The sequence below is a fragment of the Nocardia neocaledoniensis genome, assembly GCF_003182135.1.
In the GTDB taxonomy this organism is placed as follows: domain Bacteria; phylum Actinomycetota; class Actinomycetes; order Mycobacteriales; family Mycobacteriaceae; genus Nocardia; species Nocardia neocaledoniensis.
Genome location: NZ_QGTL01000002.1, coordinates 568,739 through 681,347, shown reverse-complemented (window position 1 = coordinate 681,347; position 112,609 = coordinate 568,739). Strand labels below are relative to the sequence as shown.

Genomic DNA, 112,609 nt, shown 5'->3' with positions numbered 1-112,609 from the left:
CACCATTTCCGCCGGCGTCGGTGGTGGCGCGGGCTTCGGGCCCGCTGTTGTCGGGTCGATCGGGTGTCGCCCCAGTTTCTGGTGTGTGGGCGCCAGGCTGGGTGCCGTCGTTATCGCCGCCAGGGTTGCCGTCTTCGTCGGGACGGGCGGCAGGGTTGCCGGTGTCGTCGGAATGTGAAGCCGGCGGGGCGGCGTCGTCTGAGTTTGCAGGAGTGTCGCCGTCGGAGTGTGGTGCCAGAGGCCCGGAGTCGTTCTCGGGAGAGCGGCCATCGGGTGCGGTCGCCGCTGGATTGGGATTGGTCCCATCGGTTTCGGCGGGGCGATCTGCCGGGTTGTTCGGCGTATCGGGACTTGCGACGGGGTTGTCGGGTGTGTTGGGCGCCTGCGTATCCGGATCAGGGGTAGTAGCGTGCGGCGTTGATGGGTCGCCGCCAGGTGGTGCGGCGTCGTCCGTCGCGCCGGTGAGGGGCGAAGCAGGTGAGTCCGGGGTGGCCGCAGGTGCGGTGTCGCCCGTCTGGGTGGCGGGGCTCGGGCTTTCCGGGGCTGCCGCTGCGGGGTTCTCGGGAGTCGCGGCGGCGGGATTGGTGGCGTCCGGCGTGGCGGCGGGCGAGTCGCCGTTGTGGCCAGCGGGGTTCGTCGGCGCCGACGGGCCGTCCGGTGTAGTGGCGGGATTCGTGGGCGGGGCGGATGGGTTGTCTGCTTTGGTGACCGCGGGTGGTGTTGTCGGCGCTGCCGGAGCGTCGTCGAGTGCTCTGCCCAGGCGGCTGGCGTCGGCTGCCTTGTCGACGACGGTGGCACTGGCCTTGGCCGCACCGCCAGCACCGCCGGTCGCCGCGGTCAGCAACGCGTCGCCGGCGAAGGCGCCCAACGCTTCGGACGGGTTGGTCTTGAATCCCGCCAGCATCGCCGCGCCGGTCGCTTTCGGGTCGGCGGCGGCCAGGACCATGCCGGTGCCGAGGTCCGACATCTTCGACAGGTATTCGGCGGGGTGGGTCATGTTGTAGGCGTCGATCGGGTAGATCGAACGCACGAACTGGACCATGCCGGTCAGTGAGGTCAGCAGGCCGGTACTGAAGTTCAGGCGGGCCTGTTCCATGGCCGCGCCGAGGTCTTCGAAATTGCTGCCCCAGCGGGAGAGGAACGGAGGCTCCGTGGGGGCGGTGGCGGTGGCGGCGCTGATCGCGGCCACGGCGGCGTCGGCGGCGTTGTCTCGCTGGGTGCGGGCGCCGGACAGGATCGCGCGGGCGGCGTCGCGGATGCTGGTCCAGGTGTCGGTGAGGTTCTTGCCCTTGCGGTCGTCGTCGGACAGGGCGTTCCACGCGTTCTTGCGGTCGCGTTCCTCGCGGTCGGCTTCCTCCCACTTCGCGATGGCGTCGGCCGCCTTGGCTTGGGCGGCGGTGACCTCGTGGGCCCAGGCGTCCAGGGCGGTCTTGGCCTTGCTCATCGCGTCGGCGCCGTCCCACCAGAGCTTGGGCTGCTTGGCGAATTCCTCGTCGAACGCGGCGGCGGCATCGCCGGTCCAGTCGGCGGTGTCGATCTTGCGCAGCGCGTCACCGGTTTGTTCGATCGAGGTGCCGATCTTGCCGAGATGCCCGGTGACCTCGTTGATCTTGGCGACATCGCCGCGGATCAGTTCTTTGGGATCGGTGGTTTCGCCGAGTTCTTTCTCCGGGACGGCGCCGCCGGTGGCATCGACGACCTTGTCGCCGAGATCGTCCAGCCATTCCGACAAACCGTCGGCGCCAACGGCTTTGGCGACCTTCGACTCGGCGTCCAGGACGGTGTTGTAGGCCTGACCCACCTTCTCGGTCGCCGATTCGACCCCGTCCTCGATCGCGTCACCGACGCTGTTGAGGAAATCCCCGATGCCCATCTATTACGTTCCCCCGCCAGGCTGTTGCGTTTGTTTGAATTCGGCGACATGGGCGGCGACGCCGGTGTCGAGGCTGTAGGCCTTGTCCGGATTCTCGAGCAGATATTGGCCGGCCGAGCCCAGCGTCGACAGGTTGTCACCCATGTGCGAGAACGCCTCACCGAATGAGGAAGCGCTGTATTCGTGTTGGGCGGCGAGGTTCCAGGTGTTGTTGGACAGCACCTGCCCCCAGTCCATCTTCTCGATGTCTTCCCTGGTGGCGTGTGGGTTCCCGGCCAGGTGGGTGAAGGCCTGCTTGAGGGCGCTGGAGGCCTGTTGATCGATCAGGTAGTACCGGCCCGCCGAGAGGTCGAGGATCTTCGCGATCTCGTTGCCGGACTGCACCAGGGCCCGGATCCCCCAGGACCAGCGTTCGGTGAAGGTCTCGAAGGTGTTCTGCACGTTGGCTTTTCCGGCTTCCATCGCCGACATGGCGAGCTGGGAGAAGCCGCGGCCGACGGCGCCGGTTTCGCCGACGCCGAGGTCGGAGAGCTCGCTGATGATGCCGGTGATCCCGTTCGCGGCCTGGGTCAGCAGGGCGGGATCGACGTTCAGGTCAGACATCGGTCTGGTCTTCGGGCACGTCGGGCGGGAAGGTCATCGGGTGGCTGCCGAGCATGTCGACGGCGATCCCCGTGGGCTCGGGTTGGGCGGCGGCGAACTCCGACAGGCGGCGACCGAGGAAGGTGTGGAAGCGGTATTCCTGCTCGGCGACCACGCCGCGAGCGGTCATGAACTGGGCGTACTCGGTGACACCGGTGAACGCGCACAGCCAGGCGATGCCGCCGGATTCGAGGGTGAAGACGCGGTCGTCGGGGCCGATCAGCGGGACCAGCAGCGCTGCGGATTCGAAAGCGGACAGCAGCTCCGTGGGAGCGCCGAAACCGGCGTAGAACGCGGCGATCTCCGAACGTAGGCGTTCGGAATCGACTTCCACCATGTCCGTGACCCCTCCCGTTCCGGACGCTGTGCGAGTCACGGTAGCGAAAGGCTATGTGGTCGGCAACGCGGAAGGCCGCGCACCGAAGGGGTGCGCGGCCCGGGGCGTCAGGGGAGGGGCGGGTTGGCGGAATCGTCGCCGTCGAAGTCGACGGAGGAGTATTCGCGGAGCTTGGTGAGGCGGTGGTAGGCGTCGATCATGCGGACGGTGCCGGACTTGGAGCGCATCACGATGGACTGGGTGGAGGCGCCGCCGCCGAAGTAGCGGACGCCGCGCAGCAGGTCGCCGTCGGTGACGCCGGTGGCGCAGAAGAAGACGTTCTCGCCGGCGACCAGGTCGGTGGTGGACAGGACGCGGTCCAGGTCGTGGCCTGCGTCGATGGCCTTCTGGCGCTCCTCGTCGTCCTTGGGGGCGAGCATGCCCTGCAGCTCGCCGCCGAGGCAGCGCAGCGCGGCGGCGGCGATGATGCCCTCGGGGGTGCCGCCGATGCCGACCAGGATGTCCACGCCGGACTCGGGGCGGGCGGCGGCGATGGCGCCTGCCACGTCGCCGTCGGAGATGAGGCGGATGCGGGCGCCCGCGTCGCGGGTCTGCTGGATGATGTCGGCGTGGCGGGGGCGGTCGAGGATGCAGACCGTGAGGTCGGAGACCGAGGACTGCTTGGCCTTGGCGACGCGGCGGATGTTCTCGCCGATCGGGGCGGTGATGTCGATCGAACCGGCGGCGTCGGGGCCGACGGCGATCTTGTGCATGTAGAACACGGCCGAGGGGTCGAACATCGCGCCGCGCTCGGCGACCGCGAGCACCGAGATGGCGCCGGGGGAGCCCTTCGACATCAGCGTGGTGCCGTCGATCGGGTCGACCGCGAAGTCGACCTCGGGTCCGGTGCCGTCACCGACCGCCTCGCCGTTGTAGAGCATCGGCGCTTCGTCCTTCTCGCCCTCGCCGATGACGACGACGCCGCGCATGGACACCGAGCTGACGAGCTGACGCATGGCGTCGACGGCCGCGCCGTCCCCGCCTTCCTTGTCGCCACGGCCGACCCAACGGCCCGCTGCCATCGCTCCTGCCTCGGTGACACGCACCAGTTCCAGCGCGAGGTTACGGTCGGGTGCCTCGCGGCGGCTGGGGGCGGGCGATGATGCCGTCATTGCGGAGTGCCTCCTTGGCGTTGGTGTACGGGGGCAATTGTCGCATTACGAATCGGCACGGTCGTGCACGACTCCTGCGATGCCCCGTGGACGGCCCGGTCCGGCCCGAGTGGATACTGGTAGCCGTGGCCCAGCAGAAACACCGGATCTTCAACGACTACCGCGACCTGTTCTGGTCGCTGATCCCGTTGGTCCTGATCGCGGTGGTGCTGGCGGGCGCGGCGAGCCAGTGCACGGTGGCGACCAACGGTCCGACCCAGGGACAGATCCCGCATTTCGACGCCGACGCCGCCCTGAAGTCCGACGCGAAGTCGCTGCCGTTCCCGATCCGCAAGCCGGAACTGCCCCAGGGTTGGGTCTCGAACTCGGGCAGCCGCGACACGGTCGTCGCCGCGGGCGGCGGGCCGGTGAGCACGGTCGGCTACATCACCCCGCAGGGCACCTACATGCGGTACTCGCAGTCCTCGGCCACCGAGGAATCGCTGGCCAGGCACGTGCTCGGCTCACGCTACGCGACCGGGACCCAGGATGTCGCCGGGCAGAAATGGGTGCTCTACACCGACCCCACCGAGGAAGCGGCCTGGATCGCCGACCTGGGCGGGGTGCGCGTCCTGATCACCGGCGCGGGCAACGAGGCGGCGTTCACCACGCTGGCCGAGGCCGTCACCACCGCCACCCCGCTGGCGAAATAGTCCAGCCCGCAGAACTGGCGGGTTCCTTCGGCCCGCGACGACGCCTAGCGTCGCGGCATGAAGAAGACCATCACCGTCCTGGCCGTGACGGCCGCCGCCCTGCTCGCGCCGACCGGTGTAGCAACCGCCGCGGCACCGGAGGCCGCGCCCGTGGCGAGCGTCGACGAGGCGCTGTGCCGGTTGATCCAGATGTTGAAGGCCGGATATGTGGACAGTTCCGGCGGCGGGCCGTGCGGCCTCGCCTCCGGATCGGCCTAGGCGACGTTCAGCTGGTCAACCGGTAGGACCAGCCCTTGTTGGGCAGTGCCGTCGAGGTGAGGAGGTCGCTGGCCACGGCGTCGTCGAGCTTGCCCTGGCCGAGCAGGCCGTAAGGGTCGAATTCCTGCTTGAAACTCGCCTCCTTCGGTCCCCACGGTTTCATGCCGCCCGCGCCTAGCACCGGTGTGTGCGGACTGGCCACCGACAATCCCGCGCCTTGCAGCCGCTCGGTGACCTCCGCCAGATGCGCACGGCTCTGGAACGCGAACACGGGCGAACCCTGACACGTCAGGCCGCCGTCGATCCGCTTCATCTCCACATGCAGCGGGCCCAGATCGGCGAACTCGCGGTGCACCCGCACGATCGACTCGTACAGGTTCTCGCTCGGGTACAGCGCCATCAACCCGACGAGGTTCTCGTCGTGGCGCTGATAGTGCAACAGCGAATGGCCCCAGGTGAATTCGTACAGCGGAACGCCGTAGGCGCCCTTGCCCTCCAGACAGCGATAGCGGATCCGTCCGCCGTTCGCGCGCACCAGATCCTCCACATCGGTGACCGACTGCACGGCCACCATCACCAGCACCATCGCCTCGCCGTCGGGAACCAGGCCGGACAGGCCGGGGAAGTAGCGCGGCAGCGGATGCGCATGCGGCGAGACGACCTTCTTGAGCACGCCGTCGCTGTGACACACATCGACGGAGAAGCGCGCTGCCTGCTCGAATTCCGGGAACGAGATCACCAGCTCGTGCCACTCCCAGGCCGGGGCGACCGGCAGCTCCACCTCGGTGATGATGCCGTTGGCGCCGTAGGCGTGGTGCACGCTGTTGACATCGCGCCCGCGCACCTCGATCAAGCGCGGATGCTCCTCCACCGTCATCACTTCCAGCGCGGTGATGTTGCCGGTGTCGCGCAGGATGCCCCACTGGCAGCTGCCGACGCCGGCGTGTCCGCCCGCGATGTAGCCGCCGACGGTGGCCTTCTGCGCGGTCGAGGGATGCATGCGCAGTTCCCAGCCGGACGGGCGGATCGCCGCGTCGATGTCGGCGACGACCGTGCCGGTGAGCGCGCGGACGGTGGTCGGCACCCGGCGGCCACGGTCGCCGTGCCAGCCGATCACCCCGGCCAGCGCGGTGACATCGATCACCGCGCCCCCGTTCAGCGGCACACCCTGACCGAACTGCCCGGAGCCCGCGCCGCGCACGGTGATCGGGACGCGGTGCCGGGCGCAGGCGGCGACCGCGGCGCCCAGCTCGGCCTTGTCGCGCGGGGCGATGAAGATCTCGGCGTTGCGGCCGCGCAGCAGGTCGCGCAGCATCGGGTTCTGGAGGAAACGGTCCCGGCTCTTGGTGCGCAGCCTGCGGGTCTCGGTGGAATGGGCGATGGCGCCCAGCTCCGCGCACAGTCGCGCGATCACCCCGGCTCGGGGCTCCCCGTCGACGAGAACTGGCACGGCGCCTCCACGACTGCTCGGTATCCGACGGCACCAGCGTGCCCGGCCCGTGTTTCGGCGTCGTAAAGGTGGGATTCGCCCCGGGTAACCGGGCCGATCAGTCCTCGGTGGGTTCGGCGTGCGACAGGGCCGCCTCGACCCGTTGCCGCGCGCCGGCCAGGTGCTGCTCGCAGCGGGTGGCCAGCGCCTCGCCGCGCTCCCACAGGGCCAGCGAGTCGTCGAGGTCGAGGCCGCCCTGCTCGAGCATCTTGACCACGTTCACGAGTTCGTCGCGCGCGCGTTCGTAGCCGAAACCGGCGATCTCGGCGAGGGTGTCGGGCTCGGTTCCGGCGTCGGGCACGGTCAATTCCCCTTGTCGTCGGTGGCGGGTGTCAGGCGCTGGGTGCCGAGCGCGGCGGCGCTGACCGCGCCGTCGGCCACCCGGATGCGGAGCTGGCTGCCCGCGGGCGCGTCCTCGATGGTGCGGACGACGTGCCGTTCGGGACCGGCGACGCGTTGCACGACAGCGTAACCACGCGCCAGCGTCGCGGCGGGACCCACGGCGGTGAGCTTCTCCCGCAGGTGCGCGGCGGCGGTCGACTCGGTGCGCAGCGTCTGCTCGACGGTGCGCCGGGCCGCCAGCCGCAGCCGCTCCACCTCCTCGTGGCGGTGTCGCAGCTCGCGCAGCGGGTCGGCCAGGACCGGTCGCGAACGCAACTGGGCGATGATGTGGGTCTCGCGCTGCACCCAGCCGCGCAGCGCGGCGGCCGAGCGGGCACGCATCTCCCGCACCCCCGCGAGTTCGGCGGCGGCGTCGGGGACGATCCGTTTGGCCGCGTCGGTCGGGGTCGCGGCGCGCACGTCGGCGACGAGATCGCTCAGCGGCGAATCGGGTTCGTGGCCGATCGCGCTGACGATCGGCGTGGTCGCGGCCGCGATGGCGCGGCACAGCGCCTCGTCGGAGAACGCGAGCAGGTCCTCGGTGCTGCCGCCGCCGCGGGCGAGCACGATCACGTCGACGGCCGGATCGCGGTCGAGCGCGGCCAGGGCCTCCAGCATCTGCGGCACCGCGGTCGGCCCCTGGGTCGCGGTGTTCTTGACGACGAAACGTACTGCGGGCCAACGGGACTGGGCGACCGTGAGCACATCGCGCTCGGCGGCGCTGGCCCGTCCGGTGATCAGCCCGACGGTACCGGGCAGGAACGGCAGCGGCCGCTTGCGCCGCGCGTCGAACAGGCCCTCCGCCGCCAGCAGGGCCTTGAGCCGTTCGATCCGCGCGAGCAACTCGCCGATGCCGACGGGCCGGATCTCGGTGACCCGCAGCGACAGCGTGCCGCGCCCGGTGAAGAACTGCAGCTTGCCGTAGACGACCACCCGGCTGCCCTCGGTGAGCGGAACGGGGCTGCGCCGCAACAACTCCGGATCGCACGTCACCGACAGCGACATGTCCGCCGAGGTGTCGCGCAGCACCAGGAACGCCGTGCGGGTGCCGGGACGCAGATTGATCTGGGTGACCTGCCCCTCCACCCACACGCTGCCGAGCCGGTCGATCCACTGCGCCACCTTCACCGCGACCGAACGCACCGGCCACGGCTGGTCCGCCGAACTGCCCGGTGCGCCGGCCTGCGCGGCAGCGGCGGAGCCGTCCTCAGTCATGCCTGTAGGTATACGCGGCGGTACCGACACACACAAAAGTGACCGCAACCGGCGGCGATTGCGGTCACTTCGTGACGGGGGAGGCTACTGGGCCTGAACGGTGGCGATCCGGTTGGTCAGCATGGTGACGAACGGCGCGCGGGCGCGGGTCTGCTGCTCGAAAGCCAGCAGCTGGGCCAGCTCCTCGACGGTCAGCATCCGCAGCCGGGCACGCAGCTGGGCCAGCGTCATCGACGGGTAGTCGTAGCGGATGGCGACCTCGGGGGCCTGCACCTCCGCCGGCTCGTCGGCGGGTTCCTCGTCCTCGAGCACCAGCAGGGACGCGGGCGCCGCCTTGCCGTTGTGCTGCTCGGCCGGGGCGTCCTCGGTGTAGAGGTCGAAGCGGCTGGCGTGGCCGTTGGTGGCCGCGGCGGGCTCGGGCGCGAGATCCTCGTCGAAGGTGACCCACTCCGGCTGCTCCTGCGGAGCGGAACCGAGACGTTCGAAGACGAGATCGCCCTTGAGCGCGAGACTGGTCACGAACTGCTGCACGTGCATGGTGGTCTGCAGCACGCGGCTGATCGCGGTGATCGGGAAATTGACCGCGGCGACGGGTAACCGCCTGGTCTCTTCTAAGGCATAGACCGCGGCGCCTGCGGCGACCCTGGCCAGGAACGGAGGACGGAACATGGTCCCAGCCTGCCGCAAACCGCGTGTGATGCAAAGGTCCACACCGCCGTGATGTGACCTATGCCCCTTGATCCGCCCTGATCGCGTCCATCCGGCGCACGTAAGCTGTGGGGCATGACCTCGGCAATCCCCTTGAACGTCGGTATCGCGCGCTCGGCCGGCGCGTCCGCTGCCGGTGGCAAGCGCGTGCTGCTGGCCGAGCCGCGCGGCTACTGCGCAGGCGTCGACCGTGCGGTCGAGACGGTGGAGAAGGCGCTGGAGAAGCACGGCGCCCCCATCTACGTCCGCAAGGAGATCGTGCACAACCGGCACGTGGTGGAGACGCTACGGGAGCGCGGCGTGATCTTCGTCGACGAGACCGACGAGGTGCCCGAGGGCGCGCTCGTCGTGTTCTCCGCGCACGGCGTCGCGCCGATCGTGCACGAGACCGCCGCCGAACGGAACCTGCGCACCATCGACGCGACCTGCCCGCTGGTCACCAAGGTGCACCAGGAAGCCAAGCGCTTCGCCCGCGACGACTACGACATCCTGCTCATCGGCCACGAGGGCCACGAGGAAGTCGAGGGCACGGCGGGCGAGGCGCCCGAACACGTGCAGCTGGTCGACGGGCCCGACTCGGTGGACAAGGTGACCGTCCGCGACCCGTCGAAGGTGATCTGGCTGTCGCAGACCACGCTCTCGGTCGACGAGACCATGGAGACGGTGAACCGGCTGCGCGAACGCTTCCCGACGCTGCAGGATCCGCCCAGCGACGACATCTGCTACGCCACCTCCAACCGCCAGACCGCGGTGAAGGCGATGGCGCCCGAATGCGATCTGGTCATCGTGGTCGGCTCGCGCAACTCGTCGAACTCGGTGCGGCTGGTCGAGGTGGCCCTCGGCGCCGGCGCCCGCGCCGCCTACCTGGTCGACTACGCCCGCGAGGTCGACCTGGCCTGGCTCGACGGGGTCGAGACCATCGGCATCACCTCCGGCGCTTCGGTGCCGGAGATCCTGGTGACCGGTGTGCTCGACCTGCTCGCCGAGCACGGCTTCGGCGAGGTGCAGCCGGTGACCACGGCCAACGAGACCCTGGTGTTCGCGCTGCCGCGCGAGCTGCGCGCCTCGCGTCGCAACGCCTGACTTACCTCAACGAAGAATCCCCCGTCGCATCTGCGGCGGGGGATTCTCTCGTCTTCACACGGTGTCGGGCCTGCGGCGCTCGGTGCGGCCGGTGTCGGCGCGGTCGCGGTAGCGCACGGTGGGCTGCGGGTGCGGCGGCGCGTCCGGACGACGGCGTGGCGTGCGCACCGGCTCCGGCTCGCGCGGGGCTGCCGCCCTGCCGCCCCGTGGGGCGCGGGCGGCGGCTGGTGCCCGCCGCGGCTCGGCGGCGGCGGCGCGCTTGGAATCGGCGGCCGGGGCGCGCTTGGGATCGGCCGCGGGCGCGCGCTTGGCCTGGCGCTGCGGGCGGCGGGCCGGGCTGGCCATGTCCACGGCGGTGTCCAGGTCGTCCAGGACGGCGGCGCCGCGGCGACCACGCCCGCGACCGGTGTCGGCGAGATCGGCGGCGGTGCGGCGCCGACGGGTCGGCTTGCGTTCGGTCCTGCGCTCACCGCGGCGCTCGGCCGTGGCGGTGGCGGGGGCCCGCTTGGCGATCGCGATCCTGGCGCCGCCGATCGCGAGCACGAGCACGGTGGCCAGCATCATCGTGGGGAAGCGCTCCACCAGCGGGATGACCAGGTTCATCAGCACGTCTTTGATGGAGGTGGTCGCGCGGCCACCCAGCATCTGGCAGGCCACCGGCACCGCGACGAACAGCAGCAGCGGCGGCAGCACCATGGCCGAGAACAGGCCGCGGAAGCGCACCGCGCAGACGGCGAGCACACAGCCCAGCACGTACAGCGCCGAGAAGGTGCCGGTCGGGTAGGTCTCACCACCGAGCGCGTCGATCAGGAACCCCAGCAGCGTCATGCCGGCGGCGAGCGCAATCGCGGCCCAGGCGGGGATGCCGGGCACCGAGGGCACGATCGAACGTTGCGGCGCGGGCACCCGGGGTCGCGCACGTTGGGAAGCAGCCACCCTATGACACTAACCGCACATCGCTCCCGCAGGTGTTACGGCACGGGATCTCAAAGTCGATCCTCGGCGTCGGCGAACGCGACGACGCGCGGTCTGGTCTCGGTCAGCCGGATTGCCGGAAGCTCCTGATCGGCGATCCCGAGATCGTGCATCCGGCGTGCCGTGACCAGCACCCGCGACTCCACCGAACCGACCGTCGCGTTGAAAGCGGCAACGGCCTTACCGAGATTCACGCCGAGATTGTCCAGATGCTCGGCCACCGTGCCGACCCGGGTGTAGAGCTCCTTGCCCAATTGCTGCACCGTTGCCATGTCGCGGGACAGCGCTTCCTGGCGCCAGCTGAACGCGACAGTGCGTAACAGGGCGATCAGGGTGGTGGGAGTCGCGAGGATCACGTTCCGGCCGAACGCGTACTCGAGCAGACCCGCGTCGGTGGTGAGAGCGGCGTCGAGGAACGGGTCGCCGGGCACGAACAGGACGACGAATTCCGGCGCCGGGTCGAAGGCCGTCCAATAGGCCTTGTCGGCCAGCTGGTCGACGTGGGCGCGCAGGTGCTTGGCGTGCCGGGCCAGCAGCCGGTCGCGCGCGGTGGGATCGTCGGTGGTCGCGGCGTCGAGATAGGCGGTGAACGGGACCTTCGCGTCGACCACGATGTGCCGTCCGCCGGCCAGCCGGACCACGAGGTCGGGCCGCACGCCGCGCTCGTCGCCGCCGGAGCGGTGCACCTGGGTGTCGAAATCGCAGTGCCTCGTCATGCCGGCCAGTTCGACGACCCGCTCCAGCTGGATCTCGCCCCAGCGCCCGCGGACCTGCGGCGCGCGCAGTGCCGCGACCAGCTGCCCGGTCTGGTCGGAGAGCTGATGGGAGGTGCGCTGCATGCCCGCGACCTGCTCGCGCAGACTGGAGTAGGCGTCGATCCGGTGGTGCTCGACCTGGCGGATGTGCTGTTCCAGCGCGCCGACCGCGTCGCGCAACGGATCGACCAGCGCGCCGACCGCGGCCGAATGCCTGCGCGCCGCGTCCTCGTTCGCGGCCTGCAGCGAGCGCTGCAGCAACCGCTGATTGTCACTCGCCGCGGCGAGCCGGGCCTCCGCCACGGCGGCGCGTTGCCCGCCGCGGGCGGAATGCCCCAACCAGCCGAGACCGAATCCGGCGGCGAATACCAGGACGAGCGCGACGAGCATCGAGGCGGTCATAGCGGCGATAGTGCCCCAGGGCACCGACAAACTCGCAATCGCCGGGCAACCTGGGCGTGGTGAACGACACCCGCGTAGTGCGTCGATTGAATTCTGTCGGTGGTGTGGCCTAAGTTTCGCGGCATGCGGATCCTGCACACCTCCGACTGGCACATCGGGCGCACCTTCCACGGTGTCGACCTCCTTGCCGATCAGGCACGGGTGCTGGCCGCGATCGCGGAACTGGTCGCGGCCGAATCCGTCGATGTGGTGGTCGTTCCCGGCGATGTCTACGACCGGTCCATCCCGAACGCCGACGCCATCGCCGTCTGCAACAGCGGTTTCGAGGCGATCAGGGCCGCGGGTGCGCGGATCGTCGCCACCTCCGGCAATCACGATTCCCCCGCCCGGCTCGGCGCCGGCGCCAGCTTCGCCGCGGCGGGCGGGCTGCATCTGTGCACCAGGGTGGCCGACGCCGACCGGCCGGTCCTGCTGCCCGACGCCCACGGCGCCGTGGCCTTCTACGGCATCCCGTACCTGGAGCCGGAGATCACCCGTGTGGAACTCGGGGTGCCGCAGGCCCGTTCACACGCGGAGATCCTCGACGCCGCGATGAGCCGTATCCGCGCCGATCTCGCGGGCAGGCCGGGCACGCGCTCGGTGGTGCTGGCGCACGCGTTCGTCGTCGGCGGGGAGGCGACCGGCTCGGAGCGGTCGATCTCGGTGGGCGGGGTGGAGACGGTGCCGATGTCGTCGTTCGACGGCATCGACTACGTGGCCCTAGGCCACCTGCACTCACCGCAGACGCTGTCGGAGTCGGTGCGCTACAGCGGTTCTCCGCTGCCGTACTCGTTCGCCGAGAACTCCCACCGCAAGGCGGTCTGGATCCTCGACCTCGACGCCGACGGGCTCGGCGAGGTACGCAGACACGAGCTGCCGCTGGTGCGCGGGCTGAGCAGGCTCACCGGCACCCTCGACGAGCTGCTCACCGACGCCGGATTCGCCGAGGCCGAACAGCATTACGTCTCTGCCACCCTCACCGACAGCGCGCGCCCGGTGGACCCGATGCGTAAGCTGCGCGAGCGGTTCCCGCACGCGGTCCACGTGGAATGGGCGCGCCCGGAAGGCAATCCGGAGCTGCGCTATCGCGAGCGGGTGCACGGCCGCCGCGATGTGGAGGTGGCGGCGAGCTTCCTGACCGACGTGCGTGGCACACCGACCGAGGGGGAGATGGCATGGGTGGAGCGGGCGCTCGCCGCCGCGGTCCGCGAATCCGACGCGGCCCGTGTGTCCCCGGCGTCCGACACCGACCTGACAGAAGCGATCGCGTGAGCGCCCCGCGCGGTGCGACCGGGCGGGAACAGATCGACGGCGGTGCGGCATGAGGCTGCACCGACTGGAGATGGTCGCGTTCGGCCCGTTCGCCGAGGCTACCGTCGTCGATTTCGACGCGCTCGGCACCGACGGGCTGTTCCTGCTGCACGGGCACACCGGCGCGGGCAAGACCACCGTGCTCGACGCGATCGCGTTCGCGCTCTACGGCCGCGTTCCCGGAGCGCGGGGTGAGACGAAGCGGCTGCATTCCGACCACGCCGACCCGCAGACCCCGCCACTGGTCACCCTGGAGGCGACGCTGGGTGGTCGGCACCTGCGGCTCACCCGCAGCCCGGCCTTCGAACGGCCCAGCTTGCGCGACAGCGGCAAGACCCGCGAGGTCCAGGCCAAGGCCACGCTCGAATGGCTCGACGGGTCCGGGGAGAGCCTGTCCCGGATCACCGACGTGGGGGACGAGGTGTTGCGGCTGCTCGGGATGAGCGCCGAGCAGTTCTTCCAGGTGGTGCTGCTGCCGCAGGGCGATTTCGCCAGGTTCCTCTGCGCGGAGAACGAAGAGCGCGAGAAGCTGCTCGAAAAGCTCTTCGACACCCAGCGTTTCGGCACCGCCGAGCAGTGGCTCGCCGATCGCCGCCGCGCCGCGGCCGCCGATCTGGACACCCGCAAACAGGGCATCGATCGGTTGATCACCAAGGTCGGCATGGCCGCGGGGTACGGCGGCGCCGAGTCGATCGGCGTGGCCGACGCGGTGACCTGGTCGCAGGAGTTGCTGGCGAAGGCGCGCACCGAACTGGCTGAGGCGAACACGAACGTCGAACTGCGCCACAAGGAATCGGCCGAGGCGCGCACCGAGGCGGAGGAGCAGCGGCGCGTCACCGAACTGCACGCCAGGATGACAGCCGCCCGCGCGGAACTCGCCGCCCACACCGCAGGCGCGGCCCGGCGCGCCGAACTGGCGAACGAGCTCGAGCAGGCGCGCCGCGCGGAGCCGGTTGCCCAGGCGATCGACGAGGCGCGGTCGGCCGTGCGCCATTTGCGCCGCGCCGAGACCGCCACCCGCGCCGTCGCCGGTGACCTGGCGGTACGGCTCAGCGCCGACGAGGCGGCGGACATCGCGGGCGTCGGCCTGCTGCGCATCGTCTACGAGGACGAGCTGTTCGAGCTCGATGCGGCCGAGGCCGGGCGATCGCCGAGCCCTGAGCGCACGGCAGGTGTGGGCGGCACCGAGCTCGCGGGCGGCTCGCCGTCGCTGAGTGACCCGCGGTCAGTGGACGGCTCGCGGCTTGCGGACGGCCCGCTTGTGGCCAGGCCACGGTCTGTGGGTGAGACGACGCCGTCGAAGGACATCCGCAGTCCGGGGGCTTCGGCCGCGAGCGCGGTTCGATCGCAGGGCGTGGTTGCCGCTTCCGCGGGTGGATCCCTTGTGGCACAGGGAACGCCCGTGGCAAATCGCGCGGTCCGCGATGTCGAGGGTGACCTCGATGCGGCGATGAGCCAGTGGAATGCGCAGCTCGGTGTGCTCGGTGACGTGCAAGCCGAGGTCGATCTCGTCGTGCAGCTCGGCGCCGACCTCGCGGCGCACGAATCGGAGGCGACCCGGCTCGGCGAGCAAGCGAGCACGCTGGCGCGACGGCGGGCCGAGCTGCCCGCGGCGATCGCCGCGGCGGAGGAGCAGCTGCGGGAGGCCACGGATGCCGCCGCCGCCCTGCCAGGGCTGCGGACCGAGTTGGGCAAGTGGCAGGAGTCGGCGGCGGCCGCGGTCGAATTGGCCAGACAGCGACCGGCTCTGGATCGCGCGCGGGCCGAGTTCGATGCCGCGCGCGCGACCCATCTCGACGCGCGCGAACGAGTCCTCGACCTGCGGAAGCGGCGCCTGGCCGGGATGGCCGCCGAACTCGCGGGCGCGCTCGCCGAGGGCGCGCCGTGCGCGGTGTGCGGGTCCGCCGACCATCCCGAGCCTGCGCGGCCGACCGACGACGCCGTGTCGAAGGACGCCGAAGACGCGGCCACCGCCGACGAACGGGCCGCCGAGGCCGCGCGCGACCGGATCGCCGAGCGGATCGGCACACTCGAACGCGAGATCGAGGCGCTCACCGCACGGGGTGGCGACGCCGACCCGGTGGTCTTGGCCGAGGCCGTCCGCACCGCCACCCACCGCTTCGACGACGCCGCCGACACCGCCGACCGCGTCCCGGCGCTGACGACCGGCCTCGACACCCTGCGCGCCGAGGAAACCGCGCTGCACGAGCGGTCCCGCGACCTCGACGCCCGCCTGGGCACCGTCACCGCGAACATCGCCACGACCCGCGCCCGCCTCGACGAACTCACCCTCCGTCTACGCACCGCCGCGGGCGCCGACCACACCGTCGAAGCCCGGACCGCCCGCCTCGAATCCCTCATCGCCGCCGCCACCGCCCTGCGCACCGCCCGCACCGACGAATCCGCCGCCCGCGAGTCCGTCCGCCAGATCGCCACCCGCGTGGAAAACCTGGCCCGCGCAGCAGGTTTCGTGCCGGAAGGCTACGAACCAGCGGGAAGCCCAGCCGCCACCTCCCCCGCGAACGGCGCACATGACCCCGCTGTGACTACCGCACCCACTGTCGACGCGGCCGCTGTGGACGCACGTGCAGGTGAGGCTGCCCCCGCGAGCGGCGCGCATGACCCCGTTGCGGCTGCCGCGCCCACGGTCGACGCTACCGCTGCGGAGGTAGGTGCTGGCGAGGCAGCCCGCGCGAACGGTGCGCAGGACCCTGCCGCCACGCCCGGACCCGCGGCCGACAAGGCGCCCCGCGCGAGCGGCGCGCAGGACCCCGCCGCGACTGCCGCACCCACGGCCCACGCCGGTGCGGAGGCAGGTGCCGGCGAGGCTGCCCCCGCGGACGATGAAGCGACCGCCGCGTCCACAGCCGACGCCGCTCCGGCGGGCAGGCGTTCCGGTGACGTGGCTGCCGGGCAAGGAGGCACGGCCGGTGGGTCCGCGGCGATCACTTCCACAGGAGCGCCGACCGGGGAGAACAGCGGCGCGCCAAGGGCGTCCGCTGCTGACACCGAGTCCGGCACACGAACCGACCAGGGTTCGGCTGCCGCGGAGGACGGTGCCGCTGGAGACGGCGACACGCCGAAGGCTCGGTCCGGGCGAGGTGGGCGCGCTGTTCGCGTTGAGCCCGAGATGCCTACTCTCTTCGATCTTTTCGACGAGGAATCGTTCGACGACGAACCGGAACCCGAGGTCGAACCCGCCACGCCGCGCGACGACATCGCGTTGCTCACCGCGTACGCGAAGGTGGTCACCGCGCTGGCCCGCACCGCGCAACAGCAGGCGGCGCTCGAGGCCGAGCTCACCGCCGCGGATCGGGCGCGTGCTCATGCCGAGGCGGTGCTGGCGGAACCGGGTATCCGCGCGGTCGCCGAGCAGACGCCCGGCGATCTCGACGCGATGGAGCAGCGGTTCGCGCAGGCCCAGCGGGCCCTCACCGAGGCGGTGTCCGCGCAGTCGGCGGCGACGGAGCGGGTGGCCCAGCTCGAACAGCTCGGCACCCAGTTGTGGGCGGAGGTCGAGCGGATCGCGCCCAAGCAGCGCGACTTCGACGAGCTGGCCACGCTGGCCGAGGTGGTCGCCGGGCGCGGCGAGAACAATCGCCGGATGTCGTTGCGGTCCTACGTACTCGCGGCCCGGCTCGAGGAGGTAGCGGTCGCGGGTTCCCTGCGGTTGCGCCGGATGTCCGGTGGCCGTTACGAATTCGTCCATTCCGACAAGGCGGGTCCGCGCGGCCGGCGCGGCGGCCTCGGCCTCGACGTCCGCGACGACTACACCGGCGCGGTCCGTTCGGCCAAGACCCTCTCCGGCGGCGAGACCTTCATGGCCTCGCTGGCGCTGGCGCTCGGCCTGGCCGATGTCGTGGCGGCCGAGAGCGGCGGCCTGGTCCTGGACACGCTGTTCATCGACGAGGGCTTCGGCAGTCTCGACGCCGACACGCTCGACGCGGTGATGGGAGTCCTCGACGAGCTCCGCGCGGGCGGTCGTGTGGTCGGGGTAGTCAGTCACGTGGACGAGATGCGCCAGCGGATTCCGAGCCGCCTGCACGTCGTCCGCGGCCGCTCGGGTTCTCACCTGAAAGCCACCGTCGCATGACAGGCCCCGGCTACTCAGGCGCCTGAAAGGCGTTCAGGGCGGGCGCGACCCAGGTGGTGAGGTACGCGCGAAGTTCCGCGCCGCGCCGAGGTGGCCGCCCCGGATCGAGAACGAACGACTGGACGACGCGCAGCATGTGCTCGACCAGCTCGTCGAGGCGAGCGCTGTCGATACCGGCGCCGTCCCAGTCGACGGCGAAACGCTCGAGGAAGGACCGGCCGAAGGCACGCGCGGTGTCGGAGGTGACTCCCGCGGAGAGCGCGCCCACACGGCCAGGCGTCAGCAGCAAGCCGAGATAGCGATCCTCGGGCAGACATTCGAGGGTGTAGGCGATGCCTTCGACGACCGCGTCGGCCGGATCACGGATCTGATCGAGATGCGCGGCGAGCACATCGAGAAATCGCTCGGCTTCGGCCAGCGCGGTGGCGGCCAGCAGCGCATCGGCATTGGCGAAGTAGCGGTAGACCGTCTGCCGGGTGACGCCGAGCTCCCGCGCGATCTCGGCCATGGTGAACTCCCCACCGGAACGCTGGACGGCCGCACGGGCGGCAGCCAGAATCCGCTCACGCGCTTCGTCATCATTGCCCGGCGTGGTGCCCGCCCATCCGTGCGTCCGCATCGGCCCCTCCTCTGAACGGTGGTGCCAGCCGACCCTAGCTGGCCCCGGCCCTGGCAGGGCTGGCAGTGCGACCCTGAATCGGGCGAGGCGTACGACGCTGCGCCTGTCGAGCCTGGGTAGGCGTATGGCCGGACTGGCCCATTGAATCCGGCGGGGCGTGCGGTAGGGCGACCGCGATCCGCGCTGGGCGGGCGCGGCTCAGGTCGTCGGCTCCGGCACCTGGTCGGTGCTGGTCGTGCGGTCGGCGGGCTGTTCGAACCCGGGCAACCACCCGTCGAGGTACGGGATCATCAGCTGGATCAGCGGTCCGATGCCGAAGGCGTAGACCAGGGTGCCGATGCCCACGCTGCCGCCGAGCAGCCAACCGGTGATGAGCACGGTGGCCTCGATGCCGGTGCGTACGGACCAGACCGGCCAACCGGTGCGGGCGACCAGTCCAGTCATCAGGCCATCGCGGGGGCCTGGACCCATGCCTGCGCCGATGTACAGCACGGTGGCCGCGGCGTTGACGACCACCGCCACGATCATCGCCAGCACCCGCACCCACAGCGCCTCCGCGGTCGGGATCAGCCACAATCCCACGTCCACCGCGATGGCGATCACGACGACGTTGCTGATCGTGCCGAGCCCGGGCCGCTGGCGCAGCGGGATCCACGCGAGCAGGACCGCGACGCCGGTCAGCGCCGTCACCGCGCCGAAACTCAACGGCACGTGCGCGGCGACGCCCTGATGGAAGACGTCCCACGGATCGAGCCCGAGCCCGGCCCGGATCATCACCGCCATCGACGTCCCGTACAACCAGAGACCGACGTAGAGCGCGACCAGGCGACGAGTGAGCATGCGTCTCAGCATCCGCACAACTGGACCCGAGCGAAAGAGCCAGCTGTCGATTACTGGTCTGCTACGACCGCGCTCGGCTATCGCGGGCTCGCCGTTCACCTTCGTCCCGGCGATGTCGGAGAGAGCACGGCACCTGTCGAGAATCCCGCCGCCGGCGGGATGCCTACCCCTCGTGGTCGAGCAACCACCGCTTCACCGGCAGACCCCAGCGGAATCCGCCGAGCGCGCCGCCGATACGAAACACTCGGTGGCACGGCACGAACAACGCCGCCGCATTGCGCGCACAGGCATTGGCGGCCGCCCTGGTCGCCGCGGGCCGGCCGGACAGGCCGGCGAACTCGGTGTAGGTCACCGGTTCGCCCGCGGGCACCTTGCGCAGCACGTCCCATGCGTGGAGCAGGAACTCGCCCGAGTGCTGACGGACCGGAATCGTATCGATGGCGGTCAGGTCGCCGGCGTGATAGTCGAGGATCGCGCGCGTGACGGCGCCGAGCGAGGCACGCTCACGCAGCTCGCCCGGCCGCAGCGAGGGGTGGACGACGCTGGTCAATTCGCCGGGCTCGGCGGTCCAGCCCGAGGCCAGGACCGCGCCGTCGCCGTCGACGATCGCCGTGAACGGGCCGATCGGCGTATCGACGGTCGCCACGTCGGCGAGTCGAGTCGTAGTGGAGGTCATGATGATTCGCTTCCGAGGAGAGGGTCAGGCGGGGAGGACGCCGCGCTGGACGAGCGCGATCTTCCACAGGTGCATCGAGAGATAAGAACGCCACGGCGCCCAGCGCGCGGAATCCGCGAGATCGAGGCCGGCGTGCGCCGCGCCCTGACGCACCACCAGGTCCGTGTCGAGCAGGATGTCGGGATCGGCGAGCGAGCGCATGGTGACGTAGTCCGCCGTCCACGGGCCGACGCCGTCGAGCGCGAGCAGGTCACGGCGCAGGTCGGCGGAAGTGCGCCCGGCGTGCATCACCACCTCGCCGTCGGCGACCGCCCTGGCCGCGGACACGATGGCCGCCACGCGGCGGGCTGGCCCGGTCAGCACCTCGGCACCGTGCTCGGCCACCGCCTCGGGCGTCGGAAACAGCACCGCTCCGTCGACCCGCTCGCCGAGCGCCTCGACCAGCCGCGCGGTATGCGTCGCCGCCGCGCGCACCGAGATCTGCTGCCCGATCATGGTGCGCAACAACAATTCCGGTCCATCGAGGCAACCGGGAACCCTGATTCCCGGTGTCCATCCCGGGACGGGATCAATCCCCAGCCCCTCATCGATCCCCACCGGATCGGCGTCCAGATCCAGCAGATGACGCACCCTCGCCACCGTCGGCGCCAGGTCACGCATGTCCCGCAGCGCGAGTTCGGCCCGCACGTGACCCGGCTGGAACGACAGCCGAACAGTCGCGTGCCCGTGCGGAGTTCGCAGACCGCGCGTGTACACGCCGTCCTCCCACAGCTCCAGCCCGGGCACCGTATGCGACGACAGGAACCAGGCCAGCCACCCGGTGTCGATCGGTTCGCGGTAGGGCAGGCGCAGGGTCAGCACGCCGGGTGTCGCGGGCGCGACGACATCGGCGCGCGCGGACCGCCGCGTCTCGGTGCGCATGGCGGTCGGGCTCACCGCGAACACCTCGCGCACGGTGTCGTTGAACTGGCGAATGCTGGTGAATCCGGCCGCGAACGCGATATCCGACATCGACATCTCGGTGGTCTGGATGAGCAGCCGCGCGGTGTGCGCGCGATGGGCCCTGGCCAGCGCGAGCGGACCGGCGCCGAGTTCGGTGGTGAGCACCCGCGTGAGCTGCCGCGGCGAATAGCCGAGCGTCGCGGCCAGCGCGGGCACCCCACCGCGCTCGATCACCCCGTCACCGATCAACCGCATGGCCCGTGCGGCCAGGTCGGCGCGGACGTTCCACAGCGGCGAGCCGGGCGCGGCGTCGGGCAGACACCGGCGGCAGGCCCGGTACCCGGCCTGCTGTGCCGCCGCCGCGGTCGGCAGGAACGACACATTGACCCGCTTGGGCGTGATCGCCGGGCAGGAGGGACGGCAGTAGATGCCGGTGGTGCGCACCGCCGTGAAGAACTGCCCGTCGAACCGGGCGTCGCGGGTCGAGACCGCCCGGTAGCAGCGCTCGAAGTCCATCGCCGTGATCGTCACGCGTTCCACGATGCCCGTCTCCGGAACGCGCCGCTAGCGGAAATCGGCCATGACCACCTGGGCGTCGAACACCGTCAGCAGCAGCGGGTGGTCGGGTTGCGTTCGGCTTCGTCGTAGCGGTCGCGCCAGTACTGCTTCTCGCTCGGGACCGGGCAGCCGGGATGGTTGCGGCGCAGATGATCGACGTAGCGCTGATAGTCCTGGCCGCCGTTGATCGCGCTGTACCACCGGGCGACGCCGCGCACACCGCCCCACACCCGGGTCAGCAGTGCGCGGGGCGGCGAATCGGGACGGGAGCGGACGGCCGGTCCGACGAACCGGCCGTCCGCATCCCGCGTCACACTCACGACACGTGCGCCGATCCGGGCGCGCTCACCTTGCCCTCGGCGATGAGCACGTCCCACTCCTTCTGCACGTCCTTCTCCGCCGAGGTCGCGAGGAAACCGCTGGGCGAGAAGATCTTCGACGGCTGCTCCTCGGTCTCGGTGCTCGTCACCGTGCCCGAGCGGATGGCCTTCGCGCACACGATCGCGCCGACCACGGCCACGATCAGCACCAGTACCGCGAACACGATCGAGAGCGTGCCCTGGATGAAGGTGTTGCGGATCGCGATGTCGACCTGTTCCGGTGTCTTGGCCGTCAGACAGCCCTTCCCGGCGTCCTTGGCCGCCTGGCACAGGCTGTGCTGCTTCCAGTAGCCGAGCTTGGGATCGTCGGAGAAGATCTTCTGCCACGACGCGGTCATGGTGACCAGCAGGTCCCAGGCCAGCGGGATGCCCGGAATCCAGGCCCACTTCCACTGGCCGCGCTTGACGATGATCGTCAGCACGATGGTCAGCGCGATCGCGGCCAGCAGCTGGTTGGCGATACCGAACAGCGGGTAGAGCGCGTTGATGCCGCCGAACGGATCGTTGACGCCCATCAGCAGCACGCTGCCCCAGCCCGCGACGACCAGCACCGAGCACAGCCACGCGCCCACCCGCCAGGACGGATCACGGAACTTCTTGAAGCCGCCGCCGAAGTTGCCCAGCGCGTCCGAGACCAGGAACCGCGCGACACGGGTGCCCGCGTCGATGGTGGTGAGGATGAACAGCGCCTCGAACATGATCGCGAAGTGGTACCAGAACGCCTTCATCGACTCGCCGCCGAGGAACTGGTGGAACACCTCGGAGATGCCGACCGCCAGCGTCGGCGCGCCACCGGTGCGCGAGACGATCGAGTTCTCGCCCACGTCGGAGGCCGCGTCGGCGAACAGCTCCGGCGTCGCGGGCGGGCCGGACAGGCCGAGCGAGTTGGTGAACTTGGCCGCGCCCTCGGCGGTGCCGCCGGTGAGGCCGGCCGAAGCGTTCATGCCGAAGTACAGGTGCTGATCGATGATCGAGGCTGTGATGATCGCCATCACCGCGACGAACGACTCCATCAGCATGCCGCCGTAGCCGATCATCTTGGCGTTGGATTCCTTGGCCAGCAGCTTCGGCGTGGTCCCCGACGACACCAGCGCGTGGAAACCGGACAGCGCGCCGCAGGCGATGGTGATGAACAGGAACGGGAACAGGCTGCCCGCGAAGGCCGGACCCGTACCGCTGGAGGCGAATTCGGAGATCGCGGGCGCCTTCAGCACCGGCATGGTGATCAGGATGCCCGCGGCCAGCAGCACGATGGTGCCGACCTTCATGAACGTGGACAGGTAGTCGCGCGGGGCGAGCAGCAGCCACACCGGCAGCACCGAGGCGAAGAAGCCGTAGGCGATCAGGCACCAGGCGATGGTGGTGCGCGAGAGGGTGAACCAGTCGGCGCCCCACTCGGTCTCCGAGACCCAGCCGCCGCCGATGATCGCGGCCAGCAGCAGCACGATGCCGATCGCGGAGACCTCGCCGACCTTGCCGGGCCGCAGGAACCGCAGGTAGACACCCATGAACAGGGCGATCGGAATGGTCATCGCGATGGAGAACACGCCCCACGGGCTCTCGCCGAGCGCGTTGACCACGACCAGCGCGAGCACCGCGAGCAAGATGGTCATGATGGCCAGGATCGCGACGATCGCGGCCACACCGCCGACGGCGCCGAGCTCGTCGCGCGCCATCTGCCCGAGGCTGCGGCCGCGACGGCGGGTCGAGGCCCACAGCACCAGGTAGTCCTGCACCGCGCCGGCGAGCACCACGCCGACCACGATCCAGATGGTGCCCGGCAGATAACCCATCTGCGCGGCCAGCACCGGGCCGACCAGCGGCCCGGCGCCGGCGATCGCGGCGAAGTGGTGGCCGTAGAGCACCCGGCGATCCATCGGCATGAAGTCTTTGCCGTTGTCGTAGATCTCAGCCGGGGTGGCGACGTCGTCGCGCGGCTTGGTGATCTTCCATTCGATGAACCGCGCGTAGAAGCGGTACGCGATGATGTAGGTACAGACCGCCGCGATGACGATCCACACCGCGTTGACCGACTCGCCGCGGACGAACGCGAGGATCGCCCAGGCGATGGCGCCGAGCACGGCGATCCCCGCGAACACGGCCTTCTTCGCGGGCGTGATCGGGGTGCGATCGACGACACCGACCGGAGGCAAATCCGGATCGGTCCGCAGATATTCGATGGTCGCCATGACTCAACTCTCCTGGTATAAGGCGCAGAGCCTCGGGTGAAACATCGAACAACGTAGCCGATGCCCGATCAGCGCCGGAGAGATTCAGGCCCCATCGTGCGCAAGATGAAATTTTGTTCAGGAACTCACTCGCCGCGGTACGTGCCGAAGCTCCACAGGTTGCCCTCGGGGTCGGCGACGCTGAACCCGCGCGAGCCGTAGTCCTCGTCGCGCAGCCCGCGGATCACGGTCGCGCCCGCGGCCTTGGCGCGGTCGTGCAGGGCGTCGGGTTCGTCGGTGACCAGGTACAGCGAGGCGGCCCCGGCCGGGCGGGTGCCGAAGGGGCTGTCGTCGCGGCCGGTGGAGCCGAACATGATGCCGCCGCCCCCGGGCCAGCGCAGTTCGCCGTGCTCGACGACCGACGCGTCGTCCTCGCGGGCGTACAGCGCGACCTGTTCGAAACCGAAAGCGTTGGTGAGGAATTCGATCATGGCGCGCGCGTCGTCGAAGGCGAGGCACGGCCAGATCGCGGTCTGGGTGTTCGTTGAAGTAGCCATGTCCTCAGCCTCGCGCTTCCTCGGCGTCCGGGTCTTGGACGGATGGAATCTCCTCCGCGAGCCAGGTGGTGGGGGCACAACCGGCCAGCTCGGCGAAGTCGCGATTGAGGTGAGCCTGGTCGTAGTAGCCGCAGGTGGCGGCGACCTGCGCGATGGAGATATAGGAGGGAGTGCTCGCCAGCATGCGCCGCGCCCGTTCGAAGCGGATGATCCTGGCCGCCAGTTTCGGGCTCGCGCCGAACTCGGCGGTGAACTTGCGGGTCAGGTGCTGACGGCTCCAGCCGATCCGGTCGGCCAGCGGGGTGATCTCGCAGGTGCCGCCGCTGCCGACGAGAGCGCGCCAGGCCCAGGTGATCTCGGGTCCGGCGAGGGTGTCCGTCCGCGCGGCCGCGGTGAGCGCCCGGTCGCAGGCGGCGAAGCGGCCCGGCCAATCCTGGTGTGACTGCACGGCATCGGCGAGTTGGTCGCCGAGATGCCGGTGGGCGTCGGTGCATTCGATCGAAACGTCCCACAGCTCGCTGGCGGGCATCCCGAACAGCACCCGGCTGCCCAGCGGGGTCAACTCGATCGCGACCCCCTCCTGGAAGCCGGTGTGCGCGATCATCGCCGGACTCGCCTGCAGACCGCTCAGCACGCACCGGTAGTTGCCGGGGGCCTGGCGCGGGTCGGTCTGCTCGATGACGTCGATGGTGGGGCCGACGGCCACGATGAAGGTCATGTGGCGTGAGGGCAGGCCCCGGTGCAGGCCGGGCTCGAAGCCGGTCAGCCGGTAGCCGATGTAGCGGTCGATGAACGCGCGCAGCAGCGGCGCCGGAGCCGCGGTCACCACCTCCGTGGACGCCTCCATAGCCGTAACGCTACGCCGGGAAGGGTGCCGGCGACCAGCGTGAAAGTGCTCTCCGCGTTCGAAACGTCGCGGTGAGATGTAGCACTCACCGGGCCCGAGAGCTGTGGGAACGCGCACTTCGCCGGTTACCGTTTGCCCTTCGTCCCATTCTCAGGAGGTGTCATGCGGCGAGTTCGGTACGAGCGCAGCGGTGGTCCGGAGGTGCTCGAGGTCGTCGCGGCCGAGATGCCTGTCGCCGGGCCGGGTGAGCTGTTGGTGAAGGTCGAGGCGATCGGCGTCACCCTGTCGGCGATCCGGCGGATCAGCGCCGAGGTGCCCCAGCAGCTGCGCGCCGAGGTGGCCGGTGAGGTCGTCGCGGTCGGTGACGGCGTCGACGGGTACGCCCCCGGCTACCGCGTCGTCGGCCTGTGCGCCGACGCGTACGCCGAGTACGTCGTGCTGCCCGCCGATCAGGCCTCGGCCATCCCCGACGGCGCGTCCGCCGTCGACGCCGTCGCGTTGATGCGCAGCGGTCTGGTCGCGCTCGGCGCGCTCGACACCGCCGCGCCCCGCGAGGGTGAGACCGCCCTGGTCACCGCCGCCGCCGGTGGTGTCGGCCACCTCGCCGTGCAGCTGGCGCGCGTGCGCGGCGCCGGGTGGGTCGTCGCCGCCGTGTCCGACGAGGCCAAGGCCGATTTCGTGCGCGGCCTCGGCGCCGACGAGGTCGTCACCTACGACCAGCTGCTCACCGCCAAGCAGGCCGACTTCGCCCTCGACGGCGTCGGCGGCACCGGCCTCGGCGCCACCTTCGGCGCGCTCGCCGAGGGTGGTCGTGTGGTCACCTACGGCACCGGCGGCGGGCCCATCGACACCGAGGACCTGCTCGCGGGCGGCAAGACCCTGTCCGGTTTCCGCATCGGCCGCCTCGCCCAGCGCGACCCCGCCCGCTACGAGGACCTGCGCCAGGAGGTGTGGCAGTACTACGCCTCCGGCCTGCTGCACCCCGTCGTGCACGCCGAGTTCGCCCTCGACGACGCGGCCGCCGCGCACGCCGTCATCGAGCAGCGCGCCAACCTGGGCAAGGTCGTCCTGGTCCCGTGATCGCCGTCGACCCGCTCCGCGCGTGCGGGGCGGGTTCCGGTGGTCTCGTGACCGTGCGCACCGCGTAGACTCTGATCCTCGTGAGCCTCACCCTCGGAATCGTCGGCCTGCCCAACGTCGGAAAGTCGACGCTGTTCAACGCGCTGACCAAGAACGACGTGCTGGCCGCGAACTACCCGTTCGCGACCATCGAGCCCAACGTCGGCGTGGTCCCGCTGCCGGACCCGCGTCTGGACAAGCTGGCCGAGATCTTCGGTTCCGAGAAGATCGTCCCCGCCGTCGTGTCGTTCGTCGACATCGCGGGCATCGTGAAGGGCGCCTCCGAGGGCGCGGGCCTGGGCAACAAGTTCCTGGCCAACATCCGTGAGGCCGACGCCATCTGCCAGGTGGTGCGCGTGTTCGCCGACGACGACGTGGTGCACGTCGACGGTCGCGTCGATCCCACCGCCGACATCGAGGTCATCGAAACCGAGCTCATCCTCGCCGACCTGCAGACCCTCGAGAAGGCCATTCCGCGCCTCGAGAAGGAAGCCAAGGTCAAGAAGGACCGCAAGCCCCTGCTCGACGCCGCCAAGACGGCCCAGGAGTTCCTGAACGAGGGCACCACCCTGTTCGCGGCGGGCAAGAAGGTCGACGGCGAGCTGCTGCGCGAACTGTCGCTGCTCACCATCAAGCCGTTCCTCTACGTCTTCAACGCCGACGAGTCGGTGCTCACCGACGAGGCCAAGGTCGCCGAGCTGAAGGCCGCCGTCGCCCCCGCCGACGCCGTCTTCCTCGACGCCAAGGTCGAAGCCGAACTCCTCGAACTCGACGACGAGTCCGCCCTCGAACTCCTCGAGTCCATCGGCCAGACCGAGCCCGGCCTGCACGCCCTGGCCCGCGCCGGCTTCCACACCCTCGGCCTGCAGACCTACCTCACCGCAGGCCCCAAGGAAGCCCGAGCCTGGACCATCCACCAGGGCGACACGGCCCCCAAGGCCGCCGGCGTCATCCACACCGACTTCGAACGCGGCTTCATCAAGGCCGAACTCGTCGCCTTCGACGACCTGGTCGAGGCGGGTTCCATGGCCGCTGCCAAGGCGGCGGGCAAGGTTCGTATGGAAGGTAAGGATTACGTCATGGCGGACGGCGACGTCGTGGAGTTCCGCTTCAACGTGTAATCCGTTGCGCCTGGGGTGAATTGAAGGAGCCCCAGGCGCATGAATTGCTTCAGAGGCGACACTGGGGCGTTCCTCAACAGGATAGCATCCACGGGTGCCAGAGGACTATGTCGCGACCGATGTGTGGGGCCTGCTGTCCGAGCACAGGCTCGACCCGTTTCTCAGGGTTGCTGATGGTGACCGGGTAGCCGCTCTAGAGCTCTACGCATGGTCGAGCCGAACCGCGGCCGTGTCGTTCGAGGTGGTCGGGCATCTCGAGGTGCTGCTTCGCAATGCTCTCGATCGAGAGCTTCGAGCCCATTTCGATGAGGCTACGACAGGCATCCCGTGGTTCCTGATGCCGGTCCCGGACGGTGCTGACCTGTCCGTCGCCGTCGACACGGTGCGAATGCGCCTACGTCCGATGAATCGCGAGTCGCGTCACCAGATCGTGGCGGGTCTCAGCTTCGGATTCTGGTCCGGCCTGCTCGGTCGGAAGTACGAACAACTCTGGCGCGACTGCCTTCATCGTGCGTTCCCCTACTCGACTGGCCAGCGCAAGCAACTCGCAGCCGCCGTCGAGGGTGTCCGCAAGTTCCGGAACCGGCTGGCGCATCACGACAGCTTGTTGAATGTCGACGTTCCTTTTGAGATCCGCCGAGTTCTAGAGGTCGCAGGGTTCATCGATGTGTCGGCGGCCAAGTGGCTGCGGGAGGTGAGCACCGCGATGGATCAGTACGCGAAGCGTCCAATCGCAGTTGCTGACACGGCTGTTGTGGCCGCGAAAGATGCCTGGCCGCTGTATCAGCGAAGCTTCGCGTATGTATGTCAGCCAGGTCGATTCTTTCGGCCCGTCGACCGTCTCGCCTTCTACGTCGACTCCTGTGTCCAGGTTGATATCCCGCGTATTCAACATCGGCGTGACAACGTCGATTGGTCGGAGGCCTCTGCGGATCGACTTCGTGCCTCCTCTGATCTGATGGACCGGAAGATCGCCCGTGTGATCGACGAGTCACGGTCTGCCGGTTGGACCGGCGGGACGTATCAGGTCCTCCTGCTGACACGACCCGGCGATCCAACGCATCGACAACTCGTCGATCCATTGCCGCACAATGGTGTTGGTCGTGGTTCGGCTTTTACGCAGCGGCAGCGCTACGTAGCGCTGCACGCACTCGAGACCGCGACCACAACAAGTGAGCTGTAAGCCGCCCGCCGGCTTGAGCGGCTGGCTGAACTGCTCGAGTCCATCGGCCAGACCGAGCCCGGCCTGCACGCTCTGGCCCGCGCGGGCTTCCACACCCTCGGCCTGCAGACCTACCTCACCGCGGGCCCCAAGGAAGCCCGGGCCTGGACCATCCACCAGGGCGACACGGCGCCCAAGGCCGCCGGCGTCATCCACACCGACTTCGAGCGCGGCTTCATCAAGGCCGAGCTCGTCGCCTTCGACGACCTGGTGGAAGCGGGCTCCAAGGCGGCGGGCAAGGTCCGCATGGAGGGCAAGGATTACGGCATGGCCGACGGCGACGTCGTGGAGTTCCGTTTTCAAATAACGTCAGGTGGCAAGGCCGCTGCCAACAAATAGCGGGTGGAGGGTCTCAGCGTTGAGTGACGACGGCAGTGTCCAGGAGCATCAGCCTCGTGGATTCTTCGAGATAACCCCGGATCTTGAGGGAACCCGCTTCGGAGCGAACGACCTCGAAGGTGCCCGGGGTCTGTATCGAGACCTCTTCCGGAGACTCGAAATTGAAGGCTGGCCAGCCAATCCGGTTGGACCACTCCGAGTCTGGTGGACCCAGCAAGGCACACAGACAGCTTGCTACCTCATCTACATCGCAAGGATCATTTACCACCTTGCCCGCAACGTAACTAGTCGGTCCGAGCCGATCTTCTACGAAAAGGTGAGGAGGCTGTTCACGGAGATGACTGCCAGCGTCTACATGGAGAACTTGGCCGAACTGGAAGTAGCCTTCATTCTTTCGCATGCCATGAGCCCCTTGTCTTACGAGCCTATGGTCCCCGCCGAGCAGATCGGCTCCCCCAGTCAGCCGAAGTCGCCGGATTTTGGAATCCGACTGCCAAGCGGTGATATCGCGATCGAGGTCACCGTATGGCACTGGCAATCACTGAGGGATTGGGATGCGGCCCAAGAGCAAATCTCGGTCAGGCTGGGGGCTCGCCTTCGGCGTGCAGGGCTCGGACGTCAGGTCAGACTTGGCTTACCGCTTCATGTGCAAGGTGCGGACATCGAGGCGATTGCAAGCTCCGGTGTAGTCGAGACGATGAGGCATTCCGCCGGGGAGGCAACGGTCAAACTGTCTGGCGGCGATGCAACTCTGGAGTGGGCCGAGTTCCCTGTCTTCGCGTCTTTTGCGGAGCTGGCGGGAAGTTCACAAATGGCTGAGGGTTTGGGCATGGGTGCGATTGGGGGCGTCGAGAAGCCCTTCGGGTTCTCGGTTCATCCGTTGTTCGATGAGCGCGCGATCGATGAAGTCGCGACTTCCATGAGGAAGGCGCTGGACCGGAAGCGTCGCCAAACCGTTGACGGTCTGCCGAATATCATCGCTCTAGGGTTGGGGCACCACAGACTCCGCTGGGACTGGGTATTGCCAATGTTCGCGGAAAGGATCTGGCCGAATCCCAAATACAGATGGATTACGGCGCTCGCCGCTTTCATGCCGGAGCGAGCATGGGATCAGGCAATTGGCACAGCCTCGATCAAATTCGATTGGAACCCGAACGCGGCAATTCCGGCACCCCAGCCGCTGCGCGACGTAGCGGAAAAGGGAGCCACGTTCCACCTTCCGTAAGAGGCTGATCAGACCGAATTTCGGTTTCAAACAACAGGCGGCAAGGCGGTTGCCAAGTAGTGGAGGTGTAATGGCCATGAGTGACGAGCTGGAACCAACCGACGAAACCTCCGAAGCGACCTCAGTCAACAGCGAAGACGGTTCGGCTACCGTGGTCGTTCAGGCTGCTGCGGAGGCGGCCGCCTTCGCATTCACGGCGACGGTCACCGTCGGAATTACCTGGCGGTACAACACCTTTGGTCGGCACTGCGGTCTGCCCGGATGTGCGACGAACGCGAAACGGAGCTGGTCGCGGCCGGCGAGATCAATGTGGACCTTGGGCATCGTGCCGATGCGATCAACGCGGTTCTGTCGGCCGTGGCGTTCCTGGAAGCGTTTGTAAACGAGACCTTCTCTGACGCCGCCGAGCCTGGTGACAGCAAGTACCGTACTGACGGAGTCATCGCCGCCGCTGTCGATCAGATGGCTCAGTTCTGGACGGGTGGAGCTGTTCCCGTCGAGCGCGGTATGCCCGTGCTACGCAAGTACCAACTCGCGCTGCTGTGCGCTGGTGAGACGCCTCTCGATACCGGTAGCGGTCCGGCGCAAGCTGTTGGCGTGCTCATCGAATTACGTAACGCCCTGGTGCACTTCATGCCCAAAACTCAGGACGTTGCGTCCGCGCACAAGTTGGAGAAGGACCTGAAACCTCGCGTCACGGCGAACCGACAGTCCATCGGTGCGCCCTGGTATCCGAACAGTGCGCTCGCGGCCGGGTGCGCTCGATGGGCATGTGAGACTGCCATGGGGCTGGTTGATGAGTGGCAGAGTCGGATGGGTTTGGTGTACGACTACCGGACGACTCTCCATGGAATGCCGACTCCGTAGCGGTTCGGGTTTCCGTATGCCGCCCCCGCAGGTCGCTCCAGCGCTTCCCGGATGAGCGCTCGGGCGGAGGAGGGCTGGCGATGGATTGCCGGTGGCGAGGAGTTCGCCGAAGGCGCTGCCTGTGCGCTGTGAAGACAGCTTCCGCTCGGCGACATCCAGTTCCGCCCGAACGCGATAAAGTTCCGCTTCAACGGGTAGTCGCGTTCCCGTTCAACCTCGTGCGGTCGGCGGTCATCGGCTGGACAATTGTTCGGTGATGCTGCGCGGTGGTCGGCCGAGGAGTCGGGAGAGCGTGGGGTCGGGCTTGGCGAAATGGCCGGTTCGTGTCGCCTGGAACATCGAGAGAGTGAAGCGGGCGACCGGCTCGGGGGTGCCCTTCGCCATCTCGTCGGCGACCCATTTCTCGTCGTCGACGATGACGCGGTCGATGGTGCGGCCGCTGAGTTCGGATGCCGCCGAGGCGAAGTCGGTGAGGGTGACCGGCGTGGGCAAGGTCAGATCGATGGGGCCGTCGAAGCAGTGATCGCTGGTGAGGATCACCGCGGCCGCCTCCGCGGCATCGCGTCGATCCACCCAGGAGAACGGTCCATCGGCTGGTTTGGCGATCACCCCCGTCTGCTGCCACGGACCGAGGAGTTGGTCGAGGTCGCCGTAGAAGCCGTTGCGCAACGCGGTCCATGCGACACCTGACGCTGCGAGGTGCTGCTCGGTGGCGGCGTGAATCCCGAGCGGAGGGTAGGGGGAGTCGAAGCCGGTCCCGTGGGCGCTGGTGTACAGGATCCGCTGGGCTCCGGCGGCGACCGCGGCATCGATCGCTCTCCGGTGCTGGGCGACGACGTCGGCGGTGATGTCGTTCGAGGAGACCAGGAGCACCTGTTCGGCGCCCGCGAACGAGTGACGCAGCGCCGCGGGATCGTCATAGCTTCCGCGCCGCACGCGGATCCCTGTGTCGGCGAGATGTTTCGCGCGTTCGGGGTCGCGGACGCTGACGCCGATGTCGGCGGCGGGAATCCGCGCGAGGAGATGGTCGACCGTTGCCCCGTTGAGGGCGCCCGTCGCTCCGGTCACGATGATCATGGAGATGCCCTTTCATAGAGGTCAGTAGTTCGTGGCGAGCTCACGCAATAAGTTGACCTCCCGAGTCAACTTCCGGTCCGGCGCCATCTTGCAGTAAATTGACCAGGTAGGTCAAGTTTGAGTCGAGCAGGGAGGTGGGCGATGGTTGCCGACGCCGGGTCTTCGTCGACGCTTCGCACGGATGCCCGCCGCAATGTCGACCGGATCCGGGGCGCCGCGGTGCGGGTCTTTCGCGAGGAGGGGCTCGCCGCCCCGCTCGAGACGGTCGCCGCGGCTGCCGAGGTGAGCAAGGCGACGATCTTCAACAGGTTCGGTGGGAGGGTCGGGCTGATCGACGCCGTGATCGACGAGGTCGTCGCCGCGGAATTGCTCGGCATCATCGAGGCCGCGCGAGCCGTCACCGGCGTGCGCGAGCGGATCTGTCGCTATGTCGGCGCCATCCGGGATCTCCAGTTCCGGGTACCTGCCGTCAACGACGTCCTGTTGCAGGAATTCCCCGGCGCGGAGCAGCTCATGGCGCTGTGTCATGTCGCGGGAGCCTTCCACGAGGAGCTGGTCGAGGAAGGGCGCGCCGCGGGCGTCCTGGTCGAAGGATTCACGCCGGCTGACTTCCATGCGCTGACTCTCGACAATGCCCTCGTTCTCAAGCATGGCGGGCGACCGGTGCGGGAGGACTACGACCGCCGTACCGCGTTCGTTCTCGGCGGGATCTGTCGGTCGGCGCCGCGTACGGATTCGAGTTCGGGATCGTGATCCGTGTAAGCGTGTAACCCGTTGCATCTGAGGTTAATTGGCGCGGGTTCGTTGCGTATCGGTGTGATACGGTCGTAGCGATGTAAAGAGGCGGACCGGTTTGGGTGAGCCCCGGTCACCATCGCGATGCGGTGGAACCCATCGCCGAATCTCGGCGTGTTCCTTCATCAGACAGTGTATTTGTGCTGCCTGAAAGGGAATTGACATGCGGCTCAATCATCTCGACCTGCAAGTGTCCGACATGTACGCCTCGGTGCGAATCTTCGTCGAAGTGTTCGGGCTCGATCTGCTCTCGAATCCGCGTTCGTCGTCGATGGCGATTCTGTCGGATGGAGCGGACTTCGTCCTCGTCTTGCAACGCATGAAGAACGAGGGTGATCGATATCCGCGTGGGTTCCATCTCGGGTTCTACGTGGACACCGTCGCAGAGGTCAACGATGCAAAGGCTCGGGCCGAAGCGCACGGACTCGACGTCAGTGATGTGATCACCGGCAACCGGGGAACGCTGATCTACTGTGAACTCCCGGACAGAATTCTTGTCGAAGTGAATGCCCGCTCCGTGAATTAGCGGCACAGTCGGGAGAACGTCGCGGACGGTGTGTCATCCGTCCGCGACATTCCAACCTCGAGACCGTTCCTGCTGGCGATTCGGCGACGTACAGTTGCCACGGATCAACGGGTGTTCGAACTTCCGGTACTACGACAGCGAGGTTGTCATGACCGAGAAATCGAGTGTGTTGCCAGCAGCGGCTCTGGCGACCGCCTGTGTCCTCACCGGTGGGACGGGTGTGGCCGCGGCCGAACCGGCGTCTGTCCCCGCCGCGGAACAACGGCACGAAGCCATGGCGGGCTTCTCCGCGATACCCTGCCTGCCCTGGATTCTTCCTCCCAGCGTCAACGTCAGAGATTTCCTGATCTGCCTCGCCTGACCGGGCCCGGTTCATAACCGGACCATCGCGCAGCCCACCAGCGGTCGCCTCGGTCCAACGCGGAGGCGACGCGATCGGCCTCGCGCCAGACCGCTTCGGCTTCTGACGGGGTGAGGCGGCCTTCGGCGACTTGTTTCGCTACGTCGCCGCGGTCCTTCCAGCGCCAGGTTCCGTCCCGGATGACGATGTCCAGGCCGTGATCGCAGGTGTCGAAGTGGTTTCGGCCGCGAGTGTGCGGCCTTTCGAAGTTGATGTACCAGTGGTCGATTCGCTTCTGGCGGAAGAAGGCCCACACCGAATAGGCGTCGGTCGGGCGGTAGAGCTGGAGCACGCTGCAGCCGGTCCACCGGTCTCGGGCCGACCATGGGTGTGGGCCGATCGGGTGCGGCTGGGAGACGAGGGGAGTGCCGTCCTCGATCCAGACGGCGAGGACATCGTCGTCGGCGATCACGCGAACCGGCATCGTCATCCACACGCGGTCGTGCAGTACTTCGCGTCGTTGCACCGTGGATCCGACCGCGAACTTGTGCATGCCTCGGGACGGTAGTCGTTGCGAACGCGGTCGTCAGTTGGGGCGGTCGTGGGGTAGATCTGTGTGGTGGGTGCGACGTGGTATGGATTCAATGACTTGTTGGGGCGGCTTGTCGGGTGTCGGCTGTATTCGGTGCAGTTCGTGATGGACTATGTTCAGCTTCACTTCGATTCGGACAGTTCGGATGATCAGCCCCGGCTCAACTGCGATGTCTGGCCGGTCGTGGTCGGTGCGGGGGAGTCGTTGCGAGAGGGGATGGCGGGGTACTCGGATGCGCTGCGGCAGCTGATCTCTCAGAAGGTCATCGGTACCACCGAAGGGGAGGGGATCGGGTTCTCGATCGAGTTCGAGTCGATGGCGTTGGTCTTCCGGCCCGGTGCCGACGAGATTCAGACGCCGGAGATCGCGTATCTCTCGGGGTTTTCAGACCATCAGTGGATGGTGTGGCGGCCGGGAGAAGAAGTCTTCGAGTATTTGGATTGATCCTCCTGTTCGGTCTCCACGAATTTTCACTCTTGTTGAACGCCGCTAAATATTGAACATGCCGGGGACCGTGGCCGCGGGGCGTGTGGGCGGTACACCAGGGTGGGGTTTTGCGCACCCTGAGGGGGTGGGGACGAGCACTCGGGGGCCTGATAAGGGGTGGCGATTCGGTGGAGAGTTGATCCTGTTACCGCACGTGGACAGGAGGCACCGATGTCGATCAGCACAATCGCCCGCTCGGGGGAGCGGCGGGTCACGGTGTCGACCGAGGACGGGGTGGAGCTGGCGGTGCGGGAGTACGGTGCGCGGCGGGCTGAGCTCACGGTGGTGCTGATTCATGGGCACTGCCTGCGGACCGAGTCGTGGACCGATGTGCGGGACGCGCTGCTGCGCGAGCACGCGGGCGCCAAGGTGGTCTGCTACGACCATCGTGGGCACGGGGAGTCGGCGGTGGCGCCGCGGGAGACCTACAACCTCGAGCAGCTCGGGCGGGACCTGCACGCGGTACTCGACGTTGTCGCGCCGACGGGGCCGGTGGTGCTGGTCGGGCATTCGATGGGTGGCATGACGGTGCTGACCTATGTCAACCGGTATCGGCACGAGGTGGGCAACCGGATCGTCGGTGTCGGGCTGGTCGCGACGGCGGCGAACGGGCTGGCCGACGCGGGCTTCGGACGGCTGCTGCGCAACCCGATCATCTCCGTGTTCCAGGCGGCCGTGCGCACCGCGCCGCGGCTGATGCAGCGCGCGAAGATGCTGGCCTGCAAGGTGTTCGCGCCGGTCGTGCGCGCGGCTGAGTTCGGCGATCGCAAGGTCAGCCCGCGGGTGCTCGCACTGTCGGAGGCGATGCACAACGCGACCTCGATCGTCACCATGGCCACCTTCCTGAGCGCCTTCAAGACCTTCGACCGCACCGACGCGCTGTCCGCGCTCTCCCGCATCCCCACCCTGATCCTGTGCGGTTCGGCCGACCTGATGACGCCCCCGTCACACTCGATCGCCATGGCCGCCGCGGTCGACTACGCGGACTTCGTGCTGATCGAGGGTGCCGGCCACTCGGTGATCCTCGAACAGCCGGCCCAGGTCGCCGATGCCATCGCCCGCCTGGTCAACCGAGCTGACGCCACCGACCGGGTCGAGAGCTCCGGACTCGCCCTCGCCGCCTGAGCCGACTCCGAGTGCGTCCTGCGCGGCGCTGGCGTCTTCGCCGAAACAGGGCAGGAGGCACGGGAGGTAGGGCAACCGAGCGTGGGCGGTAGGGCAACGAGCACGGGGCCATGCATCGTTCGCGTCGACAGCGCACCGGGCTCGCTGCCACTCGAGTCGAGTGTGAAAGCTCACCGTCACCCTGCTGCGCAGAGGCGATGATCCGGAGAACTCGCCGCGCGCGCCCCGCGAGAGCGACGCCCCGCGAGAGCCGCGCCCGCGAGAGCGACGCCCCGCGAGAGCTGCGACCCAGGAGAACTGCGGCGCGCCGAGCGCTGAGTACCCAAGGGGCCGCACCGGCGACGCCCCTGCCACGACCGAGAGGCCCGCTTCCGCGGCACTCGACGGCGGCCTACCTACTCACGACCCCGCTCGACAGCGAGCACAGCGTACGTTCGCGCATCGCCGACCCTCGGACGTCGGCTCCGCTCGAGCTCGGTGAATCCGGCGGCGCCGAGCAGTTCGGACAGGGCCTCGACCGGCCAGCGGTAGGCGTCGGTCACCTTGTGGGGGAACACCTCGACCTGCTCGTCGGAATCGAAGAAGCCGAGGACGAGGCGGCCGCCCGGGGCCAGGACCCGGTGGAATTCCGACAGGATCTCGGGGAGCTCCGCCGGGGTGAAATGGATGAGGGAGAACCAGGCGAGCAGGCCGCCGATGGTCTCGGACGGTGCGTCGAGGGTGCGCAGCGAGTCGACGCGGAACGGGATGTCGGGGTATCGGGAGCGGGCGTGGGCGACGAATTCGGGGACGAGGTCGATGCCGGTGGCCGCGAGGCCGGCCGCGTGCAGGACCTGGGTGAAATGGCCGGGGCCGCAGCCGAGATCGAGGACGGGGCCCTCGGTGAGGTGGCGTAGGACGAAGGCTGTGTCTTCGGGGTCGATGTCGGTCGGCGAACCGAACAGGTCGATGTAGAGCTCGTGGATCGCGCTGTAGGCGGAGCGGACGGTGGTGTCGGACACCGGATCGACGGTAGCGGCTGTTTGTGCACCCCGGGACCGGGTAGGCGAGAGGGGGAGCCGTTTTCCCAGGTCGTGGACGAAAGGGAGCTGACGATGCCGATCAAACCTCTCCGGCGGGTCGCCCGCACACTGCTGGCCACCACGTTCGTGGCGGGCGGGGTGAACGGGTTGATGAATCCGAAACCGCGGTTCGCGGCGGCGAGCGCGCTGGCCGATCAGGGGCGCGAGCATCTGCCGGACGCGCTGGCCGCGAAAGTGCCCGAGGATCCGAGCCGGGTTGTGCAGATCAATTCCGTCGCGCAGATCGCCGGCGGATTGTTGCTGCTCAGCGGGCGGGCGCCGCGACCGGCCGCGTTCGTGCTGGCTGCGACCGTGGTACCGGGCACCGTGACCGAACAGGATTTCTGGGCCGAGACGGATCCGGACCGGAAGGCGGCCAAGCGGGTCGGCTTCCTCAAGGACCTCGGCCTGCTGGGCGGGCTGCTGATCGCGGCCGCCGACACCGAGGGCAAGCCGTCGCTGGGCTGGCGGGGCAGGCGCGCGGTGCATTCGCTGGTCGACCGCAGCCCGAGCCTGGCCGAACAGGCCCGCGACGAGGGCACAGTGTTGCTCGAGGCCGCCAAGTCGCGTGGGGCGCAGCTGGCCGAGGTCGTCAAGGAACGTGGCCCGCAGCTGGGCGAGGCGGTGCGGGAGCGCGGCGCGCAGGTGGCGGAGGTCGCCAAAGAGCGCGGCCCGCAGTTGAGCGAGGCCGTGCGGGAACGCGGCGCGCACCTGGCGGACATCGCGCGTGACCGTGGGCCGGAGCTCGGCGAAGCGGTGCGCGAGCGCGGCTCCCACCTGGCCGAGGTCGCGAAGGAGCGCGGTCCGGAGCTGGGTGAGGCGGTGCGCGAACGGGGTTCGCGCTTGGCCGAGGTCGCCAAGGAGCGCGGCCCGGAGCTCGGTGAAGCGGTGCGGGAGCGCGGTTCGCGACTGGCTGACATCGCGCGCGATCGTGGGCCCGAGCTGGGCGAGGCTGTGCGGGACCGTAGTTCGCATCTGGCCGCGGTCGCCAAGGACCGTGGCCCGCGAGTTGGCGACGCCACACGCGAGACCAGCGCCCGGCTGGCCGAACTCGCGCGCGAGAACGGACTCGCCCGCGACCGTGGCCACACCGTCCGCGACCGTGGCGCCCACCTCGTGGAGACGGCCCTGGACCGTGGCGCCCACCTCGCCGAATCGGCGCGCGACCACCTGGCGGACGCCGCGCGCGAGACCCGCCGCGACGCCCGTCGCCGCCGCTGACGCGCCGCGACGCGACACGCGCCCGACTCCGGGCACTGTGAGGGTGGCGCACCCCGGTGCCACCGTCGCACCTGACGCCGGGCCGAGACGAACACGTCACGGCCCGGCGTTCGGTATGTCAGCGACACCACCGATGCCCCGAGATCCGCGGTCTGTCGAACCGTTCCCGCACGGCGGAGAATGAACACGGGTCGGGATGGTTCGCCGAACAATTCACCACGAGAAGCCCGCGCGACGGTCAATCCGTGCGAATCGGGCGCATTGGGTGCTGTCGGCGTGAATACTGCGTATTCGCAGTGCTTTTCGGAGAGTGGGTCGTAACTGATGTTGTCGGGTCGTGAGACGTCCAAGCCTTTTGCCGTGCGGGTGGCCTTGATCGGGGTCGCGGTGACCATCGGCCTGCTGGGTGCGGCCGCGCCGGCCGCCGCGCTTCCCGGTGTGCCGGGTTCGGGTTCGGCCTCCGGATCGGCCGATCTGGCGACGGGATCCGCGTCCGGTTCCGCCTCCGGTTCGTCGGCCGCCGGTGCCGCGGGCGCGGCCGGTGCCTACCTGACCTGGCAGTCGGCGCAGTTCCTCCAGAAGACGATCCAGCTGCTGCTCGCGGTGCCGCGCATCTAGCCCTTCTTCCAGGCCTTTTCCCAGCGTTCGGCCGCCCAGTCGCGCACATCCGCGCTCACCAGGATCGCGGGCAGCAGCAGCGTGAAGCCGAGCGCGAGCAGCACCAGCCGCAGCAGGACCTCCAGCTCGGCCAGGGCGCGCAGCAGCGCGGGCAGGACGCAGAGCGCGGCAAGCACGACGAGGACAATTGCCGCGAGGTTGCGGCCTGGCCCCGCGATCAGCGCGGCGCAGACGCCGAAACACAGGCCGAGGACCAGTCCGCCGACGCCGACGAAGTAGTTGTCCCAGGCCAGCCAGCTCGGGCGGGAAGACCGTTGAGTGACCACGCGGCGCAGCTTAGCGCGCCTCGTGGTCCTTTCGGGGCGGTCTCGGCCACGGATTGCGCTCGATGCGCTCGACCGAGCGATTGAATTTGCCCATCAGTCTGCTGAATTCGGCGACGTCGTCGGCGTCCCAGTCGGCCACGACCGCGCCGATCCCGGCGGCGCGGTGCCGCTGATCGGCGGCGAGCGCGGCCCTGCCCTGGGCGGTCGCCTGGACTTTGCGGGCGACCCCGCCGTCGGGATCCGGCACCCGTTCCACCAGATCCTGTTTGAGCATCGCGCCCACCTGGCGGTTGATCGTGGAGATGTCGAGCTGGAACGCCTCGGACAGTTCACGCAGGCTCAGCGGCTCGTCGAGTTCCAGGCGCGTGAGGATGAGAAACGCCGAGCGGTCGAGCTGGAAACCGGGTCGGCGCGGGGCGGTCGGGAGGTGGCGCGCGATCAGGTTCAGCTCGAACACCAGGCGGGTGAACGGGGTGTCGTCGTCGAGGCCGGAATCGGACATGCGCCAACTATGTCGGGTGCGTTACCCCGACGCCAAATTGTGCACCATACACATGGTATGTACTGTACATATTCGTGTCTGTATCCACTGCCGACGTCACGCCGGCCACCCCTGAAACACGCGGCGTCACGCCTGCCGTGCTCATCGCGGTGCTCAGCACCGTCGGTGTCGTCGTCTCGCTCATGCAGACGCTCGTCATCCCGATCATCCCGTCGCTGCCGACGCTGCTGAACACCTCGGCGTCCAACGCCTCCTGGGTGGTCACCGCGACGCTGCTGGCAGGCGCGGTCTCCACCCCGATCGCGGGCAAGCTCGGCGACATGTTCGGCAAGCGGCTGGTGCTCGTCGCCAATCTCGGCTTCATGATCGTCGGCTCGGTGATCTGCGCGAGCTTCTCCTCGCTGCTGCCCGAGATCGTCGGCCGTTCGCTACAGGGCGCCGCGGTGGGCGCGATTCCGCTGGGCATCAGCATCATGCGCGATGAGCTGCCCGCCGGGAAGGTCGGCGGCGCGATGGCCGTGATGAGCGCGACGCTCGGTGTCGGCGGCGCGGTCGGCATGCCGTTCGCCGCGGTGATCGCGCAGAACGCGGACTGGCACATGCTGTTCTGGACCGCGGCCGGGCTCGGTGTGGTCTGCGCGGTGCTGGTGTTCGTCTTCGTCCCCGAGTCGCCGGTGCGCACGCCGTCGCGCTTCGATTTCGGTGGCGCGATCGGACTCTCGATCGCGTTGCTCACGCTGCTGATCGGCATCACCAAGGGCGCGGACTGGGGCTGGGGCAGCCCGTCGATCCTCGGATTGTTCGCCGCCTCGCTGGTCAGCTTCCTGCTCTGGGGCTTCTATGAACTGCGGCAATCCGCGCCGCTGGTGGACCTGCGGGTCTCGGCGCGACCGCGCGTGCTGTTCACCAACATGGCCTCCATCGCCGTGGGTTTCGCGCTCTACGGCATGTCGCTGACCTTCCCACAGCTGCTGATGGCGCCGAAGGAGACCGGCTACGGCTTCGGCCTGACGATGGTCGTCGCCGGCCTGGCGATGGCACCGGGCGGTCTGGTGATGATGTTGCTCTCGCCCGTCTCGGCGCGGCTGTCGGCGGCGAAGGGGCCCAAGCTCACCCTGGCGGTCGGCTCGGCGGTGATCGGCCTCGGCTACCTCTTCGCGGTGGTGTTCATGGACAGCGTCTGGCAGATCGTGGTGGCCGGGATCATCGTGGCGGGCGGTGTGGGCCTCGCCTACGCGGCCATGCCCGCGCTGATCATGGGTGCGGTGCCGATCACCGAGACCGCCGCGGCGAACGGCCTGAACTCGCTGATGCGCTCGGTGGGCACCTCCACCTCGGCCGCCGTGATGGGCGTGGTCCTCGCGCACATGACGATGCGGCTCGGCCCGCACACCCTGCCCTCGCTCGAGGGCTTCCGCACCGCCTTCTACATCGCGATCGCGGGCGCGGTCGTCGCCATCGCGCTCACCCTCTGCATCCCGGCCCGCAAGGCCGAGTAGCCCGTCAACCCCGCTCGCGATGGCCGACGTGTCCGGGGCGGGAATCGGCGCCGAGAGCTGTCGAGAGATGCCGCAGGAGCAGCCGTAGCGTGTCTTCGAGGTGGGCCTGCTCGTCGGGGGAGATCCCGTCGAGCAGCTCGCACTCCCGCGTCAGCACGGCGGTGACGAGATCGTCGACGGCGGCGTGCCCGAGTGGCGTGAGCTCGACGTCGACGGTCCGTGAGTCCGGACGGCCGGTGCGGACGACGAGTCCCTGCGCCTCGGCGCGGTCCACGCGCTGGGTGATCGCGCCCGCGGTGATGAGGGAGGCCGCCGCCAACTCGCGGGTCGTCATCCGATACGGCTCGCCGTGGCGGCGCAGCGTCGACAGCAGATCGAGCGTGGCCGTGTCGGCCTGACGGGCCCGCAGGAGCCGGGCGCGGTCGTCGCCGAGTAGTTTCGCGATCTGCCACACCCGGGTGACGATGCCGATGGAGCGCACCGGTACGCCCGGGAGTTCCCGCTCCCAGGCCGCGGCGATCGCGTCGACGGGGTCGTTGGGTATTGCGTCGGCCACGGGTCCTCCTGCTACGCTCGTTTAGGTCTAAACGTAACAGGAGGTAGCAGTATGCGCACTGTTGTCGTGACAGGTGGGGGCACAGGGATCGGCCGCGAGATCGCCGCCGGATTCGCTTCCGACGGTTGTGATGTCGTCATCACGGGCCGACGCGGGGACGTCCTCGAACGGGCGGCGAAGGAGATCGAGGGCGCTGTCCGGGCGATCACGCTCGACGGGACCGACCCCGAACAGACCGCCGCCGTGGCGCGGGCGGTAGGCGCCGTCGACGTGCTGGTCAACAACGCGGGCGGGAACACCGATTTCGATCACCCTGCCCCCGGAAACCTGGGTGAGGTCGCCGAGGCGTGGCGGCGGAACCTGGACAGCAATCTGCTGACCGCGGTGCTGATGACGACGGCGCTGCTCCCCGCCATGCCGAGCGGGTCGAGCGTCATCACCATCGGCTCGATCGCCGCGGACAAAGGCGCGGGGTCGTACGGCGCGGCGAAGGCGGCCGTCGCGTCATGGAATGTCGACCTGGCTCGCCGGGTCGGCGCCGAGGGCATCACCGCGAACATCGTCTCGCCGGGCTATGTCGCCGACACGGAGTTCTTCCGGGACAACCTCACCGACGAGCGCAGAGCGGCCCTGCTCGACGCGGCGATGACCAAACGCGCCGGGGCGCCCGCCGACATCGCCGCCACCGTGCGCTTCCTGGCCTCGCCCGGCGCCCGCCAGATCACCGGACAGACCGTCGCCGTCAACGGCGGCGAATGGACGACCCGCTGAAGCGGGGGGATCAGTCCTCGACCCGCTTCGGCGCGTAGACGACCAGGGACCACTCGCGGCGGGGGATCAGGGACGCGCCGAGGGAGTGCACCGTCATCGCGGTGGTCGCGCCGGTGAGCGGGTCGCGGAAGTACATCAGGGGGTCGTCGGTGTTGCTGGGAAAGGCCGGTTCGCTCGTCCAGAACTTCGTCCACTCCGGCGCGCGTTCGCAGGACTCGATGATTTCGCCGAGCCGCTGTTGCGTGGCCAGGCCGGGGCCCATCAGCCGGAAGGCGTACACGCACATGTGCACCTGCTGCTCCCAGTCGATCAGCGCGACCTTGGCGCGCGGGTCCAGCAGCATCCACTCGAGCATCGACATCCCGGTGTCGAGCCCGGGGAACAGCAGCCGCCAGGCGGCGTTGGTGGCCACCACGTCGAAGGTGGGGTGCATCTGCAGGCTGGCCGGATGGGTGATCCCGTCGAGCAGCACCTGATCGGCGGGACGGACCAGCGGGGTCGCCGCGGGGTCGTAGCGGCTGCTGATCGAGAGGGAGACGAGATGATCGCGCATCGCCTCGGGCACGCTCAGCGCGTCGAACAACGCGCCGAGCGCCTCCAAGGTTGGGGTGCGGGTGCCCTGCTCGATCTTCTGGATGAGCCCGGGCGAGATCCCGGCCACGGCACTGAGCGCGGCGCGGGTCAGCCCCGCGGACTCACGGCGTTCGCGCAGGTAGCGTGCGATGGGCGGGTGTGGATTCTCCACGTCGCGATGATCCTCTTTCTCGGTCTGTGGGGGAAGGGGCCGGGGTCAGCCGTCGGGTCGCGGCACCATGAGGACCAGAGCCCACGGGCGTCGCGGCAGTCCGAAGTCCAGATTGTGCAGGGCGAGCGCGGTCGGCTCGCCGGTGTCGACGTGGCGGACGAGCAGTTCGGGATTGTCGATGCCGTGCGGCGGGTGCGGCCCACCGGATCCAGGAGCATCCATTCGAGCAGGGTCGTGCCGGGGACCAAACCGGGGAACTGCCGGGTCCACGCGTGGTTGACCGCGTGGACGTCGAAGGTGGGGAAGGACTGCAGCGACAGCGACACCAGGTGGTCCCGGAAGGGCTCGGGTATCTGCAGGGCGGCGCACAGCGCGAGCAGCGCCCCCAGGGTCGGCGGACGGGTGCCCTGCTCGATCTTCTGGATCAGACCCGGCGAGACCCCGGCGACCGTGCTCAGCGCCGCCCTGGTCAGACCCAGCGATTCGCGGCGTTCGCGCAGGTAGCGCGCGATCGGCGGATGCGGGTCCTCCATGGCACCTTCCTCGTGGCGTCGCTGGGACAAATTGGGACAGTCGTCTAGCTTGACCGACAGTAAAGCGTTAGCAAAAATTCTCACAGCCGGGCGGATGATCGCACGGCAGCCGGTTCGGCGCAGGGTGACCGTGCGCTGGTCGGGTCAGTGTGTTCCGGAGCGGTACGTGTTCGAGACCACGTCCGCGCCCCGTGCGTGGACGTCGCCGGAGGGGACGGCACGCACGCAGTGCGCGCCGAGAGCGCGGTAGCGAGCCGATGCCCGGGTGGCGCAGGGGTCCACCCGGTACTCGATAGCCCACCCGGCCCGCTCCGGAGCACACTTCCGGGAACCGCCAACGCTTCCGGTTCGTCTTAGAGTGCAGAAGACAGATCGAAAGTGGGGGGCGATGACGCAACTTCAGGAACCGACGGGCCGGCTCGGCCGGTGGGTGCTCGGCATCTCCGGATTCCTCGCGGCGACCGCGGTGGTCGTCGTCGGACTGGTCTGGTGGCAGCACGACTGGGGCGAGCCGTTCCCCGCGCTGGACTCCGAACACCTCGACGAACAGCAGCTCTCCCTGGTCGAGGTGCTGCGCAGGGAGTACGAGAACCCCGGCGCCGGGACGAAGTACGCCGAGGGCGTCGAAGAGGCCTGGTGCGCCGATTTCGTCAGCTGGACCATGCGCGAGGCGGGGCGCCCGCTGGCCAATCCGAACTCCGGCTCCTGGCGGATTCCGGGCGTCTACACGCTGACCGAGTACTACCAGAAGGTCGGCCGATTCACACCCGGCGACGTCGGCTACCGGCCCCGCCTCGGTGATGTCGTGCTGTACGGGCCGTCGAGTCCGCTGGGGCAGCACACCAACATCGTGCTGAAGGCCGACGGCGACGAGATCACCACGATCGGCGGCAACGAGATGGGCGCCGTGCGGGTCCGCACCATCGACGTGTCGGAGACCGCTGATCTCGTCGGCTACGGGCGTTTCTGAAATCGATTGTCGCTCAAGACAACTGCTCAGCTCCTGGACGGCGGTACCAGGCGGGTGCCCGTACCATGGAGTTGGTGGCGCCCGGCAGCGCCACTGGCGCGCCTCCGTCCTGCTTCCCCCTCATCGGCAGGACGGAGGCGTTGTGCCACGATGGCTGGGTGCGCGCGAAGGTGACCGAGGAGGCACGGCGAGACCCGATGTGGATCGAGTATGCCGATTTCGGCGAACGTTTCGTCACCTACGCCGTCACCGAGGAGCGGATCGCGGCGGCCGTGTCGGGGATGACCGGGCGCGGCGTCCAGATCGGGCCGTTCTCGCTGGGCCCGGCCGGGCTGGCCGGTTTCGCGGCCGAGGGCGCCCTCGGCACCCCGGTGGTGACGCGCAACCCCGGTGACGCGCTGGCCTTCGGCGTCCGGATCCCGCTCACCCTGGCCGTGAAACTCGTGCTCGGCGGGCGCAAGCTGAAGCTGGCCGCGGTGGTGGAGATCGGGCTCACGCTGCACGCGCGCACCGCCGAACCCCTGCTCGTGGTGATCGACGTGGCCCCGGTGACCGCCAAGGACGTCAGCTTCACGCTGCGTGCCGAGGCCATCGACACCGCGTGGGAGATGCTGCTCGACCCGATCGCCGGACTGGTGCAGCGCGAGGTCGCCAACCGCGTCAACGCCATCGTCGGCGATCCCAAGGTCCGTTCCGAGCGGGTCTTCGACATCGAGGCGATCCTGGACGGATACCGCTCGCCACACCGCAACGACACCGTCTTCGAGTGGATCGACTTCCGCGAATTCGGCCTCCGGTTCTTCACCAGGATCGTCACCAGGGACCGGGTACACGACGTGGTCGCGCAGATGGCGGGCAGTCAGATCGCCGTGGGACCGCTGTCCGAGGGCCCGCGCGGCGCGGCGACGGTCACCGTGCGCGGCGCCATCGAGCAGCCGCGGGTCACCGACCGCGGCCTGGGCGAGCCGGGTGCGCCACGCGTCTTCGACATGACCCTGCCCGTCGGTCTCGACATCACCGTCGACGTGCTCAAGGCGAATCACTACCGCGCCGACCTGCGGATTCCGCTGGTCCTCACGGCCAGGGCGGCCGAGCCGCTGCAGATCGTGATCGACGTGCCGCCGCCCGCGCTCGAGGACATCTCCCTGGAGTTCACCGCGAAGGGGCTGCGCGCGGCGACCCTGGCCCGGCTGGCCGGGATCAAGAAGCAGGTGGTGGCGCAGGTCGTCGCCGTGGTCAGCACCGAGCTGGCCGATCCGACGGGCCGCACCATCGACGTGGGCGCCGCGATCGACGGGGCCACCTGACTCTCGTGTGACCACTGGGACGAATGTGACCTTTGGTTCTAGCGGTTCCTGTGTGGTTGTGGTGCAATGAGTGAACGTTCGAGGCTCCCGGCGCGCGGGATCGGGGAAGGCGCGCCGGGCACGCTGCCGGTTGCGGGTCGGGTTGCGCGAAGGAGTCCTGAGATGCGTTCTGTTCCGGTGACCCGGCGTGGGTTCTTCGGCTTCGCGGCCGCCGCGGCCACGGTCGGCCTCGGGCTGTCCAGCGCGCCCGCCCGCGCGCAAACCCTCGGCACCCTCATCGATTACGCCGCCGGCGTGCCGTCGGCCGCGGCCATCAAGGCCGCCGGGCACATCGGGGTGATCCGCTACGTCTCCGATCGCCGTCCCGGCGCGGAGTGGATGGCGGGCAAGCCGCTGCTGGCCGCCGAGGTCGAGGATCTGTGGCGGCACGGCTTGTCGATCGTGTCGAACTACCAGTTCGGGAAGGGCCCGACGGCGGACTGGCGCGGCGGCCTGGAAGCGGGCAAGCAGCACGCCGAACGCGGCTGGGCCCTGCACTCCGCGGCGGGCGGCCCCGACACCGCGCCGATCTACGCCTCCATCGACGACAACCCGAGCGAGCAGGAGTTCGAGGAGATGATCGCGCCCTACATCGAGGGCTGGCAGGCGGTCCTCGGCCCCGATCTCGTCGGCATCTACGCCAACACCCCGACCATCGACCGCGCCATCGACGCGGGCCTGGGTTCCTGGTTCTGGCAACACGATTGGGGCACCCCCGACGGCTATGTGCACCCGAGTGCGCACCTGCACCAGTTCGAGATCGATGAGCGCGCGATCGACGGTGTCGGCATCGATCTGAACAACGCGTTGGCCGAGGACTACGGCCAGTGGTGACCCGCTAGGTCTGGCAGTGACAGGTCGCCCCGGCGACCCGCATATCCGGCTCGTCGTCGGGCACGACCCGCAGCGTCGGCCGCCCCTCGGGCTCGGCGAGCACGCCGCGCCAGGACAGCAGCGACCACCGGGACAGGCCCGACAGCGCCGAGCCGATGCTCGCGAACGAGCCGGAGGAGATCAGCGACCCGAACGAGCCGACCGAGCCGACGGACAGCACCGAGCCGACGCTGCCGATCGAGAGGATCGAATAGGCCGAGCCGATCGACAGAATCGAGCCCTCGGACCGATACGAAAGAATGGACCGGCTCGACTTCCGGCTCCGAATCGAACTCCCCCGCCTCCCCGCGACTTTTGCCGGTCGCGGGAAGGCATCCCGTTCGCGACCGGGCCGCCGGTCGATCGAGCTGCCGCAGCTGGAGTTCCCCGGGGAGTTACCCATGTCCTCGCGAAATCGGATGGCTCGGATCACGAGATACCTCATTCCTGACGAAGGTTGGTACCTCTCGGTTTACACCTAGACGGTGAAGAAGCCCAGGGTCGGCAGGAAGTTGCAGGTGCGCGGGGCGGCGCCCTCGGCCTGCGTGGTCAGCGAACCGGAGACGACGGCGACTACGCGGCCGTGGCCGGTGTTCGCGATGGCCGACAGGGTGGCCGGGCCGCCGGGGTTGATCTTGGCCTCGTCGGTGAGCGTCTGCACGGCCGACTGGCGGGTGTCGATGTTGAGCCACTGCACCGTCATCGGCGGGTTCTGGTTCGGGGTCGGCGCCTTGGTGCCGAGCGCGGTGAACACGAAACCGGCCTGTCCGGCGGCGGGGCCGGGCGGGGGCAGCTGCGCGGGACCGGCGACGGCCAGCGCGGTGCCGACCGAGTCGGCGCCGTCACCGATGCAGCCCTTGCCGATGGTGGGGTAGAGGAACTGCGCGATGGCCGGGCCGTCCTCCGGAATCTCCGGGCCACCGCCGCCGCTGCCGTCGAGGAAGGTGATGATCCGCTCCAGCGTCGCCTTGATGGCGGGCGGCAGGTTCAGGGTGGCGAGCAGTGCGCGCGCCTGATCGAGCAGCGCGGTCTGCGGGCTGGCGACGTCGGCGGGGCCGGCGATCAGGCCCGCGACGGCGGGCGCGAACGCAGCGAGCGCGTCGACGGGGACGCCCTCTGGCACCATCGGAACGCTGATCGGGGCTGCCTGCGGCGCGGGCGCCGGAGCGGCGATGGTCGACGCCGGCGCGACGAGCATGACGCCGGCCGCCATGGCGAATGCGGTCGTTGCGATCCGCGATCCTCGGCTACGAAGCACTTGTCCAGCCGTCCTTACCTCGGTGTTGCCAATGGGGCGAGGGTGTCGAGCCCTTCGATGTCGGGGTCACTCTAAGGACATCGCCGCCGTGTTGTACAGCCGCCCGGCCCGTGGCGGCGAACAACAGGCGAACCGTGTTCATCGACGCTAGCCCCGACCGGTGTTACAGCTGGGGATGTTGATGCAAATGTTACCGATGGTGTCGCGCGCCACCCCGTCAACCCGTGCGCGCGGGCGTACGCGCCCGCCCGGTTAAGGTGATCGAAGCAACGCGACGCGGCGCTGACGGCCACCCACACGACCGAAAGTCTGGCATTGAACCGACACCTCCGATGGGCTCTCGCGCTGCTCGGATTGTCCGTGCTGGCCCGGTTGGCCTGGATGCTGTTCGCCGAGAACGGGCTCAATGTCGTCGATCTGCACGTCTATGTGGACGGGTCGGCGTCGCTGCTCACCGATCGCCTCTACGACTTCACCTACGCGGAGGAGACCCCGGACTTCCCGCTGCCGTTCACGTATCCGCCGTTCGCGGCGCTGGTGTTCTTCCCGCTGCACTATCTGCCGTTCACCGCGGTCGCGGTGGGCTGGATGCTGGCGACCGTGGCCGCGCTCTACGGCGTCATCCGGATCAGCTTCGAACTGCTGCTCGGCGCCGAGCGGGCCAGGCGCACGCGCTGGATCACCGCGGCGGTCGCCTGGACCGCGCTCGGCGTCTGGCTGGAGCCGGTCCGCACGACGATCGACTACGGCCAGGTCAATGTGTTCCTGGTGTTCGGGGCGATGCTGGCGGTGCGCAGCGCCCGGTGGTGGATCTCGGGCACGCTCGTCGGCGTGATCGCGGGCATCAAGCTGACGCCGGCGATCACCGGCCTGTACTTCGTGGCCCGCCGTCGCTGGGCGACGGTGGTGTGGTCGGCGGCGGCGTTCGGGCTGACCGTGGCTGTGAGCTTCCTCATCAACGCGCGCGAGGCGAAGCGCTACTTCGGCACGCTGCTCGGTGACGCCGACCGGATCGGCCCGGTGGGCTCGGTGTGGAACCAGTCGCTGCGCGGCGCGCTGAGCCGGATCCTCGGCCACGACGTGCAATCCGGGCCGTGGTGGATCGCCGCGGTGCTGGTCACCGCGGTGCTGGCGTTCCTGGCCTGGCGCACGCTCGACGCCGACGACCGGCTCGGCACCCTGGTGCTGGTGCAGCTGTTCGGGCTGATGATCTCGCCGATCTCCTGGTCGCACCACTGGGTGTGGCTGATCCCGACCGTGCTGTGGCTGTTCTACGGGCCCCTGCGTGGTGAGCGCGTCGCCCGGCTGATCGCCGGATTCTGGGTGCTCACGATGGTGATCGGCGTGCCGTGGGTGCTGTCGTTCGCGCAGCCGACGATCTGGACGATCCCGCGCCCGTGGCCGCTGGCCTGGCTCGGCGCGGTCGACGTGCTCACCGTGTTCGCGTTGCTCGGCTGGTTGGTCTGGCGCGGCCGCGACACCCTGCGGGCGCAGGCGCGCGGCCTGACCCGCGGGCGCGAGGTGGAAGTTCCGGCCTGACGCTCAGCCGATGATCTCGTCGATGGTGTGCGCGAGTGTGGTGTCGTTCGCGGTGAGTCCGCCGGCCGAGTGCGTGCTGAGGGTGAAACGTACTGTGCGCCATCGGATGTCGATGTCGGGATGATGGTCGGCGGCCTCCGCGGCGGTGGCGACCTTGCGGACGATCTCGATGCCGTCCAGGAAGGTCGGGGCCTTCACCGTTCGGGTGATCGCGTCGCCCTCGCGGGACCATTCCGGCAGCGTGGCCAGGGCGATGGTGATCTCGGGGTCGGAGAGCAGTGCCGGTTTCGGAGTACCCATACCCGCAGTTCTACGCCTGCCGCGGGCAGCGCGCATCGCCCGTCGTCGGCGCGCCTAGGCGGCGCGTGCGTGCTTGAGGGCCTTTTTGAGATCTTTACCGCACACTCCGGCGGCCTCGGCCTTCTTCATCCGCATGATGACGACGGGGCATTTGAAGCAGCGCGTCTTCTTCCTGCAGCACTTTTTCTTCGGCTTCAGGCTGGACACCTTCTTCGCCTTCACCTTGCCCATGGGAGTTAGCGTAGCCTAAGTACTGCGAATGTCCACGGCGGCCCGGAGGCGGTAGCGCAAGTGTAACCACGCAGGGCCTCGAGGGCATTCGCCATGTAATCGGCCTGACACGTGCGTGCCACTCCGGTACCGGTAGGGTGTAACAGGCCGCGATGCCAGTTGAATGCGCGCCAATACACCAACAGCAGGAGGATTGAGGCGTGTCGTCTACACGCGATTTTCGCAACGTCGCCATCGTGGCCCACGTCGACCACGGCAAGACGACGCTGGTCGACGCCATGCTTCGTCAGTCGGGCGCGTTCGCCGAGCGAGCCGAGCTGGTCGACCGAGTCATGGACTCCGGTGACCTGGAGCGCGAGAAGGGCATCACCATTCTCGCCAAGAACACCGCCGTGCACCGGCACCATCCCGACGGTTCCGTCACCGTCATCAACGTGATCGACACCCCCGGCCACGCCGACTTCGGTGGCGAGGTCGAGCGCGGCCTGTCCATGGTCGACGGTGTCGTGCTGCTCGTCGACGCCTCCGAGGGCCCGCTGCCGCAGACCCGGTTCGTGCTGCGCAAGGCGCTCGCGGCCAAGCTGCCGGTGATCCTGGTCGTGAACAAGACCGACCGCCCGGACGCCCGGATCGAAGAGGTCGTCGAGGAGTCGCACGACCTGCTGCTCGACCTGGCCTCCGACCTCGACGACGAGGCCGCCGAAGCCGCCGAGCTGGCGCTGGACCTGCCGGTCCTCTACGCCTCCGGCCGCGAGGGCAAGGCCTCCAAGGAGCGCCCCGAGAACGGTCAGGCGCCCGCCGCCGAGAACCTCGACGCGCTGTTCGAGGTCCTCATGAACAACATCCCGGCGCCCAAGGGCAACCCGGAGGCCCCGCTGCAGGCCCACGTCACCAACCTCGACGCCTCGGCCTTCCTCGGCCGTCTCGCCCTGGTCCGCGTGCACAACGGTGAGCTGCGCAAGGGCCAGAACGTCACCTGGATCAACGCCGACGGCGCCAAGCAGGTCAAGATCACCGAGCTGCTGCAGACCATCGGTGTCGAGCGTCAGCCCGGTGAGGTCGCCGTCGCCGGTGACATCGTCGCCATCGCGGGCATCCCGGACATCATGATCGGCGACACCCTCGCCGACATCGACAATCCGGTCGCGCTGCCGCGCATCTCCGTCGACGAGCCCGCCATCTCGGTGGTCATCGGCACCAACACCTCGCCGCTGGTCGGCCGGGTGCAGGGGCACAAGCTCACCGCCCGCATGGTGAAGTCGCGCCTGGACCAGGAACTGATCGGCAACGTGTCGCTGCGCGTGCTCGACATCGGCCGCCCCGACGCCTGGGAGGTGCAGGGCCGCGGTGAGCTGGCGCTGGCCATCCTGGTCGAGCAGATGCGCCGTGAGGGCTTCGAGCTCACCGTCGGCAAGCCGCAGGTGGTCACCAAGACCGTCGACGGCAAGGTGCACGAGCCCTTCGAAGAGCTCACCATCGACTGCCCCGACGAGTACCTGGGCGCCATCACCCAGCTGCTGGCCGCCCGTAAGGGCAAGATGGTGCAGATGAGCAACCACGCCGCAGGCTGGGTGCGCATGGAGTTCATCGTCCCCTCGCGTGGCCTGATCGGCTTCCGCACCGTGTTCCTCACCGAGACCCGCGGCACCGGCATCGCCAACGCCGTCTCCCACGGCTACGCGCCGTGGGCCGGTGAGATCCGCGCCCGCCACACCGGTTCGCTGGTGTCGGACCGCGCGGGCACGGTCACCCCGTTCGCGATGATCCAGCTGGCCGACCGCGGTCAGTTCTTCGTCGAGCCGGGCGCCGACACCTACGAGGGCATGGTCGTGGGCATCAACCCGCGCGCCGAGGATCTCGACATCAACGTCACCCGCGAGAAGAAGCTGACGAACATGCGCAGCGCGACCGCCGACGTGATGGAGACCCTGGCCAAGCCGCTGGCGCTGGACCTGGAGCTGGCGATGGAGTTCTGTGCCGCCGACGAGTGCGTCGAGGTCACCCCCGAGGTGGTCCGCGTGCGCAAGGTGGTGCTCGGCGCCAACGAGCGCGCCCGCGAGCTGTCGCGCCGCAAGGCCCGCGACCGCGCGGTGAGCAACTCCTGATCGAGTTCTGACAGTGGGACGGTACTTCGGTACCGTCCCACTGTCGTTTTCCACGGAGTCCGGTGCCGGGCTCCGCACAGATGGGCGAGGTAGGGTGCCAGAGTGAGCTCGGGGGTCAGACGCGCGAGGTGGCGCGTGGCGGTGATGGCGATGACGGCCTCGACGGCGGTCCTCGCCGGTTGCACCGCGAATCCACCACCGCCGATCGAGAGCACCGATTCGCCCAAGACCACCCAGGCCAAGCCGGGCAAGAACACCGTCGTGGTGGCGATCGACGACATCGGCATCGGCTTCAACCCGCATCTGCGCTCGGATCAGTCGCCCGCGACCAACGCGGTGAGTTCGATGGTGCTGCCGAGTCCCTTCCGCCCGGTGCCGAATCCGGCGCAGCCCGGCGTGGTCGACCGGGTGCCCGACACCTCGCTCATCGAGTCGGCGGACCTGACGGCGCAGGAGCCGTTCACGATCACCTACACGCTGCGCAACCAGGCCAACTGGTCCGACGGCGCCCCGATCGCGGCCGAGGACTTCCGGTTCCTGTGGCAGCAGATGACCACCCAGCCCGGCGTGGTGGATCCGGCAGGTTATCGGCTGATCTCGGACGTGGCGTCCTCCGGCGGCGGCAAGACGGTCACCGTCACACTGACCCAGCCGTATCCCGCGTGGCGCGAACTGTTCTCGAATCTGTTGCCCTCGCACCTGGTGAAGGATTCGCCGGGCGGGTTCACCAGCGGGCTCGTCGACCGGATTCCGGTCTCGGGCGGCAACTTCACGATCAAGTCGGTCGACCGCGGCCGCGACGAGATCCTGCTCGAACGCAACGACCGCTTCTGGGGCACGCCGGCCGCGCCCGACCAGATCCTGTTCCGCCGCGGTGGAACCCCTTCCCAGCTGGCCGAATCGCTGCGCACCGGCGACGCGCAGATGGCGCTGGTGCACGGCGGCGTGGCGACGCAGGCGCAGCTGGCCGCGATCCCGTCGGTGCGCACCACGATCATGCCGCAGGCGCGCGAGCTGCAACTGGCGCTCAACGGCCGCTCCGGCGACCTCGCCGACGCGCGGGTGCGCAAGGCGGTGCTCGCCCTGCTCGATCCCGCGCTGCTGGCCACCGTCGGCGCGCAGACCGGTGGCTGGGTGGAACCCGCACGCGCGCAAGTACTTCCGCCGTCGAGCCTGGGCTATGTGCCGACCGCCCCGCCGCGGCCGAGCACCGACGAGGCCTTCGCCCTGCTGGCCGAGGCCGGATTCGGCCGCGCGCCGGAGGCTCCCAAGACCGGCTCGCCCACGTCGCCCGCGCCGCAACCGCGTTCGGTCGCCCGCAACGGCAAGGGTCTGTCGGTGCGGATCGGCGCCGTCGCCGAGGACACCACCGCCCTGGCCGTGGCCAACACCGCCGCCGACCAATTGCGCAGTGCCGGTATCGATGCCAGCGTGCGCGGCCTGGCAGCCGACGAGCTCTACGGCAAGGACCTCACCGAATCGAGCGTCGACGCGATCGTCGGCTGGGAACTGGCCGGTGACGATCCGGCCACCGTTCTGGCCTCCCGCTACGGCTGCCCGCCGCCGGAGGTCCCCGGCGCCGACGGCAAGGTGCTCGCCGCCGCCGAGGCCTACCGCCAGGCGCCGAGCAATCTCGGCGGCGTCTGCGATCCCGGTCTGCAACCCTCGATCGACGAGGCGCTGCGCGGCGTCGACGTGCCGCGGGTGCTGGCCGAGGCCGAACCCCGGCTGTGGGAGCTGTCGACGGTGCTGCCGATCGTGCAGGACAACGTCGTCGCCGCGGCGGGCCCCCGGGTCGACGGCGTCTCGCTCTCGGGCGCGATCCAGGTGGGCATCTTCGGTGACACGGCGCAATGGCGGAGGCTCCCATGACCGATCGCGAGACCGGCGGACTGCTGCTGGTGCACGCGCACCCCGACGACGAGACCCTCACCACCGGCGGCACCATCGCGCACTACCGCCGCCGTGGCGTGCCGGTCACCGTGGTGACCTGCACGCTCGGCGAGGAGGGCGAGGTCATCGGCGAGCGCTGGGCGGGGCTGATCGCCGGCGAGGCCGATCAGCTCGGTGGCTATCGCATCGCCGAACTCACCGCGGCGCTGGCGGCGTTGGACGCGGGCGAGCCGTACTTCCTCGGCGGGGCGGGCCGCTGGCGCGATTCCGGCATGGCGGGCACGCCGTCGGCGCGCAACCCCAGGGCTTTCGTGAATTCCGGTGCGGCCGCGGTCGAGGAGCTCGTCGCGGTGCTGCTGGAGCTGCGCCCTCGCGTCGTGGTGACCTACGACCCGCGCGGTGGATACGGCCACCCCGATCACATCCGCGCGCACGAGATCACCACCGCGGCCGTGGCGGCGGCCGCCGAGCGGGGCTGGGACGTCCCGAAGTTCTACTGGACCGTCGCCGACGGCGACCTGCTGCGCCAGCACACCGCCGCCCTGGCCCGCCGCACCGTCGACGAGCTGCCGGGCGCGCTGCCCGCGGGCTGGCGGCTGCCGGTGGAGGCGGAGCTGGCGGCGATGTCGACGACGGGGGTGACCACCGTGGTCGACGTCTCCGACGCGCTCGCCGCCAAACGCGCCGCCATGCGCGCGCACGCCACCCAGGTGACCGTCGCGCCGAGCGGCCGGGAGTTCGCGCTGTCCAACAACATCGCGCTGCCGGTGCTGCCCGAGGAGCACTTCACCCTGGTGCGTGGCACGCGCGGTGCGGTCGGTGCGGACGGCTTCGAACACGACCTGTTCGCCGGTCTCGACTGACCCGCCCGGCGACACGGCCACCCGGAGCGTCGCGCGCCGCCGAATACACTCGCCCCATGGTGACCGACTCCGATCAGCCCGCGCCGACCGCCGTCCTGCGGATGCGGGTGCCGTCTCGCCTGGAACCGGTGATCACGGCGCTGATCGTCACGCTGCTGTTCGTCGACGCGTTGATCACCCTGGCGGTGGAGGTGCTGTTCCTGCCGCTCTACGTCGGCGCGGTGGCGCTGCCGGTCGCGGCGCTGCTGGCGGCGCCGATCAATGTGGCGCTGGTGTACGGCATGGAGTCGGTGACCGATCGAGTCGGCTTCACCTTCGCCCCGATCGTGGTGTGGGTCTTCGGTTTTCTCGTCTGCTCCTCGCGTGGGCCCGGCGGTGACGTGATGCTCGCCAGCGACGGGCGCACCCTGCTGCTGCTCGCCTGCGGTGTGCTGGCGCCCATGGCGTATCTGTATTACCGCGCCAATTCCGGTGCGGCGCGGTCGAGCTGAGGCAACTCAGGCGCTGCGGGTCTCCGCGCCGTCCAGGATCAGATCGACGGCCTGGGTGAACAGGCTCAGCTGTCCGGCCTTCGCCTCCGCCATCACTTGCGGACGCTGCTCGACATAGCGGCGGTGCAGTCGCGGGTACGCGGTCGAGGCCGCGATGCTCGCGGTCATCACCTTGTCGACCCACTGCTCGGCCGGTAGGCCGCTGCGGGTGACCGTCATCAGCATGGCGGCATCGTTGCTCGTGGAGCCCATGATGAACCGGAACAGCGTGTTCGTCGTGACGTCGACGGTCTCGTCGTCGAAGCCGCCCGCCTCCACGACGGCCAGCATGGAATCGGTGAGCCGCATCATGTTCGGGCCGAGGTAGGTCAGCGCCGTGTTGCTGAAGACGATGCTGATCCACGGATGCGCCAGCAGCGTCGCGCGCAGGCCGTCGGCCTGCGCGTGCACCCGCTCACGCCACCGCGCCGGGTCGGGCTCCGGGCACGGCACCTCGCGGATGACCTGGTCGACGACCAGTTCGAGGAGTTCGTCCTTGTTGGCGACGTGGGTGTAGAGCGAGGTCGCCCCGGCGCCGAGCCGGGCGCCGAGCTTGCGCATGCTCAGCGCGTCGAAGCCTTCGGCGTCGAGCAGGGCGATCGCCTCGGCCACGATCTGGTCCCGGCTCAGCGCGGGCTGATCGCGCCGTTCCCGCGCAGGCCTGGTCCATACCGATGCGATCTCCATCCGCTGCCTCCTGTGCTTGGTCCTTTCCGCACAGCATAGCCCCTGTAGGAACACTGTACGGTGCCCGAACACTGTTCCTATTGCGCACATTGTGCGGCAGCCGTACAGTGTTCGACAACGCCGCACGGTGTGCGGAGAACTTCGAGAGGAGACCGAGATGGACCCGACGTCCGCGGGCGGAGCGCCCCGCGATCCCCGCCGCTGGCTGATCTTGATCGTGCTGTGCCTGAGCTCGCTCGTGCTGGTCGTGGACAACATGGTCCTCACCGTCGCGATCCCGCAGATCGCCACCGATCTCGGCGCGAGCTCGCAGCAGATCCAGTGGATCATCGACGCCTACCTGCTGGTCTTCGCCGGCTTGCTGCTCACCTCGGGCAGCCTGTCCGACCGCTTCGGCCGCAGGATGGTGATGGTGATCGGCCTGGTGCTCTTCGGCGCCGCGTCGCTGCTGGCCGCCTACGCGAGCAGCCCGGAGCTGCTGATCGCGGGCCGGGCGCTGATGGGCATCGGTGGAGTGCTGATCATGCCGAGCACGCTCTCGATCCTGATCACCGTCTTCGACGACGAGGAGCGCCCCAAGGCGATCGGCGCGTGGAGTGCCGTGGCGACGGTGGGCATGGTCGGCGGGCCGGTCATCGGTGGTGTGCTGCTCGACCACTTCTGGTGGGGCTCGGTGTTCGTGCTGAACGTGCCGATCGTGGTCGTCGCGATCGTCGCGGCACTGGTGCTGATGCCCGAGTCCAAGGGCCCGTGGCGCAAGCCCGACTTCCCCGGCATGCTGACCTCGATCCTCGGCATGACCGCGCTGGTGTGGACGATCATCTCGGTGCCGCACTCGGGCTGGACCGATCGCGGGGTGCTGGCCGGATTCGCCGTCACCCTGATCGCGCTGGGCGCCTTCGTGTTCCGGGAGACGCGCACCGCCGAGCCGATGGTGCCGCTGCAGCTGTTCGGCAACCGCACCTTCACCGGTTCGAGCTTCTCGCTGGTCCTGGTGACCTTCGCCAACGGCGGTCTGGTGCTCGTGCTAACCCAGTACCTGCAGTTCGTGCTCGACTACTCGCCGATGCGGACCGCGCTCGCCTTCACGCCGATGGCGATCACCCTGCTCATCGCCAACGCCTGCGGCGCGCTGCTGGTCGGCAAGGTCGGGCCGCGGCTGGTCACCATCGCCGGGCTGATCGTCATCGCGGGCGGGTTCGCGGTCCTGGCCACCCTCGACGCGGGGGCGAGCTTCACCCTGCCCGCCGTCGCGATGGCGCTGCTCGGCGCCGGTGGCGGTCTGGCCATGCCCGTCGCGATCGGCGCGCTGATGAGCGCGGTGCCGGAGGATCACGCCGGCGTCGGCTCGGCACTCAACGACACCATCCAGCAGGCGGGTGCCGCGCTGGGTGTCGCGGTGCTCGGCGCGATCCTGGCGGGCACCTTCGCCGGTGCGATGCCGGACTCGGCGCCGAGCGCGGCCAGGGAGTCGATCGCGGGCGCCATCGGCACCGGCGACGATACCGTCATCGGCCTGGCTCGCGACGCCTTCTGCACCGCGATGCAGGTGACCTTCGGCGTCGGCGCCCTGGCTTCGGTGGCCGCCGCCGTGCTCGCGGTGATCCTCATGCGCGACGCGAAAGTCGTTGCGGGCGAGCCGGAGACGGAGCCGGCGAAGGCGACTGTCTGACGGCTGATCGCACACCGGCATCGGGCCGGGCCGGGCAGGCGGAACACGCCGCTCGACCTGGCCCGATGCTTCGTCGGCGCTGGATCGGGTTCGGCGGGTCGGGCATGATGGCGGCATGAAGTACGTGTTGTTGATCTGCGACGACGAGACGGCTTCGCCCGCCATGGAGGAGATCGCCGCCGATCCGGCGTATCAGGAATTCGCGGACGAGGTGGCGCGGCGCGGGGCCAGCCTCGGCGGTGCGCGCCTGCGCCCGGTGGCGACCGCGACGACCGTGCGCGTGCGCGACGACGAGACGCTCGTGTCCGACGGGCCGTTCGCGGAGACGAAGGACTTCGTCGGCGGGATCGACATCATCGACTGCGCGAATCTGGACGACGCGATCGCCATCGCGGCGCGTCATCCGTACGCGCGCCGGGGTTGCGTCGAGATCCGCCCCGTCTGGGAATGACCGCGCCACAAGCGGTTCGCGCGGCGGTGGCCGCGGCGTATCGCGACGAGTGGGGTCAGGTGGTCGCGACCCTGATCGGGTACACCGGGGATTGGGATCTCGCGGAGGACTGCGCGCAGGAGGCGTTCGCCGCCGCCTTGACGACCTGGCCGCGGGACGGGGTGCCGAGCCGTCCCGGCGCCTGGCTCACGACGACGGCGCGCAACCGCGCGACCGACCGGCTCCGCCGGGACACGGCCGCGGCCGCGAAGCTGCGCCAGCTCGCCGTGCTGGCCCGTGACCCGCTCGAGCCCCCGTCCGACGCCATTCCCGACGAGCGGTTGCGGCTGATCTTCACCTGCTGTCATCCGGCGCTGCCGTTCCCGGCCAGGGTCGCCCTCACCTTGCGCACGCTGGCCGGCCTCAGCACCGCCGAGATCGCCAAGGCGTTCCTGACCGCCGAGGCCACGATGGCGCAGCGGCTGGTGCGCGCCAAACGCAAGATCGCCGAGGCGGGCATTCCCTACCGCGTGCCGCCGGCGGAACTGCTGCCGGAGCGGCTGCATTCCGTCCTGGCCGTGCTCTATCTGATCTTCAACCAGGGCTACGACGACGAGGACGGAACCCGCGGACTGACGGCAGAGGGCATCCATCTCGCGCGCGTGCTGGTTCGGCTGCTGCCCACCGAACCCGAGGCGCGGGGCGTGCTGGCCCTCATGCTGCTGCTCGAGGCCCGCCGCGACAGCCGCACCGACGACGGTGTGCTGGTCACGCTGGAGGACCAGGACCGATCCCGCTGGGATCGCGCGCTGATCGCCGAGGGAGTGCGGACGCTCGACGAGGCGCTGGCCATGGGTCGCCCCGGCCCGTATCAGGTGCAGGCCGCGATCGCCGCCTGCCACGCCACCGCCCCCGACGCGGCCGCCACGGACTGGCCGCAGATCGCGGTCCTCTACGGCGAACTCGCGCGCAGGGCTCCCTCGCCCGTGGTCGATCTCAATCGCGCCGTGGCGGTGGCGATGGCCGACGGAATCGCCGCGGGCCTCGCCCTCGTCGACGCGCTCGCCGAGTCCGGCCGTCTCGACGGCTACTACCTGCTGCCCGCGACCCGTGGCGATCTCCTGCGGCGCGCCGGTCGGTTCACCGAAGCCGCGGCGGCCTACGTGGCGGCGCTGGAACTCGCTCCCACCGATGCCGAGCGTCGCTACCTGCGAGAACGCCTCCGCGGCTGCTGACGCGTCCGCTGCCCGAAATGTCGCGGAAGTTTTTTCGCGCCGATGTCCATCCCGCGGGTTCTCCTTCGTCGGTGGGGCAAAACCACCCGAGAGGAAGGCGAGAACAATGTCGAACACCGAGTACCTGAGCGCCACGATGTCGGTGAGCAAGTCGCCGGAAGAGGTCTTCGCCGCCGTCACCGATGTGCGCGGCTGGTGGAACCGGAACGTCATCGGTGACACCGCCGCCGTCGGCGACGAGTTCGTCTTCACCGACGACATCCACTACGCGGGCGAGACCGCGCGGACGAACAAGGAAGGCATCCGGTTCAGCCGGTTCCGGATCACCGAGGTGGTGCCGGGCGAGCGCGTGGTCTGGCACGTCGTCGACTCCGACCTCAGCTTCGTCGACGACCGCGACGAGTGGACCGGCACCGATGTCGTCTTCGAGATCACCGCGGACCGGACGGGCACGACCCTGCACTTCACGCACAAGGGCCTGACCGCCGCGGAATCCGAGTGCTTCGACGCGTGCTCGCGCGGCTGGACCCACTACATCACCGAAAGCCTGCCGCGGTTGATCACCACCGGCACCGGCCTGCCGTTCGCCAAGTACGACGCCTGATCAGCGGCTGCCCTGCAGGCCGGGGGAAACGGCCTCGATGAGGGCGACGGCCTGGTCGAACGGGATGTCGTCGACCAGGTACGCCTTCTTGCCCGCCGCGGTGGCGGCGACCACGGTGGCCAGGCCCGCCCGCCGCTGCCAGAACGTGCGGCGGATGGTCCAGCCGATGATGCCGGGGGACTCGAGGCAGTCGCGGTTGCGGTCGAGGCTGCCACGGCGGGTGATCAGCCAGGTCGGCCCGGCGCTGCCGGGCAGGACTCGATGGCCGAGACTGCGATACCGGTCCTCGGCCAGCGCCGCCATGGCGACGGCGAACACCACCGGAATCGCCCACACCCCGATCGGCAACGGCCCGGTCACCACGGCGAGCACCACCAGCGCCACGACCACCCCGCCCACCGGCCACGCGGCCTTGGTGAACCGCCTGCGATGCGCGGCCGGACCGTGTCGCACGAGCTCGATCGTCCCCAGCGTGGCCCCGGTGATCGGCTGCGGCGCATCATGTTTCGCCGGGGCGTCCGGGCGGCGGCGGGTGCGCAGCAATTCGTCGAGAGTGCGTTCGACGGCGGCGCGCGGGGCCTGGGGGAGGATCTTCTGGCGCGGGTTCTCGCCGGTCATGATCATCTCCAGCTGGGCGGCCTTGGCTGCCCGCAGCAGGAGGGGATCGTTGAGGGTGGCGCCGCGGAAGCGGGCCAGGTCGAGGGTGATCTGACGGGTGGTGAACAGGCCGTGGCGCAGATGCAGGGTGGCGCCGTTGTCGATGACGCGCAGGCCGAACCAGGTGGCGAGGTATTGCGCGCACGCGGCCGCGCTCACCAGGGTCAGCGAGAACAGCAGCAGTCCGGCGATCACGATCACTACGATCGACACGCTGTCATCGCCGAGATGGCGCACCGGCGCCGAATTCGACACCACGTCGATGAGCCCGTACTGGGCGCCGAGGCCCGCGATCGGTGCGACGACGGCGAGGCCGGTCAGCGACAGTGGTGCGTACCGGACCCAGGCGGCGCGCCAGTGCCCGATCTCGCGTCCCGATTCCGTCGCGGCGTCGGGACGCGTCACGTGCGGCGCCGCGTCCTCGGCGGACGTGCCCGGCGTGAATTGGCCGGTGTGGGAAAGCAATTCGGCGCGCAGGGCGGGAATCCGGCTGGTGTCGAGCGCGTCGAGTTTGAAGCCCTCGCCCTTGTCGGCCTGGGCGCCGGTGCCGATCTCGAGCACCGCGAGGCCGAGCACCCGGTGCAGCAGGTCGGCCTCGACGTCCACCGACCGGATCCGCGGCCGCGGCACCGACAGGGTCTTGCGCTGGATGATGCCGGTGCGCAGGCGCACGTGATCGGCGTCGACGCGATAGGAGGTGGTGAAGTACCTGGCCACACCGGCCGCGGCGACGAACAGGACCGGGATCAGACCCCACAGCGGATTGCCGCTGGTGGTGCCGACGATGATCGAACCGAGCAGCACCGGAATGTATTTCACGACCTCGGTCACCGGATACACCAGCAGCATGCGCGGATCCAGCCGCTGCCATTCGAGCTGCTCGGCGCCCGGTGCGCTCACGTGGCGTCTCCGCGGTGCTGGGCGGCGATGGCGGCCAACCGCGCGACGGCCTGCTCGGCGACCGGCAGATCGAGCGCGCTGATCTTCACCGCGCCCGCCGAGGACGCGGTGGTGACGGTGACCGTCGCCAGCCCCAGCATCCGCTCCAGCGGCCCGCGTTCGGTGTCGACGGTCTGCACCCGCGAGATCGGCGCGACCCGCGACTCCTGATCCAGCCACCCGACCCGCGTGTACACGGCCTCGTCGGTGACCTCCCAGCGGTGCACGGCGTAGCGCCACAGGGGCACCACGACCACCCCGCCCACCGCGAGCACGACCAGCGCCACGGCCGCGGCCACCTGCCAGCCGCGGTGCTCGGCGTCGAGCACGACCCACACCACGAGCAGCGCGCACAGCACGAGAACCGCGATCGCGTTCTCCACCGCCCACAGCAGTTTGGCCTTGGAACTCGGACGCCAGGCCGGTTCGGCCAGGATGGTGGAGCGCGGCAACGGCATGGATCCATCGTGGCATGCGGGCGGGTCGAGTTCTCCCCGCTCGGGAATACGCGCGGTCGCCCAGTGGGTTGTGGTGGCGACGGGGACGTCCGCCGCACGCCCATCCACGGGTCCGTGACCAGCCGACCGCACGTTCCGGAAAGAAGTAGCGCATGATCGACGGGGTGACCGACCTTCCGCTGCCGAGCGTTCCACTGCCGCCGCCGACGCCCGCCGCCTTGCGCCGGGCCCTGCGCCGGGCCCGTGACGGCGTCACCTTGAATGTCGACGAGGCCACCGTCCTGCTGCACGCCACCGGCGACGATCTCGCCGACCTGTGCGCCAGCGCGGCCAGGGTCCGTGACGCGGGCCTGGAATCCGCGGGCCGCCCACGCACCATCAGCTATTCGCGCAACGTGTTCATCCCGCTGACCCGCCTGTGTCGCGACAAGTGCCACTACTGCACGTTCGTGACGGTGCCGGGCAAGCTGCGCGCCGAGGGTCACGGCATGTTCCTCGAACCCGACGAGGTACTCGAGATAGCCCGCCAGGGCGCGGCGCTGGGCTGCAAGGAGGCCCTGTTCACCCTGGGCGACCGGCCGGAGGACCGCTGGCCCGAGGCCGCGCAGTGGCTCGACGAGCGCGGCTACGACTCCACCCTGGACTATCTGCGCGCCGTCTCCATCCTGGTGCTCGAGGAGACCGGGCTGCTGCCGCATCTGAATCCCGGCGTGATGAGCTGGGCCGAGATCGCGCGGCTCAAGCCGGTCGCGCAGTCGATGGGCATGATGCTCGAGACCACCTCGACCCGGCTGTTCACCGAGAAGGGCCAGTGCCACTACGGCAGCCCCGACAAGGACCCGGCGGTGCGGCTGCGCGCGATCACCGACGCGGGCAGGCTCTCGGTGCCCTACACCACCGGCATCCTGGTCGGCATCGGCGAGACCATGGCCGAGCGCGCCGAGTCGATCATGGCGATCCGCCGTCAGCACCGCGAGTTCGGGCACATCCAGGAAGTGATCGTGCAGAACTTCCGCGCCAAGGACGACACGGCCATGCGCGATACGCCCGACGCCGGGGTCGAGGAGTTCCTGGCCGCGGTGGCGGTCACGCGCCTGCTGCTCGGCCCCGACGTGCCGGTGCAGGCGCCGCCGAACCTGGTCTCGCACAGCGATTGCCGCGCGCTGATCGACGCGGGCATCGACGACTGGGGCGGGGTCTCCCCGGTCACCGTCGACCACGTCAACCCCGAACGTCCGTGGCCGAACCTGGACACCCTGCGCGAGATCACCGAGTCCGCCGGCTACACCCTGGTCGAGCGCACCTCCGCGCATCCGAAGTACGTGCGCGCCGGGCATCCGTGGATCGATCCGCGCATCGGCGCGCACGTCGCCGCGCTCACCGACCCGGCGACCGGGCTGGCGCGTCCCGACGCGCTGCCGGTGGGCCTGCCGTGGCAGGAGCCGGACGAGTCGTGGGACTCGGCGGGCCGCGTCGACCTGAACACCGCCATCGACACCGAGGGCCGCAACACCGACAGCCGCAGCGACTCCGGGCTCGGCCAGGAGGTCGTCGGCGCGTTCGGTGACTGGGAGACCATCCGCGAACACGCCCGCGACCTGGCCACCACCGCGCCGGAGCGGCTCGACTCCGAGGTGCTCGAGGCCCTGCGCGCGGCCGAGCGCGACCCGGCCGGGCTCACCGACGACCAGTACCTGACCCTGGCCACCGCCGACGGGGTGAACCTGGACGCCATTGCGGCGCTGGCGGATTCGCTGCGCCGCGAGGTCAACGGGGACGACGTCACCTACGTGGTGAACCGCAACATCAACTTCACCAACATCTGCTACACCGGCTGCCGGTTCTGCGCGTTCGCCCAGCGCAAGGGCGATGCCGACGCGTTCACCCTCAGCACCGACGAGGTCGCCGACCGCGCCTGGGAGGCCCATGTCGACGGCGCCACCGAGATCTGCATGCAGGGCGGCATCGACCCCGAACTGCCGGTGACGGGGTACGCCGATCTGGTGCGCGCGATCAAGGCCCGCGTCCCCGGGATGCACGTGCACGCGTTCAGCCCGATGGAGATCGTCAACGGCGCCTCGCGGGGTGGCCAGAGCATCCGCGACTGGCTCTCCGCGCTGAAGGAGGCCGGACTCGACTCGATCCCCGGCACCGCCGCGGAGATCCTCGACGACGAGGTGCGCTGGGTCCTCACCAAGGGCAAACTGCCCACCTCGGCCTGGATCGAGGTGATCACGACCGCGCACCAGCTGGGCATCCCGTCGAGCTCGACGATGATGTACGGCCACGTGGACAATCCGAAGCACTGGGTCGGCCACCTGCGGGTGCTGCGCGGCATCCAGGACGAGACCGGCGGGTTCACCGAGTTCGTGCCGCTGCCGTTCGTGCACCAGAGCGCCCCGCTCTACCTGGCGGGCGCGGCGCGGCCGGGTCCGACCAACCGGGACAACCGCGCGGTGCACGCGCTCGCGCGCATCATGCTGCACGGCCGCATCGACAACATCCAGACCAGCTGGGTGAAACTCGGCACAGTCGGAACCCAGGTGATGCTCACCGGCGGCGCCAACGATCTGGGTGGCACCCTGATGGAGGAGACCATCTCCCGGATGGCCGGTTCCCAGCACGGGTCGGCCAAGACCGTGGCCGAACTGGCCGAGGTCGCGCAGGGGATCGGTCGCCCGGTGCGACAGCGCACCACGGTCTACGGCCGGGTGGACGCGGCACCGGCGCCGCTGCCGCTCTCGATCGGCTGATCGAGAGCGTGAGTTAGGGCAGGCTGACCTGGGACTGAGGTGTGGTCTCGGGATAGGGTTTCGGGTGGCGGAGTACCACCGCAGGTGAGGACAGACTAGGAGAACGGCAGTGCCGTACATCATCGCTGAACCGTGCGTTGACGTGAAGGACAAGGCGTGCATCGAGGAATGCCCCGTGGATTGCATCTACGAGGGTGGCCGCATGCTGTACATCCAACCCGACGAGTGCGTTGACTGTGGTGCGTGTGAGCCGGTCTGCCCCGTGGAGGCGATCTTCTACGAGGACGACACCCCGGACCAGTGGAGCGGCTACATCAACGCCAACGTCGACTTCTTCGACGAGCTCGGTTCGCCCGGTGGCGCCACCAAGGTCGGTGTGGTCGACTACGACCCGCCGTTCATCAAGGCGCTGCCCCCCATGGCCGAAGAATGAGGGTCAGCTCCCTGCTGCCCGATTTTCCCTGGGACACCATCGCCGCGGTCAAGCAGAAGGCGGCCGCGCACCCCGGTGGGCTGGTCGACCTGTCGGTCGGCACGCCCGTCGACCCGGTCGACCCGCTGATCCAGGTGGCGTTGAACTCGGTCGCCGAGGTGCCCGGTTACCCGACCACGCACGGCACCCCTGAACTGCGCGCCGCGGCCGTGGCCGCCATGGCGCGCCGGTTCGGGATCACCGGCGTCGACCCGGCGGCGGTGCTGCCGGTGATCGGCACCAAGGAGCTCATCGCCGGACTGCCGCGCCTGCTCGGGCTCGGTGCCGAGGATCTCGTCGTGATCCCCGAGATCGCGTATCCGACCTACGAGGTCGGCGCCCTGCTGGCCGGCGCGAAGCCGTGGCGGGCCGACGGTCTCACCCAGATCGGGCCGCAGAATCCGGCCCTGATCTTCGTGAACTCCCCGTCGAACCCGACCGGCAAGGTGCTCGGGCTCGAGCATCTGCGCAAGGTGGTCGCGTTCGCGCGCGAGCGCGGCGCCATCGTCGCCTCCGACGAGTGCTACCTGGGCCTGACCTGGGAGGGCGAGGCGCTCTCGATCCTCGACCCGCGCGTGTGCGACGGCGACCACACCGGTCTGCTGGCGATCCACTCGCTGTCGAAGACCTCGAATCTGGCCAGCTACCGCGCCGGCTTCGTCGCCGGCGACCCGGAACTGGTCGCCGAACTGCTCGAGGTGCGCAAGCACTCGGGCATGATGCTGCCGTTCCCGATCCAGGCCGCGATGACCGCGGCCCTGAACGACGACGAGCACGAGGCCCGGCAGCGCGAACGGTACCGCGCGCGCCGCGACATCTTGCGAAAGGCGTTGCTGCAGGCCGGTTTCCGCATCGATCACTCCGACGCGGGGCTCTACCTGTGGGCCACCCGCGGCGAGGCGTGCCGGCGCACTCTGGACTGGCTCGCCGAGCGCGGAATCCTCGCCGCCCCTGGCGATTTCTACGGTCCGCGCTCGCCGGAACATGTGCGCATCGCCCTCACCGCGACCGACGAACGGGTGGCCGCCGCGGCCGAACGTCTGGTCTGAGGCGCCGCTTCCGCAAACCCCGGGCATCACGATGCCCGGGGTTTCGTTTATCCGAAACATGTTTGTTTCACTGCAACTCTCGGTATAACAGGTTCTCATTGCAGTCTCGATGAGGAGCCGCACGTTGCGTGAATTCTTGTATGAAAAGCCAGGTAGTAACCGCTACACCGGAGGCATCTCGCGCCGCGGGTTCCTAGCTGCAACAGGTTTCACGCTAGGTGCGGTGGCGCTGGGCAGCCGGGCGGTAGCCGCCGCGGCGCCCGCGGCCGACGGCGACACCGTGCCCGCCCTCGTCATCGGCAGCGGTTACGGCGGCTCGGTCGCCGCGCTACGCCTGGCCCAGGCCGGGGTCGACGTCCTGGTCGCCGAGATGGGCATGTCCTGGACCAAGCCGGGCCCCGACGGCGACATCTTCTGTCCCGTCCTGGAACCCGACGGCCGGTCCTACTGGCTGCGCGACACCACCGACCAGCCGGTGGGCTACTTCATGGGCGGTTCCTACAACAAGGACATCGACCGCTACACCGGCGTGCTCGACTCCGAGAGCTTCGGCGGCATCCGGGTCTATCAGGGGCGTGGCGTCGGCGGCGGATCGCTGGTCAACGGCGGCATGGCGGTCACGCCGAAGCGCGAGAACTTCGCCGCCATCCTGCCCTCGGTGAACGCCGACGAGATGTACGCCACCTACTACCCGCGCGCCAACAGCGCGCTCGGCGTGAACCGCATCGACAAGAACTGGTTCGAGTCGGCGGAGTGCTATCAGTTCGCGCGCGTGGGCCGCAAGCATGCCGAAAGGTCCGGCTTCGGCTGGACTTTCGTGCCCAATGTCTACGACTTCGAGTACATGAAGAAGGAGCAGGCGAACACGGTGCGCCGGTCGGCGCTGGCCGGTGAGGTGATCTACGGCAACAACGCCGGCAAGCGGTCGCTGGACAAGACCTACCTGGCGGCGGCCACCGGCACCGGCAAGGTGACCATCGCGGCCCAGCACATGGTCACCGCCGTCACGCCGAGCGGCAGCGGCTACGAAGTGGAGATGGCCCAGATCGACACCCAGGGCCGCACCACCGCCACCAAAAAGATTGTCGCGGAACGGGTCTTCTTCGCCGCGGGCAGCGTCGGCACCAGCAAGCTGCTGGTGGCGATGAAGGCCAAGGGGAACCTGCGCGACCTGTCCGACGCGGTTGGCCAGAAGTGGGGCAACAACGGCAATGTGATGGTCGGGCGCGCCAATCACATGTGGGACGCCACCGGCAGCCTGCAGTCGTCCATGCCGTGCCTGGGCATCGACAACTGGGCCGACGCGGGCGGCCCCGCCTTCGCCGAGGTCGCGCCGTTCCCGGCCGGCCTGGAGACGTATGTGAGCCTGTACCTGGCGATCACCAAGAACCCGAACCGCGCGAAGTTCACCTTCAACTCCGGCACCGGCAAGGTGGACCTGAACTGGCAGACCTCCTGGAACCAGTCCTCGATCAACGCGGCCAAGCGCATCTTCGACAAGATCAACAGCAAGGAGGGCACGATCTACCGGACCGACCTGTTCGGCGTCTACAAGACCTGGGGTGACGACTTCACCTACCACCCGCTGGGCGGCTGCGTGCTCAACGAGGCCACCGACAATTACGGCCGCCTGCACGGGTATCGGGGCCTCTACGTCATCGACGGCGCCCTCATCCCCGGCAACACCAGCGTGAACCCGTTCGTCACCATCACCGCGCTGGCCGAACGCAATATCGAACGCATCATCGCCGACGACCTGAGCTGACCTCGCGCTGCGGCTGCCGGATCGGCTAGGGTCCGGCAGTCGGAGCGGTACAGGATCGAAAGGCTCGTCACGGATGCACGGGGTGGAGTTCGGCGCGGGCACGGTGTTCGCCGGGTATCGGATCGACCGGCGGCTCGGCCGAGGGGGCATGGGCACCGTCTACCTGGCCGCGCACCCGCGGCTGCCGCGGCAGGTGGCGCTGAAACTGCTGAATCGCGAACTGTATTCGGATCCCGAGGTGCGCGGGCGGTTCGAGCGCGAAGCCGATGTGTCCGCCCACCTGGATCATCCCGGCATCGTCTCGGTGCTCGACCGCGGGGTCGAGGACGGGCTGATGTGGATCTCCATGCAGTACGTCGACGGGTCCGACGCCTCGGTCTTCCGTGGCGCCCCGCTCGATCCCGCGCGGGCGATCGGCATCGTCGCCCAGACCGCGGAGGCGCTCGACTACGCCCACGAGCGCGGTGTGTTGCACCGAGATGTGAAGCCCGCCAACATCTTGCTGGCCGCGGCCCGTTCGGGCGACCGCGTGCTGCTCACCGATTTCGGCATCGCCCGCCTGCGCGGTGACGCCCGTCAGCTCACCCGCACCGGGGCCTTCCTCGCCACCCTCGCCTACGCCTCCCCGGAACAACTCTCCGGCGCCCCCGTCGACCACCGGTCCGATCAGTACTCCCTCGGCTGCACGCTGTTCACCCTGCTCACCGGTGAAAGCCCGTTCCCCGCGGACAATCCGGGTGCGGTGGTGGCCGCACATCTGAGCAAGCCGGTGCCGCCGGTCTCGGGCGCGGTGCCAAGTCTGCCGCGCGCACTCGACGCGGTGATCGCCCGTGTGCTCGCGAAGGATCCTGGCGAAAGATTCGACAGCTGTATCGAATTCGCGGAAGCCGCGGTGGCGGCGCTGTCCTCGACACGCGTCGGTGACACGGCGGTGTCGACCGGCCTCCCGCTGCCGGTGGGGCCGCGGCAGAACCCGGTTCCTGGGTGGCAGGGCGCCGCGGCGGCTCGGCCGGACGGATCGAGCGGCGGGCCGGGGCAGTTCGGAGGCCGAGAAGGCTCGGCGCCACATGCCGATCCGTCGGAGCCGCGATGGCAGGGGGCGGAGCGCCAGGGAGCCTCCTGGAACTCGGCGCCGGGTGGCTCGATGTCAGCGGGTGACGGCTCGCGGGTATCTGCGGAGGCACCCGGGGCTCGCTTCGATGCCGCCGCGACGCGCGTCGGGCCGCCGGAGTACGCGGCGTCGGCGCTACCGGCTGCCGGGGGTGGGAATGCGGCGGTAGCTGGACAGCTCGGGCCGCACCCCGTCGGCTCGGTCGATCGGCGGTCGCCGAAGTCGGTGTCGGCGCGGTGGCGGGCGCTGGCGGTCGGACTGCTCGTCCTGGCGATGGTGGCCGGGGTGGGTGTGGTCGGGGTGGGGGCGATCTACTGGAAGTTCGTGCGTCCCGGCCGGATCGCGCCGCCGCCCACCTGGGGCGAGCACGTATCGATCTACAACAGCTACGCGAGCATCCTGCCCAAGGATCCGACAGCCACCGGCTGGAGCGGGGCGCGCTGCTTCCCCACCGGTGCGGTGGTCGTCCAGCCCGGCGACCCGGTCCCGGTCCGCCAGATCACCTGCACCGACTCCGCGAACCGCACCGCCTGGTACACCGAATACGCCACGGCCGCCGACGCCGACACCTACCTCAACCGCCACGGCGCCCCGGACCCCACCACCACCCGCGCGGTCGCGAACGGCACCGTCACCGCCTGGAGTGCCCGCCCCAACGAACCGTTCACCCTCGCCGTCCAGCGCATCGTCGACGGCGCTCCCCTCCCGGTCGTCATCGAGGTCTCCGGCGCCGCCTACGACACCATCCGAGGCGACTGGTTCACCGCGGCCCCGTTCTGAGCGTCCACCCGGCCGAGGTGGGCTGGGCCTGCGGGCGATCATGGCCCATCGGCGATAGCCTCGGGGTATGGACGCTGTCTCCGAGGTTCCGGTGCCGGTGAACGAGCCCGCGCAGTCGTATGCGCCGGGCACGGCGGGGCGGGAGCGGCTGCGGAAGAAATTGGCGGAGGTCGCGGGGGAGTGTGTGGACGTGCCGCTGGTGATCGGGGGTGAGCAGCGGCACGGGGTGGGGGAGCGGCATGCGATCGTCGCGCCGCATCAACGGTCGCTGGTGCTGGGGACCTGCACCGATGCCACGCACGAGGAGGCGAGCGACGCGATCGAGGCGGCCTGCGCGGCGGCCCCCATGTGGCGGGAGATGTCGTTCGACGCGCGGGCCGCGGTGCTGCTGCGGGCCGCCGATCTGATGGCGGGGCCGTGGCGGGAGACGATCGCGGCGGCGACGATGCTCGGGCAGTCGAAGTCGGCGGTGCAGGCCGAGATCGACGCGCCGTGCGAGCTGATCGACTTCTGGCGGTTCAACGTTGCCTACGCGCGCCAGATCCTCGAGGGGCAACCGCAGTCGAGCCGCGGGGTCTGGAACCGGATGGACTACCGCCCGCTGGAGGGCTTCGTCTACGCGATCACCCCGTTCAACTTCAGCGCCATCGCGGGCAACCTGCCCACCGCGCCCGCCCTGATGGGCAACACGGTGATCTGGAAGCCTTCGCCCACACAGACTCTCGCGGCCTGGGTGACGATGCGGATTCTGCTCGAGGCGGGCCTGCCGCCCGGGGTGATCAACCTCGTCACCGGTGACGGCAGGAATCTGTCGGAGGTCGCGCTGGCCGACCCACGCCTGGCGGGCATCCATTTCACGGGGTCGACGCGAACCTTCCAGCACCTGTGGCGACAGGTGGGCGCGAATATCGGTGAGTACCAAGGCTATCCGCGTCTGGTGGGCGAGACCGGCGGCAAGGACTTCATCCTGGCCCACCCCTCCGCCGACCCGGACGCGTTGTCCACGGCCATGATTCGCGGCGCCTTCGAGTACCAGGGCCAGAAGTGTTCGGCGGCGTCTCGCGCCTACGTGCCGCGGTCGCTGTGGCGGACGATGGGCGAGCAGTTCCTGGCCACCGTCGATCAACTCACCTACGGCGACGTCGCCGATCTCGCGAATTTCGGTGGCGCCCTGATCGATCAGCGCGCCTACGACAAGGGCGTGGCCGCCATCGAGCGCGCCAGGGACGCCGGCGTCACCCTCGCGGCGGGCGGCACCTACGACGACAGCGTGGGCTGGTTCGTCCGCCCGACCGTGCTGCTGCCCGACGACCCGCGCGACGAGGCGTTCCGCACCGAGTACTTCGCACCCATCCTCACCGTTTACGTCTACGACGACAACGCCCCCGACGCCTTCGACGTGCTGCTCGGCGAGGTCGACACGGCATCCCCGTACGCCCTCACCGGCGCGATCTTCGCCAGGGACCGCGCAGTGATCGAGAAGTCCGCCGCCGCACTGCGTTTCGCGGCGGGCAACTTCTACGTCAACGACAAGCCGACGGGCGCGGTCGTCGGCCAGCAGCCCTTCGGCGGGGCAAGGGCCTCCGGCACCGACGACAAGGCGGGCTCGCCGACCAACCTGCTGCGCTGGGTCGCGCCCCGCGTGATCAAGGAGACCTTCGTCCCGCCGACCGACTACCGCTACCCGCACATGGACTAGATCAGCGGCTTGCCCTTGCGCTGACGCCGCCGCATGTCGGCCAGGGTGGCGTTGAACGGGAAATTGCGGATCACGCGCGGCATCCGGGCCGACAGATGGCCGGTGGCACGCATCAGCCGGTTGAGCCTGCGCTCGTCGCGCGCGGTCCAGGTCATGTCCATCTCCGCGCGCAGGTGCTCGGGGAGCAGGCCGGTGGTGAACCAGCGGTGGAAACGCGCGAAGCCGAGGCGCAGGGGCGGGCTGATCATCTTCAGGTCGAGCAGGTCGTCGAAGTAGGCCTTGATGGTGGGGTCGATGCTGGTCTTGGGCAGGTTCTCGGCCCAGTAGGCGGCGAAGGCGGCGCGGTCGGCGGGCCACATCTCGCGCGGCACCTGCAGGGTGGTGCCGAGGTGGTGGGCGTAGGAGTAGAAGGTGTCGGCGATCTCGTCGTCGACGGGACCGTAGAGGCGGTCCATCACGTCGATAGAACCCCAGTAGAGACACGCGGCCACCCACATCTGCAGGTTCCGGTCGAAGGCGTTGTACTTCACCGGGCTCTCGGCGGTGGAGTGGACGTGTTTGTGCGCGCCGTTGACGGCGGCGCGGAAGGCGGCGCGATCGGCATCGTCGCCCATCAGCGCCACCGACAGATACGTGAGGGTCGTGCGCGTTCGCTTCACCGGATGACGCATGATGCTGCCGCTGTGCACGCGCGATTCCGCGACGCCGTAACCGACCGGGGCCAGGCTCAGCTGCATGATCACATTGGCGGTCGCGCCGTAGAAGGCGGCGGCCCCGTCGATGTAGTCCCTGATATCGAAATCCGCCGGATCGTTCTGACGCGAACGTGAGCGAGCGAGGATGGTCATCGTTGACCCCATTTTCATCGGTGAGAGAACTATACGAAGAATGTCTCATCACGTCGACGGGGTGTCAACGGACGGCGGCGCGGCGCGGGAGAACCGCGTCGCGTTAGCGTGGACGGATGTCCTACGGTCCGCCGCTGCTGCTCGCCTCGCTGAATCCGATCGCCGTCGCCGCCGGGGCCGACATCCCCGACGCCGTCACCATCGATGATGCCACGCTCTCGCGCTCCGATCTGCTGGGTGCGGCGACGTCGGTGGCCGAGCGGATCGCCCGCGCCGACCGCGTGGCGGTGCTGGCCGAGCCGACCGTGCGCACGGTGCTCGCGGTGGTCGGCTGCCTGATCGCCGGGGTCACCGTCGTGCCGGTGCCGCCGGATTCCGGCGCCGCCGAGCTCGAGCACATCCTGCGCGATTCCGGCGCCCAGGCCTGGCTCGGCGCGGCGCCGGAGGGGACGAGGCTGCCGGTGGTTCCGGTGCGGCTGCACGCGCGGTCCTGGCACAGCTATCCCGAACCCGATCCCGCCTCGACCGCCTTCGTCCTCTACACCTCGGGCACCACCGGCGCGCCCAAGGGCGTGATGCTCAGCCGCGCCGCCATCGCCGCGGGTCTCGACGCGCTCGCCGAGGCCTGGGACTGGACCTGGAAAGACACTCTGGTGCACGGACTTCCGCTGTTCCACGTGCACGGCCTGGTCCTCGGGCTGCTCGGTCCGCTGCGGGTGGGCAGCCCGGTGATCCACACCGGCAAGCCGACGCCGGAGGCGTATGCGGCGGCCGGGGGCAGCCTGTACTTCGGGGTGCCGACGGTGTGGTCGCGGGTTGTCGAGAGGCCGGAGCTGGCAAAGGAATTGGGCAAGGCGCGGCTGCTGGTGTCGGGCAGCGCGCCGCTGCCGGTGCCGGTGTTCGAGAAGCTCGCCGAACTCACCGGGCAGCCGCCGGTGGAGCGGTACGGGATGAGCGAAACCATGATCACCCTCTCGACCAGGGCTGACGGTGAGCGCAGGCCGGGCTGGGTCGGCACGCCGGTGCGCGGCGTGCAGACCCGCTTGCGGGACGAGTCCGGCGCGCCGGTCCCGCACGACGGCGAGAGCATCGGCGGGCTGCAGGTGCGCGGCCCGATGCTGTTCAGCGGCTACCTGAATCGGCCCGACGCCACCGCCGCCGACTGGACCGAGGACGGCTGGTTCCGCACCGGCGACGTGGCTGTCATCGACCCCGACGGTTTCCACCGCATCGTCGGCCGTGAGTCGATCGACCTGATCAAGTCCGGCGGCTACCGCATCGGCGCGGGTGAGATCGAGACCGCCCTGCTCGGGCATCCCGCCGTCGCCGAGGTGGCGGTGGTCGGTCTGCCCGACGACGACCTCGGCCAGCGCATCGTGGCCTTCGTCGTCGCGCGCGACGGCGAAGCCGACGCCGCCGAGCTGATCGCCCATGTCGGCGCCCAGGTGTCGGCGCACAAGCGCCCGCGCGAGGTCCGCTTCGTCGACACCCTGCCGCGCAACGCGATGGGCAAGGTGCAGAAGAAGCTGCTCGGCTGATCAGGACGCGGTGCTGCCCTTGGCACTCGCCCGCCGGATCGGCTCGATCAGGCGGTGGTAGATCGGCCGCACCAGCCGGCCGGGCAGATAGCGGTGCCGTTCCTCCTCCCACACCCTGGCGCGGCGATGCCCGGCCAGCGGCGAGAACCGATCGGGGTCGTGCGGTTGGCTGGTGTGGAAGGTGATGCGGCACAGGTGTTTCGTGTTGACGAACCCGTACTGACTCGGGCTCACCAGCCGGATCGGCGCGCCGTGGTCGCTGTTCAGCGGCTGCCCGTCGAGGCGGTCGGCGATGAGCACGTCCTCGCCGAGGGCATCCTCGAGCAGGACGACCGACTGGAATCCTTCGAGGCCCTCGAACACCACGTGGCTGATCACGCCGGTGCGCATCGGTTCGATCCGCGCCCGGTACAGCTCGGCGAACGGCACCCCCGCCCAGCGCAGGCCGGTGGCCGACCAACCGGCCACGCAGTGGAAGTCGGCGAGTAGTTCGCGCCGTGGCAGGGTCGCGAACTCGTCCAGGGTGAAGGTGAGCGGCTCGACCACCGCGCCGCCGAGTTCCAGCGTCGGCTCGGCCGGGACCGGCGGCGGCGGATGATGTAGGTGCGTGCCGAAGCGGGGAAATCCGTCGATGGCTCGCTGACCAGGGGGAAGTGCCATGCCGATCCTCCAGTTATACGGCTCCGTATAACTGTGAGCGTAGCCGTCGGGTGCCGCCCCGTCGAGGGTCCGACGGGCGAGGTGAGCGCTATCTCAGGTCGGGATCCGGACCGCCCCGAGCTTGTCCGGATTGCGGACGCAGTAGACCGCGGTGACGAGCCCGTCGGTGACCTCGATCGAGGTCACCTGGTCGAGGACGCCGTCCACGGTCGCGGCCACCGCGGGCATGGCGTTGTAGACGCCGAAGTGCACGCCGAGCTCGCCCAGGCGCGCACCCTTGCGGAACAGGCCGATGAGCAACCTGGCGACCTTGTCCGGACCCACGACCGGCCTGCGGACCGCGCTGACCACGCCGCCGCCGTCGGCGAGATAGACCACGTCGGGCGCCAACACGTCCATCAGCGCCTGCACGTCGCCGGTCGCCGCCGCGACCGAGAACCGCTCGACCACCGAGCGCGCCTGCTCCGGCGTGGCGACGGCGGTGTGCCGCTTCTCGTGTACCCGCGTCCTGGCCCGCTGATTGAGTTGCCGCACAGCGGTTTCGGACTTACCGACGGCCACGGCGATCTCGGCGTAGCTGAACGCGAAGACCTCGCGGAGCACGAACACCGCGCGCTGGACCGGCGTCAGGGTCTCGAGGACCAGCAGCATCGCGGTCGTCACCGCCTCGCCGGTCAGCACGTGCTCGACCCCGTCGTCGGACGGCGCCGCGAGCGGTTCGGGCAGCCACGGCCCGATGTACTCCTCGCGGCGCCGCGCCGCCGACCGCAGCACGCCGATCGCCTGCCTGGTGACGATCTGGGCGAGATAGGCGCGCGGCTGCTCGACCCGCGCGTGGTCGACGGCGGACCAGCGCAGGTAGCTGTCGTGCAGCACGTCCTCGGCGTCGACGACCGAGCCGAGGATCTCGTAGGCGATCGAGAACAGCAGACCGCGATTGTCGGCGAAGTCGTCGGCCGGTGTCATGCCCGCGGACCCGGCAGCCAGACGCTGATGCCCGAGCGCGCGCTCCACGCCGCGTACCGGACGACGCGTTCCTTGGTGAACGCCGCCGTGCGGCCCGCGTAGGACATCGGCAGCGGCGAGTCGTCCCGGCGGGAGGTCTGCACCAGCGCGCTGCGCCTGCCCAGGCTCAGTGCCTGGCCGCCGTATCCCATGGAGTAGGGCCGTGGTTCGCGTCCGGCGATCATCCTGACGAGGGTATCCGCGGCGTGCGCGCCCTGCGGTGCGGCGGTCGCGCAGGCCATCCGCGCGCCGGGGACCGCCGCGCAGTCGCCGACGGCGAAGACGCGCGGATCGGTCACGCTGCGCAGGTACGGATCGACCAGGGCCCTGCCCGAGGCGTCGACGGCGAGGCCGCTGCGCGCGGCGAGTGCGGGCACGGCGCCGATGACGGCCCACAGCGTCAGCTCGGTGTCGAGCCTCGCGCCCGACCGCAGCAGCACCTGTCCGTCCTCGACCGCGTCGACCTCGTCGGTGACGACTTCCACGCCGAGCCGGTCGAGCACCTTGCGCACCCGGCGGCGCCCACCGTCGGACAGGCTCGCGCCGATCTCGGTGCCCACCAACCGGACTCGCAGCTCCGGCCGCGCCTCGGCGAGCTCCGCCGCGGTCTCGATGCCGGTCAGGCCGCCGCCGATCACGGTCACCGCGGCGCCGTCGGACAGCTCGCCGAGCGCCGCGCGTGCCTGCTCGGCGCCCTCCCACGTGCCGACGGCGATCGTGCCCGGCAGCGGGTCGACCGTGCTGCCCACCGCGAGGAAGAGATGGTCGAAATCGAGGCTGCCGCCGTCGTCGAGGGTGACGACGCCGTCACCGATCTTGTCCACCCCGGCCACCCTGGCCGTGATCCCCGCGCCGAGCACCTGGCTCAACGGGGTGGCCGCGATCCCGCTCCCGGCGAGCTGCTCGTGCAACCGCACCCGCTCCACGAAATCCGGCCGCGGATTCACCACGGTGATCCGCGCGTCGGTCACCTTCTTCGCCAGCCGGTTGGCCGCCACCGCTCCCGCGTACCCCGCTCCGACCACCACGATGTTCATCTCAGCCTCCTGCTGTGGATTCCGCGTCTCGATCATGGGATGCGGCAGCGGGCCGATTCGTGATGGTGAGCTGAATCACAGCGGCCCCGCACTCGACGAGTGCGGGGCCGCTGGAAGAAAGAGAATCAGTCGTTGGCGTGCAGCGCGGCGTTGAGCTCGATGCCGGTGCCCGCGCGCGGGACCACCTCGACGGCGCCGGTGGTGGAGTTGCGCCGGAACAGCAGATTGTTCTGGCCCGCCAGGGTCGCGGCCTTGACGACGGTGCCGTCGGGCGCGGTGACCTTGGTGCCCGCGGTCAGGTACAGGCCCGCCTCGAGGACGCAGTCGTCGCCGAGCGGGATGCCCAGGCCCGCGTTGGCGCCGAGCAGCGAACGCTCGCCGACCGAGATGACCGTGGTGCCGCCGCCGGACAGGGTGCCCATGGTCGAGGCGCCGCCGCCGATGTCGGAGCCGTCGCCGACCACGACGCCGGCCGAGATGCGGCCCTCCACCATCGAGCTGCCCAGGGTGCCCGCGTTGAAGTTCACGAAGCCCTCGTGCATGACGGTGGTGCCGGAGGCCAGGTGGGCGCCGAGGCGGACGCGGTCGGCGTCGCCGATGCGCACACCGGTGGGCACGACGTAGTCGACCATGCGGGGGAACTTGTCGACGCTGAGCACCGTCACGGGGCCGCGGGCGCGCAGCTTCAGCCGGGTCTGCTCGAAGCCCTCCACCGCGCACGGGCCGTGGTTGGTCCACACGACATTGCTGAGCAGGCCGAACTGGCCGTCGAGGTTCACCCCGTGCGGCTGGACCAGCCGGTGCGAGAGCAGGTGCAGGCGCAGGTACACGTCGTGGGCGTCGACCGGCGCGGCCGACAGGTCGGCGATCGTGGTGCGCACCGCGATCACCTCGACGCCGCGCGCCGCGTCGGCGCCGAGCAGCTCGGCGAACTCGCCCGCCTCGGCCGCGTCGACGCGCTTGGAGCCGGTCTCGGTGAATTCGCCCAGCTCGGGGCTGGGGTACCAGGTGTCGAGGACGGTGCCGTCCGAGGTCACATTGGCGATTCCGACTGCGGTTGCTCCCTGAATACTCACAGCGGTCATTTTGCCCGGTGTGCGCGCGATTGTGTCGGCCACCCCCGGACAGCGCACGGGTGCGCGAGCGAGAACCGCCCGCGCACCCGTGCGGTGCTGCTGTCGCCGATCAGGGCTGGCCGGTGGCGAACGCGATCACGGCGTCCAGGAATTCCTGACCACCCATCACGTAGCCGCCGATCAGCATCCCGGCGGGAATGGTGATCAGCCACAGGAACGGGATGAACGCGCCGATGATGCCGCCGATGACGATGCCGGGCAGGTTCTTGTTGACCTGCTCCATCAGCCGGTCGTAGGAACTGATGTCCTTGGCGCCCGCGATGCTCTGCAGCTTCGCGGTGTCCTCCTGCGTCATCGACGCGGCCAGCTTCACGGTCTTGCCGTCTTCGCTGATCTGCTGGTTCACCGCGATCGGCAGGCCGGCGACCTCGGAGCGCAGCGGCGCCTGGTCGACGGTGACGCCGTCGGCGGTCTTGAGCAGCACGGCGCTGCCGTCGGCCGCGACCTCGAACCGGCCGCTGTCGACGGCCCAGGTGATGGTCTTGTCCGCGGGCGAGACCGAGGTCGTGTAATTGATGCCGTTGTTGGTCCCCGAAGTCGCGCCCCCCGAAGCCACTACAGCGGGCTGCTCGGTCGCCACGGCGGGCTGACCGTTGGCGGTGGCCGCGGAAATCCCCATCGCGGTGATCGCCATGATTGCAGCGGTAGTGATCTTTCCGAACTTCATTTTCTGTGCATCCCCTTCGTTTCGCGTGCCCTCGGAAATGGGCAGCGCCAGAACGCTAGCGCGACGGAAATTCACTGCCGCGCAAGGGGGTTCATCGTCAAACAATCGTAATATTTGCTGCTCGGATGCTTCGGGATGGCGCGCCGCCCGCGCAACGGCGGACCCGATGCGCGGTCCGTACTACTGTCGAGATGTGACTCTCGATTTGCATGCCGACCCCATTCAGCTCACGGCCGCCCTCGTCGATGTGCCCAGTGTGTCGCGGGACGAGGCCAAGATCGCGGACCTGGTCGAGCAGGCATTACGGGAGCAGACCACCGGGTTCGAGGTGCTGCGGCACGGCAATGTGGTGCTCGCGCGCACCCACCGCGGCCTGCCGACCCGGGTGATCCTGGCCGGTCATCTGGACACCGTGCCGATCGCCGACAACGTCCCGAGCCGTCCGGCGGAGGTCGACGGCGAGCCGGTGCTGTTCGGTTGCGGAACCGTCGACATGAAGTCCGGCGACGCGGTGTTCCTGCATCTGGCCGCCACCATCGCCGACCCCGCGCACGATCTCACGCTGATCTTCTACGACGGTGAGGAGATCGCCGCCGAATTCAACGGCCTCGGGCACATCGAACGCGAATTGCCGGAATGGCTCGACGGCGATCTGGCCGTGCTCGGCGAACCCTCCGGCGGCTGGATCGAGGCGGGCTGCCAGGGCACGCTGCGGGTTCGGCTGAGCACTTCAGGGGTGCGCGCGCATTCGGCGCGGGCCTGGCTCGGCGTGAACGCGATCCACGGGCTGGCCCCGGTGCTGGCCCGGCTCGGGGCCTACGAGGCGCGCGAGGTCGACATCGACGGCTGCGTGTACCGCGAGGGCCTGTCCGCCGTGCGGGTCTCCGGCGGGGTGGCCGGCAATGTGGTGCCCGACGTCGCCGAGGTGGATGTGAACTTCCGTTTCGCGCCGGACCGCACCGTCGAGCAGGCAATCGAGCACGTGCGCGAGGTCTTCGCCGGCCTCGATGTCGACTTCGTGGTCACCGACTCCTCGCCCGGCGCGCTGCCCGGACTCACCGCACCGGCCGCGCGCACCCTCATCGACTCGGTCAACGCCCACGGCGGCGGTGGCGTGCGCGCCAAGTACGGCTGGACCGACGTCTCGCGCTTCGCCGCGCGCGGCATCCCGGCCGTGAACTTCGGGCCGGGCGACCCCAATCTCGCGCACAAGCGTGACGAGCACGTCCCGCTCGCCCAGATCACGGCCGTCACCGCGATGCTGCGCACCTATCTGTCAGCCAGCTGACGGCTGTCGGTAAATCGGGCACAGTAGCGTGGTGGGCATGTCTACCGATTCCGCTGACCAGGCCGGGAAGGTCAAACCGACGGCGAAATTCCGGGGGCCGGTGATGTTCCGGCGCGAACGCAAGCCGGGCGTGCGGACCGCGGATCGAAACCTGCTCGACTCCCGGCAGGACAGCGACTGGGTGCACACCGATCCGTGGCGGGTGCTGCGGATCCAGGCCGAGTTCGTGGAGGGCTTCGGCGCGCTGGCCGAGGTGCCGCCCGCGGTCACCGTCTTCGGTTCGGCGCGCACGCCGAGCACCGATCCCGAATACGCGGCGGGCCGGGCGATCGGCGCGGCGCTCAGCGAGGCGGGCTTCGCGGTGATCACCGGCGGCGGCCCCGGCGCGATGGAGGCCGCCAATCGCGGATCCTCGGAGGCGGGCGGCTATTCGATCGGGCTCGGCATCGAGCTGCCGTTCGAGCAGGGGCTCAACGACTGGGTCGACCTCGGTATCAACTTCCGGTACTTCTTCGTCCGCAAGACGATGTTCGTGAAGTACTCCCAGGCCTTCGTCTGCCTGCCCGGCGGTTTCGGCACCCTCGACGAACTGTTCGAGGCGCTCACCCTGGTGCAGACCCGCAAGATCACCCGCTTCCCGATCATCCTGTTCGGCACCGCGTACTGGTCCGGGCTCGTCGACTGGCTGCGTGACTCGATGGCCGCGGCGGGCAAGATCTCGCCGGAGGATCTGGACCTGATCCAGCTCACCGACAGCGTCGAGGAGGTGGTGGCGATCGTCAAGGGCGTCACCGGCGATCACGCCGACATCGAGCGGCTCGGCACCGAGGACAAGTGGTGAGCTACTCCGTCTGCGTCTACTGCTCCGCCAGCACCACCGATCCCGATCTGCTGAGCCTGGCCGCGCGCACCGGCACCGAGATCGCCCGGCGCGGTTGGCAACTGGTGTCCGGCGGCGGCCACGTGTCGATGATGGGCGCGGTCGCCACCGCGGCCCGCGCCGGTGGCGCGCACACCGTCGGCGTGATTCCGAAACACCTGGTGCACAAGGAAGTCGCCGATGTCGACTCCGACGAACTGCTCGTCACCGATACGATGCGCCAGCGCAAGAAGCTGATGGAGGACCGCGCCGACGCCTTCCTCGCGCTGCCCGGCGGCATCGGCACGCTCGAGGAGTTCTTCGAGACGTGGACCGGCGGCTACCTCGGCGAACACACCAAACCGGTGGTGGTGCTCGACGCGGACGGCTTCTACAGCGGCCTGTTCCGCTGGATCGGCGAACTGTCCGATCGCGGCATGGTGCCCGGTCCCGCGCTCGACCGCATCATCGTCGCCACCGACCTGCCCGCGGCCTTCGCCGCACTCGAACCGGCCGCGACCCAAGGCTAGGAGTATCTCGACGTGAGCAACGACGCCCGCTCGACCGTCAGCGTTTTCGATCTCGCCAAGGCGCTGCCCGGCATGGCGCTGGACGCCCCCGGCATGCTGCGCAACGCGCGCGGAATGCTGGTGGGCCCCAAGGACAAAGCCTCCATCGGCCTGTATTTCCAGCGGGTCGCGCACCGCAGGCCCGACCGCCAATTCCTGCGGTTCGAGGGCCGCGCCTACACCTACCGCGCCGCCAACAGCGAGGTGAACCGATACGCGGCAGTGCTTTCCGAGCGCGGTGTGCGGCGCGGCCAGGTGGTCGGCGTGCTGATGACCAACCGGCCCGAGACCCTGTTCACTGTGCTGGCCGTGCTCAAACTGGGCGCCACGGTCGGTCTGCTCAACTACAACCAGCGCGACGAGGTGCTCGCGCACAGCATCGGCCTGCTCGACAGCGTGCTGCTGGTGGCGGGCGAGGAGTGCGCCGAGGCACTGGACTCGCTGTCCACGCCCGCCGAGAACGTGCTGTCCGCCGAGGAACTGGCCGAATCCGCCCGTACCGCACCGGATGCCGATCCCGCCGTGTGCGCGCAAGTCACCGCGGGCGAGCGGGCGTTCCTCATCTTCACCTCGGGTACCACCGGCATGCCCAAGGCCAGCGTGATGACCCACCATCGCTGGACCAAGAGCATGGCCGGGCTCGGCGGACTCGGAATCCGCCTGCGCGGCAACGACGCGCTGTACTGCTGCCTGCCGCTCTACCACAACAACGCGCTCACGGTCGCGCTGTCGGCGGTGCTGTCCGGCGAGGCCACCTACGTGCTCAGCCGCAAGTTCTCGGCGTCGAAGTTCTGGGACGAGATCGACCGCGAGCGCGCCACCGCGTTCATCTACATCGGCGAGCTGTGCCGGTACCTGCTCAACCAGCCGCCGCGGCCCGCCGAGCAGAACAACCGGGTCCGGCTCGCGGTCGGCAACGGACTGCGGCCCGAACTGTGGGACGAGTTCCGCAGCCGGTTCGGCATCGGCCGGGTGGTGGAGTTCTACGGATCGAGCGAGGCGCCGCTGGCCTTCGTCAACGCGTTCGGTGTCGACCGCACCGCGGGCTTCGGGCCGCTGCCCTACGCCGTCGTCGAATACGACGACGAGACCGGCAGGGCCCGGCGCGGCGCCGACGGCAAGCTGCGCAAGGTGCGCTCCGGCGGGGTCGGGCTGTTGCTGGCCAAGGTCAACGATCGGCAGCCCTTCGACGGCTACACCGACAAGAAGGCCTCCGAGGCCAAGCTGGTCCGCGACGGCTTCAAGAAGGGCGACTGCTGGTTCGACACCGGCGACCTGGTCCGCGACCAGCACTTCTGGCACATCGCCTTCGTCGACCGGCTCGGTGACACCTTCCGCTGGAAGGGCGAGAACGTCGCGACCACCGAGGTCGAGGCGGCGCTGGACCACGATCCGAGCATCGAGCAGGCCGTCGTCTACGGCGTCGACATCCCCGGCACCGACGGCAAGGCGGGCATGGCCGCGGTCACCCTGCACCCGGACACCGAATTCGACGGCAAGTCGCTCGCCGCCACCGTCTACCAGCGGCTGCCGGTGTACGCGATTCCCCTGTTCGTGCGGGTCGTCGCCGAACTCGAGCAGACCTCGACGTTCAAGAGCCGCAAGGTGGAGCTGCGCAAGCAGGGCTACGAGCCCGACGCCGAGAGCAAGCTCTACGTGCTCGCCGGCCCCGACACGGGGTACGTCCCCGCCTACGACGGGTACGCCGCCGACGTCGCGGCCGGTAAGGCGCCGCGCTAGCAAGGTAACGTCTGATTCCGCATGAACATCGGTAACTCGTCGGGCGCGCCCGAACCACGGCCCGCCGTACAACCGCCTGCCCCGAACTCCAGCAGCCGCGGTGCCGAGTCGTCGGCCGGCGTCGCGCCCACCTTCTGCGGCCGCCCGGTCGCCACCGATCGCGCGCTCGTGATGGCGATCGTGAACCGCACCCCCGACTCCTTCTACGACCGCGGCGCCACCTTCAGCGACGAGGCCGCGATGGAACGGGTGGCGCGGGCGGTCGACGAGGGCGCCGACCTGGTCGACATCGGCGGCGTGAAGGCGGGCCCGGGTGAGACGGTCGACGCGGCCGAGGAAACGCGGCGGGTGGTGCCGTTCGTCGCGGCGATCCGCGCGAAGTATCCCGATCTGTTGATCAGTGTGGACACCTGGCGCGGCGGTGTCGCCCGCGCGGCCGTCGCGGCGGGCGCGGACCTGATCAACGACACCTGGGCGGGCGCCGACCCGGAGCTGGTGCACGTGGCGGCTGAGCTGGGCGCGGGCATCGTGTGCAGCCACACCGGTGGCGCCGTGCCGCGGACCAGGCCGCACCGGGTGCGCTACGCCGACGTGGTGGCCGAGGTGACCGCGACGGTGGTCGCGGCGGCCGAGCACGCCGCGGCGGCGGGAGTGCGGCGCGACGGCATCGTGATCGATCCCACCCACGATTTCGGGAAAAACACCTATCACGGGCTCGAGTTGTTGCGCGGAATCGACGGTCTTGTAAAAACCGGATGGCCAGTCTTGATGGCGCTGAGTAACAAGGACTTTATCGGGGAGACTCTAGGTGTCGGTCTGACCGAGAGGGTCGAGGGCACACTGGCGGCAACCGCGTGGTCGGCCGCCGCGGGCGCTCGGATCTTCCGGGTCCACGAAGTCGCCGAAACCCGGCGGGTCGTGGACATGATCGCCGCGATCCAGGGCATCCGGCCCCCCGCACGAACTCTGCGAGGTCTGGCATGAAAATCCAACACCGCGAGCCCGCCTGGGCCACCACCCACACCTGGGACACCCCTGACTGGACGGTCGGCGAACTCGTCGCCGCCAAGGCGGGCCGCACCGTCTCCGTGGTGCTGCCCGCGCTGAACGAGGAAGACACCGTCGCCGACGTGGTGGCCAGCATCCGGCCGCTGCTCGGCACCCTCGTCGACGAACTGATCGTGCTCGACTCCGGGTCCACCGACGCCACCGCAGCCCGCGCCCGCGCGGCAGGCGCCGAGGTGATCACCCGCGAGGAAGCCGTGCCCGAGCTCGAGCCCGTGCCGGGCAAGGGCGAAGTGCTGTGGCGGTCGCTGGCCTGCACCAGCGGCGACCTGATCGCCTTCGTCGACTCCGATCTGATCGACCCCGATCCGGCCTTCGTGCCCAAGCTGCTCGGCCCGCTGCTCACGATGCCGGACACCCACCTGTCCAAGGCCTACTACCGGCGTCCGCTGCGCCAGGGCCAGTCCGTCGACGCCAACGGCGGCGGCCGGGTGACCGAGCTGGTCGCCCGCCCGCTGCTGGCCGCCCTGCGGCCCGAGCTGGCCCAGGTCCTGCAGCCGCTCGGCGGGGAGTACGCGGGCACCCGCGAACTGCTCACCGCTGTCCCCTTCGCGCCCGGCTACGGCGTGGAGATCGGCCTGCTCCTCGACACCTACGACCGGCTCGGCCTCGATGCCATCACGCAGGTGAACCTCGGCGTCCGTACCCACCGCAACCGCCCGCTGTCGGACCTGGGCGTGATGAGCCGCCAGATCCTCGGAACCGCCCTGCGCCGCAGCGGTGTTCCCGATTCCGGCGCGGCCCTCACCCAGTTCCCGATGATCGGCGGCGAATTCATCCCGCACACCACCGAGGTATCGCTGGAGGACCGTCCGCCGATGAACACGCTTCGGCCGGAACAGGTCGCGGCTTAGCCGAAACCCGCGGGGCGCCTCGTCGTGTCGAGGCGCCTTCCGCATGCGCGGCGCCCGCACGGCGTGCGCCGGAACCGCCACCGTGCGGCGCCTGGCCGAGGCTGATCGCGGCGAGCGCGGAGACCGCCGGAACAGTGGGTGTTCGGCGTCCGCGGTGCGTGGGGCGAGCGTTGGGGTGGCCCAACTCCGGCATCGTGGTGGTGGGCGTGCCGGTACGCGGCAGGTCTCCGCGTCGTCCTCGCCCGCCTGGCGCGTCAGTCGCCGGTCTGCGAGCGGCTTTCGGCCACGGCGGCTGCGGGCGGTGGGTCGGCCCTTCTAGTCGGCGGGAAATTCGCTTCGTCGCCGGTCGGATGGTGCGTCAGTCGTTGGTCGCCGAGCGGTTTTCCGGTCGTGGCGGGCGGTGGATCGGCCCTTCGAGCGTGTCCAGCGGGCGACCCGTCGCGGCGGCGCGCTCGGCGAGGATCTGGGCGAGCACGGAGATCGCGGTCTCGTCCGGGGTGTGCGCGCCGAGGTCGAGGCCGAGCGGGCTGTGGACGCGCGCGATCTCGGTGTCGTGCAGGCCCGCCTCGCGCAGGCGCCGGGTCCGGTCGGCGTGCGCGCGGCGGGAGCCGAGGGCGCCGACGAAGGCGACGGGGAGGCGCACGGCCCTCGCCAGCATCGGGACGTCGAATTTCGGGTCGTGGGTGAGTACGCAGATCACCGTCCGGTGGTCGATCCGGCCGGCGCGGTGCTCGGCGTCGAGGTAGCGGTGCGGCCAGTCGACGACCACCGCGTCGGCCGCGGGGAAACGGGCCGGAGTGGTGAAGGTTTCGCGGGCATCGACGACGGTGACGTGATAGCCGAGCCGGGCGGCGGCGACAGTGAGGGCGCGGGAGTAGTCGTTGGCACCCGCCAGGATCATGCGCGCGGGGGAGCGGAAGACCTGCACGAAGGTGCGGGGCCGCACCGCTGCGGCGGGGGTGCCGTCCTGACCGCCGATCAGTCCGCTACGGCCGGTGGCCAGGAGCGCGGCGGCGTCCTGATCGAGCGAGCGCCACGGCTCGAGCAGTGCCCGGTCCGCCGCCGATGCCGATGTCGTCACGTAGGCGACGGCCTGCCCGGCGCCCAGCGCGGCGGCGTCCTGGTCGAGGGCGCGCGACGGTGCGCTCCGGCCCGGGTAGAGCAACGTCCGATCCGGTGCCGACTCCAGCGTCGTCGCGTAGGCGACCGCCGTCCCGGCGTTCAGCGCGGTGGACAGCTCGCGCAGCAGCGGCAGCACGGTCTGGTCGAGCCGTTCGACGAACACCTCGATCTCGCCGCCACACGGCAGCCCGACCGCGAGTTCGTCGGCGGCCGCGAAGCGTTCGAGGCTCGCCACCCCGTCGCGCAGGACCGCCTCGGCCGTAGCCACGATCGAGGATTCGACGCAGCCGCCCGAGAGCGAGCCGATGACCCGGCCGTCCGCGGTCACCGCCATCGCCGCACCGGTCTCGCGCGGTCCGGCGCCGGTCCGGTCGACGATCCTGGCCAGCGCGACCGGCTCACGGGGGAGCAGTTCGAGTACCTGTTCCAGCAGCTCGCGCATCGCGCACCGGCCCTTCCCGGCCACCGTGAACGCGTTGTGACCGTGCAGACCAGCCTAGCTATCGCGCAGCATTCGCGCGCGTCGAGCGATCAGTCGAGAATCTCGCGCTGCTGCAGTTCGACGGGGACCACACCGTCGTGGAAGAAGTCGCGGAAGATCGGCGCCGCCTGCTCGGCGGTGAACACCTCGTCGGGGTAGACATAGGTGTCCTCCTCGCCGTGCGGCAGGTAGACCGTCGGCAGGCCGAGCCTGCTGCCGGGCAGACCGAGGGTGAAGCGGTGCGCGACGTGGTCGACGGTCCGGCGCAGCTGCAGCGTCATCGCGTCGGCGGATCCGGCGCACCACAGCGCGAGTTCGCCGCGCGCGGCGCTCACCGCGGCGGTGATCTCGGTGGCGGGCATCGGCTCGGGCAGCACCGTCAGATCCAGCGCGTAGCGCTGACGGCCGTCCAGGCGGCGCAGCGGGCGCAGGAAGCTGTCCACGTCCTCCTGCGGGCCGATGAAGACCTTCAGGCGGTCGCTGTAGGTCAGCCGATGGGTCGCGACGACCGGTTCGCCCGGAGTGGGATCGGGGGAGCCTGCCGCGCGAACGGGAAGCACCCGGCACGCGCTGGCCTCGGGAGACGAGAACATGTGAAGCTCACCTACTCACACTCGGTTACTCGCTAGCAATCTAACCATCGTTGTCGCTCTGTGAACAATAACAGTAGCGTGATCGAAGTCACAAAAGATGGCGAGTTTAGTTTCAGCTATGGACGAGCCCGGGTCGTAGCCAACCTCGGGTCTGTTTCGTGCCGATAGACCGGGGTGAGAAGGTCCGCATCCACCGGTTCTCCGGTGGCGCGGTCATAGCGGACGGCAATGAGTACCGAGAACAAATGGCTGCTGGCCCGCTCGTGCAGGGTGGCGAGACGGGTCGCCAGCAACCGGATCGCACCCAGCGAGCCGGGCGGGTGCAGGCCGTCGATGAGCATCACGCTGCCGCGCCGGTCCGGTCGGGGGAGCCGGGCCAGGTACGCGATGTCGTGTGGTTCCGTGCCGCCGGGCCGGTAGACGCGCCGCGCGGCCCGGTCCTCGATCCCGCGCCGGGTGTCGCCGGCCCTGGTGACCGTCCGGCGCAGCCGGGGATCGGCCACCACCAGCTGACGCAGGCTGGGGGAGAGCTCGGGGCCGCCGAGTACGACCAGCCCGTCGCGATTGAGATCCACGGGTCTGCCCGGCAGGAAGGTCTCCACCGACGCCACGAAGCCCAGCTGCCGCAGCAGCTCGGCCAGCCGCTGCGCCGCGGCCGGATCGGGGGCGCCAAGGAGCCTGCCCGCGCGGACCTCCGGCGCGAGCACGGTCAGCGCGCCGTGCCCGAAGAAGAGTCCCTCCGGCACCGGGCCCTGCGTGCTGACCTGATGGATCCGCGCACGGGAGAGCCCGGCGGCGGCGCCGATCCTGGCGAAGGTCCAGCCCTCGGCATGGAGTTCCCGGATCACGGCTCGCCGGATCCTGGTGAGTTCGTTGATGGTCTGCTGGGCAGCCGCCACCCCGTCGGTGGCTGCTTTGAGTCTTTCGACCTTGTCTTCGATCGCGAAGACTCGTGCCACGTCATCGGCCGACATGTGCGAAGTCTAGACAGCTCGACAGCATTCCGTGTCTATATCGGTTGACATCGAACTGTCTTGCGGCACAAGGGCAGTCATGCCCGGATTGTCGGCAATCACAGTCTTGCGAGGTAGTCGAGGCCCCGTCGGTTCCGCGCGACTTCGTGGCAAATGCCGACCGTGCGGTGTGCTCAGGTGGCGTCGAAGTCGATCGGGGGCCGCTCGTTCGGGTTGAGCGGCTTCGACAGCGAGGGTGACGAGGAGGGGGTGCCCGGCATGCCGCTGCTCGTGCCGAACAGTTCCTTCTTGTCGGGCACCGCGCTCTCCAGATCGCGCAGGATCTTGTCGTCACCGCCCAGCAGGTGCTTGGTGACGGCGGCGCGCGGAGTCATCCCACGCAGCTCGTTCAGCTCGGCCAACGGCTTGCGCAACTCGTCGAACTCCGGTCCCAGCTCCTGCTTCAGCTGCGTGGTGGCGCCGCTGGCGTAGTCGCGCACCTGGCGCAGGGACTGCGTGGTCCAGCGGACGGCGCCGGGCAGGCGCTCCGGGCCGAGGATCACGAGGGCGGCGACGAGCAGGATCATCATCTCGCTCCACCCGATGTTGCTGAACACGGATCCAGGTTACCCGGCGCGCGGCGCCGCAGCTCAGTCGGATTCCAGCGTCACAGGCACGTCCACCTGCCTGCCATCGCGGATCAACTGCACGTTCACCGTCTCGCCGATCTTGCGCGCCTGCACGGCGACGACCAGCTCGTCCGGGTTGGTGACCTCCCGATCACCGATCTTGACGATCACATCGCCCTCCACGATCCCCGCCTTGGCGGCCGGGCTGCCCGGGGCGACATCGGCCACGGCCGCGCCGCTCATCACCTCGTTGGCGACGGTCTTGGTGCGCGCGCTCAGGCCGATCACCGGGTGGTGCATCTGGCCCTCGCGGATCAGGGTCTGGGTGACGGTGGTCATCACGTCGACCGGGATGGCGAAGCCGAGGCCCACCGAACCGCCGGTCTCGCTGCGAATGGCGGTGTTGATGCCGACGACGCGGCCCTCCATGTCCACCAGCGCGCCACCGGAGTTACCGGGGTTGATCGCCGCGTCGGTCTGCACCGCGTCGATGACGGCGTTGGTGTCGCTGCCCTCGCCCGCCAGCTTCACCGGACGGTGCAGGGCACTGACGATGCCGGACGTGACGGTCTTGCTCAGGCCCAGCGGCGAGCCGACCGCGAGCACGTCGTCGCCGACCTGCACGTCGGCGGACTTGCCCAGGGTGGCCACGGTCAGGTTCTTGGCCTCGACCTTGAGCACGGCCAGGTCGGTCTTGGGGTCGCGGCCCACGATCTCGGCGGGCACCCTGGTGCCGTCGGAGAACTGCACCTGGATCGCGGCCCGGTCGGACTTGTCGGTCGCGGCCATCGAGATGACGTGGTTGTTGGTGACCACGTACCCGCCGCCGTCGATGACGACGCCCGAGCCGGTCGCGCCGTTGTCGCCGACGGTGACCCGGATCGAGACCACCGACGGCAGCACGGCATTGGCGACGGCGGCGATGCGGCTGTGCGGCTCCTCGATCCCAGCGCTCTGATCGAGGGTGACCTTGCGTGAGGTCAGCGTGGACGCGGTCTCGGCGGTGATTCGCCCGACCAGACCGCCGAGCACGGCGATGCCGAGCGCGAGCGCGGCGAGTACGGCCAGCGCCTTGGGCGCGACGCGCGAGCCGAACAGGACCTCGCGGGCGGACAGCTTCGGGGCGACGGGCAGGCGGTCGGCGGCGGGGGTGGGAACGGCGGGCGCGCCGAGGCGGGCTCCCGCGGCCGGATCGCGCCAGGGATCGACCGGACCGGCGACGACGGTGCTCGGCTCGTCGGAGCCGGGTTCGCGCTGCAGCAGTTCGTCGGAGCCCGCGGGCCGGGCGAAGGCCTCGGCCAGCACGCCGTCCGGCGGGCGCTGGGTGACCAGCTGATCGGCGTCGTCGCGTTTACCGGGCAGATTCGTCTCGTGCGGCGCGAACGAGCCGGTCTGGCCGTTGGGGCGGCGGAACGCGCGCGCGGTATGACTGTCGATGTGCGGCCGGTACACCGGACGCGGGCCCAGGTTCGGCGCGTCCGACGGCCGCAGGTTCCCCCGGTCGGCCGCCGAATCCGCGTGTTCGGTCGATCCGGAATTCGTCGATTCGCCTGTCACGTCCGAGACTCTACTTGCGCCGCCAGGTTGTCCACCGGGTCGCGGTGAAGGAATCGGTGATGAATCCGAGAAATGCCTCGTTACGGCGCGGCGGTTCGGGCGAGGTGCCGGGCAGTTCGGCCAGCGGGATCCGGGTCAGGCTGTCGTGCAGGCTGCGGGGCACGGCCACCTCGGCGGCCCGGCGCAGCGCGATGCGCGCCTGCTGCTGGGCGTCGACCTCGGCCGCGCATTCGGGGCAGACCGAAAGATGCTGGGCGGCGCGCAGATACGCGTTCATCCGCAGCTCGCCGTCGACATAGGCCGCGATCGCCTCGCTGGCCAGGTGCTCGGTGGGCTGGAAACGCGGGCGACGACCGGACGTATTGGGGTCCACACTCATGCGGAGTTCTTCCTTCCGACCGACATCAACCGAGTGCCCGGCGACGTCGCGAAACGGCGTCACCCTGCGTAGGCGTCAGCGGAGTACCGCTGCTCAGTTCCATTATGCGCAAGGTACTCGCGCAGTGCCTGGCGCCCACGGTGGATGCGGCTGCGCACGGTGCCGAGCTTGACGCCCAGCGTCGCGCCGATCTCCTCGTAGGACAGGCCCTCGATGTCACACAGGACCACCGCGGCGCGGAACTCCGGCGCCAGCGCGTCGAGCGCTTTCTGCAGGTCGGGGTCCAAGCGCGCGTCGTGGTAGGACTCCTCGGGAGTCGGCCCCTCGGCGGGCACCCGGTCGTAGTCCTCGGGCAGCGCCTCCATGCGGATGCGGTTGCGGCGGCGGACCATGTCCAGGAACAGGTTGGTGGTGATGCGGTGCAGCCAGCCCTCGAAGGTGCCGGGCTGGTAGTTCTGCAGCGAGCGGAACACCCGGATGAAGGTCTCCTGGGTGAGGTCCTCGGCGTCCTGCGCGTCGCCGGAGAGGCGATAGGCCAGGCGATACACCCGGTCGGCGTGCTCGCGGACCAGTTCGTCCCAGGACGGCATGACGGTGCGATCGCCGGTCGCGTCGAAGGCCGCGGTGCCGGTGAGTTCGGCCTCGATCTCGTCACCGTCGACGGCGGTGAGTGGCTGTTCGGGCAGTGTGGCGTGACGCGCCGTGTCTACCATCGGGATGGGACACCTCCTACTCGGGACCGCTGGCACGAAACCACGCCGGTCCGGGTCAGCGAACCTTGCAACCGGAATCAACCAGCAACTGTCTGTGGTTGTTCCCGGGTCTCGTACCCGCCGCGATCGGCTGGTCTTGCGTAGGGCAACTATTTCCTGCCCCGATATGGGCCAGGTGTGGAGATCCTGAGTGTGACCTGAGAATCCGTGCCGGACCCGACCCTAACCCCGCCGGCACCGGAAAAGCAGCAGTTCGGAGCCCTTCGTGACCGTTCCGCAAACCTTCGGCAATTGCCGGGTTCCGGGACGACACCCACCGGCACCGCCGCTTTCGCTGAATACACAGACCCCTCCCGTGACATAGCCTCTTAGCTGTGGCATCGAACGTGGAGCGCAACCTGACTTATGTGGAGGAGTCCGTCGTCGAGGACGAAGTCCTGCTCGACGCGCGCGAACGGGCCACCGAGCTGGGCGCGGCGCCCGTGCCCGCCTCCGTCGGCGCCCTGCTGAGCATGTACGCGCAGATGCTGGGCGCCCGCGCGGTCGTCGAGATCGGCACCGGGGCCGGGATCAGCGGTTTGTGGCTGCTCGACGGCATGCGTGAGGACGGCACCCTCACCACGATCGACTCCGAGCCCGAGCATCAGCGCGCCGCCAAGGAGGCCTTCCGCACCGCCGAGATCGCCCCGGCCAGGACCCGGCTGATCAACGGCCGCGCGCTCGACGTGCTGCCGCGCCTCGCCGACGGCGCCTACGACCTCGTCTTCGTCGACGCCTCGCCCATGGAACATCCGCACTATGTGGAGCAGGGTGTCCGCCTGCTGCGCGAGGGCGGCGCGTTCATCCTGCACAACGCCCTGCTCGGCGGTCGCGTGCCCGATCAGGCCCAGCGTGACCCGGCCACCCAGGCCGTCCGCGCGGCGACCCGGGCGATCGCCGAGAACCCCGAGCTCACCAGCGTGCTGATCCCGATCGGCGACGGCCTGCTCTGCGCCTCGCGGGGCTAACCGACCCAGATCCCCTTGCCGACGGTGACCACGCCGCCGTGGCTCACCGCGAAACGCTCCCGATCGCGTTCCAGGTCGACGCCGATGATCTCGCCCTCGCCGACCACCACGTTCTTGTCCAGGATGGCGTGGCGCACCACCGCGCCCTTGCCGATCCGCACGCCGGGCATGAGCACGCTGCCCTCGACGGTGGCGCCGTCGTCGATCATCACGTTCGAGCTGAGCACCGAATTGCGCACAGTGGCCGCCGACAGGATCGACCCGGCGCCCACGATCGACTCCTGGGCCAGGCCGCCGCGCGCGAACTTCGCCGGCGGCAGGTTCTCCGCGGCGCCGCGGATCGGCCAGTGCTTGTTGTAGAGGTTGAACACCGGGTGCACCGACACCAGGTCCATGTGCGCGTCGTAGAAGGCGTCGATGGTGCCGACGTCGCGCCAGTAGCCGCGGTCGCGTTCGGTGGCGCCGGGCACGTCGTTGTCGGCGAAATCGTAGACGGCCGCCTTGCCCTCGGCGACCAGCGACGGGATGATGTCGCCGCCCATGTCGTGATCGGAATCGGAGTTCTCGGCGTCGGCCCGGATGGCGTCGACGAGCACGCGGGTGGTGAACACGTAGTTGCCCATCGACGCGAAGGTCATGTTCGGGTCGTCGGGGGTGCCGGGCGGGTGCGCGGGCTTCTCCAGGAACTGGGTGATCCGGCCGGACTCGTCGGAGTCGATGCAGCCGAACGCGCTCGCCTCGCTGCGCGGCACCCTGATGCCCGCGACGGTGACCCCGGCGCCGGAGGCGATGTGGCTGGCCACCATCTGCTCGGGGTCCATCCGGTACACGTGGTCGGCGCCGAAGACCACGATGTAGTCGGGGTCCTCGTCGTAGATCAGGTTGAGCGACTGCATGATCGCGTCGGCGCTGCCGGTGTACCAGCGCGGGCCGAGCCGCTGCTGCGCGGGCACCGGGGTGATGTATTCGCCGGTGAAACCCGACAGCCGCCAGGTCTGGGAGATGTGGCGGTCCAGCGAATGCGACTTGTACTGGGTGAGGACGCACAGACGCAGATAGCCGGCGTTGACGAGATTGCTGAGGACGAAATCGATCAGCCGGTACGCGCCGCCGAAGGGCACCGCGGGCTTGGCACGGTCTGCGGTGAGCGGAAACAGTCGTTTGCCCTCGCCACCGGCGAGCACGATCCCGAGTACGTGCGGCTGGCTCCTCACCCTGCTCAAAGTACAGGCTGGGCGGCACAACGGTGGCTCATGTCGACCCGAGGGTCTAATTTGGACCAGTGAGTTCTGGCACCGACAGCCCCCAGGCGGAGGCGGACCCGCTGCGAGTCGCGATGCTGACCCGGGAGTATCCGCCGGAGGTCTACGGCGGCGCGGGCGTCCATGTCACCGAACTCACTTCCCGGCTGCGGGATCTGGTGGAGGTGACCGTGCACTGCATGGGCGCGCCGCGCCACGGCGCCGTCGTGCACCGCCCCGATCCGGAGCTCTACGCCGCCAACGCGGCGCTGCAGATGATGTCGGCGCAGCTGCGGATGGCCGACGCCGTCGGCGCCGTCGACGTGGTGCACTCGCACACCTGGTATTCGGGATTGGCCGGGCATCTCGCCGGTGCGCTCTACGGCATTCCGCACATCCTCACCGCGCACTCGCTGGAACCGCGCAGGCCGTGGAAGGCCGAGCAACTCGGCGGCGGGTACCGGCTCTCGTCCTGGTCGGAACGCAACGCGATGGAGTACGCCGACGCCGTCATCGCGGTGAGCGAGGGCATGCGTGGCGACGTGCTCGACGCCTATCCGGCGATCGATCCGGGCCGGGTCCACGTGGTACACAACGGGATCGACGCGAGCGTGTGGCATCCCGGCCCGCCCGCGGGGGAGGACGCGCCCGTGCTCGACCGGCTCGGCGTCCGCGCCGACGCGCCGATCGTGTCGTTCGTCGGCCGGATCACCCGGCAGAAGGGCGTCGGTCATCTGCTCGCCGCCGCCGCGGATTTCGACCCGGACGTCCAGCTCGTGCTGTGCGCGGGAGCGGCCGACACCAGGGAACTCGAGCTCGAGGTGGCCGCCGCCGTCGACGGATTGCAGGCCAGGCGCGGCAACGTGTTCTGGGTCAGGGAGATGCTGCCGACCGAGCAGGTGCGCCAGATCCTCACCGCGTCCGCGGTGTTCGTCTGCCCCTCGGTGTACGAACCGCTCGGCATCGTCAACCTCGAGGCGATGGCCTGCGCGACCGCGGTCGTCGCCTCGGACGTGGGCGGAATCCCGGAGGTCGTCGCGGACGGCGAGACCGGGCGGCTGGTGCACTACGACGCCGCCGACACCGCCGAATACGAGCGCGGGCTGGCCGCCGCGGTGAACACGGTCGCCGGTGACGCGGAACTGTCCGCGCGCTACGGCGAGGCCGGACGGGCGCGGGCCATCGCGAAGTTCGACTGGGCACGGATCGCCGAGCAGACCGTCGAGGTCTACCGGAGTGTGCTGCGGTAACGCGCCCGGCTCGGACGCTGCCGAGGATTCACAGCGATCGCCCGCGTGAGAGGCGGACGTTCTCCGTGGCCCGGGTCGTTCAGGAAGCCGGGAGATAGACCGAGATGTCGACCGAGGCGGTGACCTCGGTGGTGTCCGGGAGGGCGGCGATGCGTGGGTCGTCGGTGGGGGTGCCGTGGAAGGCGGACGGGCCCATCGCGATGACGTTGGTGACGTCGTGCCGGGACAGTTTCATCGGGAACTCGACCAGGGAATGGTCGGCGCGGGTGAAGGCGCCTGCCAGGGAGTCGGCCAGGCGGCGTTCCTTGTCCGGGTCGACGCGGACCATGTCGAGCGGGCCGACCAGCTCGTTCAGGTGGCGCGCGGTGGGGGTGACCACGACGAAACGGCCGCCGGGGGCGAGCACGCGGGCCACCTCGGTGGGATTGCGCGGGGCGAAGACCGACAGCACCCCGGTGAGAGCGTCGTCGCGGATCGGCAGGCCGCGCCAGGCGTCGGCGAGCACCGAAGCCATGCGGGGATGCGCACGGGCGGCCCGGCGTGCGGCGGGCTTCGACACGTCGAGCGCGATCCCACGCGCCTGCGGCTCGGCGGTCAGCACCTCGCCGAGGTAGTAGCCGGTACCCGCGCCGACCTCGAGGATCACGGTGGCGGGAGACGAGTCGCCCGCGTCGCGGGGATCGCCTGCGGCCGCCGTGCCGAACGCGCGCGCGACGGCGGTGGCGACGGGAGCGAAGTGGCCCGCGCTCTGGAAGGCCGCGCGGGCGTCGAGCATGTCGGCGGTGTCGCCGGTCATCTTCGTCGACGCGCCGGTCAGCAGCCCGACATAGCCCTGGCGGGCGATGTCGAAGCTGTGCCGGGTGTCGCAGCGCAGCGCACGGTCGTGCGCGCGCAGTTCCGCTCCGCACTCCGGGCAGGCCAGGAGCGCGGCCAGCTCGGTGAGTGCCGTCAGCTGGTGACGCTCTTCAGTTCGTCACCGAGCGCCGCAGCCTCGTCCGGTGTGAGTTCGACGACCAGACGCCCGCCACCCTCGAGTGGAACCCGCATGACGATTCCACGACCTTCCTTGGTTGCCTCGAGGGGACCGTCCCCGGTACGGGGCTTCATGGCCGCCATCCTCTGCTCCCTCCAGATCTGCGCGGTCGAGTGCGCACCTGTTCTCTGACTCGCCGGGTGTTCGGCGGGCCACACCGGTCCTATTCTTCCCTATTGCCGACTCGGGCGGACACCTGAGTACGAAATGTGACCGCCGGGTCGGTTCCGTTCGCGGCGGCGCGCACCCAGCAACCCGCCAGGTGATCGTCCACCATTCCGGTCGCCTGCATCAGGGCGTACGCCGTGGTCGGGCCGACGAAAGCGAAGCCGCGACGCTTCAATTCCTTTGCCAGAGCAATGGATTCGGGAGTCGCCGCGGGGACGTCCGCGTTCGTCGCCGGGCGCGGGCGTGGCGCGGGCGCGAACGACCACAGCAGCTCGTCCAGGCTCACCGGCAGGTCCCGAGCAACCTTCGCGTTGGCGATGGCCGCGTCGATCTTGGCGCGGTTGCGCACGATGCCCGCGTCGGCCATGAGCCGGGTGCGATCTTCGTCACCGAACTCGGCGACCTTCGCGATCTCGAAGCCGGCGAAGGCGGCGCGGAAGGCGGGCCGTTTACGCAGGATGGTGATCCAGGCCAGCCCGGACTGGAACGCCTCGAGACACAGCCGTTCGAACAGTGCGTCGTCGCCGTGCAGGGGCGTGCCCCACTCGGTGTCGTGATAGTCGCGATAGAGCTGGGAGCCGCCCGCCCAGGTGCAGCGGACGAGACCGTCGTCGGGGAGGTCGGTCACGGTCGTTCCTGGCCGGGCGCCACCTGGGCCTGCCACTGCCGCATCTGCGCCAGCTCGAACTCGAGCTCGTCGATCCGCTCGGCCAGCCTGCCGAGCGCCCAGTCGACCTCACCGGCCTTGTAGCCGCGCATCACCTGCTGGAACCGCAGCGCGCGCACATCGGCGCCGGTGACGCCCTGAGCGGGCAGCACCGTGGCGGTCGTGCCCTCGGGTAACGGGCCCAGCTCCTCGGACCGGCCGAACACGGCACTGGCCACGAGGAAGAGCATCGCCGCGACGAGTCCGACGATGAGCACGTAGAGCAGCAGCGTCAGCATGTGCACAGCCTAGGCAACCCCACCGACAACTCCGGTTCAGAGATGGCGGGTGGTATCGATGCCCAGCGACATGCCTGCCAGCCCACGCTTGCGGACGGCGAGCTTGTCGGCCACCCCGCGCAGGGCCTTGGCGGCCGGATTGTCCGGGTCGCCGAGCACGATCGGGGTGCCCGCGTCGCCGCCCTCGCGCAGCGCCTGCTCGATCGGGATCTGGCCGAGCAGCGGCACCGTGGCGCCGACCGCGCGGGTCAGCCGATCGGCGACGACCTGGCCGCCGCCGGAGCCGTAGAGCTCCATCCGCGAGCCGTCGGGCAGATCGAGCCAGGACATGTTCTCCACCACGCCCGCGATCCGCTGCCGCGTCTGCAGGGCGATGGCACCCGCGCGCTCGGCGACCTCGGCGGCCGCGATCTGCGGGGTGGTGACGACGAGGATCTCCGCGCCGGGGATCAGCTGCGCGATGGAGATCGCGACGTCGCCGGTGCCGGGCGGCAGGTCGAGCAGCAGCACGTCCAGATCGCCCCAGAACACGTCGGCGAGGAACTGCTGCAGCGCGCGGTGCAGCATCGGACCGCGCCACACCACGGGCGTGTTGCCCTGGGTGAACTGCGCGATCGAGATCATCTTCACGTCGTGCGCGATCGGCGGCATGATCATCCGCTCGACCTGGGTCGGGCGGGCGTCGGTGCCGAGCATGCGCGGAATGGAGTGGCCGTAGATGTCGGCGTCGAGCACGCCGACCGACAGGCCGCGCTGGGCCAGCGCGACGGCCAGGTTCGCGGTGACGCTGGACTTGCCGACACCGCCCTTGCCGGAGGCGACGGCGTACACCCGGGTGAGCGAGCCGGGCTGGGCGAACGGGATCACCGGCTCGGCCGAGTCGCCGCGCAGCGACTTGCGCAGCTCGGTGCGCTGCTCGTCGCTCATCACGTCGAGATCCACGGTCACCGCGCCCGCGCCGGGCACATCGGCGACAGCCTTGGTGACCCGCTGCACGATCTCGGTCCGCAGCGGGCATCCCGAGGTGGTCAGATACACCTCGACGTGCACATCACCGCTCTCGGCGATGGCGATGGACTTGACCATGCCCAACTCGGTGATCGGCTTGCGGATCTCCGGGTCGTCGACCTTCGCGAGCGCCGCCCGCACATCCGCTTCCGTAATCACTGACATATGCCCGATTTTATGCTGCCTCAGATTCGGGGCAGGTCTTGGGGCTTGGGGGCGAGGCCGCTCGAGTACGAGCCGGACCAGGCCATGACGTTGGCGACGTAGGCCATCGAGTTGTTGTAGCGCAGGATCGCCTTGGACTGCTGGGAGAGGTCGCGCATGTTCAGGCCGCCGTCGCACAGGTAGCGGCCGGCGGTGAGCGCGGCGTCGAAGAGGTTCTGCGGGTCGGAGATGCCGTCGGCGTTGCCGTCGGCGGCGTAGCGGTGCCAGGTCTCGGGCAGGAACTGCATGGGGCCGATGGCGCGGTCGTAGCCGCCGAGGCCGTCGAGCTCGCCGCCGTCGCTGTCGTAGATGACGTTGTTGCCGTAGAGGCTGCCGTCGAGGACCGGGCCGTAGACGGCCTTGATCGGATTGCCGTCGGCGTCGGCCTTGCCGTAGGCGTGCGTGGACTCCACCCGGCCGATCCCGGCCAGCAGCGACCAGGACATCCCGCAGTGCGGATTCTCCACGGCCAGTTGCTCTTCGGCGTTCTGGTAGGCGGCGACCGCGATGCCGGGGATGCCGAGCGGTCCGGCGGGCAGATCGCTGGCCGCCCGATCGTCGGGCAGCGCAACGGTTTTCACCACCGGGTTGGCGGCGGGGGAGAGGCGGGCCTCCGCGTGCTCGACCACGGCGGCATCGGCCTGCGGCGCGGCGACGAGATCGGGCGCGACCTCGGCATCGAGACCGGGCAGGTCGTGCTCGACGGCCGCGGTGCTCGCGGTGCTCGCGTCGGTCGCCGCGGCGGTGACGGCCACGAGTCCGGCGGGAACCAATCCGGTCAGGGCGATGAGCGAGCTACGTCGAACCGTTGTCGCAGGCTGTTTCCGATGACGACCCATGCCCCGAGATTACCGCACCCGAGACCCTTTTGTTACCCCCTTGTGATCTGAATTTCGGTTTGATCTCAGGGGGCGGGCGGAGCGGGCGGCAGCGGGATAACGATGTTGAACGGCAACGTGATTCCGGGCTGCGGGGTCGGCGTGGGCGCGGCGGGCGCGGGCTCCTCGGTCGCCTCGATGCCCGGCTCCGGCGTCTTCTCCGGCACCGGCGTGGCCTTCTCGACGGGCGCAGGCACGGGCTCGGCGGTGGCCGGCGTGCACACCGGCGCGCTCGCCTGCTGATCGGTGGCCTGCTGCTCGGGCTGGGCCGGATCCTTCGGCGCCGCAGCGCCGAACGTCTGCTCGGCGGGCTTCGCGGGGTCGACCGGGTTCGGCATCTGGGCGGGCACCGGCTCGCTGACGCAGTCCTGCGGCGGGGCGACGGGTGCCGGGCAGAAGATGCCGCACGGGATCGGCGGCAGGCCTGGCAGCGTGATCATCACCTGCGTCGGCGTGGTGACCTTCGGGGTGTTGGGCGGCAGCTGGTTGGTCGTCGACGGCGGCGCCGCGGTGACGGGCGCGTCGGTCGAGGCGGCCAGCACGTTCGGCGAGACCATCGGCGCGCTGCCCGGCGGCACGATGTCGGGCGAGATCGTGACCTGGCTCGGCGCGCCACCGGTGCGGTACGCGGCCGACCAGCTCAGCACATTGGCCGCGTAGGACATCGAGTTGTTGTAGCGCAGCACCGCGCGCAGTTCCTGCGACGCGTCACGCAGGTTCAGCCCGCCCGAGCAGAGGTACTTGCCCGCGCCGAGCGCGGCGTCGAAGACGTTGTGCGGGTCGGTGGCGCCGTCGCCGTTGCCGTCGGCGGAGTACAAGGCCCAGGTGCTCGGGAGGAACTGCATCGGACCGACGGCCCGGACGAAGCCGCCGTCGGCTTCCTTGATGACCTCGTTGCCCGGCAGAGTGCCGTCGAGCGCGGGCCCGAAGATCGGGGTGGTCGAGGTGCCCGCGGCGTCGGTGCGGCCGTTGCTGGCATGCCCGGATTCGATGCGACCGATCCCGGCCAGCAGATTCCAGGTGAGCCCGCAGCCCGGTTGCGCCGTCTCGAGCGCCAGCTCGGCGTTGCGATAGGCGGCGAGCACGATCTCGGGGATGCCGAGGGCGCCGCTGCCGGTGGGCAGCGAGATGCTCTGCAGCGGAACGGTTCCGGCGAAGGGGGCCTGACTGTTCGCGGACGGGGTGAGCGCGCGCAGTTTGCGCGGCGCCTCCTGCGCGATCGGGAGCAGCCCGACGACCTCGGACGGGTCGGTCTCCGGCGCGTCGTCGGTGCTGCTCGCGGCGGCCGCCAGCAGGGCCTCCGGCGCGGTGGGCGCCTTGCTCGGCGTCGCGGTCTGCACCGTCGATCCGGACGCGACGAGTCCCGCGACGACAAGGGCCGACATCGTTATCGGAGCAGAGATTCGCATTGCGGCCACACCAACCCTCTTCGTCGAAGCAGCGGTCCGCAAGTCCCCCTCCGGCCCGCCCGGAACAACGTGACCCAGGTTACCTACCGGTCAGGTAGTTGTTGAGCATTTCCGGTTACTCGTCTGAACCACCTGGCGAAACCGGGGTAGGAGTGGGTGTTTGACCGGAGGTTTTCTTGCGGGCGGCCTTCCGTTTCTTTTCCGGCTTCGGCGCGCCGTCGGGCGTGGTAACCGCGTCGATGCGGTCGAGCACTTCCCTGATCTCCTCGAGCTCGCGGCGCAGGTAGTCGCGGGTGGCGACATCGCCGACGGCCAGCCGCAGCGAGGCCAGTTCGCGGGCCAGGAATTCGGTGTCCGCCTTGGTCTGCGCGGCCCGGCTGCGGTCCTCCTCGAGGGAGACCTTGTCGCGGTTGTCCTGCCGGTTCTGCGCCAGCAGGATCAGTGGCGCCGCGTAGGCGGCCTGCGTGGAGAAGGCCAGATTGAGCAGGATGAACGGGTACGGGTCCCAGCGCAGCGCGACCACGAACACGTTCAGGATGATCCAGACGATCACGATCACCGTCTGGATCGCGAGATACCGCCCGGTCCCGAGGAATCGGGCCACCTTCTCGCTGCTGCGCGCGAACGCCTCGGAGTCCCAGTCGAACGTGAACCGTGACCCGACCGGCGTCTCCAGCCGGGCGCGCGCCGGATTCTTCTCACTCACGCCGTCGTCCCTTCACCCATGTGCGCGAACGGTTCCTCGTCCTCGCGCCAGTCCTCGGGCAGCAGATGATCGAGGACGTCGTCGACGGTCACCGCGCCGAGCAGATGGTTCTCCGCGTCGACGACCGGTCCGCACACCAGGTTGTAGGTGGCGAAGTAGCGGGTCACCGCCGAGAGCGGCAGTTCCGGTGACAGCGGCGTCAGATCGGCGTCGACGATCCCGCCGACCAGATGCGCGGGCGGCTCGCGCAGCAGTTGCTGGATGTGCACGCAGCCCAGATAGCGGCCGGTCGGGGTGGCCGTCGGCGGCCGCACGACGAAGACCATCGAGGCCAGCGCGGGCGTGAGATCGGGATCGCGGACCCGGGCCAGCGCCTCGGCGACGGTGGTCGACGGACCGAGCACCACCGGTTTGGGCGTCATCAGGCCGCCCGCGGTGTCGGGGGAGTGCGCGAGCAGGCGACGGACCGGCTCGGACTCCTCCGGGTCCATCAGGGCCAGCAGCGATTCGGCCTCGCTCTCGGGCAGCTCGCCCAGCAGGTCGGCGGCGTCGTCGGGGTCCATCGCTTCGAGCACGTCGGCGGCGCGGCGCACCTCGAGGTGGCCGAGCAGGTCCACCTGGTCGTCGTCGGGCAGCTCCTGGACGACGTCGGCGAGGCGTTCGTCGTCGAGCGCGAGCGCGACCTCGACGCGCCGTTTCTCCGGCAGTTCGCGTAGCCGGTGCGCGACGTCGGCCGCACGGAGCCCCTCGAACTGCTCGAGCAGGGTGGTGACGTCCTGGCCCGGCCTGCCCACTTCGGCGGGGGTCAGCCCGTCGACCTGCGACCAGTCGACCACGTGCACGGTGCGCCTGCGCCCGATCCGGCGGTGCCCGCGCACCGCGACCCGGCCGATCACCCAGTCCCTCGTCCTGGTCTGCTCGATGCCGAGATCGGCGACGAACACGTCGACGCCGTCCAGGTCGGGCAGGCCGGGATCGTTCACCCGTACCTGGCTGTCGACGATCTGGGCCAGCGCGAGCATCTCGCCGGGCCGCTGCGCGAAGCGGCGCAGGCTCACGGTGCCGGTGTTGAGCGTGACGATGCCGGGCTCGATCGCGGTGACCCGCAGCATCGGCACGAAAATCCGACGCCGGGTGACCAATTCGACGACGAGGCCGTGCACCCGTGGTTGCTGGCGCCCGTGCCGGACGGCCACGACGACGTCGCGGACCCGGCCGATAGACTCCCCGTCCGGGCCCAGCACCGTCAGACCGGCGAGCCGGGCAACGTACACCCTGGTGGTTGCCATAACCCTCAGGCTAGGCGAACAGAGGAGGAGCCCTTGCAGCCTCGCCGATCGGTGCTCGCCGTACCGGGCAGCAATCCCAAGATGATCGCCAAGGCCAAGGGCCTGCCGGTGGACGAGATATTCCTCGATCTCGAGGACGCGGTCGCACCCGGCGCCAAGGCCGCGGCGCGTGCGAACATCGTCGCCGCGCTGAACGAGCCGGACTGGGGTTCGCAGCTGCGGGTGTTGCGGGTCAACGACTGGTCCACCGAGTGGACCTACGCCGACGTGATCATGGTGGTGGAGGGCGCCGGCGCGGCGCTGGACGCGATCCTGCTGCCCAAGGTCACCGACGCGGCCCAGGTGCAGGCGCTGGATCTGCTGCTGACCCAGCTGGAGAAGGCCAGTGGGCTCGAGGTCGGGCGGATCGGGATCGAGCCGCAGATCGAGAACGCCCTCGGGCTGCGCAACATCGACGCCATCGCCACGGCGAGCCCGCGCGTGCAGGCCCTCGTGTTCGGCCCCGCCGATTTCATGGCCAGCATCAACATGCGCACCCTGGTGGTCGGCGAACAGCCGGAGGGCTACGACGTCGGCGACGCCTACCACCACATCCTGATGACCATCCTGCTCGCCGCCCGCGCACACGGTCTGCAGGCGATCGACGGTCCCTACCTGCAGATCCGGGATCTCGACGGCTTCCGCCGGGCGGCGGGCCGCACGGCCGCACTGGGTTTCGACGGCAAGTGGGTCCTGCATCCGAGCCAGGTCGAGGCCTGCAACGAGATCTTCAGCCCGCGCCAGGGTGACTACGACCGCGCCGAGCTGATCCTCGACGCCTACGCCTTCCACACCTCCGAGGCCGGCGGCGCGCGCGGGGCCGTGATGCTCGGCGATGAAATGATCGATGAGGCCAGCGCGAAGATGGCGCAGGTCATAGCGGACAAGGGCCGAGCAGCGGGAATGACGCGCACGACGCGTTTCACTCCACCACAGCCGGTCGCGGACTAGCAGAATGGGACTATGACGAATCCCTTGGGCAACCCGAACCGCGGACGGCAGGCGTTGCCGACGCCGCCGTCGGGCTGGCCGGTCGGCTCGTACCCGACCTACGCCGAGGCGCAGCGCGCGGTCGACTACCTGGCCGACGGGCAGTTCCCGGTGCAGGACGTGACCATCGTCGGCGTGGACCTGATGCAGGTGGAGCGGGTCCTGTACCGGCTCACCTGGGGCAAGGTCATCGGTGGCGGCGTGGTGTCCGGTGCCTGGCTCGGCCTGTTCCTCGGTCTGCTGCTGAGCCTGTTCACCACCACCGGCGGCGCGCTCGGCCCGCTGGTGGTCGGCCTGCTCGGCGGCATCGTGTTCGGCGTGATCACCACCTCGATCCCGTACGCGGCGACCCGCGGCCAGCGCGACTTCGCCTCCACGATGCAGCTGGTGGCCGGTCGCTACGACGTGCTGTGCGATCCGAAGACCGCCGAACGCGCCCGCGACATGCTCGCTCGATTGGCCCTGTGACCCGATGGACGTGGTGAACACGGTCCGCACCGCGGTGCTGGACCACTTCGGGGTGGCCCGCGACCAGGTCGACTCGGCCTCGGTGACCTTTCTCGGCCTGGAACCGATCGAGATCCTGCGCATCCCCGGCAGCGACGCCGTGCACTACGCGACGCTGGGCGGCTCGCGGCATCCGATGGGCGATCCGGCCGACCTGCTCGCCGACCCGGTGCGTGGCCCGCGCGCCGAACTGGTGCTCTCGCTGCTGGCCTCGGCGGGACCGCAGGCCGGTGTCGCCAGGTCACTCGGCGTGCTGGTGGCGACGCCGTCGGTGGAAGGCGTTGTGCTGCAGGCGGACGCGCTCCTGGACCTGGGAGAACCGTTGTGGCGCAATGCCCCGTTCACGGCCGTGCTGCTCGGTGAGAGCGAGATCGCCGAGGTCGCGCTGCCCGAACCCGCCGAACCGGTGCGCTATTTCAGCGTCACCCCGGTGACCGCGACCGAGGCCGCCTGGGTGCGGGTCCGCGGCGCGCAGGCGCTGCGGGAGGCATGGGCTGAGGCGGGGATCGACGTGCGTGATCCCGAGCGTGGCGCGGTGAACCTCTAGATCCACTTGTTGCGGCGGAAACTGCGGAACAGCAGGCCGCACAGGATCACCATGATCGCCACCACCACCGGATAGCCGGCGGGCTGGTGCAGCTCCCACATGTAGTCGAAGTTCATGCCGTAGATGCCGGCGATCATGGTCGGCACCGCGGCCATGGCGGCGTAGGCGGCGATCTTGCGCATGTCGGTGCTCTGCTGGACGCTGATCTTGGCCAGCGCGGCATTCACCAGGCCGCTGAGTGATTCGTCGAAGTAGGTGACGTGCTCGGTGACGCTGGTGTGGTGGTCGGCGACGTCGCGTAGATAGCGGCGGATCTCCTTGGGCACCGGCAAATCCAGGTTCTGCACCAGGACCTGCAGCGGCGGTCCCAACGGTGCCACCGCCCTGCGCAATTCGACGACTTCGCGTTTGAGCTGATAGATCGACTCGATGCCGACCTTCGAGGCCGGCGTGAACACCGCCTCCTCCATCTCGTCGATGTCGGATTCCACCGAGGTGGCGACATCGACGTAGGAGTCGACCACGTGGTCGGCGACAGTGTGCAGTACCGAGACCGGACCGAGCCGCAACTGCTCTGGCATGTCCTCCAGCTCCCGCCGCACCCCCGCCAGCCCGGTGTGCTCGCCGTGGCGGACGGTGATCGCGAAGTGCGGGCCGGTGAAGACCATGATGTCGCCGGTCTCGACGATCTCGCTGATGGCGTGGATGTCGTGCTCGACGTAGCTGACCGTGCGCATCACCAGGAACAGGGTGTTGTCGTAGCGTTCCAGCTTGGGCCGCTGCCTGCCCTGCACCGCGTCCTCCACGGCCAGCGGGTGCAGGCCGAAGATCTGGGCGATGTCGGCCATCTGCCCCTCGTCCGGATCGTGCAGACCCACCCAGACGAAACCGTCCTCGGACTCGCTCGCCTCGGCCAGCGCCTGCTGCGGGGTGAAGTGGCCGCGCAGGCGCTTCCCGTCGACGTAGACACCGCAATCCACGATGGCGCGCGCGGTCGGCACCCGGATCCGGGGCAGGGGCGGCGTGGTTCGTTGGGGGCCGCGAAAAGACGGCATCTGCGGGAGGGAAGGCACGACAGGGATGCTACGGACTCGACGGCGGCGCGTACGTCCGCCGAGACCGCACTGTAAGACTGAAGGTGTGCGCATTGATCTGCATACCCATTCGACCGCCTCCGACGGCACGGACAGCCCGGCCGAGCTGGTGCGTCGCGCCGCCGCGGCGGGCCTGGACGTCGTCGCCATCACCGACCACGACACGACCGCGGGCTGGGCCGAGGCCGAGGCGGCCCGCCCGCCCGGTCTGACGCTGGTGCGCGGCATGGAGATGTCGTGCCAGGGAATGGGCGAGGACGGCTGGCCCGTGCCGGTGCACCTGCTGGCCTATCTCTTCGACCCCACCGACCAGGGGTTCGCCGAGGAACGGGAGCGGTTGCGCGCCGAGCGGGTGGCGCGGGTGCGCGCGATGGCCGACAAGATGGTGGCCGACGGGCTCCCCATCGATCCCGACGCCGTGCTGGCCGGGGCCGGTCCGGCCGCCGGCCGTCCGCATCTGGCGCGGGCCCTGGTGGAGGCGGGCGTCGTCCCGAGCGTCGACGCCGCGTTCCAGGAGCTGCTCGCCCCGCACGGCCCGTACTACGCGGAGAAGGCCGACACCCCGCTCACCAGGGCGGTGCGGTTGATCGCCGCCGCGGGCGGGGTCAGCGTGCTGGCCCATGTGCGGGCACGCAAGCGCGGCAGGCTGCTCGCGCTCGACGAGATCCGCGAGCTGGCCACGCTGGGCCTGGGCGGCCTCGAGATCGACCACCCCGACCACAGCGACGCCGATCGCGCTGTGCTCACCGACCTTTCGGCCGAACTCGGCCTGCTGCGCACCGGCTCGTCGGACTACCACGGCCGCAACAAGACCATCGAGATCGGCGCCTGCCGGACCGATCCCGACCAGTTCGAGGCGCTGATCGGCAAGGCGAGCGGGGTGCCGGTGATCGCACCGTGACGCTGGTGCGCGGGTTCAGCGGTCTCGTCGCGGGCGGGGTCGTCGCGCTGCTGTGCGTCGTGGTCGGCGCCGCGGTGATCGGCGCGCGCCGGGACTTTCCCGGGCCCGGTGCCGAATCGCTGACCTGGCACGTCGTCGCGGCGGTGGCCGTCGTCGCGGCCCAGATCTTCGCCGATCGGCATCGCGGCGTCGCCGCCTTCGCCGGCTCGGCGATCGTGCTGACGGTGACCGGCGTGCTGCTGTGGACACAGTGGTGGGGTTGATGGGCGCGTAATGGTTGCGCCCGGGTGAACTGTGCTCGAATATCTCTCTTTGTGAGCAACATCGAGACGGATGTTCTGATCCTCGGCGGTGGACCCGCCGGGCTCTGGGCCGCCGTCTCCGCGGCCGCCGCGGGCGCGCGGGTGGTGCTGGTGGACAAGAGCCGCTGCGGCTCCAGCGGACCGGCCGTCTACGGCAGCACCGCGCTGTGGGACATCCCGCCGGGTCCGGCCAGGGCCGAGCGGGTGGCGGCAACGCTGCGGCACGGCGGCGGTCTCGGCGACCCCGCCTGGCTGGAACGCGTCATCGACGAGACCCACCGGCGGTTACTGTCGTGGCCGGGCGCTCGTCATCGCGTGCCCGACACCACCGATGCCGATCCGACGGTGCTTCGCCTCGACGGCGCGAGCTATCTGCGCAGACTGCGGCGCGGCGCGCTGGAGCTCGGCGTGCGCGTCCTCGATCATCACCCGGCGCTGCATCTGCTCGTCGACGGCGCGGGCACGGTCGTCGGCGCCGCGGGCATCCAGCGTCACAACAAGTTCCGGCCGTGGACGATCCCGGCGGGCGCGGTGGTGCTGGCCACCGGCGGCTGCGCGTTCCTGTCCGGCGGCGCGGGCACCGAGGTGAACACCGGCGAGGGCCTGCTGATGGCGGTGGAGGCCGGCGCCGAGCTGTCGGGCATGGAATTCTCCGGCGCCTACGGGCTCGCTCCGGTGCTGTCGCGGGTGCATCCGAATCCGGCTGTCGCGCCCGGACTCTCGGTGCACTTCGCGGCGCTCTACGACGAGGACGGCACGGAACTGCCCGGCGGCTACCAGGCCTCGCTGGCCGCGCTCGCCGACGGACGCCGCGTCTTCGCCGCGCTGCACGAGGTGCCCGACACGGTGCGGCACTGGCTCGGCAGGCACGGCGCCGTCGACGCGGCGGGCCGGGTGCCGGTCCGCGCGGTGCTGAGCGGGACGGTCGCGGGCTCGGGCGGTCTGGCGCTGGCGGGCCCGGACTGCCGCAGCACGGTGCCCGGGCTCTTCGCCGCGGGCGCGGTCGCGGGCCGGGAGGTCGTCGCCGGGGCCGCGGGCGCGACCGGCGGGCTGCGCGGCGCGTGGGCGCTGGCCTCCGGAGCCTGGGCGGGCGCGGGCGCGGCCGCCTTCGCCGCGGCCGCGGAGCACCCCACCGCGGGTCGTCCGGTGCCCGGCGCCGGGCTCGGCCCGCACGCGCACCTCGACCCGCGCTCGGTGATCGGCCTGGTGCAGGAGCACACCCTCCCGCTGCGGCGCAGCTACCGGCGCAGCGCGGGCAGCCTGCGCAACAGCATCGCCGAGCTGGACGCGCTGTGGCCGGGGGCGCGCTACGAACTCGGCGGCATCGGCGTCGGGCAGGTCAAGGCCAGGCAGGCGGCCGCGCTCCTCGCGGTCGCGCGGTGGGCGGGTCACAGCGCGCTCGCGCGCACCGAGAGCCGCGGCCTGCACCGGCGCATCGACCACCCGGCCGCGAGCGCCGACTGGGCGGTGGGGCAGCGCTGCGGTGGTCTCGACGCGGTGTGGGTGCGGCGGGTCGACGGACCCGACACACTCGGCGGCGAGCTCACCGCGAGCCGACCCGTCGCGGTGTGACTGTTCACCGGATGTTCCCCCTCGGCCGCGAGATTTCGCTAACGCCACGGCAATTCCCCGCCGCTACCCTCGATCCATGACGCGCGGCCGGGAGACACACGGGACCGGTTTGGCAAGTCCTCGTCCGGGCTGGCAGAATGTTGCGGATTCCCTGCCCAAGCCACCGCCGGGTACGGGGACCGAGGTGGGCCTCCGCCCCGCGACGCACCGTCGCGGCCGAGTGCCGACCCGTTTGTCCGCCCGGACCACCCGTCCGGCTCCGCTCGGCGGATCCGTGCCGCGCCACACGACCCGGTTTCACCCGTGTTCGCCCTGGCTGCGCACCCCTGAGCGCTCTGTGAATTCCGTAATCCCGATATACCCGGCGGTAACCGTCCCCCGGTTGAGTCCGACTCGAGCAGGAGTGAAATCGTGTCACCTGTGACTGACGCACCGAATGCCACCGCGGCGCCCAAGGCCGATGACGCAGCGAGCCTCGCTGCCATCACCCACGACGAAATCTTCGCGGGCCACCTCGGTGGCAAGCTTTCGGTCGAGCTCAGTGCCCCGCTCGAGACCCAGCGCGATCTGTCGATCGCGTACACCCCCGGTGTCGCCCAGGTCAGCCGGGCGATCGCGGAGGACGCGGCGCTCACCAAGACCTACACCTGGACCGACCGCCTCGTGGTCGTGGTCAGTGACGGCACCGCCGTGCTCGGCCTCGGTGACATCGGCCCGCGCGCCTCGCTGCCGGTGATGGAGGGCAAGGCCGCGCTGTTCAAGAAGTTCGCCGGCCTGAACTCGATCCCGCTGGTGCTCGACACCACCGATCCGGACGAGATCGTCGAGACCCTGATCCGCCTGCGCCCGAGCTTCGGCGCGGTCAACCTCGAGGACATCTCCGCGCCGCGCTGCTTCGAGATCGAGCAGCGCGTGATCGAGGCGCTGGACTGCCCCGTCATGCACGACGACCAGCACGGCACCGCCATCGTGGTGCTGGCCGCGCTCAAGGGCGCCGCCGCGCAGCAGGGTCGCGACATGTCCGCGCTCAAGGTCGTCGTCTCCGGCGCCGGCGCGGCCGGTGTGGCCTGCGCCAACATCCTGCTCGCCGCCGGTGTGCCCGATGTGGTCGTGCTCGACTCGAAGGGCATCGTCAGCGCCGGTCGCGACGGTCTCAACGGCGTGAAGGCCGACCTGGCCGCCCGCAGCAACCCGCGCGGGCTCACCGGTGGCGCCGCCGAGGCGCTGGCCGGGGCCGATGTGTTCCTCGGCCTGTCCGCGGGCACCATCCCCGAGGAGCTCATCGCCTCGATGGCGCCGGAGTCGATCGTGTTCGCCATGTCGAACCCGGATCCGGAGATCCACCCCGAGGTGGCCGCCAAGTACGCCGCGATCGTCGCGACCGGCCGCAGCGACTTCCCGAACCAGATCAACAACGTGCTGGCCTTCCCCGGTGTGTTCAAGGGCGCGCTCGACGCGGGCGCCCGCCGGATCACCGAGGGCATGAAGGTCGCCGCCGCCGACGCCATCTTCGGCGTGGTCGCCGACGAGCTGGCCGTGGACCGGATCATCCCGAGCCCGCTGGACCCGCGCGTTGCTCCGGCGGTCGCCGAGGCCGTGGCCGAGGCCGCGCGCGCCGAGGGCGTCGCCTAGTCCGTAGCAGTCCCTCGACAGCGCCCCGTTCCCCGGAACGGGGCGCTGTCGCGTTGTCTGGGATCATCGGGGGATGACGACCTTCTCCGCGCAGCTTCCCGACGAGGTGTACGCACAACTCGCCGGTGCGGCCGAGGCCGACGGCCTGTCGGTGAACGCGGCGGTGGTGACGGCCGTACAGGAGTGGCTGCAGACGCGCGCCCACCGCGTGCAGGAGCGTGCCCGCATGCAGCAGGTGCTTGCGGCCGATCCGCACCTGCGCGCGCTGCTCGGCGACGACTGATCACCGTCGCGGCGGGGGCAGTTCCTGGCAGGCTCGCGCGGATCGTCCTCGACTACTCCGTGACCGGCGCCGCGTCGGCGTCGACGATCGTCCCGCGCGCCAGCCGCCCGGTGCCCGGCGCGCTCAGCCAGACCGCCGCCGCCAGCAGCGCGTCCAGCACAAGAGCGAGCACCGCCACCAGGAGCGCGCCCACGAGGACGAGGTCATAGCGATACAGCCCGATCCCGTCGAAGATGTAGCGGCCGAGCCCACCGAGGTTGACGTAGGCCGCGATCGTCGCGGTCGCCACCACCTGCAGGGTGGCGCTGCGCAGGCCGCCCAGCGTCACCGGCATGGCGTTGGGCACCTCCACCCGGAGCAGGATCTGGGATTCGGTCATCCCCATCGCGCGCGAGGCGTCGACCACGTCGGCGGGCACATTCGCGATCCCCGCGTACGCGCCGGCCAGCAGCGGCGGGATGCCGACCGTGATCAGCGCCAGCAGCGGGGGGATCAGCCCGAGGCCCAGCAGCAGCACCAGAAAGGTGAGCAGACCCAGCGTCGGCAGTGCTCGCATGGCATTGGCGAAGCCGACCAACAGCGCGCTGCCGCGCCGGGTGTGCCCGATCAGCAGGCCGACCGGGACCGCGACGACGGCCGAGAGCGCGACGGTGAGGAAGCTGTACCAGAGATGTTGCAGCAGCCGGGTCTCGATCCCGGCCGAGCCGCCCCAGTTCGCCCCGTCGCTCAGGTACTGCCAGGCGTCGACGAACAGATTCACGCGGCGTCCTTTCCTCGCCCGTCGGCGCGGGTCCACGGGGTCGCGAGGCGGCCGAGCAGGAACACCAGCCGATCGAAGATCAGGGCCAGCGCCAGGGTGACGATGATGCCCGCGACGATCTGATCGGGATAGTCGCGCTGGTACCCCTGCGTGAACAGCTTGCCCAGCCCGCCGACGCCGATCAGTGCGCCGACCGACACCATCGCGATATTGGTGACCACCACGACCCGCAGCGTGGCGACGAAGACCGGCAGCGCCAGCGGCAGATCGACGGTGAGTGTGCGCCGCAGCCGCCCGAACCCGATCGCGTCGGCCGCGTCGACCACGTCGGCGGGCACGGTGTCGAGGGCGGTCGGTACCGCGATCAGCAGCAGCGCGGTGGAGTACACGGTGAGCGCGATGATCACGTTCAGCGGGTCGATCGCCGAGAGCCCGACCAGCGGCGGGATGATCACGAACAGCGCGAGCGAGGGAATGGTGTAGGCGAGGCTGGAGACCGTGGTGGTGATCCGGCGGGCCCAGCCGTTGCCGCGGATCAGCGCGCCGAACGGGACCGCGATCACCAGGCCGAGCAGCAACGGGACCAGCGCGAGGACCAGGTGCTCGCGGGTGATCGCCATGATGTCGGCGAAGTTGTCGATCAGGTATCTCACGGGGCGTCCTGGTCGAAGAACTCCCGATTGCGTTCGGCGTCCTCGGTGCCGCGCTGTTCGGCGAGCTGGGTGAGCACGTCGGTGGCGAGCAGCCCACCGCGCACCGCGCCCGAATCGTCCACGGCGACACCGATACCCGACGGCGAGGAGATCGCGGCGTCCAGCGCCTGGCGTAGATCGCCGTCGGGGGTGAACAGCGACCCGCCCGCGGACACGCTGGCGGCCAGTGGCTTCCCGGCGCGCACACCCTCCACGCCGGTGACATCGACCCATCCGCCCGGCTTGCCGTCGGCGTCGACCACCAGCGCCCATTCCCCTTGCGCCAGCCGCAGTCCGGCGACCTCACCGGCCTCGACGGTGCGGATCGGCGCCAGCGGGACACCGTCGGCCGCGCGGAACGACAGCGCGCGATAGCCGCGATCGCGGCCGACGAACTCCGCGACGAAATCGGTGGCGGGCTGGGCGAGTACCTGTTCGGGCGCGTCGAACTGCTGCAGCACGCCGCCGCGCCCGAACACCGCGATCCGGTCGCCGAGGGTGATCGCCTCGTCGATGTCGTGGGTGACGAACACGATCGTCTTGTGCAGCTCGGCCTGCAGCCGTCGCATCTCGACCTGCAGTT

113 protein-coding genes and 2 pseudogenes (2 of these 115 cut by a window edge) are annotated in these 112,609 nt (G+C 69.9%); 54 read left to right on the top strand and 61 right to left on the bottom strand.

Annotation, left to right across the window (positions count from 1 at the left end):
* From DFR69_RS07510 to glpX, 4 genes are all read right to left on the bottom strand, one after another.
* Positions 1–1,873: the beginning of a putative T7SS-secreted protein gene (locus DFR69_RS07510; protein WP_110036669.1), read on the bottom strand. 3,659 nt of this gene lie to the left of the window's left edge; the window shows 1,873 of its 5,532 coding nt (coding positions 1–1,873); it begins with the start codon at positions 1,871–1,873; its stop codon lies off the left edge, out of view.
* Positions 1,874–1,876: 3 nt separating this feature from the next.
* Entirely contained in the window at positions 1,877–2,476 is a 600-nt protein-coding gene (locus tag DFR69_RS07505) for a hypothetical protein (protein ID WP_110036668.1), read from the bottom strand.
* Positions 2,469–2,852 carry an SseB family protein gene (locus DFR69_RS07500; RefSeq protein WP_110036667.1) on the bottom strand — a complete coding sequence of 128 codons (384 nt, stop codon included), beginning with the start codon at positions 2,850–2,852 and terminating at the stop codon, positions 2,469–2,471. The genes DFR69_RS07505 and DFR69_RS07500 overlap by 8 nt, the downstream gene beginning before the upstream one ends.
* Before the next feature lie 107 nt (positions 2,853–2,959).
* Positions 2,960–4,003, bottom strand: a complete 1,044-nt coding sequence (glpX, locus tag DFR69_RS07495; RefSeq protein ID WP_110036666.1) for a class II fructose-bisphosphatase — start codon at positions 4,001–4,003, stop codon at positions 2,960–2,962.
* 125 nt (positions 4,004–4,128) lie between these two features.
* Between glpX and DFR69_RS07490 the strand changes: the two genes are divergently transcribed.
* Positions 4,129–4,695, top strand: a complete 567-nt coding sequence (locus DFR69_RS07490; protein WP_110036897.1) for a DUF4245 domain-containing protein — start codon at positions 4,129–4,131, stop codon at positions 4,693–4,695.
* 57 nt (positions 4,696–4,752) lie between these two features.
* Positions 4,753–4,953 carry a hypothetical protein gene (locus DFR69_RS07485; RefSeq protein WP_110036665.1) on the top strand — a complete coding sequence of 67 codons (201 nt, stop codon included), beginning with the start codon at positions 4,753–4,755 and terminating at the stop codon, positions 4,951–4,953.
* A 7-nt stretch (positions 4,954–4,960) separates the two neighbouring features.
* On the opposite strand, the gene DFR69_RS07480 is transcribed toward DFR69_RS07485, so the two are convergent.
* From DFR69_RS07480 to DFR69_RS07465, 4 genes are all read right to left on the bottom strand, one after another.
* Positions 4,961–6,403, bottom strand: a complete 1,443-nt coding sequence (locus tag DFR69_RS07480; protein WP_146229213.1) for an FAD-binding oxidoreductase — start codon at positions 6,401–6,403, stop codon at positions 4,961–4,963.
* Between the two features lie 97 nt (positions 6,404–6,500).
* Positions 6,501–6,743: an exodeoxyribonuclease VII small subunit gene (locus DFR69_RS07475; protein ID WP_110036663.1), complete on the bottom strand. Its 243-nt coding sequence runs from the start codon at positions 6,741–6,743 to the stop codon at positions 6,501–6,503.
* Between the two features lie 2 nt (positions 6,744–6,745).
* Positions 6,746–8,038, bottom strand: a complete 1,293-nt coding sequence (gene xseA / locus DFR69_RS07470; RefSeq protein WP_110036662.1) for an exodeoxyribonuclease VII large subunit — start codon at positions 8,036–8,038, stop codon at positions 6,746–6,748.
* A gap of 84 nt (positions 8,039–8,122) precedes the next feature.
* Positions 8,123–8,707: a lipid droplet-associated protein gene (locus tag DFR69_RS07465; RefSeq protein ID WP_110036661.1), complete on the bottom strand. Its 585-nt coding sequence runs from the start codon at positions 8,705–8,707 to the stop codon at positions 8,123–8,125.
* 114 nt (positions 8,708–8,821) lie between these two features.
* Between DFR69_RS07465 and DFR69_RS07460 the strand changes: the two genes are divergently transcribed.
* On the top strand, positions 8,822–9,829 hold the full coding sequence (locus DFR69_RS07460; RefSeq protein ID WP_110036660.1) for a 4-hydroxy-3-methylbut-2-enyl diphosphate reductase: 1,008 nt from the start codon (positions 8,822–8,824) through the stop codon (positions 9,827–9,829).
* A 54-nt stretch (positions 9,830–9,883) separates the two neighbouring features.
* Here the strand turns inward: DFR69_RS07460 and DFR69_RS07455 are convergent, their stop codons facing one another.
* Both DFR69_RS07455 and DFR69_RS07450 read right to left on the bottom strand, forming a co-directional pair.
* Positions 9,884–10,765 carry a DUF6542 domain-containing protein gene (locus DFR69_RS07455; RefSeq protein WP_208643922.1) on the bottom strand — a complete coding sequence of 294 codons (882 nt, stop codon included), beginning with the start codon at positions 10,763–10,765 and terminating at the stop codon, positions 9,884–9,886.
* Positions 10,766–10,815: 50 nt separating this feature from the next.
* Positions 10,816–11,961, bottom strand: coding sequence for a DNA recombination protein RmuC (locus tag DFR69_RS07450; protein WP_110036658.1), 1,146 nt, complete (start codon positions 11,959–11,961; stop codon positions 10,816–10,818).
* A 123-nt stretch (positions 11,962–12,084) separates the two neighbouring features.
* On the opposite strand from DFR69_RS07450, the gene DFR69_RS07445 reads away from it, so the two are divergent.
* Positions 12,085–13,272: an exonuclease SbcCD subunit D gene (locus DFR69_RS07445; RefSeq protein ID WP_110036657.1), complete on the top strand. Its 1,188-nt coding sequence runs from the start codon at positions 12,085–12,087 to the stop codon at positions 13,270–13,272.
* Positions 13,273–13,321: 49 nt separating this feature from the next.
* Complete coding sequence (locus DFR69_RS07440) at positions 13,322–17,404, top strand: AAA family ATPase (protein WP_110036656.1); 4,083 nt, start codon at positions 13,322–13,324, stop codon at positions 17,402–17,404.
* Between the two features lie 10 nt (positions 17,405–17,414).
* Here the strand turns inward: DFR69_RS07440 and DFR69_RS07435 are convergent, their stop codons facing one another.
* The 8 genes from DFR69_RS07435 to DFR69_RS07400 form a co-directional block, all read right to left on the bottom strand.
* Complete coding sequence (locus DFR69_RS07435; RefSeq protein ID WP_110036655.1) at positions 17,415–18,023, bottom strand: TetR/AcrR family transcriptional regulator; 609 nt, start codon at positions 18,021–18,023, stop codon at positions 17,415–17,417.
* A 198-nt stretch (positions 18,024–18,221) separates the two neighbouring features.
* Positions 18,222–18,863, bottom strand: coding sequence for a membrane protein YczE (gene yczE, locus DFR69_RS34775; RefSeq protein ID WP_110036896.1), 642 nt, complete (start codon positions 18,861–18,863; stop codon positions 18,222–18,224).
* Between the two features lie 163 nt (positions 18,864–19,026).
* On the bottom strand, positions 19,027–19,539 hold the full coding sequence (locus DFR69_RS07425; protein ID WP_110036654.1) for a methylated-DNA--[protein]-cysteine S-methyltransferase: 513 nt from the start codon (positions 19,537–19,539) through the stop codon (positions 19,027–19,029).
* A gap of 24 nt (positions 19,540–19,563) precedes the next feature.
* Positions 19,564–20,997, bottom strand: a complete 1,434-nt coding sequence (locus tag DFR69_RS07420) for an AlkA N-terminal domain-containing protein (protein ID WP_110036895.1) — start codon at positions 20,995–20,997, stop codon at positions 19,564–19,566.
* 89 nt (positions 20,998–21,086) lie between these two features.
* Positions 21,087–21,257: a YbdD/YjiX family protein gene (locus tag DFR69_RS07415; protein ID WP_110036894.1), complete on the bottom strand. Its 171-nt coding sequence runs from the start codon at positions 21,255–21,257 to the stop codon at positions 21,087–21,089.
* A gap of 98 nt (positions 21,258–21,355) precedes the next feature.
* Entirely contained in the window at positions 21,356–23,608 is a 2,253-nt protein-coding gene (locus DFR69_RS07410; protein WP_110036653.1) for a carbon starvation CstA family protein, read from the bottom strand.
* Between the two features lie 125 nt (positions 23,609–23,733).
* Positions 23,734–24,144, bottom strand: a complete 411-nt coding sequence (locus tag DFR69_RS07405) for a VOC family protein (protein WP_110036652.1) — start codon at positions 24,142–24,144, stop codon at positions 23,734–23,736.
* A gap of 4 nt (positions 24,145–24,148) precedes the next feature.
* Positions 24,149–24,991 (bottom strand): AraC family transcriptional regulator, encoded by an 843-nt coding sequence (locus tag DFR69_RS07400; RefSeq protein WP_110036651.1) that lies wholly within the window; start codon positions 24,989–24,991, stop codon positions 24,149–24,151.
* A gap of 162 nt (positions 24,992–25,153) precedes the next feature.
* Between DFR69_RS07400 and DFR69_RS07395 the strand changes: the two genes are divergently transcribed.
* From DFR69_RS07395 to DFR69_RS07370, 6 genes and pseudogenes are all read left to right on the top strand, one after another.
* Positions 25,154–26,071, top strand: a complete 918-nt coding sequence (locus DFR69_RS07395) for a quinone oxidoreductase family protein (RefSeq protein ID WP_110036650.1) — start codon at positions 25,154–25,156, stop codon at positions 26,069–26,071.
* 80 nt (positions 26,072–26,151) lie between these two features.
* The gene (gene ychF, locus DFR69_RS07390; protein ID WP_110036649.1) at positions 26,152–27,231 is read left to right on the top strand and encodes a redox-regulated ATPase YchF; all 1,080 of its coding nucleotides are present in this window, start codon (positions 26,152–26,154) and stop codon (positions 27,229–27,231) included.
* A 94-nt stretch (positions 27,232–27,325) separates the two neighbouring features.
* Positions 27,326–28,414, top strand: a complete 1,089-nt coding sequence (locus DFR69_RS07385; RefSeq protein WP_244198133.1) for a hypothetical protein — start codon at positions 27,326–27,328, stop codon at positions 28,412–28,414.
* Positions 28,415–28,429: 15 nt separating this feature from the next.
* Positions 28,430–28,792, top strand: a pseudogene (locus tag DFR69_RS07380) (DUF933 domain-containing protein); the annotation flags it as partial.
* 19 nt (positions 28,793–28,811) lie between these two features.
* On the top strand, positions 28,812–30,017 hold the full coding sequence (locus tag DFR69_RS07375; RefSeq protein ID WP_146229212.1) for a hypothetical protein: 1,206 nt from the start codon (positions 28,812–28,814) through the stop codon (positions 30,015–30,017).
* A gap of 261 nt (positions 30,018–30,278) precedes the next feature.
* Positions 30,279–30,884, top strand: a complete 606-nt coding sequence (locus tag DFR69_RS07370; RefSeq protein ID WP_110036646.1) for a hypothetical protein — start codon at positions 30,279–30,281, stop codon at positions 30,882–30,884.
* 231 nt (positions 30,885–31,115) lie between these two features.
* On the opposite strand, the gene DFR69_RS07365 is transcribed toward DFR69_RS07370, so the two are convergent.
* Positions 31,116–31,961, bottom strand: a complete 846-nt coding sequence (locus DFR69_RS07365) for an NAD(P)H-binding protein (protein WP_110036645.1) — start codon at positions 31,959–31,961, stop codon at positions 31,116–31,118.
* A 141-nt stretch (positions 31,962–32,102) separates the two neighbouring features.
* Here DFR69_RS07365 and DFR69_RS07360 point away from each other — a divergent pair, with 141 nt between their 5' ends.
* Both DFR69_RS07360 and DFR69_RS07355 read left to right on the top strand, forming a co-directional pair.
* Positions 32,103–32,714 carry a TetR/AcrR family transcriptional regulator gene (locus DFR69_RS07360; RefSeq protein WP_110036644.1) on the top strand — a complete coding sequence of 204 codons (612 nt, stop codon included), beginning with the start codon at positions 32,103–32,105 and terminating at the stop codon, positions 32,712–32,714.
* 205 nt (positions 32,715–32,919) lie between these two features.
* Positions 32,920–33,282, top strand: coding sequence for a VOC family protein (locus DFR69_RS07355; RefSeq protein ID WP_110036643.1), 363 nt, complete (start codon positions 32,920–32,922; stop codon positions 33,280–33,282).
* Positions 33,283–33,614: 332 nt separating this feature from the next.
* Here the strand turns inward: DFR69_RS07355 and DFR69_RS07350 are convergent, their stop codons facing one another.
* A complete protein-coding gene (locus DFR69_RS07350; RefSeq protein WP_110036642.1) occupies positions 33,615–34,175 on the bottom strand; it encodes a ribonuclease FAU-1 family protein in 561 nt (186 codons plus the stop codon).
* Between the two features lie 132 nt (positions 34,176–34,307).
* Here DFR69_RS07350 and DFR69_RS07345 point away from each other — a divergent pair, with 132 nt between their 5' ends.
* Positions 34,308–34,658: a hypothetical protein gene (locus DFR69_RS07345; RefSeq protein WP_208643921.1), complete on the top strand. Its 351-nt coding sequence runs from the start codon at positions 34,308–34,310 to the stop codon at positions 34,656–34,658.
* Positions 34,659–34,871: 213 nt separating this feature from the next.
* Positions 34,872–35,825, top strand: coding sequence for an alpha/beta fold hydrolase (locus tag DFR69_RS07340; protein ID WP_110036640.1), 954 nt, complete (start codon positions 34,872–34,874; stop codon positions 35,823–35,825).
* Positions 35,826–36,220: 395 nt separating this feature from the next.
* Here the strand turns inward: DFR69_RS07340 and DFR69_RS07335 are convergent, their stop codons facing one another.
* Positions 36,221–36,826, bottom strand: a complete 606-nt coding sequence (locus DFR69_RS07335; RefSeq protein WP_110036639.1) for a class I SAM-dependent methyltransferase — start codon at positions 36,824–36,826, stop codon at positions 36,221–36,223.
* Between the two features lie 93 nt (positions 36,827–36,919).
* Between DFR69_RS07335 and DFR69_RS07330 the strand changes: the two genes are divergently transcribed.
* Entirely contained in the window at positions 36,920–38,107 is a 1,188-nt protein-coding gene (locus tag DFR69_RS07330) for a DoxX family membrane protein (protein WP_110036638.1), read from the top strand.
* A gap of 360 nt (positions 38,108–38,467) precedes the next feature.
* Positions 38,468–38,725: a hypothetical protein gene (locus tag DFR69_RS07325; protein WP_110036637.1), complete on the top strand. Its 258-nt coding sequence runs from the start codon at positions 38,468–38,470 to the stop codon at positions 38,723–38,725.
* Here the strand turns inward: DFR69_RS07325 and DFR69_RS07320 are convergent.
* Positions 38,722–39,051, bottom strand: coding sequence for a hypothetical protein (locus tag DFR69_RS07320; RefSeq protein ID WP_110036636.1), 330 nt, complete (start codon positions 39,049–39,051; stop codon positions 38,722–38,724). The two genes, DFR69_RS07325 and DFR69_RS07320, sit on opposite strands and share 4 nt — an antisense overlap.
* A gap of 10 nt (positions 39,052–39,061) precedes the next feature.
* Positions 39,062–39,553 (bottom strand): MarR family winged helix-turn-helix transcriptional regulator, encoded by a 492-nt coding sequence (locus DFR69_RS07315; protein ID WP_110036635.1) that lies wholly within the window; start codon positions 39,551–39,553, stop codon positions 39,062–39,064.
* Between the two features lie 74 nt (positions 39,554–39,627).
* Here DFR69_RS07315 and DFR69_RS07310 point away from each other — a divergent pair, with 74 nt between their 5' ends.
* The gene (locus tag DFR69_RS07310) at positions 39,628–41,052 is read left to right on the top strand and encodes an MFS transporter (protein ID WP_373867003.1); all 1,425 of its coding nucleotides are present in this window, start codon (positions 39,628–39,630) and stop codon (positions 41,050–41,052) included.
* A gap of 4 nt (positions 41,053–41,056) precedes the next feature.
* Here the strand turns inward: DFR69_RS07310 and DFR69_RS07305 are convergent, their stop codons facing one another.
* Positions 41,057–41,608 carry a MarR family winged helix-turn-helix transcriptional regulator gene (locus tag DFR69_RS07305; protein WP_110036633.1) on the bottom strand — a complete coding sequence of 184 codons (552 nt, stop codon included), beginning with the start codon at positions 41,606–41,608 and terminating at the stop codon, positions 41,057–41,059.
* 51 nt (positions 41,609–41,659) lie between these two features.
* On the opposite strand from DFR69_RS07305, the gene DFR69_RS07300 reads away from it, so the two are divergent.
* Positions 41,660–42,379 (top strand): SDR family NAD(P)-dependent oxidoreductase, encoded by a 720-nt coding sequence (locus tag DFR69_RS07300; protein WP_110036632.1) that lies wholly within the window; start codon positions 41,660–41,662, stop codon positions 42,377–42,379.
* Positions 42,380–42,389: 10 nt separating this feature from the next.
* Here DFR69_RS07300 and DFR69_RS07295 read toward each other — a convergent pair whose 3' ends face one another.
* The 3 genes and pseudogenes from DFR69_RS07295 to DFR69_RS35100 all read right to left on the bottom strand — a co-directional run.
* The gene (locus DFR69_RS07295; RefSeq protein ID WP_110036631.1) at positions 42,390–43,124 is read right to left on the bottom strand and encodes a helix-turn-helix domain-containing protein; all 735 of its coding nucleotides are present in this window, start codon (positions 43,122–43,124) and stop codon (positions 42,390–42,392) included.
* 45 nt (positions 43,125–43,169) lie between these two features.
* Entirely contained in the window at positions 43,170–43,346 is a 177-nt protein-coding gene (locus tag DFR69_RS35105; protein ID WP_244198164.1) for a hypothetical protein, read from the bottom strand.
* A 164-nt stretch (positions 43,347–43,510) separates the two neighbouring features.
* A pseudogene (locus tag DFR69_RS35100) lies at positions 43,511–43,657 on the bottom strand (helix-turn-helix domain-containing protein); the annotation flags it as partial.
* Positions 43,658–44,045: 388 nt separating this feature from the next.
* Between DFR69_RS35100 and DFR69_RS07285 the strand changes: the two are divergent.
* The 3 genes from DFR69_RS07285 to DFR69_RS07275 all read left to right on the top strand — a co-directional run bounded on the left by DFR69_RS07285 (position 44,046) and on the right by DFR69_RS07275 (position 46,807).
* A complete protein-coding gene (locus DFR69_RS07285; protein WP_110036630.1) occupies positions 44,046–44,627 on the top strand; it encodes a CHAP domain-containing protein in 582 nt (193 codons plus the stop codon).
* Between the two features lie 158 nt (positions 44,628–44,785).
* Entirely contained in the window at positions 44,786–45,934 is a 1,149-nt protein-coding gene (locus DFR69_RS07280) for a hypothetical protein (protein WP_244198132.1), read from the top strand.
* 162 nt (positions 45,935–46,096) lie between these two features.
* Entirely contained in the window at positions 46,097–46,807 is a 711-nt protein-coding gene (locus DFR69_RS07275) for a DUF1906 domain-containing protein (protein ID WP_110036629.1), read from the top strand.
* Positions 46,808–46,811: 4 nt separating this feature from the next.
* Here DFR69_RS07275 and DFR69_RS07270 read toward each other — a convergent pair whose 3' ends face one another.
* Together DFR69_RS07270 and DFR69_RS07265 are read right to left on the bottom strand one after the other, a co-directional pair.
* Positions 46,812–47,135 carry a hypothetical protein gene (locus tag DFR69_RS07270; protein ID WP_110036891.1) on the bottom strand — a complete coding sequence of 108 codons (324 nt, stop codon included), beginning with the start codon at positions 47,133–47,135 and terminating at the stop codon, positions 46,812–46,814.
* 189 nt (positions 47,136–47,324) lie between these two features.
* Complete coding sequence (locus DFR69_RS07265) at positions 47,325–48,059, bottom strand: Rv1157c family protein (protein WP_233000571.1); 735 nt, start codon at positions 48,057–48,059, stop codon at positions 47,325–47,327.
* Positions 48,060–48,419: 360 nt separating this feature from the next.
* On the opposite strand from DFR69_RS07265, the gene DFR69_RS07260 reads away from it, so the two are divergent.
* Positions 48,420–49,643, top strand: coding sequence for a mannosyltransferase (locus tag DFR69_RS07260; protein ID WP_244198131.1), 1,224 nt, complete (start codon positions 48,420–48,422; stop codon positions 49,641–49,643).
* A gap of 3 nt (positions 49,644–49,646) precedes the next feature.
* Here the strand turns inward: DFR69_RS07260 and DFR69_RS07255 are convergent, their stop codons facing one another.
* Both DFR69_RS07255 and DFR69_RS34355 read right to left on the bottom strand, forming a co-directional pair.
* A complete protein-coding gene (locus tag DFR69_RS07255) occupies positions 49,647–49,943 on the bottom strand; it encodes a 4a-hydroxytetrahydrobiopterin dehydratase (protein ID WP_110036626.1) in 297 nt (98 codons plus the stop codon).
* A 54-nt stretch (positions 49,944–49,997) separates the two neighbouring features.
* The gene (locus DFR69_RS34355; RefSeq protein ID WP_167456179.1) at positions 49,998–50,174 is read right to left on the bottom strand and encodes a hypothetical protein; all 177 of its coding nucleotides are present in this window, start codon (positions 50,172–50,174) and stop codon (positions 49,998–50,000) included.
* A gap of 200 nt (positions 50,175–50,374) precedes the next feature.
* On the opposite strand from DFR69_RS34355, the gene typA reads away from it, so the two are divergent.
* The 4 genes from typA (at position 50,375) to DFR69_RS07235 (ending at position 55,526) form a co-directional block, all read left to right on the top strand.
* Complete coding sequence (gene typA, locus DFR69_RS07250; protein ID WP_110036625.1) at positions 50,375–52,279, top strand: translational GTPase TypA; 1,905 nt, start codon at positions 50,375–50,377, stop codon at positions 52,277–52,279.
* A gap of 150 nt (positions 52,280–52,429) precedes the next feature.
* The gene (locus tag DFR69_RS07245; RefSeq protein ID WP_279629842.1) at positions 52,430–54,151 is read left to right on the top strand and encodes an ABC transporter family substrate-binding protein; all 1,722 of its coding nucleotides are present in this window, start codon (positions 52,430–52,432) and stop codon (positions 54,149–54,151) included.
* Positions 54,148–55,035, top strand: coding sequence for an N-acetyl-1-D-myo-inositol-2-amino-2-deoxy-alpha-D-glucopyranoside deacetylase (mshB, locus tag DFR69_RS07240; RefSeq protein ID WP_110036624.1), 888 nt, complete (start codon positions 54,148–54,150; stop codon positions 55,033–55,035). The genes DFR69_RS07245 and mshB overlap by 4 nt, the downstream gene beginning before the upstream one ends.
* Before the next feature lie 56 nt (positions 55,036–55,091).
* Entirely contained in the window at positions 55,092–55,526 is a 435-nt protein-coding gene (locus DFR69_RS07235) for a hypothetical protein (RefSeq protein WP_110036623.1), read from the top strand.
* A gap of 6 nt (positions 55,527–55,532) precedes the next feature.
* Here DFR69_RS07235 and DFR69_RS07230 read toward each other — a convergent pair whose 3' ends face one another.
* The gene (locus DFR69_RS07230; RefSeq protein ID WP_110036622.1) at positions 55,533–56,252 is read right to left on the bottom strand and encodes a TetR/AcrR family transcriptional regulator; all 720 of its coding nucleotides are present in this window, start codon (positions 56,250–56,252) and stop codon (positions 55,533–55,535) included.
* A gap of 157 nt (positions 56,253–56,409) precedes the next feature.
* Here DFR69_RS07230 and DFR69_RS07225 point away from each other — a divergent pair, with 157 nt between their 5' ends.
* From DFR69_RS07225 to DFR69_RS07210, 4 genes are all read left to right on the top strand, one after another.
* Complete coding sequence (locus tag DFR69_RS07225; protein WP_110036621.1) at positions 56,410–57,924, top strand: MFS transporter; 1,515 nt, start codon at positions 56,410–56,412, stop codon at positions 57,922–57,924.
* A 115-nt stretch (positions 57,925–58,039) separates the two neighbouring features.
* On the top strand, positions 58,040–58,375 hold the full coding sequence (locus DFR69_RS07220) for a YciI family protein (protein ID WP_110036620.1): 336 nt from the start codon (positions 58,040–58,042) through the stop codon (positions 58,373–58,375).
* A complete protein-coding gene (locus tag DFR69_RS07215) occupies positions 58,372–59,589 on the top strand; it encodes an RNA polymerase sigma factor (protein WP_110036619.1) in 1,218 nt (405 codons plus the stop codon). Before DFR69_RS07220 ends, DFR69_RS07215 begins: the two co-directional genes overlap by 4 nt.
* A 106-nt stretch (positions 59,590–59,695) precedes the next feature.
* Positions 59,696–60,193 carry an SRPBCC family protein gene (locus DFR69_RS07210; RefSeq protein WP_110036618.1) on the top strand — a complete coding sequence of 166 codons (498 nt, stop codon included), beginning with the start codon at positions 59,696–59,698 and terminating at the stop codon, positions 60,191–60,193.
* On the opposite strand, the gene DFR69_RS07205 is transcribed toward DFR69_RS07210, so the two are convergent.
* Both DFR69_RS07205 and DFR69_RS07200 read right to left on the bottom strand, forming a co-directional pair.
* Positions 60,194–61,699 (bottom strand): PH domain-containing protein, encoded by a 1,506-nt coding sequence (locus tag DFR69_RS07205; protein ID WP_110036889.1) that lies wholly within the window; start codon positions 61,697–61,699, stop codon positions 60,194–60,196.
* 47 nt (positions 61,700–61,746) lie between these two features.
* On the bottom strand, positions 61,747–62,247 hold the full coding sequence (locus DFR69_RS07200) for a PH domain-containing protein (protein WP_110036617.1): 501 nt from the start codon (positions 62,245–62,247) through the stop codon (positions 61,747–61,749).
* Positions 62,248–62,399: 152 nt separating this feature from the next.
* On the opposite strand from DFR69_RS07200, the gene DFR69_RS07195 reads away from it, so the two are divergent.
* From DFR69_RS07195 to pruA, 6 genes are all read left to right on the top strand, one after another.
* Positions 62,400–65,000: a bifunctional FO biosynthesis protein CofGH gene (locus DFR69_RS07195; protein WP_110036616.1), complete on the top strand. Its 2,601-nt coding sequence runs from the start codon at positions 62,400–62,402 to the stop codon at positions 64,998–65,000.
* A 109-nt stretch (positions 65,001–65,109) separates the two neighbouring features.
* Positions 65,110–65,433, top strand: a complete 324-nt coding sequence (fdxA, locus tag DFR69_RS07190) for a ferredoxin (protein ID WP_110036615.1) — start codon at positions 65,110–65,112, stop codon at positions 65,431–65,433.
* On the top strand, positions 65,430–66,521 hold the full coding sequence (dapC, locus tag DFR69_RS07185; RefSeq protein WP_110036614.1) for a succinyldiaminopimelate transaminase: 1,092 nt from the start codon (positions 65,430–65,432) through the stop codon (positions 66,519–66,521). Before fdxA ends, dapC begins: the two co-directional genes overlap by 4 nt.
* A 223-nt stretch (positions 66,522–66,744) precedes the next feature.
* Positions 66,745–68,286 (top strand): GMC oxidoreductase, encoded by a 1,542-nt coding sequence (locus tag DFR69_RS07180; RefSeq protein WP_444980181.1) that lies wholly within the window; start codon positions 66,745–66,747, stop codon positions 68,284–68,286.
* A 73-nt stretch (positions 68,287–68,359) separates the two neighbouring features.
* Positions 68,360–70,177 (top strand): serine/threonine-protein kinase, encoded by a 1,818-nt coding sequence (locus tag DFR69_RS35500; protein WP_208643919.1) that lies wholly within the window; start codon positions 68,360–68,362, stop codon positions 70,175–70,177.
* Between the two features lie 67 nt (positions 70,178–70,244).
* Positions 70,245–71,876, top strand: a complete 1,632-nt coding sequence (gene pruA, locus DFR69_RS07170) for an L-glutamate gamma-semialdehyde dehydrogenase (protein WP_110036613.1) — start codon at positions 70,245–70,247, stop codon at positions 71,874–71,876.
* On the opposite strand, the gene DFR69_RS07165 is transcribed toward pruA, so the two are convergent.
* Positions 71,873–72,724 (bottom strand): oxygenase MpaB family protein, encoded by an 852-nt coding sequence (locus DFR69_RS07165; RefSeq protein ID WP_110036612.1) that lies wholly within the window; start codon positions 72,722–72,724, stop codon positions 71,873–71,875. The genes pruA and DFR69_RS07165 overlap by 4 nt on opposite strands.
* Positions 72,725–72,840: 116 nt before the next feature.
* Here DFR69_RS07165 and DFR69_RS07160 point away from each other — a divergent pair, with 116 nt between their 5' ends.
* On the top strand, positions 72,841–74,262 hold the full coding sequence (locus DFR69_RS07160; protein WP_110036611.1) for an acyl-CoA synthetase: 1,422 nt from the start codon (positions 72,841–72,843) through the stop codon (positions 74,260–74,262).
* Here the strand turns inward: DFR69_RS07160 and DFR69_RS07155 are convergent, their stop codons facing one another.
* From DFR69_RS07155 to DFR69_RS07135, 5 genes are all read right to left on the bottom strand, one after another.
* Positions 74,263–74,922 (bottom strand): molybdopterin-dependent oxidoreductase, encoded by a 660-nt coding sequence (locus tag DFR69_RS07155; RefSeq protein WP_110036610.1) that lies wholly within the window; start codon positions 74,920–74,922, stop codon positions 74,263–74,265.
* A 93-nt stretch (positions 74,923–75,015) separates the two neighbouring features.
* Positions 75,016–75,888: an RNA polymerase sigma-70 factor gene (locus DFR69_RS07150; protein ID WP_110036887.1), complete on the bottom strand. Its 873-nt coding sequence runs from the start codon at positions 75,886–75,888 to the stop codon at positions 75,016–75,018.
* Positions 75,885–76,964, bottom strand: a complete 1,080-nt coding sequence (locus DFR69_RS07145; protein WP_110036886.1) for an NAD(P)/FAD-dependent oxidoreductase — start codon at positions 76,962–76,964, stop codon at positions 75,885–75,887. Before DFR69_RS07145 ends, DFR69_RS07150 begins: the two co-directional genes overlap by 4 nt.
* 125 nt (positions 76,965–77,089) lie before the next feature.
* Entirely contained in the window at positions 77,090–78,040 is a 951-nt protein-coding gene (dapD, locus tag DFR69_RS07140; protein ID WP_110036885.1) for a 2,3,4,5-tetrahydropyridine-2,6-dicarboxylate N-succinyltransferase, read from the bottom strand.
* 109 nt (positions 78,041–78,149) lie between these two features.
* Positions 78,150–78,734: a DUF8020 domain-containing protein gene (locus tag DFR69_RS07135; protein WP_244198129.1), complete on the bottom strand. Its 585-nt coding sequence runs from the start codon at positions 78,732–78,734 to the stop codon at positions 78,150–78,152.
* 226 nt (positions 78,735–78,960) lie between these two features.
* Here DFR69_RS07135 and dapE point away from each other — a divergent pair, with 226 nt between their 5' ends.
* Genes dapE through DFR69_RS07105 form a run of 6 tightly spaced genes read left to right on the top strand, consistent with a single transcriptional unit; the run spans position 78,961 to position 85,142 of the window.
* Entirely contained in the window at positions 78,961–80,055 is a 1,095-nt protein-coding gene (gene dapE, locus DFR69_RS07130; RefSeq protein WP_244198128.1) for a succinyl-diaminopimelate desuccinylase, read from the top strand.
* Between the two features lie 37 nt (positions 80,056–80,092).
* Positions 80,093–80,896, top strand: a complete 804-nt coding sequence (locus DFR69_RS07125; protein ID WP_110036607.1) for an LOG family protein — start codon at positions 80,093–80,095, stop codon at positions 80,894–80,896.
* The gene (locus DFR69_RS07120) at positions 80,893–81,444 is read left to right on the top strand and encodes an LOG family protein (protein WP_373867004.1); all 552 of its coding nucleotides are present in this window, start codon (positions 80,893–80,895) and stop codon (positions 81,442–81,444) included. The genes DFR69_RS07125 and DFR69_RS07120 overlap by 4 nt, the downstream gene beginning before the upstream one ends.
* A gap of 12 nt (positions 81,445–81,456) precedes the next feature.
* Positions 81,457–83,223 carry a long-chain-acyl-CoA synthetase gene (locus DFR69_RS07115; RefSeq protein WP_110036605.1) on the top strand — a complete coding sequence of 589 codons (1,767 nt, stop codon included), beginning with the start codon at positions 81,457–81,459 and terminating at the stop codon, positions 83,221–83,223.
* Positions 83,224–83,244: 21 nt separating this feature from the next.
* Positions 83,245–84,207 (top strand): dihydropteroate synthase, encoded by a 963-nt coding sequence (gene folP / locus DFR69_RS07110; protein ID WP_244198127.1) that lies wholly within the window; start codon positions 83,245–83,247, stop codon positions 84,205–84,207.
* Positions 84,204–85,142, top strand: coding sequence for a glucosyl-3-phosphoglycerate synthase (locus tag DFR69_RS07105; RefSeq protein WP_110036604.1), 939 nt, complete (start codon positions 84,204–84,206; stop codon positions 85,140–85,142). The genes folP and DFR69_RS07105 overlap by 4 nt, the downstream gene beginning before the upstream one ends.
* 358 nt (positions 85,143–85,500) lie before the next feature.
* Here DFR69_RS07105 and DFR69_RS07100 read toward each other — a convergent pair whose 3' ends face one another.
* The 7 genes from DFR69_RS07100 to sigE all read right to left on the bottom strand — a co-directional run bounded on the left by DFR69_RS07100 (position 85,501) and on the right by sigE (position 91,569).
* The gene (locus DFR69_RS07100; protein ID WP_110036603.1) at positions 85,501–86,706 is read right to left on the bottom strand and encodes an XdhC family protein; all 1,206 of its coding nucleotides are present in this window, start codon (positions 86,704–86,706) and stop codon (positions 85,501–85,503) included.
* A gap of 89 nt (positions 86,707–86,795) precedes the next feature.
* Positions 86,796–87,338: a hypothetical protein gene (locus DFR69_RS07095; protein ID WP_110036602.1), complete on the bottom strand. Its 543-nt coding sequence runs from the start codon at positions 87,336–87,338 to the stop codon at positions 86,796–86,798.
* Between the two features lie 116 nt (positions 87,339–87,454).
* Entirely contained in the window at positions 87,455–88,312 is an 858-nt protein-coding gene (locus tag DFR69_RS07090; protein ID WP_110036601.1) for a hypothetical protein, read from the bottom strand.
* Positions 88,313–88,485: 173 nt separating this feature from the next.
* Positions 88,486–88,908: a Sec-independent protein translocase protein TatB gene (gene tatB / locus DFR69_RS07085; RefSeq protein ID WP_110036600.1), complete on the bottom strand. Its 423-nt coding sequence runs from the start codon at positions 88,906–88,908 to the stop codon at positions 88,486–88,488.
* A gap of 33 nt (positions 88,909–88,941) precedes the next feature.
* Positions 88,942–90,477 carry a S1C family serine protease gene (locus DFR69_RS07080; RefSeq protein WP_110036599.1) on the bottom strand — a complete coding sequence of 512 codons (1,536 nt, stop codon included), beginning with the start codon at positions 90,475–90,477 and terminating at the stop codon, positions 88,942–88,944.
* Positions 90,478–90,487: 10 nt separating this feature from the next.
* Complete coding sequence (locus DFR69_RS07075; RefSeq protein ID WP_110036598.1) at positions 90,488–90,856, bottom strand: zf-HC2 domain-containing protein; 369 nt, start codon at positions 90,854–90,856, stop codon at positions 90,488–90,490.
* 59 nt (positions 90,857–90,915) lie between these two features.
* Positions 90,916–91,569, bottom strand: a complete 654-nt coding sequence (gene sigE / locus DFR69_RS07070; RefSeq protein ID WP_244198126.1) for an RNA polymerase sigma factor SigE — start codon at positions 91,567–91,569, stop codon at positions 90,916–90,918.
* Between the two features lie 374 nt (positions 91,570–91,943).
* Here sigE and DFR69_RS07065 point away from each other — a divergent pair, with 374 nt between their 5' ends.
* On the top strand, positions 91,944–92,576 hold the full coding sequence (locus DFR69_RS07065; RefSeq protein WP_110036597.1) for an O-methyltransferase: 633 nt from the start codon (positions 91,944–91,946) through the stop codon (positions 92,574–92,576).
* Here DFR69_RS07065 and glgC read toward each other — a convergent pair.
* Positions 92,573–93,790: a glucose-1-phosphate adenylyltransferase gene (glgC, locus tag DFR69_RS07060; protein WP_110036596.1), complete on the bottom strand. Its 1,218-nt coding sequence runs from the start codon at positions 93,788–93,790 to the stop codon at positions 92,573–92,575. The genes DFR69_RS07065 and glgC overlap by 4 nt on opposite strands.
* Before the next feature lie 110 nt (positions 93,791–93,900).
* Between glgC and glgA the strand changes: the two genes are divergently transcribed.
* Positions 93,901–95,067 carry a glycogen synthase gene (gene glgA / locus DFR69_RS07055; protein ID WP_110036882.1) on the top strand — a complete coding sequence of 389 codons (1,167 nt, stop codon included), beginning with the start codon at positions 93,901–93,903 and terminating at the stop codon, positions 95,065–95,067.
* Positions 95,068–95,146: 79 nt separating this feature from the next.
* On the opposite strand, the gene DFR69_RS07050 is transcribed toward glgA, so the two are convergent.
* From DFR69_RS07050 to DFR69_RS07010, 9 genes are all read right to left on the bottom strand, one after another.
* Complete coding sequence (locus DFR69_RS07050; RefSeq protein ID WP_110036595.1) at positions 95,147–96,001, bottom strand: putative RNA methyltransferase; 855 nt, start codon at positions 95,999–96,001, stop codon at positions 95,147–95,149.
* 14 nt (positions 96,002–96,015) lie between these two features.
* Positions 96,016–96,183 carry a DUF3117 domain-containing protein gene (locus DFR69_RS07045; protein WP_011211259.1) on the bottom strand — a complete coding sequence of 56 codons (168 nt, stop codon included), beginning with the start codon at positions 96,181–96,183 and terminating at the stop codon, positions 96,016–96,018.
* An 80-nt stretch (positions 96,184–96,263) separates the two neighbouring features.
* Complete coding sequence (locus tag DFR69_RS07040; RefSeq protein WP_110036594.1) at positions 96,264–96,896, bottom strand: DNA-3-methyladenine glycosylase I; 633 nt, start codon at positions 96,894–96,896, stop codon at positions 96,264–96,266.
* Positions 96,893–97,213: a DivIVA domain-containing protein gene (locus tag DFR69_RS07035; RefSeq protein WP_110036593.1), complete on the bottom strand. Its 321-nt coding sequence runs from the start codon at positions 97,211–97,213 to the stop codon at positions 96,893–96,895. Before DFR69_RS07035 ends, DFR69_RS07040 begins: the two co-directional genes overlap by 4 nt.
* Positions 97,214–97,249: 36 nt before the next feature.
* Complete coding sequence (locus tag DFR69_RS07030) at positions 97,250–98,386, bottom strand: Mrp/NBP35 family ATP-binding protein (protein ID WP_110036592.1); 1,137 nt, start codon at positions 98,384–98,386, stop codon at positions 97,250–97,252.
* A gap of 20 nt (positions 98,387–98,406) precedes the next feature.
* On the bottom strand, positions 98,407–99,264 hold the full coding sequence (locus tag DFR69_RS07025; protein WP_110036591.1) for a lytic transglycosylase domain-containing protein: 858 nt from the start codon (positions 99,262–99,264) through the stop codon (positions 98,407–98,409).
* Positions 99,265–99,329: 65 nt separating this feature from the next.
* A complete protein-coding gene (locus DFR69_RS07020; protein WP_167456178.1) occupies positions 99,330–100,712 on the bottom strand; it encodes a lytic transglycosylase domain-containing protein in 1,383 nt (460 codons plus the stop codon).
* Positions 100,713–100,827: 115 nt separating this feature from the next.
* Entirely contained in the window at positions 100,828–101,418 is a 591-nt protein-coding gene (locus tag DFR69_RS07015; RefSeq protein WP_110036590.1) for a DUF1003 domain-containing protein, read from the bottom strand.
* Positions 101,415–102,707 carry a magnesium transporter MgtE N-terminal domain-containing protein gene (locus tag DFR69_RS07010; RefSeq protein ID WP_110036589.1) on the bottom strand — a complete coding sequence of 431 codons (1,293 nt, stop codon included), beginning with the start codon at positions 102,705–102,707 and terminating at the stop codon, positions 101,415–101,417. The genes DFR69_RS07015 and DFR69_RS07010 overlap by 4 nt, the downstream gene beginning before the upstream one ends.
* 33 nt (positions 102,708–102,740) lie before the next feature.
* On the opposite strand from DFR69_RS07010, the gene DFR69_RS07005 reads away from it, so the two are divergent.
* The 3 genes from DFR69_RS07005 to DFR69_RS06995 are packed head-to-tail and all read left to right on the top strand — an operon-like array spanning position 102,741 to position 104,790.
* Positions 102,741–103,697 (top strand): HpcH/HpaI aldolase/citrate lyase family protein, encoded by a 957-nt coding sequence (locus DFR69_RS07005; protein WP_110036588.1) that lies wholly within the window; start codon positions 102,741–102,743, stop codon positions 103,695–103,697.
* A 12-nt stretch (positions 103,698–103,709) separates the two neighbouring features.
* Positions 103,710–104,204 (top strand): YflT domain-containing protein, encoded by a 495-nt coding sequence (locus DFR69_RS07000; RefSeq protein WP_110036587.1) that lies wholly within the window; start codon positions 103,710–103,712, stop codon positions 104,202–104,204.
* A gap of 4 nt (positions 104,205–104,208) precedes the next feature.
* The gene (locus DFR69_RS06995; RefSeq protein WP_186817331.1) at positions 104,209–104,790 is read left to right on the top strand and encodes a suppressor of fused domain protein; all 582 of its coding nucleotides are present in this window, start codon (positions 104,209–104,211) and stop codon (positions 104,788–104,790) included.
* On the opposite strand, the gene DFR69_RS06990 is transcribed toward DFR69_RS06995, so the two are convergent.
* Positions 104,787–105,863, bottom strand: a complete 1,077-nt coding sequence (locus DFR69_RS06990; RefSeq protein ID WP_244198124.1) for a magnesium and cobalt transport protein CorA — start codon at positions 105,861–105,863, stop codon at positions 104,787–104,789. The two genes, DFR69_RS06995 and DFR69_RS06990, sit on opposite strands and share 4 nt — an antisense overlap.
* A gap of 67 nt (positions 105,864–105,930) precedes the next feature.
* Between DFR69_RS06990 and DFR69_RS06985 the strand changes: the two genes are divergently transcribed.
* From DFR69_RS06985 to DFR69_RS06965, 5 genes are all read left to right on the top strand, one after another.
* Positions 105,931–106,785 carry a PHP domain-containing protein gene (locus DFR69_RS06985; RefSeq protein ID WP_110036878.1) on the top strand — a complete coding sequence of 285 codons (855 nt, stop codon included), beginning with the start codon at positions 105,931–105,933 and terminating at the stop codon, positions 106,783–106,785.
* Positions 106,782–107,048: a hypothetical protein gene (locus tag DFR69_RS06980; protein WP_110036586.1), complete on the top strand. Its 267-nt coding sequence runs from the start codon at positions 106,782–106,784 to the stop codon at positions 107,046–107,048. The genes DFR69_RS06985 and DFR69_RS06980 overlap by 4 nt, the downstream gene beginning before the upstream one ends.
* 51 nt (positions 107,049–107,099) lie before the next feature.
* The gene (locus tag DFR69_RS06975) at positions 107,100–108,659 is read left to right on the top strand and encodes an FAD-dependent oxidoreductase (RefSeq protein WP_110036585.1); all 1,560 of its coding nucleotides are present in this window, start codon (positions 107,100–107,102) and stop codon (positions 108,657–108,659) included.
* 411 nt (positions 108,660–109,070) lie between these two features.
* Positions 109,071–110,291, top strand: coding sequence for an NAD(P)-dependent malic enzyme (locus tag DFR69_RS06970; RefSeq protein ID WP_373867117.1), 1,221 nt, complete (start codon positions 109,071–109,073; stop codon positions 110,289–110,291).
* Positions 110,292–110,364: 73 nt separating this feature from the next.
* Positions 110,365–110,574, top strand: a complete 210-nt coding sequence (locus DFR69_RS06965; protein ID WP_110036584.1) for a CopG family transcriptional regulator — start codon at positions 110,365–110,367, stop codon at positions 110,572–110,574.
* Between the two features lie 52 nt (positions 110,575–110,626).
* Here the strand turns inward: DFR69_RS06965 and DFR69_RS06960 are convergent, their stop codons facing one another.
* The 3 genes in view from DFR69_RS06960 to DFR69_RS06950 are tightly spaced (each overlapping or abutting the next) and all read right to left on the bottom strand, a layout consistent with a single transcriptional unit that may run on beyond the window.
* Complete coding sequence (locus DFR69_RS06960; RefSeq protein ID WP_110036583.1) at positions 110,627–111,334, bottom strand: ABC transporter permease; 708 nt, start codon at positions 111,332–111,334, stop codon at positions 110,627–110,629.
* Positions 111,331–111,987 (bottom strand): ABC transporter permease, encoded by a 657-nt coding sequence (locus DFR69_RS06955; protein WP_110036582.1) that lies wholly within the window; start codon positions 111,985–111,987, stop codon positions 111,331–111,333. The genes DFR69_RS06960 and DFR69_RS06955 overlap by 4 nt, the downstream gene beginning before the upstream one ends.
* Positions 111,984–112,609, bottom strand: partial view of an ABC transporter ATP-binding protein gene (locus tag DFR69_RS06950; protein WP_110036581.1) — the 3' portion only. The gene runs 523 nt beyond the window's last position; the window shows 626 of its 1,149 coding nt (coding positions 524–1,149); the start codon falls outside the window, past its right edge; it ends in the stop codon at positions 111,984–111,986. Before DFR69_RS06950 ends, DFR69_RS06955 begins: the two co-directional genes overlap by 4 nt.

Bases quoted from the DNA above. Each gene is read 5' to 3' on its own strand.
- DFR69_RS07400 (WP_110036651.1), bottom strand. From the start codon at position 24,991: ATGGAGGCGTCCACGGAGGTGGTGACCGCGGCTCCGGCGCCGCTGCTG.
- DFR69_RS07075 (WP_110036598.1), bottom strand. From the start codon at position 90,856: ATGAGTGTGGACCCCAATACGTCCGGTCGTCGCCCGCGTTTCCAGCCC.
- yczE (WP_110036896.1), bottom strand. From the start codon at position 18,863: ATGCTCACTCGTCGCCTGGTCGCGCTCTACGTCGGTCTCTGGTTGTAC.
- DFR69_RS07195 (WP_110036616.1), top strand. From the start codon at position 62,400: ATGATCGACGGGGTGACCGACCTTCCGCTGCCGAGCGTTCCACTGCCG.
- DFR69_RS07445 (WP_110036657.1), top strand. From the start codon at position 12,085: ATGCGGATCCTGCACACCTCCGACTGGCACATCGGGCGCACCTTCCAC.
- DFR69_RS07465 (WP_110036661.1), bottom strand. From the start codon at position 8,707: ATGTTCCGTCCTCCGTTCCTGGCCAGGGTCGCCGCAGGCGCCGCGGTC.
- DFR69_RS07105 (WP_110036604.1), top strand. From the start codon at position 84,204: ATGAAAATCCAACACCGCGAGCCCGCCTGGGCCACCACCCACACCTGG.
- pruA (WP_110036613.1), top strand. From the start codon at position 70,245: ATGGACGCTGTCTCCGAGGTTCCGGTGCCGGTGAACGAGCCCGCGCAG.
- DFR69_RS07155 (WP_110036610.1), bottom strand. From the start codon at position 74,922: ATGGCACTTCCCCCTGGTCAGCGAGCCATCGACGGATTTCCCCGCTTC.
- glpX (WP_110036666.1), bottom strand. From the start codon at position 4,003: ATGACGGCATCATCGCCCGCCCCCAGCCGCCGCGAGGCACCCGACCGT.
- DFR69_RS07440 (WP_110036656.1), top strand. From the start codon at position 13,322: ATGAGGCTGCACCGACTGGAGATGGTCGCGTTCGGCCCGTTCGCCGAG.
- DFR69_RS07235 (WP_110036623.1), top strand. From the start codon at position 55,092: ATGGTGACCGACTCCGATCAGCCCGCGCCGACCGCCGTCCTGCGGATG.
- DFR69_RS07150 (WP_110036887.1), bottom strand. From the start codon at position 75,888: ATGACACCGGCCGACGACTTCGCCGACAATCGCGGTCTGCTGTTCTCG.
- DFR69_RS06995 (WP_186817331.1), top strand. From the start codon at position 104,209: ATGGACGTGGTGAACACGGTCCGCACCGCGGTGCTGGACCACTTCGGG.
- DFR69_RS07025 (WP_110036591.1), bottom strand. From the start codon at position 99,264: ATGGGTCGTCATCGGAAACAGCCTGCGACAACGGTTCGACGTAGCTCG.
- xseA (WP_110036662.1), bottom strand. From the start codon at position 8,038: ATGACTGAGGACGGCTCCGCCGCTGCCGCGCAGGCCGGCGCACCGGGC.
- DFR69_RS07100 (WP_110036603.1), bottom strand. From the start codon at position 86,706: ATGCGCGAGCTGCTGGAACAGGTACTCGAACTGCTCCCCCGTGAGCCG.
- DFR69_RS07225 (WP_110036621.1), top strand. From the start codon at position 56,410: ATGGACCCGACGTCCGCGGGCGGAGCGCCCCGCGATCCCCGCCGCTGG.
- DFR69_RS07420 (WP_110036895.1), bottom strand. From the start codon at position 20,997: ATGGACTTCGAGCGCTGCTACCGGGCGGTCTCGACCCGCGACGCCCGG.
- folP (WP_244198127.1), top strand. From the start codon at position 83,245: ATGAACATCGGTAACTCGTCGGGCGCGCCCGAACCACGGCCCGCCGTA.
- DFR69_RS07350 (WP_110036642.1), bottom strand. From the start codon at position 34,175: ATGCACAAGTTCGCGGTCGGATCCACGGTGCAACGACGCGAAGTACTG.
- DFR69_RS07045 (WP_011211259.1), bottom strand. From the start codon at position 96,183: ATGGCGGCCATGAAGCCCCGTACCGGGGACGGTCCCCTCGAGGCAACC.
- DFR69_RS07220 (WP_110036620.1), top strand. From the start codon at position 58,040: ATGAAGTACGTGTTGTTGATCTGCGACGACGAGACGGCTTCGCCCGCC.
- DFR69_RS07370 (WP_110036646.1), top strand. From the start codon at position 30,279: ATGTGCGACGAACGCGAAACGGAGCTGGTCGCGGCCGGCGAGATCAAT.
- DFR69_RS07160 (WP_110036611.1), top strand. From the start codon at position 72,841: ATGTCCTACGGTCCGCCGCTGCTGCTCGCCTCGCTGAATCCGATCGCC.
- DFR69_RS07285 (WP_110036630.1), top strand. From the start codon at position 44,046: ATGACGCAACTTCAGGAACCGACGGGCCGGCTCGGCCGGTGGGTGCTC.
- DFR69_RS35500 (WP_208643919.1), top strand. From the start codon at position 68,360: ATGCACGGGGTGGAGTTCGGCGCGGGCACGGTGTTCGCCGGGTATCGG.
- DFR69_RS34355 (WP_167456179.1), bottom strand. From the start codon at position 50,174: ATGGGCAAGGTGAAGGCGAAGAAGGTGTCCAGCCTGAAGCCGAAGAAA.
- mshB (WP_110036624.1), top strand. From the start codon at position 54,148: ATGACCGATCGCGAGACCGGCGGACTGCTGCTGGTGCACGCGCACCCC.
- DFR69_RS35105 (WP_244198164.1), bottom strand. From the start codon at position 43,346: ATGGATGCTCCTGGATCCGGTGGGCCGCACCCGCCGCACGGCATCGAC.
- DFR69_RS07030 (WP_110036592.1), bottom strand. From the start codon at position 98,386: ATGTCAGTGATTACGGAAGCGGATGTGCGGGCGGCGCTCGCGAAGGTC.
- DFR69_RS07360 (WP_110036644.1), top strand. From the start codon at position 32,103: ATGGTTGCCGACGCCGGGTCTTCGTCGACGCTTCGCACGGATGCCCGC.
- DFR69_RS07125 (WP_110036607.1), top strand. From the start codon at position 80,093: ATGTCTACCGATTCCGCTGACCAGGCCGGGAAGGTCAAACCGACGGCG.
- DFR69_RS07340 (WP_110036640.1), top strand. From the start codon at position 34,872: ATGTCGATCAGCACAATCGCCCGCTCGGGGGAGCGGCGGGTCACGGTG.
- DFR69_RS07435 (WP_110036655.1), bottom strand. From the start codon at position 18,023: ATGCGGACGCACGGATGGGCGGGCACCACGCCGGGCAATGATGACGAA.
- DFR69_RS07000 (WP_110036587.1), top strand. From the start codon at position 103,710: ATGACGAATCCCTTGGGCAACCCGAACCGCGGACGGCAGGCGTTGCCG.
- DFR69_RS07095 (WP_110036602.1), bottom strand. From the start codon at position 87,338: ATGTTCTCGTCTCCCGAGGCCAGCGCGTGCCGGGTGCTTCCCGTTCGC.
- DFR69_RS07265 (WP_233000571.1), bottom strand. From the start codon at position 48,059: ATGGCGGCCGGCGTCATGCTCGTCGCGCCGGCGTCGACCATCGCCGCT.
- DFR69_RS07300 (WP_110036632.1), top strand. From the start codon at position 41,660: ATGCGCACTGTTGTCGTGACAGGTGGGGGCACAGGGATCGGCCGCGAG.
- DFR69_RS07275 (WP_110036629.1), top strand. From the start codon at position 46,097: ATGCGTTCTGTTCCGGTGACCCGGCGTGGGTTCTTCGGCTTCGCGGCC.
- DFR69_RS06965 (WP_110036584.1), top strand. From the start codon at position 110,365: ATGACGACCTTCTCCGCGCAGCTTCCCGACGAGGTGTACGCACAACTC.
- DFR69_RS07255 (WP_110036626.1), bottom strand. From the start codon at position 49,943: ATGGGTACTCCGAAACCGGCACTGCTCTCCGACCCCGAGATCACCATC.
- DFR69_RS07230 (WP_110036622.1), bottom strand. From the start codon at position 56,252: ATGGAGATCGCATCGGTATGGACCAGGCCTGCGCGGGAACGGCGCGAT.
- sigE (WP_244198126.1), bottom strand. From the start codon at position 91,569: ATGGTAGACACGGCGCGTCACGCCACACTGCCCGAACAGCCACTCACC.
- DFR69_RS07485 (WP_110036665.1), top strand. From the start codon at position 4,753: ATGAAGAAGACCATCACCGTCCTGGCCGTGACGGCCGCCGCCCTGCTC.
- DFR69_RS07010 (WP_110036589.1), bottom strand. From the start codon at position 102,707: ATGGCAACCACCAGGGTGTACGTTGCCCGGCTCGCCGGTCTGACGGTG.
- DFR69_RS07505 (WP_110036668.1), bottom strand. From the start codon at position 2,476: ATGTCTGACCTGAACGTCGATCCCGCCCTGCTGACCCAGGCCGCGAAC.
- DFR69_RS07210 (WP_110036618.1), top strand. From the start codon at position 59,696: ATGTCGAACACCGAGTACCTGAGCGCCACGATGTCGGTGAGCAAGTCG.
- DFR69_RS07460 (WP_110036660.1), top strand. From the start codon at position 8,822: ATGACCTCGGCAATCCCCTTGAACGTCGGTATCGCGCGCTCGGCCGGC.
- DFR69_RS07405 (WP_110036652.1), bottom strand. From the start codon at position 24,144: ATGGCTACTTCAACGAACACCCAGACCGCGATCTGGCCGTGCCTCGCC.
- DFR69_RS07450 (WP_110036658.1), bottom strand. From the start codon at position 11,961: ATGACCGCCTCGATGCTCGTCGCGCTCGTCCTGGTATTCGCCGCCGGA.
- DFR69_RS07090 (WP_110036601.1), bottom strand. From the start codon at position 88,312: ATGTCGGCCGATGACGTGGCACGAGTCTTCGCGATCGAAGACAAGGTC.
- DFR69_RS07135 (WP_244198129.1), bottom strand. From the start codon at position 78,734: ATGGCGATCACCGCGATGGGGATTTCCGCGGCCACCGCCAACGGTCAG.
- DFR69_RS07245 (WP_279629842.1), top strand. From the start codon at position 52,430: ATGACGGCCTCGACGGCGGTCCTCGCCGGTTGCACCGCGAATCCACCA.
- dapC (WP_110036614.1), top strand. From the start codon at position 65,430: ATGAGGGTCAGCTCCCTGCTGCCCGATTTTCCCTGGGACACCATCGCC.
- DFR69_RS07145 (WP_110036886.1), bottom strand. From the start codon at position 76,964: ATGAACATCGTGGTGGTCGGAGCGGGGTACGCGGGAGCGGTGGCGGCC.
- DFR69_RS07200 (WP_110036617.1), bottom strand. From the start codon at position 62,247: ATGCCGTTGCCGCGCTCCACCATCCTGGCCGAACCGGCCTGGCGTCCG.
- DFR69_RS07365 (WP_110036645.1), bottom strand. From the start codon at position 31,961: ATGATCATCGTGACCGGAGCGACGGGCGCCCTCAACGGGGCAACGGTC.
- DFR69_RS07395 (WP_110036650.1), top strand. From the start codon at position 25,154: ATGCGGCGAGTTCGGTACGAGCGCAGCGGTGGTCCGGAGGTGCTCGAG.
- DFR69_RS07205 (WP_110036889.1), bottom strand. From the start codon at position 61,699: ATGCTGCTGGTGTATCCGGTGACCGAGGTCGTGAAATACATTCCGGTG.
- DFR69_RS07500 (WP_110036667.1), bottom strand. From the start codon at position 2,852: ATGGTGGAAGTCGATTCCGAACGCCTACGTTCGGAGATCGCCGCGTTC.
- DFR69_RS07355 (WP_110036643.1), top strand. From the start codon at position 32,920: ATGCGGCTCAATCATCTCGACCTGCAAGTGTCCGACATGTACGCCTCG.
- DFR69_RS07330 (WP_110036638.1), top strand. From the start codon at position 36,920: ATGCCGATCAAACCTCTCCGGCGGGTCGCCCGCACACTGCTGGCCACC.
- DFR69_RS07165 (WP_110036612.1), bottom strand. From the start codon at position 72,724: ATGACCATCCTCGCTCGCTCACGTTCGCGTCAGAACGATCCGGCGGAT.
- DFR69_RS07215 (WP_110036619.1), top strand. From the start codon at position 58,372: ATGACCGCGCCACAAGCGGTTCGCGCGGCGGTGGCCGCGGCGTATCGC.
- DFR69_RS07020 (WP_167456178.1), bottom strand. From the start codon at position 100,712: ATGCGAATCTCTGCTCCGATAACGATGTCGGCCCTTGTCGTCGCGGGA.
- DFR69_RS07035 (WP_110036593.1), bottom strand. From the start codon at position 97,213: ATGCTGACGCTGCTGCTCTACGTGCTCATCGTCGGACTCGTCGCGGCG.
- DFR69_RS07410 (WP_110036653.1), bottom strand. From the start codon at position 23,608: ATGGCGACCATCGAATATCTGCGGACCGATCCGGATTTGCCTCCGGTC.
- DFR69_RS07315 (WP_110036635.1), bottom strand. From the start codon at position 39,553: ATGTCCGATTCCGGCCTCGACGACGACACCCCGTTCACCCGCCTGGTG.
- DFR69_RS07425 (WP_110036654.1), bottom strand. From the start codon at position 19,539: ATGACCTCCACTACGACTCGACTCGCCGACGTGGCGACCGTCGATACG.